The organism is Vibrio ezurae NBRC 102218 (genome assembly GCF_000467185.1).
Lineage (GTDB): Bacteria > Pseudomonadota > Gammaproteobacteria > Enterobacterales > Vibrionaceae > Vibrio > Vibrio ezurae.
On record NZ_BATM01000002.1, the window covers coordinates 1 to 115,343 of the forward strand.

At 44.1% G+C, this 115,343-nt stretch carries 94 protein-coding genes and 1 pseudogene (1 of these 95 running past the window's edge); 30 read left to right on the forward strand and 65 right to left on the reverse strand.

Annotated elements, in window-relative coordinates; genetic code table 11:
• Positions 1-116: 116 nt before the first annotated feature.
• The gene (locus VEZ01S_RS00970) at positions 117-974 is read right to left on the reverse strand and encodes a transporter substrate-binding domain-containing protein (RefSeq protein ID WP_021712144.1); all 858 of its coding nucleotides are present in this window, start codon (positions 972-974) and stop codon (positions 117-119) included.
• 206 nt (positions 975-1,180) lie between these two features.
• Here VEZ01S_RS00970 and pdxR point away from each other — a divergent pair, with 206 nt between their 5' ends.
• Positions 1,181-2,671, forward strand: a complete 1,491-nt coding sequence (pdxR, locus tag VEZ01S_RS00975) for a MocR-like pyridoxine biosynthesis transcription factor PdxR (protein WP_021712145.1) — start codon at positions 1,181-1,183, stop codon at positions 2,669-2,671.
• A 121-nt stretch (positions 2,672-2,792) separates the two neighbouring features.
• On the opposite strand, the gene VEZ01S_RS00980 is transcribed toward pdxR, so the two are convergent.
• Positions 2,793-4,106, reverse strand: a complete 1,314-nt coding sequence (locus tag VEZ01S_RS00980) for an aspartate aminotransferase family protein (RefSeq protein ID WP_021712146.1) — start codon at positions 4,104-4,106, stop codon at positions 2,793-2,795.
• Between the two features lie 234 nt (positions 4,107-4,340).
• On the opposite strand from VEZ01S_RS00980, the gene VEZ01S_RS00985 reads away from it, so the two are divergent.
• Both VEZ01S_RS00985 and VEZ01S_RS00990 read left to right on the forward strand, forming a co-directional pair.
• Entirely contained in the window at positions 4,341-5,045 is a 705-nt protein-coding gene (locus tag VEZ01S_RS00985) for a sulfite exporter TauE/SafE family protein (RefSeq protein ID WP_021712147.1), read from the forward strand.
• A gap of 13 nt (positions 5,046-5,058) precedes the next feature.
• A complete protein-coding gene (locus VEZ01S_RS00990; protein ID WP_021712148.1) occupies positions 5,059-5,811 on the forward strand; it encodes an SDR family NAD(P)-dependent oxidoreductase in 753 nt (250 codons plus the stop codon).
• A gap of 173 nt (positions 5,812-5,984) precedes the next feature.
• Here VEZ01S_RS00990 and VEZ01S_RS00995 read toward each other — a convergent pair whose 3' ends face one another.
• From VEZ01S_RS00995 to VEZ01S_RS01025, 7 genes are all read right to left on the reverse strand, one after another.
• Positions 5,985-7,043, reverse strand: coding sequence for a polysaccharide lyase family 7 protein (locus tag VEZ01S_RS00995; RefSeq protein ID WP_021712149.1), 1,059 nt, complete (start codon positions 7,041-7,043; stop codon positions 5,985-5,987).
• 187 nt (positions 7,044-7,230) lie between these two features.
• Positions 7,231-8,727 carry a tripartite tricarboxylate transporter permease gene (locus VEZ01S_RS01000; protein ID WP_021712150.1) on the reverse strand — a complete coding sequence of 499 codons (1,497 nt, stop codon included), beginning with the start codon at positions 8,725-8,727 and terminating at the stop codon, positions 7,231-7,233.
• 9 nt (positions 8,728-8,736) lie between these two features.
• Positions 8,737-9,183, reverse strand: a complete 447-nt coding sequence (locus VEZ01S_RS01005) for a tripartite tricarboxylate transporter TctB family protein (protein WP_021712151.1) — start codon at positions 9,181-9,183, stop codon at positions 8,737-8,739.
• Between the two features lie 81 nt (positions 9,184-9,264).
• The gene (locus VEZ01S_RS01010; protein WP_021712152.1) at positions 9,265-10,191 is read right to left on the reverse strand and encodes a tripartite tricarboxylate transporter substrate binding protein; all 927 of its coding nucleotides are present in this window, start codon (positions 10,189-10,191) and stop codon (positions 9,265-9,267) included.
• Between the two features lie 39 nt (positions 10,192-10,230).
• Positions 10,231-10,704, reverse strand: coding sequence for a hypothetical protein (locus VEZ01S_RS01015; RefSeq protein WP_021712153.1), 474 nt, complete (start codon positions 10,702-10,704; stop codon positions 10,231-10,233).
• Between the two features lie 346 nt (positions 10,705-11,050).
• Positions 11,051-12,106, reverse strand: a complete 1,056-nt coding sequence (gene arsB / locus VEZ01S_RS01020) for an ACR3 family arsenite efflux transporter (protein ID WP_021712154.1) — start codon at positions 12,104-12,106, stop codon at positions 11,051-11,053.
• A gap of 110 nt (positions 12,107-12,216) precedes the next feature.
• Positions 12,217-12,552: an ArsR/SmtB family transcription factor gene (locus tag VEZ01S_RS01025; RefSeq protein ID WP_021712155.1), complete on the reverse strand. Its 336-nt coding sequence runs from the start codon at positions 12,550-12,552 to the stop codon at positions 12,217-12,219.
• A 231-nt stretch (positions 12,553-12,783) separates the two neighbouring features.
• Here VEZ01S_RS01025 and VEZ01S_RS01030 point away from each other — a divergent pair, with 231 nt between their 5' ends.
• The gene (locus VEZ01S_RS01030) at positions 12,784-13,713 is read left to right on the forward strand and encodes a LysR family transcriptional regulator (RefSeq protein WP_021712156.1); all 930 of its coding nucleotides are present in this window, start codon (positions 12,784-12,786) and stop codon (positions 13,711-13,713) included.
• A gap of 63 nt (positions 13,714-13,776) precedes the next feature.
• On the opposite strand, the gene focA is transcribed toward VEZ01S_RS01030, so the two are convergent.
• The 8 genes and pseudogenes from focA to guaB all read right to left on the reverse strand — a co-directional run bounded on the left by focA (position 13,777) and on the right by guaB (position 23,939).
• Positions 13,777-15,252 (reverse strand): formate transporter FocA, encoded by a 1,476-nt coding sequence (gene focA / locus VEZ01S_RS01035; protein WP_021712157.1) that lies wholly within the window; start codon positions 15,250-15,252, stop codon positions 13,777-13,779.
• A 254-nt stretch (positions 15,253-15,506) separates the two neighbouring features.
• Positions 15,507-16,118, reverse strand: coding sequence for a CDP-alcohol phosphatidyltransferase family protein (locus tag VEZ01S_RS01040; protein ID WP_021712158.1), 612 nt, complete (start codon positions 16,116-16,118; stop codon positions 15,507-15,509).
• On the reverse strand, positions 16,108-16,758 hold the full coding sequence (locus VEZ01S_RS01045) for an ATP-binding cassette domain-containing protein (RefSeq protein WP_021712159.1): 651 nt from the start codon (positions 16,756-16,758) through the stop codon (positions 16,108-16,110). The genes VEZ01S_RS01040 and VEZ01S_RS01045 overlap by 11 nt, the downstream gene beginning before the upstream one ends.
• Positions 16,742-18,449 (reverse strand): annotated as a pseudogene (locus tag VEZ01S_RS01050) (ABC transporter permease). The gene VEZ01S_RS01045 and the pseudogene VEZ01S_RS01050 overlap by 17 nt, the downstream one beginning before the upstream one ends.
• 6 nt (positions 18,450-18,455) lie before the next feature.
• The gene (locus tag VEZ01S_RS01055) at positions 18,456-19,613 is read right to left on the reverse strand and encodes an ABC transporter substrate-binding protein (RefSeq protein WP_021712161.1); all 1,158 of its coding nucleotides are present in this window, start codon (positions 19,611-19,613) and stop codon (positions 18,456-18,458) included.
• A 456-nt stretch (positions 19,614-20,069) separates the two neighbouring features.
• Entirely contained in the window at positions 20,070-20,591 is a 522-nt protein-coding gene (locus VEZ01S_RS01060) for a DUF2058 domain-containing protein (protein WP_021712162.1), read from the reverse strand.
• 157 nt (positions 20,592-20,748) lie between these two features.
• Positions 20,749-22,326: a glutamine-hydrolyzing GMP synthase gene (gene guaA / locus VEZ01S_RS01065; RefSeq protein WP_021712163.1), complete on the reverse strand. Its 1,578-nt coding sequence runs from the start codon at positions 22,324-22,326 to the stop codon at positions 20,749-20,751.
• Between the two features lie 149 nt (positions 22,327-22,475).
• The gene (gene guaB / locus VEZ01S_RS01070; RefSeq protein ID WP_021712164.1) at positions 22,476-23,939 is read right to left on the reverse strand and encodes an IMP dehydrogenase; all 1,464 of its coding nucleotides are present in this window, start codon (positions 23,937-23,939) and stop codon (positions 22,476-22,478) included.
• Between the two features lie 207 nt (positions 23,940-24,146).
• On the opposite strand from guaB, the gene xseA reads away from it, so the two are divergent.
• Positions 24,147-25,493 (forward strand): exodeoxyribonuclease VII large subunit, encoded by a 1,347-nt coding sequence (xseA, locus tag VEZ01S_RS01075; RefSeq protein ID WP_021712165.1) that lies wholly within the window; start codon positions 24,147-24,149, stop codon positions 25,491-25,493.
• Here the strand turns inward: xseA and VEZ01S_RS01080 are convergent.
• The 20 genes from VEZ01S_RS01080 to trmJ all read right to left on the reverse strand — a co-directional run bounded on the left by VEZ01S_RS01080 (position 25,490) and on the right by trmJ (position 43,770).
• Positions 25,490-25,717: a zinc ribbon domain-containing protein gene (locus VEZ01S_RS01080; RefSeq protein ID WP_021712166.1), complete on the reverse strand. Its 228-nt coding sequence runs from the start codon at positions 25,715-25,717 to the stop codon at positions 25,490-25,492. The two genes, xseA and VEZ01S_RS01080, sit on opposite strands and share 4 nt — an antisense overlap.
• A gap of 476 nt (positions 25,718-26,193) precedes the next feature.
• The gene (der, locus tag VEZ01S_RS01085) at positions 26,194-27,678 is read right to left on the reverse strand and encodes a ribosome biogenesis GTPase Der (RefSeq protein ID WP_021712167.1); all 1,485 of its coding nucleotides are present in this window, start codon (positions 27,676-27,678) and stop codon (positions 26,194-26,196) included.
• 291 nt (positions 27,679-27,969) lie between these two features.
• Positions 27,970-29,130, reverse strand: coding sequence for an outer membrane protein assembly factor BamB (bamB, locus tag VEZ01S_RS01090; protein ID WP_021712168.1), 1,161 nt, complete (start codon positions 29,128-29,130; stop codon positions 27,970-27,972).
• An 11-nt stretch (positions 29,131-29,141) separates the two neighbouring features.
• Complete coding sequence (locus VEZ01S_RS01095; RefSeq protein ID WP_021712169.1) at positions 29,142-29,756, reverse strand: YfgM family protein; 615 nt, start codon at positions 29,754-29,756, stop codon at positions 29,142-29,144.
• Between the two features lie 11 nt (positions 29,757-29,767).
• Positions 29,768-31,036 (reverse strand): histidine--tRNA ligase, encoded by a 1,269-nt coding sequence (gene hisS, locus VEZ01S_RS01100; RefSeq protein WP_021712170.1) that lies wholly within the window; start codon positions 31,034-31,036, stop codon positions 29,768-29,770.
• Between the two features lie 42 nt (positions 31,037-31,078).
• Positions 31,079-32,200 (reverse strand): flavodoxin-dependent (E)-4-hydroxy-3-methylbut-2-enyl-diphosphate synthase, encoded by a 1,122-nt coding sequence (ispG, locus tag VEZ01S_RS01105; RefSeq protein ID WP_021712171.1) that lies wholly within the window; start codon positions 32,198-32,200, stop codon positions 31,079-31,081.
• Between the two features lie 2 nt (positions 32,201-32,202).
• Complete coding sequence (locus tag VEZ01S_RS01110) at positions 32,203-33,114, reverse strand: RodZ domain-containing protein (protein ID WP_021712172.1); 912 nt, start codon at positions 33,112-33,114, stop codon at positions 32,203-32,205.
• Positions 33,115-33,163: 49 nt separating this feature from the next.
• Positions 33,164-33,838, reverse strand: coding sequence for a type IV pilus biogenesis/stability protein PilW (gene pilW / locus VEZ01S_RS01115; RefSeq protein ID WP_021712173.1), 675 nt, complete (start codon positions 33,836-33,838; stop codon positions 33,164-33,166).
• 63 nt (positions 33,839-33,901) lie between these two features.
• Positions 33,902-35,017 carry a dual-specificity RNA methyltransferase RlmN gene (gene rlmN / locus VEZ01S_RS01120; protein WP_021712174.1) on the reverse strand — a complete coding sequence of 372 codons (1,116 nt, stop codon included), beginning with the start codon at positions 35,015-35,017 and terminating at the stop codon, positions 33,902-33,904.
• A 153-nt stretch (positions 35,018-35,170) separates the two neighbouring features.
• Entirely contained in the window at positions 35,171-35,599 is a 429-nt protein-coding gene (ndk, locus tag VEZ01S_RS01125) for a nucleoside-diphosphate kinase (protein ID WP_021712175.1), read from the reverse strand.
• An 82-nt stretch (positions 35,600-35,681) separates the two neighbouring features.
• The gene (pepB, locus tag VEZ01S_RS01130; RefSeq protein WP_021712176.1) at positions 35,682-36,971 is read right to left on the reverse strand and encodes an aminopeptidase PepB; all 1,290 of its coding nucleotides are present in this window, start codon (positions 36,969-36,971) and stop codon (positions 35,682-35,684) included.
• A gap of 392 nt (positions 36,972-37,363) precedes the next feature.
• Positions 37,364-37,558 (reverse strand): Fe-S cluster assembly protein IscX, encoded by a 195-nt coding sequence (gene iscX / locus VEZ01S_RS01135; RefSeq protein WP_021712177.1) that lies wholly within the window; start codon positions 37,556-37,558, stop codon positions 37,364-37,366.
• Between the two features lie 28 nt (positions 37,559-37,586).
• Positions 37,587-37,925: an ISC system 2Fe-2S type ferredoxin gene (fdx, locus tag VEZ01S_RS01140; protein ID WP_021712178.1), complete on the reverse strand. Its 339-nt coding sequence runs from the start codon at positions 37,923-37,925 to the stop codon at positions 37,587-37,589.
• A gap of 12 nt (positions 37,926-37,937) precedes the next feature.
• The gene (gene hscA, locus VEZ01S_RS01145) at positions 37,938-39,788 is read right to left on the reverse strand and encodes a Fe-S protein assembly chaperone HscA (RefSeq protein WP_021712179.1); all 1,851 of its coding nucleotides are present in this window, start codon (positions 39,786-39,788) and stop codon (positions 37,938-37,940) included.
• A gap of 23 nt (positions 39,789-39,811) precedes the next feature.
• On the reverse strand, positions 39,812-40,327 hold the full coding sequence (gene hscB, locus VEZ01S_RS01150) for a co-chaperone HscB (protein ID WP_021712180.1): 516 nt from the start codon (positions 40,325-40,327) through the stop codon (positions 39,812-39,814).
• 68 nt (positions 40,328-40,395) lie between these two features.
• Positions 40,396-40,719: an iron-sulfur cluster assembly protein IscA gene (gene iscA / locus VEZ01S_RS01155; RefSeq protein ID WP_021712181.1), complete on the reverse strand. Its 324-nt coding sequence runs from the start codon at positions 40,717-40,719 to the stop codon at positions 40,396-40,398.
• Positions 40,720-40,764: 45 nt separating this feature from the next.
• A complete protein-coding gene (gene iscU, locus VEZ01S_RS01160; protein ID WP_021712182.1) occupies positions 40,765-41,148 on the reverse strand; it encodes a Fe-S cluster assembly scaffold IscU in 384 nt (127 codons plus the stop codon).
• A gap of 33 nt (positions 41,149-41,181) precedes the next feature.
• Positions 41,182-42,396 carry an IscS subfamily cysteine desulfurase gene (locus tag VEZ01S_RS01165; protein WP_021712183.1) on the reverse strand — a complete coding sequence of 405 codons (1,215 nt, stop codon included), beginning with the start codon at positions 42,394-42,396 and terminating at the stop codon, positions 41,182-41,184.
• Between the two features lie 27 nt (positions 42,397-42,423).
• Positions 42,424-42,927: a Fe-S cluster assembly transcriptional regulator IscR gene (gene iscR, locus VEZ01S_RS01170; RefSeq protein ID WP_021712184.1), complete on the reverse strand. Its 504-nt coding sequence runs from the start codon at positions 42,925-42,927 to the stop codon at positions 42,424-42,426.
• A 111-nt stretch (positions 42,928-43,038) separates the two neighbouring features.
• Complete coding sequence (trmJ, locus tag VEZ01S_RS01175) at positions 43,039-43,770, reverse strand: tRNA (cytosine(32)/uridine(32)-2'-O)-methyltransferase TrmJ (protein ID WP_021712185.1); 732 nt, start codon at positions 43,768-43,770, stop codon at positions 43,039-43,041.
• A 156-nt stretch (positions 43,771-43,926) separates the two neighbouring features.
• Between trmJ and suhB the strand changes: the two genes are divergently transcribed.
• Positions 43,927-44,730: an inositol-1-monophosphatase gene (suhB, locus tag VEZ01S_RS01180; protein ID WP_021712186.1), complete on the forward strand. Its 804-nt coding sequence runs from the start codon at positions 43,927-43,929 to the stop codon at positions 44,728-44,730.
• Positions 44,731-44,849: 119 nt separating this feature from the next.
• On the opposite strand, the gene glmM is transcribed toward suhB, so the two are convergent.
• The 4 genes from glmM to rlmE all read right to left on the reverse strand — a co-directional run bounded on the left by glmM (position 44,850) and on the right by rlmE (position 49,788).
• Positions 44,850-46,187: a phosphoglucosamine mutase gene (gene glmM / locus VEZ01S_RS01185; RefSeq protein WP_021712187.1), complete on the reverse strand. Its 1,338-nt coding sequence runs from the start codon at positions 46,185-46,187 to the stop codon at positions 44,850-44,852.
• A gap of 16 nt (positions 46,188-46,203) precedes the next feature.
• Positions 46,204-47,034 (reverse strand): dihydropteroate synthase, encoded by an 831-nt coding sequence (gene folP / locus VEZ01S_RS01190; RefSeq protein WP_021712188.1) that lies wholly within the window; start codon positions 47,032-47,034, stop codon positions 46,204-46,206.
• A gap of 91 nt (positions 47,035-47,125) precedes the next feature.
• The gene (ftsH, locus tag VEZ01S_RS01195) at positions 47,126-49,051 is read right to left on the reverse strand and encodes an ATP-dependent zinc metalloprotease FtsH (RefSeq protein WP_040889888.1); all 1,926 of its coding nucleotides are present in this window, start codon (positions 49,049-49,051) and stop codon (positions 47,126-47,128) included.
• A 107-nt stretch (positions 49,052-49,158) separates the two neighbouring features.
• The gene (gene rlmE, locus VEZ01S_RS01200) at positions 49,159-49,788 is read right to left on the reverse strand and encodes a 23S rRNA (uridine(2552)-2'-O)-methyltransferase RlmE (protein WP_021712190.1); all 630 of its coding nucleotides are present in this window, start codon (positions 49,786-49,788) and stop codon (positions 49,159-49,161) included.
• 131 nt (positions 49,789-49,919) lie between these two features.
• On the opposite strand from rlmE, the gene yhbY reads away from it, so the two are divergent.
• Positions 49,920-50,216, forward strand: coding sequence for a ribosome assembly RNA-binding protein YhbY (gene yhbY / locus VEZ01S_RS01205; RefSeq protein ID WP_021712191.1), 297 nt, complete (start codon positions 49,920-49,922; stop codon positions 50,214-50,216).
• Between the two features lie 70 nt (positions 50,217-50,286).
• On the opposite strand, the gene greA is transcribed toward yhbY, so the two are convergent.
• On the reverse strand, positions 50,287-50,760 hold the full coding sequence (gene greA / locus VEZ01S_RS01210) for a transcription elongation factor GreA (protein WP_021712192.1): 474 nt from the start codon (positions 50,758-50,760) through the stop codon (positions 50,287-50,289).
• A 504-nt stretch (positions 50,761-51,264) separates the two neighbouring features.
• On the opposite strand from greA, the gene VEZ01S_RS01215 reads away from it, so the two are divergent.
• Positions 51,265-52,338: a porin gene (locus tag VEZ01S_RS01215; RefSeq protein ID WP_021712193.1), complete on the forward strand. Its 1,074-nt coding sequence runs from the start codon at positions 51,265-51,267 to the stop codon at positions 52,336-52,338.
• Between the two features lie 207 nt (positions 52,339-52,545).
• A complete protein-coding gene (gene dacB, locus VEZ01S_RS01220) occupies positions 52,546-53,916 on the forward strand; it encodes a D-alanyl-D-alanine carboxypeptidase/D-alanyl-D-alanine endopeptidase (protein ID WP_040889889.1) in 1,371 nt (456 codons plus the stop codon).
• 71 nt (positions 53,917-53,987) lie between these two features.
• Here the strand turns inward: dacB and VEZ01S_RS01225 are convergent, their stop codons facing one another.
• Positions 53,988-54,833, reverse strand: coding sequence for a magnesium transporter (locus VEZ01S_RS01225; RefSeq protein ID WP_021712195.1), 846 nt, complete (start codon positions 54,831-54,833; stop codon positions 53,988-53,990).
• Positions 54,834-55,262: 429 nt separating this feature from the next.
• Entirely contained in the window at positions 55,263-56,450 is a 1,188-nt protein-coding gene (gene tyrS / locus VEZ01S_RS01230; protein ID WP_021712196.1) for a tyrosine--tRNA ligase, read from the reverse strand.
• Positions 56,451-56,576: 126 nt separating this feature from the next.
• Between tyrS and shyC the strand changes: the two genes are divergently transcribed.
• Entirely contained in the window at positions 56,577-57,863 is a 1,287-nt protein-coding gene (gene shyC / locus VEZ01S_RS01235; RefSeq protein WP_021712197.1) for a peptidoglycan DD-endopeptidase ShyC, read from the forward strand.
• Between the two features lie 112 nt (positions 57,864-57,975).
• Here shyC and VEZ01S_RS01240 read toward each other — a convergent pair whose 3' ends face one another.
• From VEZ01S_RS01240 to erpA, 3 genes are all read right to left on the reverse strand, one after another.
• A complete protein-coding gene (locus VEZ01S_RS01240; protein WP_021712198.1) occupies positions 57,976-61,077 on the reverse strand; it encodes an efflux RND transporter permease subunit in 3,102 nt (1,033 codons plus the stop codon).
• A 10-nt stretch (positions 61,078-61,087) separates the two neighbouring features.
• The gene (locus VEZ01S_RS01245; RefSeq protein WP_021712199.1) at positions 61,088-62,206 is read right to left on the reverse strand and encodes an efflux RND transporter periplasmic adaptor subunit; all 1,119 of its coding nucleotides are present in this window, start codon (positions 62,204-62,206) and stop codon (positions 61,088-61,090) included.
• A gap of 127 nt (positions 62,207-62,333) precedes the next feature.
• Entirely contained in the window at positions 62,334-62,675 is a 342-nt protein-coding gene (gene erpA / locus VEZ01S_RS01250; RefSeq protein WP_021712200.1) for an iron-sulfur cluster insertion protein ErpA, read from the reverse strand.
• A gap of 199 nt (positions 62,676-62,874) precedes the next feature.
• Here erpA and hemL point away from each other — a divergent pair, with 199 nt between their 5' ends.
• The 11 genes from hemL to VEZ01S_RS01305 all read left to right on the forward strand — a co-directional run bounded on the left by hemL (position 62,875) and on the right by VEZ01S_RS01305 (position 80,020).
• Positions 62,875-64,161, forward strand: a complete 1,287-nt coding sequence (gene hemL, locus VEZ01S_RS01255) for a glutamate-1-semialdehyde 2,1-aminomutase (RefSeq protein WP_021712201.1) — start codon at positions 62,875-62,877, stop codon at positions 64,159-64,161.
• A gap of 113 nt (positions 64,162-64,274) precedes the next feature.
• Positions 64,275-65,360, forward strand: coding sequence for an AI-2E family transporter (locus tag VEZ01S_RS01260; RefSeq protein ID WP_040889891.1), 1,086 nt, complete (start codon positions 64,275-64,277; stop codon positions 65,358-65,360).
• A 12-nt stretch (positions 65,361-65,372) separates the two neighbouring features.
• Positions 65,373-66,392 (forward strand): 16S rRNA (guanine(1207)-N(2))-methyltransferase RsmC, encoded by a 1,020-nt coding sequence (gene rsmC, locus VEZ01S_RS01265; protein ID WP_021712203.1) that lies wholly within the window; start codon positions 65,373-65,375, stop codon positions 66,390-66,392.
• Between the two features lie 107 nt (positions 66,393-66,499).
• Positions 66,500-69,892, forward strand: a complete 3,393-nt coding sequence (locus VEZ01S_RS01270; protein ID WP_040889893.1) for a response regulator — start codon at positions 66,500-66,502, stop codon at positions 69,890-69,892.
• Positions 69,893-70,467: 575 nt separating this feature from the next.
• On the forward strand, positions 70,468-72,141 hold the full coding sequence (locus VEZ01S_RS01275; RefSeq protein WP_021712205.1) for an ABC transporter substrate-binding protein: 1,674 nt from the start codon (positions 70,468-70,470) through the stop codon (positions 72,139-72,141).
• 149 nt (positions 72,142-72,290) lie between these two features.
• Positions 72,291-73,277, forward strand: a complete 987-nt coding sequence (locus tag VEZ01S_RS01280) for an ABC transporter permease (RefSeq protein ID WP_021712206.1) — start codon at positions 72,291-72,293, stop codon at positions 73,275-73,277.
• A gap of 1 nt (position 73,278) precedes the next feature.
• Entirely contained in the window at positions 73,279-74,313 is a 1,035-nt protein-coding gene (locus VEZ01S_RS01285) for an ABC transporter permease (protein ID WP_021712207.1), read from the forward strand.
• Positions 74,310-75,296 carry an ABC transporter ATP-binding protein gene (locus VEZ01S_RS01290; protein WP_021712208.1) on the forward strand — a complete coding sequence of 329 codons (987 nt, stop codon included), beginning with the start codon at positions 74,310-74,312 and terminating at the stop codon, positions 75,294-75,296. The genes VEZ01S_RS01285 and VEZ01S_RS01290 overlap by 4 nt, the downstream gene beginning before the upstream one ends.
• Positions 75,297-75,325: 29 nt before the next feature.
• Complete coding sequence (locus tag VEZ01S_RS01295) at positions 75,326-76,321, forward strand: ABC transporter ATP-binding protein (RefSeq protein WP_021712209.1); 996 nt, start codon at positions 75,326-75,328, stop codon at positions 76,319-76,321.
• Between the two features lie 88 nt (positions 76,322-76,409).
• Complete coding sequence (locus tag VEZ01S_RS01300; protein ID WP_021712210.1) at positions 76,410-78,140, forward strand: glycoside hydrolase family 9 protein; 1,731 nt, start codon at positions 76,410-76,412, stop codon at positions 78,138-78,140.
• Positions 78,137-80,020: a beta-N-acetylhexosaminidase gene (locus VEZ01S_RS01305; protein WP_021712211.1), complete on the forward strand. Its 1,884-nt coding sequence runs from the start codon at positions 78,137-78,139 to the stop codon at positions 80,018-80,020. Before VEZ01S_RS01300 ends, VEZ01S_RS01305 begins: the two co-directional genes overlap by 4 nt.
• A 2-nt stretch (positions 80,021-80,022) precedes the next feature.
• Here VEZ01S_RS01305 and VEZ01S_RS01310 read toward each other — a convergent pair whose 3' ends face one another.
• The 10 genes from VEZ01S_RS01310 to hrpB all read right to left on the reverse strand — a co-directional run bounded on the left by VEZ01S_RS01310 (position 80,023) and on the right by hrpB (position 96,659).
• A complete protein-coding gene (locus tag VEZ01S_RS01310; RefSeq protein ID WP_021712212.1) occupies positions 80,023-81,048 on the reverse strand; it encodes an ABC transporter ATP-binding protein in 1,026 nt (341 codons plus the stop codon).
• Complete coding sequence (locus VEZ01S_RS01315) at positions 81,048-82,673, reverse strand: ABC transporter permease (protein ID WP_021712213.1); 1,626 nt, start codon at positions 82,671-82,673, stop codon at positions 81,048-81,050. Before VEZ01S_RS01315 ends, VEZ01S_RS01310 begins: the two co-directional genes overlap by 1 nt.
• A 76-nt stretch (positions 82,674-82,749) precedes the next feature.
• Positions 82,750-83,763, reverse strand: a complete 1,014-nt coding sequence (locus tag VEZ01S_RS01320) for a Fe(3+) ABC transporter substrate-binding protein (RefSeq protein WP_021712214.1) — start codon at positions 83,761-83,763, stop codon at positions 82,750-82,752.
• Positions 83,764-84,060: 297 nt separating this feature from the next.
• Positions 84,061-85,290 carry an ammonium transporter gene (locus VEZ01S_RS01325; protein ID WP_021712215.1) on the reverse strand — a complete coding sequence of 410 codons (1,230 nt, stop codon included), beginning with the start codon at positions 85,288-85,290 and terminating at the stop codon, positions 84,061-84,063.
• 25 nt (positions 85,291-85,315) lie between these two features.
• Positions 85,316-85,654: a P-II family nitrogen regulator gene (gene glnK, locus VEZ01S_RS01330; RefSeq protein ID WP_021712216.1), complete on the reverse strand. Its 339-nt coding sequence runs from the start codon at positions 85,652-85,654 to the stop codon at positions 85,316-85,318.
• 208 nt (positions 85,655-85,862) lie between these two features.
• A complete protein-coding gene (locus VEZ01S_RS01335; protein WP_021712217.1) occupies positions 85,863-86,231 on the reverse strand; it encodes a YacL family protein in 369 nt (122 codons plus the stop codon).
• Between the two features lie 231 nt (positions 86,232-86,462).
• Positions 86,463-89,060, reverse strand: coding sequence for a bifunctional aconitate hydratase 2/2-methylisocitrate dehydratase (gene acnB, locus VEZ01S_RS01340; protein WP_021712218.1), 2,598 nt, complete (start codon positions 89,058-89,060; stop codon positions 86,463-86,465).
• Between the two features lie 359 nt (positions 89,061-89,419).
• The gene (locus tag VEZ01S_RS01345; protein WP_021712219.1) at positions 89,420-91,726 is read right to left on the reverse strand and encodes a patatin-like phospholipase family protein; all 2,307 of its coding nucleotides are present in this window, start codon (positions 91,724-91,726) and stop codon (positions 89,420-89,422) included.
• A gap of 70 nt (positions 91,727-91,796) precedes the next feature.
• Positions 91,797-94,169 carry a penicillin-binding protein 1B gene (gene mrcB / locus VEZ01S_RS01350; protein WP_021712220.1) on the reverse strand — a complete coding sequence of 791 codons (2,373 nt, stop codon included), beginning with the start codon at positions 94,167-94,169 and terminating at the stop codon, positions 91,797-91,799.
• A gap of 15 nt (positions 94,170-94,184) precedes the next feature.
• On the reverse strand, positions 94,185-96,659 hold the full coding sequence (gene hrpB / locus VEZ01S_RS01355) for an ATP-dependent helicase HrpB (protein ID WP_021712221.1): 2,475 nt from the start codon (positions 96,657-96,659) through the stop codon (positions 94,185-94,187).
• Between the two features lie 57 nt (positions 96,660-96,716).
• On the opposite strand from hrpB, the gene sfsA reads away from it, so the two are divergent.
• From sfsA to panC, 7 genes are all read left to right on the forward strand, one after another.
• Positions 96,717-97,433: a DNA/RNA nuclease SfsA gene (sfsA, locus tag VEZ01S_RS01360; protein WP_021712222.1), complete on the forward strand. Its 717-nt coding sequence runs from the start codon at positions 96,717-96,719 to the stop codon at positions 97,431-97,433.
• 141 nt (positions 97,434-97,574) lie between these two features.
• A complete protein-coding gene (dksA, locus tag VEZ01S_RS01365) occupies positions 97,575-98,021 on the forward strand; it encodes an RNA polymerase-binding protein DksA (protein ID WP_021712223.1) in 447 nt (148 codons plus the stop codon).
• Between the two features lie 142 nt (positions 98,022-98,163).
• The gene (gene gluQRS, locus VEZ01S_RS01370; protein ID WP_021712224.1) at positions 98,164-99,051 is read left to right on the forward strand and encodes a tRNA glutamyl-Q(34) synthetase GluQRS; all 888 of its coding nucleotides are present in this window, start codon (positions 98,164-98,166) and stop codon (positions 99,049-99,051) included.
• 105 nt (positions 99,052-99,156) lie between these two features.
• The gene (pcnB, locus tag VEZ01S_RS01375; protein WP_040889896.1) at positions 99,157-100,506 is read left to right on the forward strand and encodes a polynucleotide adenylyltransferase PcnB; all 1,350 of its coding nucleotides are present in this window, start codon (positions 99,157-99,159) and stop codon (positions 100,504-100,506) included.
• Positions 100,506-100,988 carry a 2-amino-4-hydroxy-6-hydroxymethyldihydropteridine diphosphokinase gene (folK, locus tag VEZ01S_RS01380; protein WP_021712226.1) on the forward strand — a complete coding sequence of 161 codons (483 nt, stop codon included), beginning with the start codon at positions 100,506-100,508 and terminating at the stop codon, positions 100,986-100,988. Before pcnB ends, folK begins: the two co-directional genes overlap by 1 nt.
• Positions 100,989-101,016: 28 nt before the next feature.
• Positions 101,017-101,811 carry a 3-methyl-2-oxobutanoate hydroxymethyltransferase gene (gene panB / locus VEZ01S_RS01385; protein ID WP_021712227.1) on the forward strand — a complete coding sequence of 265 codons (795 nt, stop codon included), beginning with the start codon at positions 101,017-101,019 and terminating at the stop codon, positions 101,809-101,811.
• A gap of 9 nt (positions 101,812-101,820) precedes the next feature.
• Positions 101,821-102,672: a pantoate--beta-alanine ligase gene (gene panC / locus VEZ01S_RS01390; protein ID WP_021712228.1), complete on the forward strand. Its 852-nt coding sequence runs from the start codon at positions 101,821-101,823 to the stop codon at positions 102,670-102,672.
• 79 nt (positions 102,673-102,751) lie between these two features.
• Here panC and VEZ01S_RS01395 read toward each other — a convergent pair whose 3' ends face one another.
• Together VEZ01S_RS01395 and VEZ01S_RS01400 are read right to left on the reverse strand one after the other, a co-directional pair.
• Entirely contained in the window at positions 102,752-104,209 is a 1,458-nt protein-coding gene (locus VEZ01S_RS01395; protein ID WP_084621658.1) for a Na+/H+ antiporter family protein, read from the reverse strand.
• A 292-nt stretch (positions 104,210-104,501) separates the two neighbouring features.
• The gene (locus tag VEZ01S_RS01400) at positions 104,502-105,728 is read right to left on the reverse strand and encodes a YadA-like family protein (RefSeq protein ID WP_021712230.1); all 1,227 of its coding nucleotides are present in this window, start codon (positions 105,726-105,728) and stop codon (positions 104,502-104,504) included.
• A gap of 338 nt (positions 105,729-106,066) precedes the next feature.
• On the opposite strand from VEZ01S_RS01400, the gene VEZ01S_RS01405 reads away from it, so the two are divergent.
• Positions 106,067-106,717 (forward strand): helix-turn-helix domain-containing protein, encoded by a 651-nt coding sequence (locus tag VEZ01S_RS01405; protein WP_021712231.1) that lies wholly within the window; start codon positions 106,067-106,069, stop codon positions 106,715-106,717.
• A gap of 88 nt (positions 106,718-106,805) precedes the next feature.
• Here the strand turns inward: VEZ01S_RS01405 and VEZ01S_RS01410 are convergent, their stop codons facing one another.
• Together VEZ01S_RS01410 and VEZ01S_RS01415 are read right to left on the reverse strand one after the other, a co-directional pair.
• Positions 106,806-107,576: an ABC transporter permease gene (locus tag VEZ01S_RS01410; RefSeq protein WP_021712232.1), complete on the reverse strand. Its 771-nt coding sequence runs from the start codon at positions 107,574-107,576 to the stop codon at positions 106,806-106,808.
• On the reverse strand, positions 107,576-108,499 hold the full coding sequence (locus VEZ01S_RS01415) for an ABC transporter ATP-binding protein (RefSeq protein ID WP_021712233.1): 924 nt from the start codon (positions 108,497-108,499) through the stop codon (positions 107,576-107,578). Before VEZ01S_RS01415 ends, VEZ01S_RS01410 begins: the two co-directional genes overlap by 1 nt.
• A gap of 95 nt (positions 108,500-108,594) precedes the next feature.
• On the opposite strand from VEZ01S_RS01415, the gene can reads away from it, so the two are divergent.
• Positions 108,595-109,245, forward strand: a complete 651-nt coding sequence (gene can, locus VEZ01S_RS01420; RefSeq protein WP_021712234.1) for a carbonate dehydratase — start codon at positions 108,595-108,597, stop codon at positions 109,243-109,245.
• A 69-nt stretch (positions 109,246-109,314) separates the two neighbouring features.
• Here the strand turns inward: can and hpt are convergent, their stop codons facing one another.
• The 4 genes from hpt to aceE all read right to left on the reverse strand — a co-directional run.
• The gene (gene hpt, locus VEZ01S_RS01425; protein ID WP_021712235.1) at positions 109,315-109,842 is read right to left on the reverse strand and encodes a hypoxanthine phosphoribosyltransferase; all 528 of its coding nucleotides are present in this window, start codon (positions 109,840-109,842) and stop codon (positions 109,315-109,317) included.
• A gap of 220 nt (positions 109,843-110,062) precedes the next feature.
• Complete coding sequence (gene lpdA / locus VEZ01S_RS01430) at positions 110,063-111,487, reverse strand: dihydrolipoyl dehydrogenase (protein WP_021712236.1); 1,425 nt, start codon at positions 111,485-111,487, stop codon at positions 110,063-110,065.
• Positions 111,488-111,687: 200 nt separating this feature from the next.
• The gene (gene aceF, locus VEZ01S_RS01435) at positions 111,688-113,565 is read right to left on the reverse strand and encodes a pyruvate dehydrogenase complex dihydrolipoyllysine-residue acetyltransferase (protein WP_021712237.1); all 1,878 of its coding nucleotides are present in this window, start codon (positions 113,563-113,565) and stop codon (positions 111,688-111,690) included.
• Between the two features lie 28 nt (positions 113,566-113,593).
• Positions 113,594-115,343, reverse strand: partial view of a pyruvate dehydrogenase (acetyl-transferring), homodimeric type gene (gene aceE / locus VEZ01S_RS01440; protein ID WP_021712238.1) — the 3' portion only. 914 nt of this gene lie beyond the right edge of the window; the window shows 1,750 of its 2,664 coding nt (coding positions 915-2,664); the start codon falls outside the window, past its right edge; the stop codon is at positions 113,594-113,596.

Genomic DNA, 115,343 nt, shown 5'->3' on the forward strand with positions numbered 1-115,343 from the left:
AATTCTGCTCACTTACTTAGTGTGATTGGTATAACTCATTAAACGAAGTAGGACCTATGCGAGCACAGTATTCACTCAGTTCCAGCCTAGGTCACTACTATGATGGAGCGTTACAATTAATGCACTGCGGTAAGTTTGTGGAACTGCTCCACGGAGACGATGGCTTCTGTCGGTAAGTCATCAAAAGACTCCCCAAACCATTTTTGTTGAAGCTCAGCCATTTTGCCGGTCTGTTTAAGATGAGCAAAAAACTCCGTGAGGTACGCCAGTAGTTCTGGATTATCCTTAGGGACAGGCCAGCTAATGAAACCGGGGCCTGAAACAGCCTTGCCTTTCTTAAAGATCTTCGATTTAGCTTTAACAACCTCATTGACCGACACAACACTGTTAATCACGTAGTCCACGCGACCATTGGCAAGATCCGCATACGCTTCAGGGTAAGATTGATACTCAACCACCTTACCTAGCTTTTTACCTTGGGACTCAAGCATCGTTTTTAGCTCTGGTAGCCTTTCAAGTAGTGCACTGCCTGCTTGCAGCCCGACGGTTTTACCATCTAAGTCACTGATTGTATTAGTACTGCCATCTTTAGCTCTTGCCATGAAGTAATGCTGAGCTGAGGCAATTGGCGGCGTAAAATCAAACACTTTAAGGCGAGCATCAGTGATAATTGCCCCGGTCAATGCAAAGTCATACTGACCTGCGGACACAGAGGCGAGCAATCCTGTCCAAGGTAAGATGTCTTGCTTTACCTCAAACTGAGAATAGTGACGAAGCTCGTCCAGTAAATCTTTATTGATACCAGTCGCTTTACCTTGTGCAATAAAATTGAAAGGTGAGTAGTTATCCTCAGTGGCCACCTTTAATCCTGCGCTCGCAAACGAGGGCATTTCCGTAGCAACGGCTAAACTCGACATACCTAAAGTCATTGTTGTGGCTGCAATCGCTAGCCATTTTGTCATTCCCTGTCTCATCATTCTTTCCTTGCTGTATTTTGTGAACACCTTCACTTTAGAGATGAGACAGCTAGATGGGTTAGAGCCAATTTTCAAAACCGTTTGGGACAGCATGTCAAAACAGCCAAATAATACCAAAGAGGTAGGCTTGCTTCTTGCGTTGGCTTGCTTCTTGCAAAAGCTAATGAAACACCATGAGTAACCAATATAGGGAGATTGACTCCATGGCGATCAATTACAGCTGTTTCATTGAATTTGATAATAAGAGAAGCTTGCAGGAACAAGTCCGAGAATATTTAGTTAAGGGCATATTAGAAGGTGTTTTTTCTGTGGATGAAGCGCTCCCCTCATGCCGTAAGCTCTCCAGCCAACTGAAGGTATCTCGCAATACTGTTTCTTTAGTGTACGAGGCGTTATTGGATGATGGCTATCTGATCAGCAAACCGAGAAGTGGTTACTATCTCTCTGAAAAATATAGATTTAGACAACAAGAAGTGGAAGACGAACTGGATCATTTTGAAGCAGATAACCCACCAAGTGCACCAAACTGGGCCAAGCGACTAAAAATATCCACAGACCGATTTCCACGTATAGTAAAACCATCACATTGGAGCTGTTATCAATATCCATTTATTTACGGACAGCCCAGTATCAACGACTTTCCCTTAGCGCAATGGCGTGAATCGACACGTAAAGTCATTGCCGATCCTAACGATCATGGCTGGTTGTGTGACAAGGTAGACAAAGACGTTGATCTTCTCGTTGAACAAATTCGTACACGCGTCCTTCCGCAACGAGGAATACACGCCAAGAGTGATGAAATTTTGATAACGATAGGTTCACAAAATGCCTTGTATTTAGTCTCTCAATTATTAATGAATACAGGCTCTCGGGTTGGTGTAGAAAACCCAGGTTACAAAGAAGCGAACAATATCTTTAGCCTTGCAGGTGCGCAGCTCCACCCCCATACCGTCGATGAAGAAGGCTTAGTACTCAATGAACTCTCAGCTATGTGTGACTACTTTTATGTCACACCTAGCCATCAAGCTCCTACGGGAGTGACCATGAGTAAACAGCGCCGCAATACGTTGCTGCAACAAGCTCGAAGCAATGATGCCATCATCATTGAAGACGATTACGACTCTGACAGTAACTCTGAATGGGCTCCCTTACCGGCACTAAAAGCACAAGATAAAGATAATCGAGTCATTTATGTCAGTAGCTTTTCTAAAGTACTCGCTCCGGGATTGCGCCTTGGCTACATTGTTGCCCCTGAAGAGTTAATCTACGAACTGCGTACATTACGACGCTTAATGTATCGGCATCCACCAAGCCGAGTGCAAATGGAAATGGCGCACTTTATCTCACAAGGTTATTACGACAGTTTTCTTCGTCGATTCAAAGAAAACACACGCCAGCGCTGGCAAACCATCAATGATGCAGTGGAACACTATCTTCCTGATTGTGCTAGGTTGGCGAAAAATCATTACAGCAATGCATTATGGTTGGAAACGCCAAACAAGATGAGCAGCCAACGCCTTGCTTCTCGCGCCTTATCTGCTGGTGTGCTCATAGAGACTGGCTATTCTCATTTTATGGATCATCAACAATCTCATCCAGAAACCAACACCTATTTTAGATTAGGATTTCATGCCATCGATAAAACACTCATTACTCCGGGAGTTGAACAATTGGCTAAAGTCATCCACGGTTAACTTTACTCAGTATTGCCCAAGACTCGGTACTTCTAAGGCTTATACCGCTAAAATAACAGCGCCAAGACTGACGTCTTGGCGCTTCTTTTATGTTGTTCTAAACCTATCGATGGCGCGATGTTTAACCAAGCTCCGCTAAAGCTTGGCTAATGATAGCCACTCCTTGAGCAATCTCATTTGGCTTAATGATCAGTGGCGGAGCGACATGAATTCGATTGTTCACAATGAAAGTCAGTAAGCCTTTTTCCGTCATCTTCGCCTTAAGAGAGGCGATTTTACTGTTGCTCAATGGCTCACGAGTGGCTCTATCTTCCACCAACTCTAATGCCCAAAACATGCCTTTGCCCCGGATATCACCGATGCACTGGTGCTGCTCCATTAACTCAATTAATGCAGGCCCCAACACCTTATTTCCTATCTCATCGGCATAGCGAACTATGCCCTCTTCTTCCATGGCATCTAAAGTGGCAACGATCGCTGACATGGCCAATGGGTGCCCTGAATAAGTAAGCCCCCCCATAAAGAAATTACTTTTAAAGTATTCCGATATCGCGTCACTGACTATCACACCACCTGCGGGTACATAACCCGAGTTCACTCCCTTAGCAAAGGTAATTAAATCTGGGATGACGTTAAAGTGTTCAAAGGCAAACCAGCGGCCTGTTCGACCAAAGCCAACCATGACTTCATCAAAAATCAGCTGGATGCCATGCTCGGTTGCAAGCTCTCTAACCCCTTGCAGATAGCCTTCAGGTGGTAACAAGAAGCCAGCAGTCCCTGGAATGGTTTCAAGGATAATCGCAGCAATAGCGTGGGGGCCTTCACACTCAATAACGCGTTTTAAATGTTGCAGAGCACGTTCACACTCTTGCGCTTCGGTTTGCGCGTTAAACTCAGTGCGATATAAGTAGGGATTAAAAAAATGCACATGCCCACGGCTGTATTCATTGGGGACACGACGAAAATCCCCTGTCGCGGCAATCGCACTTCCCGTATTACCATGATAGGAGCGATAAGCTGACAGTACCTTATCACGGCCTGTAAACTGCCTTGCCATACGAATAGCATTTTCATTGGCATCCGCGCCTGCATTGGTAAAAAACACCTTTTTAAAGTGACTAGGTGCTCTGTCTAAAATACGCTTAGCCGCTTCTCCACGGGTGAGGTTAGCGGTCGCTGGGGCAATAGTGACTAAGGTTTCTGCTTGAGCCTTAATCGCATCAATCACCTTAGGGTGCTGATGACCAATATTGGTATTCACCAACTGACTGCTGAAATCGAGATATTGTTTGCCCTCAAAGTCCCATAAGGTGCATCCCTGAGCACCTGCGATTGCAATCGGTGCCGCTGACTCTTGTACTGACCAAGAGTGGAAGACATGCTTGTCTAATTCTACGACGTACTGATTTGAACTCTCTGTGCCAAAGCCATCCATATTCATTCTCCTGTGCGATACCTAGACCATTGTCGTTGTACTTGTTGTGTCCCAATATTTTGGCGATAAGTGATGCGAAAGGCGTAGGGGCAGTTTAAAAAAAGCCTTGTGTCAGGCAATAAGATTGCTCTGCCTCAAACAATCTTTACAACTGGCTCTATGGCGAAACCCAATGCCTGATTACATTGAGGGACATTGATGAATATGACATAGACGAACCAAGGACGAATAAACATGGGATTGGCAGCAGTGTTGGTATTCTTTGCTGGTATGGTGAGAGGGTACTGTGGTTTTGGTTTTGCCATTATTGCAGCCTTATGCCTTAGCTTTATTTATTCTCCCTTCGAGTCCATCGCCATTGCTCTAAGCTTAGATTTACTGAGTAGTTTGAGTCTACTGCGAGGGATTAAACACGATATCAATAAACGACTGCTGGTTTTGCTCAGCATTGGCATGTTAGGAGCAATACCGCTTTCATTGCTGTTTGTTTCACACATTTCAGCCGATCAATTGAAAATGATGATCGCGTGCTTATCTCTCGTTGCTGGTGCGCTGATCATGCTGAATTTAAAAATGAGTTGGATGAACCAACGCTATGCCCTACTGGCTGGTGCTATCTCAGGTTTCAGTATGACGACCGCCTCCGCCGGTGGCCCGCCTTTGGTCTTATATTTGTTAAACCTATCCCTTAACGCTCGCGAGTTAAGAGCAACAGCGATTGTATTTTTTATTTTAAGCTCAACAGCATCGTTGATAGGACTGTGGTACGTAAGTGCTGTCTCTACCCACTCCATGCAACTGAGCTTGTTGCTCTTTCCTGTCGCTGTCACTGGCAACCTAGTCGGTAAACAACTGTTTCGTCGCTACCCAGATCCATCCCCTAGAAAAACCATAGCGCCTATTTTAATGCTATTGGCGCTACTCATACTCTTATTTTAAAAAGGAATTCAACATGAAAAAGATCGCATTTATCACAGGCGCTACCTCAGGTTTTGGCAAGGCTGCCGCGCATCGATTTGCCAAAGAGGGTTGGTCATTGGTGCTATCTGGTCGTCGCATAGAACGACTCTTAAATTTGAAAGAAGAACTGTCGGTGCCGGTTCATATCATGCAGCTAGATGTGCGTGATGCTGATGCAGTAAAACAAGCAGTAGCCGCGTTACCTGACGAGTTTTCAGCCGTCACGGCATTGTTAAATAATGCCGGACTAGCGCTTGCGCCACAAGGTGCTGCACAAGTGGATCTTTCTGACTGGCATACGATGATCGATACCAATGTCACTGGATTAGTCAATGTGACACATGCACTACTGCCTACCCTGATCAAAACCGGATCAGGAGCGAGTATTATCAACGTTGGTTCAATAGCCGGCCAATGGCCCTACCCTGGAAGTCATGTTTACGGAGCCAGTAAGGCGTTTGTGAAGCAGTTTAGTTACAATCTAAGATGCGATCTGCAAGGAACAGGAGTGCGTGTCACAGACCTATCTCCAGGTATTGCCGAAACTGAGTTTACTTTAGTACGCACGAAGGGCGATCAAAGTGCTTCTGATAATCTATATCAAGGGACTACCCCATTGAGTGCCGAAGATATTGCGGAGCAGATGTTCTATATTGCCTCACTGCCTGATCACATCAACATCAACCGAGTAGAGGTCATGCCAACGCGCCAAGCTTGGTCTCCATTTGCTATTGATCGCGATTAGCAGGCAAAAAAAAGAGCTTGCTAATCGCAAGCTCTGAAAACTATGAGGGAAATTAAGCGTTAATCCTATAACTGACTCAATCCCCTAACCCTCATAGTTAATCAAAGTGTCTAGCCCCCACCAGACACCTTGACCTATTCTATTGGCATGATTGAAATGCCACTAAACCGATATTATTGGTCTAGGTTTAACTTGTAGAAGCTAACTTGAGCGTAATCGCCTGCTTCAAGGCCGTTGTTTGAACAACCTGCTGAACCAGTGTTACATTGGTTGTAGTTACCTGCTTTAAAGTACATCCAGTCATTTGCATAACCTTGGTCGTATTTGTCGCCTTTTAGGTGACCTTCAGCTAGGTTAACGTCAAATTTTTTCACTTCTTGATTTGGCTGACCTGGGTTTTTAGTAAATGTTAGGTGCATGATGTCACCTTCAACGTTTACGTCGTAAGAGAAGATATCGCCAAGTTTGATACCATCAGTAGGTTCTGCTGAACCTTTACGTAGGCCGTGTTGACCAAATACGTCAGTGCTGATGTCGTGACGGAATTTATATTCATCACCTTTAGCGTTTGTTTCGTAGTTCCAGTAAACAGAGCCGTATTCGTGACCTGGTAGTTTACGGTATACGATTTTTAGAGGTTCGTTTTTAGAACCGTGGATTTGACCGATAACAGTCGCGAATGCGCCACCTTTTTTGTAGTTACCGCTTGTACTTACCCAATCAACCGCAAGAGTTGCGCTCATGTGACCGCCAATCGCACCGTATTTTTCTGCGTCTTTAGTAGACGCAACAGTGAAGTTGTTTTTCGGTGATGAGTAATCGTCAGATAGCATTGCGCGAAGTTCGCTACGTGCATTCTTAGAGTTAGGTGTTGTCATTGCTTTGTTTGGAGCTTTGAACACCATTGCACCTGTGGTTTTGTCAGTGTAGAACCACTGCGCTTGAGAGAAAGGCTTCTCTTTATTGTTCAGCATTGACTTGTAAATTTCCATTACTTTGCCAGCGCGTTCAGCCTTGTCATCGTCCATAGGTAGGTTCAACTTGAACTTAGATAGGTCAAAGTTCTCAGCAGGAGCTTTGGTTACGTCTAAGTTGTATTGAGCCGCAAGTTGCGGATCTTGGTTAGCCGGTGTGGCTGATGCAGTATCAGGAGAAGAAGCTGTAGAACAACCTGCTAGTCCAGCGACAAGTGCTGAAACAACAACAGCAGCAATCTTATTTTTTGTATGCATTTTAACCTCTAAGATTTATTTATAGCGTCGCTGAGCACAAGAGATACCCTGTGCTCAGCAATGAACATGCTAAAACAATACATTAATATAATATTACAAATAGCTGTCAGGATCACACTTTGAAATATCCTAGCTTGATTTGTCTACAAACTTATTTTCCGCTTATCGACAAAACATACCAAGAATCTTAGTCATTGGTATCTATTTGCATCTGTTTTTTCTTTTTCATCTTCATTGTAGAGTAGACTGAGAATACCGCCAATAATATGAAGGCAAGCGCAATCGGTCTTTCATACAAAAATGACCAAGAGTTGTCATACATCAGCAGAGCTTTACGCAAGTTCGTTTCTGCCATTGGCCCTAAAATAATCGCCAATAATATCGGTGATGAAGGGATATCTAATTTACCTAACACAAAACCTAAAATACCAAAACTGATGGCAATGCCAACATCAAACATAGAGTTGTTAATCGCGTAAGCACCAACAACGGATAAGAATATAATGATAGGAATCATCAACATCTTAGGCACTTCAATGATGCGACAGAAAAAGCGAATGCCGATCAGACCCACAATCAACATCACAATATTGGCCACCAGCATAGAGCTAAATACGCCATAAACCACTTCAGGGTTTTGCGCAAATAACAGCGGCCCCGGAGTTAAGCCCTGTACGATTAATGCCCCTAATAACACCGCAGCCACCGCATCGCCAGGAACACCTAACGTCAACAGAGGAACCAGTGATCCCCCTGTTACCCCGTTATTGCCAGCTTCTGCTGCCGCTAAGCCTCGTACTGAACCTTTACCAAATTCATCTGGATTCTTAGCAGAACGCTTCGCTTCGTTATAGCAAACAAACGCCGAAATATCCGCACCGGCTCCAGGAACTGAACCTATGGATGTCCCCATCAAACCGCTTTTTATCGCCGTTGGCATCATCTCTTTTAAATCTTGTTTACTCAGCAGCTTATGATCAAACTTAGCGACTTTAGCTTGCTTCTCTTTTAGGATTCGTTCGATTTGGTTAATCGCTTCTGATAGCGCAAATAGACCGATAAGCACAGGGATAACATTGATACCACTGTAAAGATCCATCACGCCAAAGGTAAATCTAGGCACACTACTGATAGGGTCTAAACCGACAGTCGATACTAGCAAACCTATGGTACCTGCAAGCAAGCCCTTCAAAATATTTTGTGCTGACACACTGGCAATAATAGTTAAACCAAATAAAGCTAACGCAAAGTATTCAGGAGCATTAAAACGCAGCGCAAAGTTAGCTAATAAAGGCGCAATCGCGATTAAAACTATGGTACTGATCAGTCCGCCGACAAACGAGGCGATAGCCGAGATACTTAACGCTCTTGCCGCCTGTCCTTTGGCCGCTAAGGTATGTCCATCAAGAACCGTGGCGGCGGAGGCGGGAGTACCCGGTGTTTTTAATAAAATGGCCGCTATCGAACCACCGTATATACCACCGATATATACACCGATCAGCATCACTAGCGCCGCGGTCGGTTCCATACCAAATGTAAATGGCAATAGAATTGCCACACCCATGGTTGCGGTCAGTCCTGGTAGGGCACCAAGTACGATTCCCCCTACCACACCAAAAATAAGAATAGGTAAAACAGCTGGGCTGAACGCGGTCAGTAAGCCATTCAATAAATGTTCAATCATACCGCCTCCTTAATAAAACAAACCTTCAGGAAGTGCGATATAGAACACCTCACCAAATAAGTAATAAACACCAAACACAAACGCCCAAGCCACGACGTAATACAATGGCTTTTTCACTTTGAATAGCATTAAGTAAACAGTAAATGCGACTAGACTCGCCAATAAGTAACCAATCAAGCTAATCAAAAACGCGTACCCAATTAAGAATGCCACGCCAAATAGCGCCATTTTAGAGAAAATAGCGGGTTGCTTTTCAGCATCTATAGATTTCAATTTATGTTGCACTAACAGCGCAATACAAATAAGAATTTGTGCAATTGCAATTGCGGTAGGAAAAAACTTTGCATCAACACTCGCGTCTTGAAAACGAGGTTCTGCGAATTGACCGATAAAAACCAAAATAACTGCGCTTAGGGCAATGATCAGGGATGGGAAGACAACATTTCTATTAATCATAATGCTACCCGAAAAAGCTGAATTTCAAAGAAATTGGGAGCCCTTGAATAGGGCTCCCGAGCGAAAGTAAGTGTTTAAAAACTAGTTGATTAGAGCGCCAAGATTCTTGGTGTCTTGCTCAACAAAAGAAGTGAACTCTTCTGCATTCATGTTATGAATAGTCATCGCACCTTTTTTCATGAACTCTTTAAATTCAGGAGATGCCATTGCTTGGTCAAATGCTTTACCTAGAGTTTCGATAACAGCATCTGGCGTATTTTTAGGAGCGCCAATACCACGCCATGTACCTGTTACTACATCAACGCCTTGCTCTTTAAGAGTTGGAACTTCTGGCAAGAAAGCGATGCGCTCTTCAGACATAACACCTAGTGCTTTAAGTTGGCCTGAACGTAGCTGAGCAATAGCTTCACCCGGAGTAACCATAGTTACGTCAGTGTGCTTACCTAGTACCGCAGGAATCGCTTCAGATGCACCGTTGTAAGGAATTGCATTTAGTTTGATACCTTGGTCTTTTTCTAGAGCCATTAGGTAGAAGTTTGGCGCTGCTGTTGAAGCAAACTTAACTACGCCATCGCCTTTCTTTGCTTCTGCAATAAGGTCGTTGATCGTGTTGTATGGGCTGTCCGCAGAAACCAGCACTACCGCAGGATCAAGGTTCACCATACGAATCAGTTTAAAGTCACTCGCATCGTGCTGCATTAAGCCCATTTGCGGTAGAGAAGCAATCTCACGAGTTACCACGGTTAGTGTGTAACCGTCAGGACGCTGCTGAGCACCAAAGCTCATACCTACAGCGCCAGCACCACCAGTACGGTTCATTACTGCGATGTTCTGACCTAGGATGTCTTTTGCTGAATTCGCAAGAGTACGACCTACTGCATCCGTACCGCCACCGGCGCCAAAAGGAACCACTAGACGAATATTTTTGCTCGGGTAATCTGCGGCAACAGCCGTTGCTGATACCATGATGCCAGCGGCAACAAGAAGTGACTTAAGAAGTTTGCTCATGATAATTCCTTTTGTTTCTATAATTTGTAGGTAAAGTTATTAGTTTCGAGTAATTTGCGTAGGGTTTTTGATTTTATTATTTTGATATTCCGCCATGCACAGTTGCTCAATTGCCACCGCAATCCAACCACTGATAAGCATGTCGTACCATTGCTCCACACCACTACAACCCACTACGACGTCTCCATAAACAAAAGAGCCATAAAACAGTAGGTCGTCTTCGCTAAGCGATGCGGTGTGCAGGGTTTGATTCGTCATATTGGCGCGAGAATTACGCCATGCTTGTTTTGCTTTCTTACGAGCAAAGTCATCAAATGGGATGGTCCATTGCTCAGGATTGCCCAGTGAAGACTCCACTAAAATCGCTTCTTCAAATGAAGACTCCCAAGGTTTTACTCTAGGGTCCATCACTACAATATGCAGCTCTTTGCGATTGGTTCTTTCAAATAATCGCTCAATAGATGGGGTAACTAGTTCAATAGCATCTTTTGCTATCTCTGCTTGAGTTTTCATCGCCTAACCTCTGTAATAGACACAAACCTGACTGATGAATTAACTATATTGTATGAGTTGGATTGCTGATATTAGCGACAAAAGCAAATGCTACTTAGATCACCTACCGGACTCTGAAAGAGTCTAAGAGATCGGATTTTTACGCAGATTAATGGGGTTTTACATGACACTAATCACACTTATTATTAAGTGAAAAATGTGAGCAAAGTGGCATAAATAAAGAATATAAAGCTTTGAAAAATAGGATTTTTGTACGTTTAAGAAAAATATCTTAATCAACACGATTTTTAGGAGCTAAAAAAGATAAAGCCAGTCTATGACTGGCTTTACTTATTTGAGGTTAAGCTTACTTATTCTCATATTTTGTTTTCATACGCAGCGCGACATTCACCAATGCAATTAAAACAGGTACTTCAATCAATGGCCCAATGACTCCAGCAAAAGCCTGATCGGAGTTGATACCAAATACCGCAATAGAAACGGCAATCGCTAATTCAAAGTTGTTTCCTGTTGCAGTGTAAGCAATTGACGCATTCTTATCGTAAGGAATACCCAAACGCTTACCGACATAAAAACTAACAAAAAACATCGTGACAAAATAAATAGTCAACGGGATTGCAATACGAACCACATGCATGGGTAACTCAAGAATCATCTCACCTTTCAAACTGAACATTAGGACAATTGTCGCCAATAATGCAATAAGAGTAATCGGTGAAATACGCGGAATGTATACTTCGTTATACCATTGCTCACCTTTCGCTGAGATCAGTATTTTACGCCCTAAGAAACCCGCTAAAAATGGAATACCAAGATAGATAAATACACTTTGCGCAATATCCGCCATGGATATATTCACTTCCATTCCGGTATAACCAAAAATAGGAGGCAATACGGTAATGAACAACCAAGCCATAAAGCTATAAGTCACAATTTGGAAAGCACTGTTTAGCGCAACTAAAGCAGCGCCATACTCTTTATTTCCGCCACCGATATCATTCCACACCAGTACCATCGCAATACAGCGAGCTAGACCAATAAGAATAATCCCCACCATATAGCCGGGGTGATCGCCAAGAAATACCAGCGCTAATACAAACATCAAAATAGGACCGACTAGCCAGTTCATGATCAACGAGAGTTTGATGGCCTGCTTATCTTGAGCCACTTTACCTAGCAAACTGTAATCGACTTTTGCTAGCGGTGGGTACATCATCAAAATCAGACCAATCGCCAATAAGATATTGGTACTGCCAATCGACATCGCCTCATTAAGCTCAGCAACTTGCGGGAATAAGGCACCAATAGCGACACCGACTGCCATGGCTAGAAATATCCATAGGGTTAAGTATCTATCAAGAAAACTCAGTGTTGGGGCTTTGCCCTTTATTTCATTACTCATAACAAGTCACTCTTATCTTATGTCCATTTATATATGTTCACTTTCATTCGTTAATCGTCGAACAACGATTGATAGTATTGTAACCTACCCATCATATTCAACACCTATTGTTAGAATAAGCTATCAAGTAGGTGTTGGATTCTTTTCATTGCAGGCATTTCTATTCGATAACACACCTTAGGCGGTTGAGGTTCACTGCGAACAAGCCCTGCCTCGCGTAATATTCTCAAATGTTCGGATACGGTAGATTGTGCTAAACCCAGTTGCCCAACTAAAACACCGTTTAAGCATCCACCTTTTAACTCTAGCTCCAACAATACCTTTAAAATTCTAATTCGTGCAGGATGTGATATCGCTTTTGCCAATGAGGCGAGTTCTTGCTCTTGCTTCTCATCTTCTACAGAGATAGTCGGTGCTTGGCACTTTTTCACTTGGCAATCGGTCATAAATCATCTCCTTTATCGTCGAATGGCGATTAATATACAAATTCAGTATAGAAACTACAACACCCATTGCCCGTAAATTTTCAGCATCGGAATAGATCTGCCCCTCAAAATATGCAACTACTTACACTTAAGCCTTGATATAAATAGAATAAATATTGAACTGCATGCCTAAATAGCGCAAAATCTATACTTCAATAAAACTGATACTTAGTTTTCAATAATGAGGGTTGCATGTTTAAATTTTCCTTAAAGCAAGTCGCTGTTTTCGATGCCGTAGCCAGTTATGAAAGCGTAAGTATTGCCGCTAAAAAACTGTCGATGACACAGTCCGCTGTCAGTATGTCTCTCTCTCAATTGGAGTCGGTACTCGATCGACCTCTATTCAACCGTCAAGGGAACCGATTGGTGTTAAGCCATTGGGGTCACTGGCTACGCCCAAGAGCAAAACATTTGCTACAAGAGGCGCAACAAATCGAATTTGGTTTGCACGACCAGCACCTGATCAGTGGCACGTTAAGCCTTTGCTCTAGCCAAACCGCAGCTAAACATCTTGTTCCATCGCTCATCAGTAAAATTGATAACGACTTCCCTGAAATGCGAATAAAATTGAACATTGAAAACACAGAAAACGTCATTGAGTCTTTGCTCAACTACGATTGTGATGTGGGTATCATCGAAGGTCGTAATACCGATAGCCGTCTGCAACAAGAGCATTGGTTAGATGATGATTTAGTGATTGTCTCCTCACCAAACCATCCTTTTGCTCAATACAAACAAGTAACTCTGGCACAGCTAGAACAAGCAAAATGGATATTAAGAGAGCCTGGTGCGGGTACTCGTCGCATCTTTGATGGAGCCATTCATGGTTATATCGACAACATCAAAGTATGGAAAGAATATGAAAGTATTCGGGTGATTAAATCTCTGGTGGCAAATGGCAGTTACCTTGGATGTGTTCCTTATCTGGATATATTACCTGAACTGGAAAACAATCAACTGGTCGTATTACCCACGCCACAGCTGAATATGCAAAGGGAAATTTCTTTTATCTGGAGAAATGACAGCGCTGAATCGCCATTAAGGGAGTGCTTACTTTCGGAGGCAAGAAGATTGACCAAGGGTAAATCTTTCAAGCCACGCAAGGATTGGACCCCTGCGTGACCTAAAAACTTAGTTGTGCTGTTTTAATGAGGGCGACACAGCCCCTTATATCGTCACTGAATATTAAGCGACCGATAAATCCTTCTTTTGTTGCATCTGTGGCTGATTGAAATTAACCACCCACTGTGCAATCGCGTCACGTGTCAGCAATCCAACATACTTACCGTTAAATACAACAGGGTATGCACTTGGCATTTTGCTGGCCGCTTTTGCTAAGCGCTCTTTAAAGGAGAGAACTTCTCCTCCCATATAAAAGCCACCTTGATTTACCGGGTACAAGGTATCTTGGTCAACAATCATAGGCTCAAGAGCCGATAAAATGCTTTGCTCCGGTGACAAGGTATAAACTGGTGATTGCATATATTCTTTTACTGATACAGCAACTTCTGAATCAAAGTCTTCGCCCCATAAACCTCGCAGAAGATCTTGTTGTGAAATGTATCCCTGTAATTGATGATCATCACTGATTACAGCGGCACCCGCTTGCTCATTTTCGATTAATAACTTAAGTGCAGCTTTGCAGTTGAGCTCTTCAGAGAAAGTGATTTGATTGTCAGAGGCTAGATCAGCAACTCGTAAACGTTTCATTTGTTCTAACATGGCATGCTCCAATGAATTTAAATATGAAAGATTAATATCGGTATTTTTAATCGGGTAAATTGACGAGTTTGAGCTTTGTTTTGGCTCAATACTCCAATAAGCAAGTCCGACCAAAACAGCACCACCAAAAATATTTCCCAACGTGACTGGAAGTAAATTGGCAGTAATAAATTGTTTTATCGTCAGTAGTTCTATATGAATTCCAGCTTCTATGGCCGTATTCAACAGTTGTGTATCAGCGCTCGCCTTAATCACGATTCCCAGTGGCACCATAAACATATTGGCAATACTGTGCTCAAAGCCAGAACTGACAAACATGGCAACAGGAAGCAGCACTAAAAACGCTTTTCCTGCACTTTCTTTGCTACTAAAGCTCATCCAAATGCCTAAGCACACAAGGAGATTACACATCACTCCTAAAGAGAAGGCTTGCCACCAAGAATGCTCGAGCTTATGACTGGCGATACTCAGCGCATTAAGCCCCCAGTTTCCATGATCAAGGATGTGCATTTTTGCCATCATAATGAAAGCAAGGGTGAGCATAGCGCCAACAAAGTTTCCCGCGTAAACACGAGCCCAACACCCTAATAGCTGTTTAGTCGTGACTCTTTTTTGTGCCCAAGCGACAGAGCTTAATACTGTGCTCGTAAACAACTCCCCACCGCACACCACTACCAGCATCAAACCAAGGCTAAAAGCGACCCCACCAATGAAACGGGTGAGCCCCCAACCACTATTGTGAGCACCAGTGGTAACCGTGATGTAAAAGACAAATGCTAATGCGATAAAGGCACCGGCAAACACCGCTAATACAAACGACTGCTTAAAAGATTTAAGTACTTTTTTATGCCCATAATCCGCAGCTTGCATGGTTAGGCTTGGCTTCGTCGCAGACGAGCTAAGATCAACCAATTCTGGGATCGGGCGTTTTATTGGCATAGTTTCCTCCTTCTCTTTGAATGACCTAAATCACTCGTTTACATTGAGTGCTTTCACAAAAGGTGTTTTCGTGAAAGCCCATTTAGATTAAGAGAGCGGGAACCAAAATAATATCTAGTAGTTTTGAACAGCAGCGTTAGGAAAACTGATGGAGTGCGCAAGGTTGCATAGAAAGGGATTTGAATGGATATGTGGCAAAAATAACTGAAGGAAACAAGTTGGGCTACTGATTTAACCTTCAGTAACCCTACACATTAAACGTCTTGTAAGGTTTGAAAGCCAGAATAGATACGAGTGGCTGTCGTAAAGCAACACATGCACCCAAACACAATAGCCAAAGCAGCAAAGTAATGAGGGAGCAGACACATTAAAATAAAGCAGGCGATGGTTTCTGTACCTTCGGTTAGTCCGCTCATGTAATACAATGACTTATGCTTATATACAGGATTATCAATACCCCGCTTCCCTGCCATAACAGCAAAGGCTAAGAAACTGCTCCCTGTTCCGACAAAAGAAAACAGCAAGAAAGCCCCAGCTGTGCCATTCATTTCTGGGTTCGCTAATATAAAGCCAAGCGGCATTAAGGAATAAAATAAGAAATCTAAGCTGACATCCAAGAAGCCACCAGCATCCGTAATCCCCTGCCTTCTTGCCAGAGCGCCATCTAAACCATCGCAAATTCGATTAAGAACAATAAACAGCAATGCAATGCTGTACTGCTCTAGTATCAGCATAGGAAATGCCATGCACCCTAATGCAAAGCCAAATAGCGTGGTTTGATTTGCCGTTACGCCTACGCCATCAAGCACCTTTGCCCCTTGAGCTAAAGGCCAGCGAATCACCTTAACACTATAACTATCCAGCATGATGAGTCTCCCATGGCCAATTCAGTGTTACGCTGTTGTGAGGAATATCTTGCTCATCGTGCGTAACCATTAATGCAGGAATATTTGCCTGCTTTAATTGTTCAAATACCCAGTCCCGAAACTGTGAGCGAAGTTGCGTATCAAGTTTACTGAATGGCTCATCCAATAAAGCAACTTCTGGTTTAGCGAGCAACATTCTCGTGAGGCTCACCCTCGCTCTCTGACCACCTGAAATCTGCTCTGGGTACGAGTCAGCCAGTTGAGTTAACGTAATTTGTTGTAGGGCCTGTAGGGCTGTTTCTTTTCTGCTTTGCCCCTTCACTGTGTTAGGTAATGCAAACGCCAAGTTTTCCCATACATTAAGATGCGGAAACAGTAAGTCGTCTTGAAAAAGGATCCCTACTCTACGCTGATGCGCTGCCATAGAATCTAAGCGGCGCTGATTTAAATGCACTTCACCTTGATAAGTAAACTCCGCCGACAAGTGCCCTGCAATAATGTCTAACAAGGTCGACTTTCCACATCCACTGGGGCCCATTAAAGAGACCACTTCACCAGAGTGAATACTCATATTCAACTTATTGAATAGCAAGGTTCCATCTGACTTATACACCGTCAGATCTTTAAGACACAGACTCATTTAATAAAAGCCCTTTTATTTAGGTTCAAAGAGAGCGGTGCTCTCAGGTATCGGCTATAAATACGGCTGCCCAGTATCGCTATAAAGAAGAAAATCAGCGGCAACAGTGCTTGCCATAAAGCGTAAATAGCCGTCACCCTCCGATCAAAGCCACTGGATAACGCTACCGCTTCTGTTGTGAGTGTGGATACTCTGCCCGCCCCTAGCACTAACGTCGGAAGATACTGAGAAAGACTGACACTAATGCCAATAGCCCAAGCAAACAAAATAGCAGGAAACATTAAAGGAAGCTTCACTTTAAAAAAGACCTGTAAGGGTGTTTTACCTAGGCTGAGCGCCACGCGAGTCATCCCTTCATTGTAACTGCGCCACGGACCATCCAGAGACAGATAAACAAAGGGGAAAGCAAAAAAGAGATGCGCCCAACACACCCATAGCCAATGATGATCTCCACCAATAAAAAGAGTGCTCACTTGCAAGCCAAACAAAATAGACAGTTGGGGAATCAACATCGGGACCGCAATAATGTATCCCGGTATTTGCCAGCGATATCGAATTCGATATTCGTGGGCAATCAATGCCAATAGCACAGCAATAGTGCCCGAAACGAGCGCTAAACTTAGACTTTGTTCTATCGTGCTAAGAATACCTGACCATTCGTATTCCCAAAATCTCAGTGAATAGCGGCTGGGTAAGAGATCAGGAAAACGCCAACGATGCGCGACACTCCACAGCATCATCAAAGGCAGCATTGCACCCGTCAATAACAACATTGAACCAAACAAAGATCGCCCCGGCAAAGCACAACCTTGTCTGCCTGAAACTTGCCACGATCTTGCCCATCGACAGATAACCCATTCAACAACTCGCGCAAAAGCGATGACTAAGCTGGCTATCATAAACAGCACGATTGCGCCTGATGACGCTCTTGGAAGCAAAGATAAGTCAGGGTCGTTAAACCATTGCCACACTAAGACAGCAAAAGTCGGCGGATTGGTCGGCCCGACAATTAACGCCACATCCACCACTGACAAGCTATATGCCAACACCGCTAACATAGGAAAGCGTAACTTAACAAACCATTGTACAAAAAGCGTTTTCCACCACATCTGAGTACGATCATACCCCATAGATGCTGTGATCTTTTCTGTTTTTTCAATCTCCAGTTGCTTTAAGATTGGAATGCTCATCAATAGTAGAAACGGGACTTCTTTCAATGCCAGCATGATCACCAATCCCAACGCATGTGGATCGTGAATTAAAAAGGCCAATTTATGCGCCGATGCTTGGTTCAAGTCGTAGCCAAAGAGCGCATGCACTAAGCGCACTCCAAGCCCTGTAGGGTCAAACAAAAATGCAAAGCCAATAGCAAAGGCCACGTGCGGAATGGAAAGCAGTGGCGACAGCGACACTTCTATTTTTTTCCACCAGCGCGTATCCCAACAACGTTGTAATATCGCAAAACTAATCAAACAAGCAAGATAGCTACTGAGCAGTGCAGAAAATAGCGTCAAGCCGATAGAGCGCCACACGCCACTCCATGCCAATACCTGCTCAAAGCCAGTCAAAGAAAAGGAGTGCATACCTAAAGGAGGAATAAAGCTGAGTGACGATGACACGACACCCAGCATGCCTGGAATAGTAGGCAATACGCACACTACAACAACGAGTGCGTAAAAAAATCGAAGCATATTAAATCATTGTCCGTAGCGCTTAAGCCATTCTTTCTCTAGCATAACTTGCCAGCTTGGGTGAGGCTCATCAATCGCATTAAATTTCTCAGAGTTTTGCGCACTGCCTTGCAAGTATTGACGCTCTAACACTGAAGGGTCTCCCCAGATATTCAAATCACCTTTGCGTGATTGAGCTTCTGGGCTTAATAAAAAGTTAATCGCAACCAATGCCCCTTCTTTAGCCGAGGCATTCCAAGGAATCGCTAAAAAGTGGATATTCGATAACGCACCTGCGCTCATCGCATAGGGTTTAGTGCTCGGCTCAAGGTTGCCTGCCGCTTGCGCTGAATATACCGCATTCGGATTAAAAGTCAGGGCCATATCTAATTGTCCGTCATCTAACAAGCGAGTCATCTCTGCTGTCCCTTTCGGAAACTGCTTACCACTACGCCAAGCTACGCGATGAAATTCATCAAGATAATTCCACAGTAATGGGCTCAACCTAGCAAACTCTTGCTCGGTTACTGGCTTCGACAAGGCTGGATCATTATTAGATAATTCAATCAGTAAGGCTTTTAGAAAGCTACTACCATGAAATTCAGGAGGCTTAGGGTAACTCAAACGATTAGGATGCGCTTTGGCATAACTCAACATCTGCGCAAACGAGGTCGGTGGTGCGCTTAGCTGTGCTTGATCGTAAATGAAAACCAGTTGTCCTACGCCCCAAGGCGCCTCTAAGCCATCGGTAGGTTCTGAAAAGTCGACCGTCACAGGCAGTGACTGGTCTACGTACTTCCAGTTGGGTAGTGCTTGTGTGAAAGGGCCAAACAACAGTTGGTTCTCTTTCATAGATTTAAAATTCTCACCATTGATCCAGACCAGATCAATACTGCCACCGTCACTTTTTCCTACGGCTTTTTCGGCGATTAAACGAGGGGTACTCTCTGCAATATCTGACACTTTAACGTGCTTTAATGTCACACCATAGCGCTGCTGAAGTTGTGTATTCGCCCATTGAATATAGCGATTGATCTCCTGACTTCCGCCCCAAGCATGAAAATAAACCGTTTGGCCTTGTGCATTTTTTTCGATGTGATCCCAATCCAGAGTTTTCGCGCCTACTCCAAACGTCATACACATTGCCGTACCAAACGTCAGTAGTGCTGTGAGTAATTTTTTCATAATCCGTTCCGTTGCTTCCCTGCTAAACCTTTCGTGACTGTCTATTGTCACCGAAAGGGTACGATTATCCAATAAGACCAACAACAATAATTCAACGTCTAGAGATAACAAAGACTCAATGCTTGTAACAAAGTGCATTGAGACTCGCTAGGATGACCTGATAATGACTGCAATTGGTATAAATTATTCGCTCTCTTTATCAGACCTGAATTAGACAAGATTAATTTCCCCCTATTCTATCTAATTGCTTAATACCAACCACACTAAGCAAGTGTTCAGAAACAGCGCAGGAAAAATGCTCAAGGGCAAAGTAGAGTGACCTATTATTTGCTATAAATAGCTCGCTATAACTGAGCGCGATCTATCATGACACAAAAAAGGGCAGCACTTCGCTACCCTAATACTCAGCTACTAAGTGAGTGCTACCCACCCCAAAAAATCGGGGGACGATCCTGCTTACCACATTAAATCGTCAGGTACGACAAAGTCTTTATATGGGTCATCTTCATCAGGAGCCTCTTCTTCAGGCTTAATGGTTTCAACAATCGCCTCTGGCACTCGCGTTGCGATTTTTTCTGCCACAACCGTTGGGATCACCGCATAGCTTTCGCCGTCACGAGCAATACTCAAAATACCTTTAATAAGCTGAGTGCGATTTAACTCCTCAACATACAAAGATTTCACTAAAGTACCGTCAGTAAAATTGTACTTGATCTCACCTTTTGAAGTATCGATGCGGTTCATATCAATCAACTGTTTAACTTGCGCTTTTAACTCTTTAGCCAAACGTTGCTGTTCACGCTCTTGGTTGATCTTTTTGTCACGCTCTTGTTGAGCTAAACGGTTTTCTTCTGCAGCGGCCTTTGCTTCTCGTGATTGTACGCGAGACTTCTTAGCGCCTTTCTTGGCTTTCTTTAGCTTTTTCTCATTCACTAAGCCAGCTTTTAGCATTTGTTCTTGAAGGGTCAGTTTTGCCATTTCTAATACTTCTATTTACCGATTAATCTAATTGCGTTTATTTTCGCACGCCTACCGCTATATGTCCTAATTTTGCGTCACAATAAAAAAACCCGTAAGACTGATGGCTCACGGGTTTTTGTATCACTGATTATCTAAAACGAGAAAAAGCGCAGGCTTATTCCCATTCGATAGTTGCAGGTGGTTTACCTGAAATATCGTAAACAACACGTGAAATACTGTCTACTTCGTTGATAATGCGGTTTGAAACCTTACCTAGGAAGTCGTATGGCAGATGTGCCCAATGCGCGGTCATAAAGTCGATGGTTTCTACAGCACGTAGCGATACAACCCAATCGTATTTACGGCCATCGCCCATTACGCCAACTGAGCGTACTGGTAGGAATACCGTAAAGGCTTGCGATACTTTGTGGTAAAGATCGGCGTTGTGCAGTTCTTCAATAAAGATAGCATCGGCGCGACGTAGCAAATCACAGTACTCTTTTTTGATTTCGCCAAGAACGCGAACACCTAGACCAGGACCTGGGAATGGGTGACGGTAAAGCATGTTGTATGGCAGACCTAGCTCTAGACCAATCTTACGTACTTCATCTTTAAACAGTTCACGCAATGGTTCAACTAAGCCCATTTCCATATCGTCAGGCAAACCGCCCACGTTATGGTGCGACTTAATCACGTGCGCTTTACCTGTTTTAGACGCCGCAGATTCGATAACGTCAGGGTAGATAGTACCTTGCGCTAGCCATTTAGCATTTTTCAGCTTCTTCGATTCTTCATCAAATACGTCAACAAATACGTGACCGATAGTCTTACGTTTTTGCTCTGGATCAGATTGACCTTTCAGTGCTTCTAAGAAACGATCTTCCGCTTCCACTTTGATGATGTTTAGTCCGAAGTGATCGCCAAACATATCCATCACTTGCTCACCTTCATTCAAACGAAGCAGGCCGTTATCAACGAATACACAAGTCAGTTTATCGCCGATAGCGCGGTGAACTAGCATAGCCACAACAGAAGAATCAACGCCGCCAGAAAGGCCAAGAATCACTTCATCATCGCCCACTTGCTCTTTAATACGAGCAATTGCATCATCGATGATGGATTGTGATGTCCACAATTTTTCACAACCACAGATGTTGATAACGAAGTTTTCTAACATACGTGCGCCTTGGCGAGTATGCGTTACTTCTGGGTGGAATTGAACACCGTAGTATTTCTTCTCTTCATTTGCCATAGCAGCAAACGGACAAGTTTCTGTTTCGGCAATCTTAGTAAAGTCAGAAGGAATTTCGACTACTTTATCACCGTGACTCATCCACACATCTAACAGTGCGTTGCCGTCTTCAGCAATAGCGTCTTCAATACCTTGGAATAGAGAGGATTCTTCAACAACTTTAACCTGTGCATAGCCGAACTCACGTTCGTTAGAACCTGCAACCTTGCCGCCAAGTTGTTCAGCCATTGTTTGCATGCCGTAACATACGCCCAATACAGGAACACCAGAATCAAAAACATATTGAGGAGCGCGAGGAGAATTTGCTTCAGTTACACTTTCTGGACCACCAGAAAGGATGATGCCGTCAGGATTAAATTCACGGATATCCGCTTCTTCTACATCCCAGCTCCATAGCTCACAGTAAACACCAATTTCACGAACGCGACGCGCGACAAGTTGAGTGTACTGAGAACCAAAATCTAGGATCAAAATACGTTGGTCGTGGATATTCTTTGTCATTTAGAAATCTCAATAGTATTAGATGGATGGAGGCAAATGGCCTCCAAAACTTTAAATAATCTGTTACCCCTATAAATAGAGGCAGTTAGGTTTGTTTTTGCTAAATTGAATCCCTTGACTTGAACTCAAGGGATTCAGCGATGCAAATATTAACCTAGGCGGTAGTTTGGAGCTTCCTTGGTGATCTGCACGTCGTGTACGTGTGATTCATTCAGACCAGCGCCAGAAATACGAACAAACTCAGCTTTAGTACGCATATCTTCGATCGTTGCAGAGCCAGTTAGACCCATGCTAGAACGCAAACCGCCCATTTGTTGGTGAACGATTTCTTTTAGGCGACCTTTGTAAGCGATGCGACCTTCGATACCTTCAGGAACAAGTTTGTCCGCTGCGTTATCTGTTTGGAAGTAACGGTCAGATGAGCCTTGAGACATAGCTGCAAGAGAACCCATACCACGGTAAGACTTGTATGAACGACCTTGGTAAAGAATGACTTCACCCGGTGCTTCTTCAGTACCTGCGAACATAGAACCAACCATCACACAAGATGCGCCCGCTACGATAGCTTTACAGATATCACCTGAGAAACGGATACCACCGTCAGCGATAACTGGAATATCAAATTCTGCAGCAACTTCAGCAGCGTCTGCCACAGCAGTCACTTGAGGAACACCAACACCAGTAACGATACGCGTAGTACAGATTGAACCCGGGCCGATGCCCACTTTAACAGCACTAACACCTGCGTCGATTAGAGCACGAGCACCTGCGCCAGTTGCTACGTTACCACCGATAATTTCTAGATCAGGGTAAGCGGCGCGAGTTTCACGAATGCGGTTTAGTACGCCTTCAGAGTGACCGTGAGAAGAGTCGATAAGTAGCACGTCAACGCCAGCTTCTACAAGAGCAGCGACACGTTCTTCGTTACCAGCACCAGCGCCAACAGCTGCGCCTACACGTAGACGGCCACGCTCATCTTTACAAGCATTAGGCTTACGCTCTGCTTTGTAGAAATCTTTTGCTGTGATCATGCCACGAAGTTTAAATTCTTCATTAACAACCAAGACTTTCTCTACGCGAGCTTCGTGCATTTTCTCTTGAACTTCTTCAGGAGATGCGCCTTCTTTAACCGCAGCTAGACGCTCTTTCGGTGTCATTACTTCTGAAACCGTTTTGCTCATATCCGTAACGAAACGAATATCACGGCCAGTGATAATACCCACGAGCTCTTGGCTATCAGTAACCACAGGGAAACCTGCAAAACCGTGTTTCTCTGTTAACTTAAGCACTTGATCAATGGTTTGATCTGGGCGAACAGTAACGGGATCAGAAACGATGCCAGCTTCAAAGATTTTAACTTGGCGAACCATCTCGGCTTGCAAAGCAATAGGCATGTTTTTATGAATAAAACCAATACCACCCTCTTGAGCTAATGCAATAGCTAAGCGAGCTTCTGTAACTGTATCCATAGATGCAGAAATCATTGGAATATTTAGATTGATATTCTTCGTCAAGCGGGTGCGAAGATCCGCTGTATTTGGGAGAACGGTGGAGTGAGCTGGAACCAGTAGGACGTCGTCGAAGGTCAGCGCTTCTTTGGCAATACGTAACATTTGCAATATCTCACAATAGAGGTGGTGAAGTAGGAAACCAATTATTTATACGCTTTGTATAAATGAGTTGGAATTGATATTGCGGTGGGATTATACGCAGAGCGCAATCGTTTTGCTACTCATTTTTTAAAAATAAATTTGCCTTTTACCCATTGCTGTGTAGTATATTGGAGCTATCTTCCATACTCATGTCTGAAGAGCGTCAATTTGCCCTCCCCGCAATCTAACAATATTTTTACTGTTTCACGCCTCAATGCTGAAGTGCGCTTACTCCTAGAAAATGAGATGGGAGTGGTTTGGCTGATTGGTGAAATTTCCAATTTCTCATCTCCTGTTTCAGGACATTGGTATTTAACCCTTAAAGATTCCCGCGCCCAAGTAAAATGTGCCATGTTCCGTGGTAATAATCGTCGCGTAACATTTCGCCCAGAAAACGGCAAACAGGTTCTGGTTAAAGCTCGCTTGTCCCTCTATGAGCCGCGCGGTGATTATCAGCTGATCATCGAATCCATGCAGCCAGAGGGAGATGGTCGTCTACAGCAACAGTTTGATCAATTAAAAATGCAATTGGCTGCTGAAGGCCTCTTTGCTCAGTCCAATAAATTACTGTTACCTGAGCACCCAAAATGCATTGGCATCATCACTTCTTCTACTGGCGCAGCATTGCATGATATTTTGCAGGTATTAAAAAGACGCGATCCTAGTCTACCGGTGATCATCTACCCAACGATGGTTCAAGGGGACAGTGCGTCTATTAGCATTGCTCAAGCGATTGGCTTAGCCAATGCACGCAATGAGTGTGACGTATTGATTGTAGGTCGTGGTGGCGGCTCGTTAGAAGACCTTTGGTGCTTTAACAATGAGATTGTGGCGCGAACCATCGCCTCTAGCCAAATTCCAATTATCAGTGCAGTGGGTCATGAAGTGGATGTTACCATTGCGGATTTCGTTGCCGATGTGCGCGCCGCAACACCATCGGCCGCCGCTGAGTTAGTGAGCCGAGATCAGAGCTTTAAGTTGCAAGGGCTGCTCGCAAAGCAAAAGCAGCTTATCAATGCGATGACCCGTTATCTAACCCAGCAGCAGCAACAAATCTTAATTCAAGAGCATCGACTGGAAAAGCTGCATCCAAAACATCAATTGCAAAAACAAAGCCAGCAGTTAGATGAAAAAGAAGCACAATTAAAGCGTGCAATGCTTGCCCAGCTCAATAATACCAAACAACAGTTAGCTCGCTTGCAAATGCGTCTTGAAATGCATGCTCCTGCCAACAAAATTGCCAAGCAGCAACAAAACCTAAGCTACCTAGAACAGCGTTTGAAAAAAGCGATTCAAGGGCAAATTCGCCAAGATAAACATCAGTTTGAATTGTTAACTGAAAAACTGGATGCTGTAAGCCCATTAGCCACCATGCGTCGCGGTTATTCAATCTCTAGTAAAGCTGGCAAGGTGGTCACCCAATCTACGCAGTTGAAAGCAGGCGATACTTTAGTCACCCGTTTTGCCGATGGTGAAGTCAGCTCGACGATAAACACCAGTAGCTCGCAAGGTTAGTCTATTCGCGTAAACTCAAAACGAGCTCGAGACTTGGACTTAAGCTCGTTGCACTTGGCATTACAAAAGTAACTGGCTGCTCCGCACGCCTGTAATTTTTCAAGCTCAGCCTCGCAATCCGGGCAGAAGGCGCTTTTTTTATAGTGAGCCTGACAATCAGTACAATAATACTGACCATCCCACTGCAATTCTTGGTGACACTCAGGACACACGTTCTCTGCCATGTATTTTCTCTCCACTATATATTACCAATCGAACTATCGAACTTGACTCAGCGAAAAACCAACCCTATTTAACATAGCCTATAGTTTTACATAGCTGACGTCAGTAATGTGAGTTTTATGAAACACACTCTAAGCTTGTCGCTTTGATAGCCTATCCTTATACCAATCGTACTAAATAACAGGTCATTACAGCTTTAAGATGATCTTTGTTTGATCTTCTACTTTATTGCGTGTGATCAGCCTTCTACCTTAAAAAGAACATTTATATAACCACACACCGAAAGCATAAGTTACATATGCTGTTTTTGGATTATATATAGTGAATAACTCTACCTCACTGTCATTATTACGATATATCAGAATAAACCAAAAAGATCATCTACTTGAGTTAAGAGCTAATTTACCCTATTACGGACAAAAAAAGCCACTTCATAGGGGAAGTGGCTTTCAATCATACACAGTTTACTGCACTGGCTTTATTTTTTACTACGGCCTTTAAGCATTTGCGACAAACGTTTTTTCTTACGCTCTTGAGAAATCGTCATCTTACTCGACTTGCCTTCAAATGGGTTCTCACTGCTCTGGAACTGAATACGAATTGGCGTACCCATAATCTCTAGAGAGCGACGGTAGTAGTTCATTAAGAAGCGCTTGTATGACGCAGGAAGCTCGTTCACCTGATTACCGTGTATAACAACGATTGGAGGGTTATATCCCCCTGCGTGAGCGTATTTCAGCTTCACACGACGGCCTCTAACCAATGGTGGTTGGTGATCGTCCGTTGCCATTTTCATAATGCGAGTAAGAACTGATGTTCCCACACGAGTTGTCGCTGACTTATACGCTTCTTGAACGGATTCGAATAAGTTACCAACACCGGTACCATGCAATGCTGAGATAAAGTGAATACGTGCAAAATCAACAAAACCAAGACGACGATCAAGCTCTTTTTTCACGTGTTCTTTCACGTCAGTATCAAGCCCATCCCACTTGTTCACCGCAATCACGATGGAACGACCTGCATTTAATGCAAAGCCTAGCAAGCTAAGATCTTGATCTGAAATATTCTCGCGCGCATCGATAACCAGCAGTACAACGTTGGCATCTTCAACCGCTTTTAAGGTTTTAACTACGGAGAATTTTTCTACCGTTTCGTTAATACGACGACGACGACGCACGCCCGCAGTATCAATCAATACATACTCGCGTCCGTCTCTTTCCATTGGGATATAAATAGAGTCACGCGTTGTGCCCGGCATATCGTAAACCACGACACGCTCTTCCCCTAAAATACGGTTTGTTAGGGTTGATTTACCCACGTTAGGACGACCAATAATCGCCAACTTAATCGGTTGATCTTGAAGACGCTTAAATTCTTCTTCGGCTTCTTCTTCTGTGTACTCTAACTGCTCTTCTTCATCTTCAAAGCCCGTTAGATCTTCGATTTCGCCGTGTTCTTTTAACAGGGCTTCTGCAAATGGGTCTAACGCGCGATCGATCAATGCCGTTACACCACGACCATGTGCCGCGGCAATTTGATACATATCTTCTACGCCTAGTTGCCAAAATTCAGCACTCGCCGCATCCGCATCAATACCATCGACTTTATTGACAACCAACATCGCAGGTTTTTCGATCTTACGTAGATGCTTAGCAATGGCTTCATCCGAAACGGTTAAGCCCGCTCGGCCATCAACCATAAATAAAACCACATCAGCTTCATCAATCGCCGCTAGCGATTGCTCTGCCATTTTGGTTTCCACACCTTCTTCAGTACCGTCAATACCACCGGTATCGATAACAATAAACTCATGCTCGCCAAGCTTAGCTCGACCGTATTTTCTATCACGTGTCAGACCTGGAAAGTCTGCAACCAACGCATCTCTAGTACGAGTTAAGCGATTGAATAGTGTGGATTTCCCTACGTTAGGACGCCCTACAAGCGCAACAACTGGAACCATAATGACCTCAAAGTAAAAGCGTTGTGTCGTTATTGGTAAATATTTGCATATACCAATTCGGATAAGTCAGTGTTCATCAAACCCGATATCAAACAATACATGCACAGCAACACATCGTAAGCGCCTTCATAAAAACAACAAGGCATCGATGTTATCGGCAAGTATGATCACATATTTATCGGAATGGGTATGACCTATAACGACACTAAAATTAATAACAAAACGGCTCTTAACTGTTTCCAGTCAAGAGCCAATTGCGAATTATATCACGTTATGGGAACGTCTGGAGATCTAATTGATCTTCATCATCTTCACGTCGCCATTGCGTGTTGTGATAAGGAAACCGTCTTCCACCTCTATTGGGGCAACGGCAAATCCGCTATCATCTTCCATCTGCTGAGACACAAACTCACCAGTATTTCGATCTAGCCAATACAGATAGCCTTCGCTATCTCCAAGTACCAGTTTACGATCGATAACAGCAGGTCCAGTCAACAAACGGTATTCTAACTGGCGGTTTTCCCATAGCTCAGTACCACTACGAGCATCCACAGCAACAATATGATCTTTATCCGTCACAAGATAAATATTACGACCATCTGTCGCCATATTTTGTGCCGAAGAATAATTGCGTTTCCATGCCGGAGATCCAGAACGAAGATCGATAGCAATCAACTGACCATTGATACCAATAGTATATAACATGCTACCGACAACAAGAGGCTGAGCGTCAGAATCCACTAAACGATCGATCTCTGTTGCGCCTTTTGGCGTACCAACCGGTTGCTGCCAGATCATTTGACCACGATCAACTAGTGCTGCGGCTAAACGACCGTTTGAGGTCCCCCAAAATACACCACCAGAAACAGCAACTGGAGAGCTTGTACCACGCAATGTTAACGTTGGCACTTCAGTACTCACAGTCCACTTCTCGTTACCCGTTTCTTCGTCTAAAGCAATCAGAGCACCGCGAGTGGTATGTACTAGCACTAGGTTTGATTCCGTTTCCGGTACCGACAGGACTTCACCGTCTACCTCAACGCGCCAACGTTCTTCACCTGTCTGTGCATCAAGAGCAATCACTTCACCATTTTCGTTACCGATGAACAATTGGCCATAAGACGCTTTAATGCCACCAGACAAACGGGCAGGAACGTCTTTTTCTAAATCGACAGACCAGACTTTATCACCTGATGTTGCATCAAATGCGGCGACATCACCATCACGGCTAGCAACAAAGACTTTGTCGTAAGCATAGGCTGGTGTCAGTTTCGAAAAATATTGACCAACACCATCGCCCACCGAAGTCGACCAGACAACAGAAGGGGTAAATTGGCTTTCTACAACTGGCACTGGCGCCATAATAATGGTGTCTTCTTCGCTAGCACACCCGACTAACGCTACAGTAAATGCAGTGAGAAGTATGCGACGAAGCCACTTGTTAGTTAGCATGCTACGCGATCCTATTTGGCTAAATCGTCAAGTTTAAACTGGATAGATTGGCTCGCATCGGCAGCTTGTTGTGCTGCTGAATATGCCGTATAAGCGCCTTCACTGTCGCCATTGCGAAGCAATAAGTCGCCTTTCAGTTCAGCAATGCGACCTTCCCAACCAGCGGCTTTTAGCGCATCAAGTTCTGCAATCGCAGCATCAATATCGCCAAGCTCTGCTTTTACACGAACAGCGCGTAACGTAATAACCGGTGCTAAAGCTTCATCTTTAGTATTGGCTTTTGCCCACTCAAGTTGCGTTAGGCCTGACTTGAAATCGCCTTGTGCAATTTGTGCTTGAGCCAGTTGAAGAGCAGCAAGAACGGCGTACTCACGCTTTGCGTGAGTGTTAATAAAGGTTTGAACTTCATCAGAGGCATCTAAGCCTTTGTTGTTCAGTGCTTGAATAGTTTCAGCATATTCAGCCGCTGCGCCTTCTTGGCCAGTAACGACGGAGTCTTGATAATAATGCCAACCAAATAAGCCACCTAAACCAATCACCGCACCTAAAATGACGGCTTTACCATTTTCTCGCCACCAATCTTTTATGGCTTCAACTTGTTGTTCTTCGCTATCGTACAATTCCACGACCGATCCTCTTAAATAAATTCTTTTAGTTTGTTTACAAGATCTGCTTGCGCGATAGTGATTTGCTCACCGCCGATTAGATCCTTAATCACGACATTATTTTCTGACACTTCGTTTTCGCCCAGCACTAATGCAACGGCTGCGCCAACCTTGTCAGCTCGCTTAAATTGTTTCTTGAAATTACCGCCGCCGAAGTGATTCATCACTCGTAGCTCAGGCATTTGCTCACGCAACGCTTCCGCCAATTTCATTCCCGCCAGCATAGTACCTTCGCCTGCGGTAACCACATACGCGTCCACAGAGCGACGAACATCATCAAGCTCAAGTGTTTCAAGCATTAGAACTAGACGCTCTAAGCCCATAGCAAAACCAACGGCTTTAGTCGGTTTACCACCTAATTGCTCAACTAGCCCATCGTAGCGACCACCACCACAAACGGTTCCTTGAGAACCTAGGCTTTCAGTGATCCACTCGAATACCGTACGGTTATAGTAATCCAAACCACGTACTAGGCGCTGATTCACTTGGTATTCGATTCCTGCTGCATCCAGAAGTTCACACAAACCCGCAAAATGCGCTTTTGATTCAGGATCTAGGTAGTCAGCAAGACAGGGAGCATCACCTAAAATCGCTTGAACGTCTGGGTTTTTGGTATCTAAAACACGCAGTGGGTTAGTGTACATACGACGTTTGCAGTCATCATCTAGAACGTCAATATGCTGCTCTAGATACTCAATTAATGCACTGCGATAGTGAGCGCGAGCTTCTAAAGAACCAATAGAGTTCAGCTCTAAGCGAACGTGTTTGTCGATACCTAACTCACGCCACAAACGTGCCGTCATCATGATCAATTCAGCATCGACATCGGGGCCATCAATACCAAACACTTCTACACCACATTGGTGGAATTGACGGTAACGACCTTTTTGTGGACGTTCGTGACGGAACATCGGTCCCATATACCATAAACGTTGTTCTTGGTTATACAGTAAACCGTTTTCAATACCAGAACGAACACAACCCGCGGTGCCTTCTGGACGTAATGATAAGCTATCACCGTTGCGGTCTTCAAAGGTGTACATTTCCTTTTCAACCACGTCAGTCACTTCACCGATTGCGCGACTAAATAGGTTAGTCACTTCAACGATAGGCATACGCACTTCATTGTAACCATATGCACTGACTACACGCTTTACGGTCGACTCAAGTTTCTGCCAAAGAGGCGACTGAGTTGGAAGGCAGTCATTCATGCCTCGAATTGCTTGGATTGTTTTTGCCACTATAAAATACCGTATCTTGTCAGGGTATAGACCCTAAGACTTTTATTTTTGAATATTGTTTACATCAATGCGATTGTTAGGATCTAATTGACTCGCTTTAGCGCGGATCTTAGCCTCAAGTTGATCGATGACATTTTCATTATCAAATCGTTCTTTCTGGCGTTTACCATCTAGGTAGAAAGCACTCTTTCTATTACCACCAGCGATTCCCATATGGGAAACCTCAGCTTCACCAGGACCATTCACTACACAGCCAATAATAGAGACATCCATTGGAGTAATGATATCTTCTAATCGCTGCTCTAGAGTATTGACTGTATTGATCACATCAAACTCTTGACGTGAACAAGTAGGACACGCGATAAAGTTAATCCCACGAGAACGAATACGCAGTGATTTGAGAATATCAAACCCTACTTTCACTTCTTCCACTGGATTCGCTGCCAGTGAAACACGTAATGTATCACCGATACCTTCAGAAAGAAGCATACCTAAGCCTACAGCCGATTTTACAGAGCCAGCACGCGCGCCACCGGCTTCAGTAATACCTAAGTGCAAAGGTTGATCAATCTTAGTGGCAAGCAGTCGATAAGAATCTACCGCCAGAAAAACGTCAGACGCTTTTACGCTCACTTTAAATTGATCGAAATTGAGACGATCTAAAATATCCACATGACGCATAGCCGATTCAACCAGTGCTTCCGCTGTAGGTTCGCCATACTTCTCTTGAATTTCTTTCTCTAAAGAGCCACCGTTAACACCGATGCGAATAGGAATATTCATATCCCTAGCACAATCTACAACAGAACGAATACGACTTTCATTTCCGATATTACCTGGGTTGATGCGTAGGCAATCTACCCCGTATTCCGCTACTTTTAAGGCAATACGATAATCAAAATGAATGTCGGCAATTAATGGGACTTTGACCTGTTGCTTGATTGTTTTAAACGCTTCTGCTGCATCCATTGTAGGAACAGAAACGCGCACTAAATCAGCACCAACTTTTTCTAAGGCGTTAATTTGTGCGACTGTGGCTTCAACATCCGTGGTACGGGTGTTTGTCATCGACTGTACTGCGATGGGAGCCCCATCGCCAATGGGAACGCCGCCAACATAGATTCGTGTCGAAGGGCGACGTTTTATTGGGGATTCTTGATGCATAATTACTCTGCAGTGAAACGTGCTACTTTGCCCGCAGTATACCTAGAAAGGTCAATAGGTTCACCCGAAATTGAAAGTGAAACTACCTCTGGGGCACCCAGTACGAATTTGAAAGGCCCTTCACCGTCTAAATCCAGCTTCTGTCCTTTCTTCTTAACGCCTGTCCATAATGTTTTACCATGAACATCTTGAATTTGAACCCAGCAATCAGCGGTAAAGCTCATCGCAATTTTAGGGGCGTTTTCAATGGCCTTTTGAGCCGTTGATTCATCTGTCGGCACTGTCGCAACTAACACTGTCTCTTTTTCTGACGGTGCGGCGGCTTGCTCGTCCGTACTTTGTTGCGCTGCAGTGGTTTCAGTCACTAGCTGAGGTTCTGCAACCAACTCAGTTTGACTGCTTGGTTCTGAAGCTTCAGCATCCACCGATTGCGTTACTGCGGCTGTGCTGCTATCGCTCACCATATGATCGGTGTTTTGTTCGCTCTGCCACCACCAAACCGCTGAAATACCCAGGATGACAGTAAATATCCCCCAGGTCAGCTTCATAATATTATTGTCGTGCTTTGTTTTCTTCGTTTGTTGAGAAAAGCTTTGCATGCTCTCTTCATGAGGCTGAACTAAATCTGAACTATCAAGTAACTCAACGATCGCTTTTTCATCAGCACCAACGGCGCGAGCGTAAGAACGAACATAGCCGCGGGTAAAAGTATGCACCTGCCCTACTTGAAAATCATTGTTCTCAATACCTTGTACGATCGCCAATCTCAATCTTAAACGGTCAGCAATTTCTTTTTGGCTAATTCCTAAGGACTCTCGTTTAGCACGTAAAATATCCCCCACCATAAGGGTGTTTGTATCGCTATCGATTGAATCAGAATGCTGTTCTTCTACGTTGTTTGATTCTTTGTTCATTATTTTGATTACTTCATTCTAAATAGGAAGTTAAATTAAGGATCGACAATCAGTAATTTATAGACGATTTGCGATCGAGTTCATCTTGTAATTGTTGCACTTCAACTCTTGGACCAAACCTTGAATGGAGAGACTGTAATCTCTGCCGAGCTTCACTAAATGCGCCGAAGTGAACCGACAATTTAGCCAGTTCAATATGACTTCGAAAACGTGACGGTTCGTACTCTAAAGACTTGTGAAAATAAGTTTCAGCTTGCCTAAAATCGCCCTGCATTATTGCACAGATGCCTGCATTTTCGTAGCTTGCAGAAACATACTCGTATCGGGTTTGTCGGATAGCTCTCGCAAACTGCTGCTGAGCTATCGTATATTTTTTCTGTCGGCATAAAAATACGCCATAATCATTAAGCACAGCACCATCATTGGGTGATTGAGACAATGCTTTTTGATACCAGATATCAGCGACATTAGGCTCTGATACTTGCTGGTAATAATAGGCTATTGCAGAGGAAGCGCGTACATAATTAGGTGCATAACGGTATGCCAAGTCAAGATTTTGCTTTGCTCTGACATTGTACCCAAGGGCAAGGTAGTTTATACCCAGCTCTATTCGAGCATCCGCAGCTTTGAGGGGGTTGAATTTCGCGGTTCCAGCCTCGCTATCAACTGTAACACAACCGAAAGTAAGACTGAGTAAAAAAAGTGTGACCAATCCTTTAAACATAAGGTTCCCCGGCAAGTATTATTGGGGAACCTCACGCCATGTAATCAACTGGTTTAATATCTGTTATAGAGTTTTAACAGGAATGGCTTCCCCAGAATTTCGCTGAGTACGTTTAGTTCGGTCAATAACATCACCGACCAATTGACCACAGGCAGCGTCAATATCATCACCGCGGGTCTTACGTACCGTTACCGTATAATCGTATTGCATCAAGGTTTTCATAAAACGATCGATACGTGAATTACTCGGCTTCTTATAAGGTGAACCAGGATATGGATTAAAAGGTATTAAATTGATCTTTGCTGGGGTCTCTTTTAGCAATTCTGCGAGTTGTCTCGCATGCTCCATGTCATCATTGACATGATCCAACAAAATGTACTCTACCGTCACTTTGCCACGGTTCGCATTTGAGGTCGCAATATAACGGCGTACAGAAGATAAGAACTCGTCAATATCCCAACGATCATTGATCGGCATGATCTGGCTACGTAGTTCATCTGTTGGTGCGTGTAAAGAGATGGCCAACGCCACATCAATATTGCCCGTCATTTGATCCAGACCTGACACCACACCAGAGGTTGAAACGGTAACGCGACGTTTAGATAAACCGAAACCCAAATCGTCTAACATGATGTTCAAAGAGGGCATCAAGTTTTTCATGTTCAGTAGTGGTTCACCCATCCCCATCATTACCACGTTGGTAATAGGACGACGACCGGTCTCTTTTTCGATGCCAATTTCACGTGCCGCTCGCCAAATTTGACCGACAATTTCAGAAACACGTAAATTACGGTTGAAGCCCTGCTGACCCGTAGAACAGAATTTACATTCCAACGCACAACCGACTTGGGAAGAAACACACAAAGTAGCTCTATCGCCATCAGGGATATAGACAGTTTCTACGTCTTGATCACCCACGCGCATCGCCCACTTTATCGTGCCATCACTCGAGTGTTGAGCATCAGAAACATGCGGTGCACGGATCTCGGTAAAACGTTGCAGTTTTTCACGCAACTTTTTGTTTATGTTGGTCATTTTATCAAAGTCATCATAACCAAAGTGGTATATCCACTTCATTATCTGCTCTGCACGAAATGCTTTTTCACCTAACTCATCAGCAAAGTACTGACGCAGCCCTTGGCGATCAAAATCAAGCAGATTAACTTTAGCTTTAGTCATGGAGCCTCTCAACAACGAACATCAAATCTTGGGGCGCAGATTGTACAGTGTTTGTGCAACAGCAACAACAATTATGTGAACTAGAGTAAGGAATTCAGGAGAGGGGGCAGCGCTAGGCCCTAGATAGCTAGAGCCTAGTCAATAAGTGACGCGTTATGTTCTCGGGTGGATTTCAGATGCAGGGAAGAAAAATTCAATTTCACGTGCTGCTGACGCTGGACTGTCAGAGCCGTGAACAGAATTGTAACGCATGCTCAGTGCGTGATCGGCACGGATCGTGCCACAAGCGGCTTGCTCTGGGTTGGTTTTCCCCATGAGTTCACGATAGCGCACAATCGCATCTTCACCTTCCAGAACTTGCACCATAATAGGCCCAGAGGTCATAAACTCTTTCAGTTCAGGGAAAAATGCTTTCTGCGCATGTTCAGCATAAAATCCTCCCGCTTGTTCATCGGTAAGGTGAATCATTTTAGCCGCAACAATACGCAGGCCTGCTTGCTCGATTCGCTGGTAGATAGTACCAATGATATTGCGTTTTACCGCATCCGGTTTCACGATAGAAAATGTTCTTTCAATGGCCATTTAGTTTCCTTATAGCTCTTGGACCGTCAATGACGGGTGTTTTGTTTTTATAAAAAAGGCCCCGCAAGGGACCTCATTCAAATTATTGGTTGTTTAGAAGGTTAGCTAGGGTACGAACCCCCATGCCTGTACCGCCTGCGGCCCACTTATCCGTACCCGACTTACGGTAAGCGCCCGCACAGTCAAAGTGTAACCAACCTGTTTTGTAGTCTTCAACAAAGTAGGATAAGAATCCAGCCGCTGTTGAAGCACCCGGTGAGTAATCGCCGCTACTGATGTTAGAAAGATCCGCAAAGTTAGATGGCAACATACCGCGGTGGAAGTCCGCTAAAGGTAGAGGCCATAGACCTTCTTTTTCTTCAGTCGCACAAGCCAATGCTTGCTCTGCTAGGGCATTATCAAAACTCAGTAGAGCATGGTAATCATTGCCCAGTGCATTCTTTGCAGCACCGGTCAGTGTCGCGCAATCAATAATAAGTTCTGGGTTTTGTTCGCTCGCGTAGATAAGACCGTCAGCTAGTACTAAACGTCCTTCTGCGTCAGTGTTCATCACCTCTACTGTCTTACCATTTTTGTAAGTGATTACATCACCTAACTTAATCGCACGTCCAGAGATCATGTTCTCAGCACAACATAGGATCAGTTTTACGCGTTTGTTTAAACCACGCAGGATCGCCAACGCCAAACCGCCAGTAATAGTCGCAGCTCCCCCCATATCGGCCTTCATCGCGGTCATGAATTGAGAAGGTTTAATGCTGTAACCGCCAGAATCAAACGTGATGCCTTTACCCACTAGACACGCCATTACTGGTGCATCAGGGTTGCCTGTTGGGTTAAAGTCAAGTTGTAACATCGCTGAAGTGCGAGCAGAACCACGGCCAACCGCGTAAATACCTTCCCAGCCTTCAGTTAGTAGGTCTTTGTCTTTGACGATGCGATAAGTCACTTGCCCTTCTTCTGCAACAGACTTAATTAACTCTCCAGCCATGGTTGCCAGTTGACGAGGCGCGACTTCTTCAGCACTTTTATTGACAATGTCACGAGTCCAATTTGCCACTTTAATACGGTCTTGAAGCTCTTTTTCATCCGCTTCGGCAAGTGCTTGCCACTCTAACTTATTATTACGTTTTGGATTGCGGTAACTTTGTGCAAAAGACCAGATAGCTTCTAGATCCCACTGTTCTCCGACTAGGCTAACTTCTTTGATACCTTGCCCGTCTAACTGACGAGCTGCTTTTTGAATCGCTGCGTAGTCAAGAGTTTGTCCAACATGCACTAGGCAACCTTGCTCGGTGTGAGAAAGAACGGCATTGTTGCCCCATTGAGGTGCTGCTTTATCTTTTGATAATGATACTTGCATTGCTGTCGACATGATCTCTCCTTACCTTATACTTTATATTCTTATTACTTATATGGTATCAAGATACAGGAATCCAACTCCCTTCAACAGAGAAAATTCAGTGATGCCACAAAAAGTAAAACACCTTTTTACTGTAAAGGTTTCTGCAACCGTAATTCCGGTGCGCTATTTTGGCAATGACCATCAGTGACTGCCCTAAAATAACTTAGGTACAAGGTTTAAATTAAAGAAGCCATTAAACCGTAAGCCATTGTTATCAAATAAAAAAGAGTAATGGCATTCACGTCAATCACTTCCCATGTAACACACTAGACGATGACGCTATTAAGGCTGACGCTCCAAAACACAAAAAGTCGGGCGCAAAGGCCCGACTTTTATTAAATATTCGTTACACTCGCACGTCTTTAATCCGCTTCATCTAACCAACAGAGAATGACAGCTTCCAGTATTTTCTCATTGGAATTATTAGGAAGATCATCAAAATCATCGAGCTCTAATATCCATTGATGCAGGTCTGTAAAGCGAACCGTTTTTGGATCAATTTCTGGGAACTTCTCAACCAACTCAATGGCAATATCACGACTGTCTGTCCATTTCATGCCGCTCTCTCCTTAGCGTGTCAATCGATTAATGATCTTCTGAAGCGTGGTTCAATGTATAACGAGGGATCTCAACCACCAGATCTTCATCGGCCACAACCGCTTGGCAGCCTAAACGAGATTCTGGCTCCAGACCCCACGCTTTATCTAACATATCATCTTCCAGTTCTTCACTCTCTTCAAGAGAGTCAAAACCTTCACGTACAATCACATGACAAGTTGTGCATGCACAAGACTTCTCACAAGCATGCTCAATGCCAATACCATTTTTTAAAGCAACGTCTAATACTGTCTCACCTGAATTAGCTTCTAAAACAGCCCCTTCCGGACAGAGATCATCATGGGGTAAAACTACAATCTTAGGCATAGTGCGTTATCTCTATATATCATTAACTGATTGGCCAGATAGTGCCTGGCGAATCGATTTATCCATACGACGAGAAGCAAATTCTTGGCTTGCTTTGTCGGTCATTTTAATTCCATCTTCGATGGCATCTGCATCATCGCTATTACGCAATGCAATTAAATCTTCTATCACTTTTAACAGTTGAGCTCGCTCTTCCTCACTCAACAGTTCATCACCATCGGCTTGTAAAGCAGCAATTAAACCTTCAATAACACGGTCAGCTTCTACACGCTGCTCAGCCAGCGCTCTTGCTTGCATGTCCTCTTTGGCAAAGGCCATTGAATCTTTAAGCATTTGAGTGACTTCAGTATCACTGAGTCCATAAGAAGGCTTCACTTGGATTTCAGATTGAACACCAGTGCTCTTTTCCATGGCTGTTACAGAAAGTAAGCCGTCTGCATCCACTTGATAGGTAACACGAATATGCGCAGCGCCAGCCGCCATTGGTGGGATGCCTTTTAAGGCAAATTTTGCCAAAGAGCGACAATCGTCGACCATTTCGCGTTCACCTTGCACGGTATGTACGCTCATGGCTGTTTGACCATCTTTAAACGTAGTGAACTCTTGAGCTCTTGCTACAGGAATCGTGGTGTTACGTGGAATGATTTTTTCCACCAAACCGCCCATGGTTTCAATGCCAAGAGACAGAGGAATCACATCCAGCAATAACATGTCTGAATCAGGTTTATTACCGGCAAGAATGTCAGCTTGAATCGCTGCGCCAATCGCGACCACTTCGTCTGGGTTTATGCTCGTGAGTGGCTCTCTATCAAAGAAATCCCCCACCATAGAACGAACAAGAGGAGTGCGGGTTGAACCGCCAACCATAACCACTTCCAACACTTCATCGGTGCTAATATCAGCGTCTTTAATCGCACGACGACAAGACATCAGTGTTTTCTTCACCAAAGAACGAATGAGGTCGTCAAAGGTTTCTCGGCTGATCTCACCTTGCCAATCAAGTACAGAAACTTGCGTTTGCTCGTGCTCTGATAACGCAATTTTGGTTCGAGCCGCAGCGTTAAGCAAAATGCGGTTTTGCTCAGCCGTTGGCGTCTCTAATCCCATTTCATTTTGAATATGCTGCGCCACAAGGTGATCAAAATCATCGCCACCTAGCGCAGAATCGCCACCAGTGGAAAGCACTTCAAAAACGCCCTTTGACAAACGTAAAATCGAAATATCAAACGTACCACCACCAAGATCATAAACCGCGATCACGCCTTCTTGCGCAGAATCTAAGCCATAAGCAATCGCCGCTGCTGTAGGTTCATTCAATAAACGTAATACGTTTAAACCCGCCAGTTTAGCTGCATCTTTAGTCCCTGCACGTTGTGCATCATCAAAGTATGCAGGCACAGTAATGACCACTCCGGTGAGTTCACCACCTAAGGTATTTTCAGCTCGTTGCCCTAACGTACGTAAAATATCTGCCGAGACTTCAATTGGGTTTTTATGGCCGCTATTGGTGTTTAAAATAGGTAAACCATTCTCACTATCCAAAATGGAATAAGGCAGATTTGGGTATCGCTGATTGATATCAGCGACTGAACGGCCAAGTAAGCGCTTCACTGAAATAATCGTATTTTGTGGGTCTCTTTCGGCCGCTTCTATTGCAGGGTAGCCAACATTGACACTGTCCGCTTGATAATGCACCGCTGAAGGTAATATAGCGCGACCTTCAGAGTCGAGTAACGGGCTTGCGTGTCCGCTGCGCATCGAAGCCACTAATGAGTTAGTGGTACCGAGATCGATACCGGCTGCAAGCTTATGTTCGTGAGGTGCAGAACTTTGACCGGGTTCTGCTATCTGAAGTAATGCCATGACATTCCTATTAATATGTACGACTAACCGAGTAGTCTTTCTTCTAATCGTTCGATTTCTACTAATAATTTCGCGATAAACTTAAGCTTTCTTACACCGTCAGCGGCTTCTGCCCAATGTTCATCATTCAGTTGTTGCTCGATAACTTGCAACTGCTGCTTGTGCATTTTGGAGACTTTATCTGAAAAATCAAACAGCTGTTCTTCTGCATCTGCACTATCACCGATCTCTTCGAGCTCTTCTCTTAGTTCCATTTGTTGCATTAAAAACAGAGGATCTTGCAAAGTTTGCTGCTCAGAGCGGATATCGTGCTGGTTCTCAGCCAGAATATATTCGGCGCGAGAAATAGGATTTTTTATGGTTTGATACGCATCGTTAATCGTCGCTGCTTTCTGAACTGCCATCAGTCGGTCTCGCTCAGAGGCGGTTGCAAATTTATCTGGATGAAAACGACGCTGTAATTCTCTAAACTGAGAAGAAAGAAGGCTACCATCCACTTTAAATTGTGTTGGTAGCCCAAATAGTTCGAAGTGATTCATAATGAGACTCTCGATATTTTAAAGAGAGAGGGCCCATCCGATGACGAGCCCAAGCCTTAACTCGCTAGTTACACGTTGAAGCTCTCGCCACAACCACATTCACTCTTAGCGTTTGGATTGTTAAATTCAAATCCCTCGTTAAGACCTTCTTTTACGTAATCTAACTCTGTACCATCAAGGTAAACTAGGCTCTTGGCATCGATTACAACTTTAACGCCTTTATGCTCGAAAACACTATCTTCATCGTTTACTTCGTCGACGAATTCAAGCACATACGCCATACCTGAGCAACCCGTAGTCTTAATACCTAAACGTAAACCAAAGCCTTTGCCTCGGCTGTCTAGAAAAGATCTTACGCGGTCTGCCGCGGTTTCTGTCATTGTGATGGCCATACTACAACCTTTATTGCCAATGAGGGAGCAAGCTCCCTCTAATTATTACTCTTGATGTTTTTTCTTATAATCTGATACTGCTGCTTTGATAGCATCTTCAGCAAGAATAGAACAGTGTACTTTTACTGGAGGAAGCTCTAACTCGTCAGCAATTTCAGAGTTTTTAATGGCTGCAGCTTCGTCTACCGTTTTGCCTTTTACCCACTCAGTTACCAGTGAACTAGAAGCAATGGCGCTACCACAACCATAAGTTTTAAATTTTGCATCTTCAATAATGCCCTCTGGGGTCACTTTGATTTGCAATTTCATTACGTCACCACACGCGGGTGCACCTACCATTCCGCTCCCAACGTTAGGGTCTTCTTTATCAAAAGAACCTACGTTACGTGGGTTTTCGTAGTGGTCTAATACTTTTTCACTGTAAGCCATAATATAGTCCTCTAATCCTCTACTTCCTTGGAATTAGTGATGTGCCCACTCTACAGTGTCCAAATCAATGCCTTCCTTGAACATATCCCAAAGGGGAGACATGTCGCGTAATTTTGTCACTGCTGTACAAATTTGCTCAGCAGCATGGTCAATCTCTTCTTCCGTTGTGTAACGACCAAAAGAGAAACGTACAGAACTGTGTGCAAGCTCATCATTCAAGCCTAAAGCACGAAGTACATATGAAGGCTCCAGGCTTGCAGATGTACATGCAGAGCCAGAAGAAACAGCTAAGTCTTTTAATGACATAAGCAGTGACTCACCTTCAACAAACGCAAAGCTTACGTTCAGGTTGTGTGGTACACGTTGCTCAAAATCACCGTTTACTGTGACGGCTTCAAGACCTTTAATTTTATCCATCAAACGGTTACGTAACGTTAACGCGTGTTGATAATCTTGCTCCATATCGAGCTTAGCAATACGGAACGCTTCACCCATACCCACGATTTGGTGAGTCGGTAAGGTTCCTGAACGGAAACCACGCTCATGACCGCCACCGTGCATTTGTGCCTCTAAGCGAATACGAGGTTTACGACGAACGTAAAGCGCACCAATACCTTTAGGGCCATACACTTTATGCGCCGAAAGAGAGATAAGATCAACTTTCATCTCTTGCACATCGATAGGTAATTTACCTGCAGATTGCGCGGCATCTACGTGGAAAACAATCTTACGTTCACGGCAAAGTTCGCCAATAGAAGTGATGTCTTGAATCACGCCAATTTCATTGTTCACATGCATGATAGAAACCAGCACGGTATCTTCGCGAATGGCCTCTTGTAGCTTGTTTAGATCGATTAGGCCATTGGCTTCAGGTTGTAAATAGGTCACTTCAAACCCTTCACGCTCCAATTGACGACATGGATCTAAAACGGCTTTATGTTCTGTTTTACAAGTAATGACGTGCTTGCCTTTCTTGGAGTAGAAATGCGCAGCACCTTTAATAGCAAGGTTGTCAGACTCGGTGGCACCTGATGTAAAGACGATCTCACGAGGATCGGCATTTAATAAATCGGCGATATTCTCACGAGCCGTGTCGACGGCTTCTTCTGCTTGCCATCCAAAACGGTGTGAACGAGAGGCTGGATTACCGAAGTTGCCATCCATAGTCATATGCTGGACCATTTTCTCTGCAACACGTTCATCGACTGGGCAAGTTGCTGAGTAGTCTAAATAAATTGGCAGTTTCATTATTAACTCCAAGTAAAACTGTTTGCTCTATGAGCGGACATTGATGCCGATTGCTTGTGCAATTGATTTAGAGCTAAATCCATGATTAGACGCTAAATCCATGTCTTGGCGGCCTGAAATTTCTAAAACTTCATTGTCCAGCATCAACTCACCTAAGGTGATGTTGTTTAAAAAATCACTAATGCGAGAACTTAAATCTCGCCACAGGGTATGAGTAAGACAGCGTGCGCCTCCCTGACAACTGGCTTTGCCGTTGCATCGAGTCGCTTCAACTGACTCATCAACCGCTGAAATAATAGTACCAATAGCGATAAATTGTGCTTCTTTACCCAAGTTATAACCGCCACCAGGGCCACGAACACTTGCTACTAAGCCGGCTTTACGCAACTTGGAGAACAACTGTTCTAAGTAAGAGAGAGAAATGCCTTGGCGCTCTGATATATCGGCCAGTGGAACAGGCCCACATTGAGAATGCAACGCTACATCAAGCATGGCGGTTACAGCATATCTTCCTTTCGATGTAAGCTTCATATCACACTCTTTCCGATTATTTTGTTAAGGAAAGTCTCCCATACCCGACAAAAACGGTCAAGTATTTATTTGACCATTTTACTCAAGTATTTATCCCTAACAATAACGCGGTTATTTTTTGTGCGATATTTCCTTTTGGACTGCCGTCAGTACGCCACGTAAAATATTTATTTCTTGGGCTTCTGGGCGGGCACGACTAAACAGTCTTCGTAACTTACTCATTACCTGATTAGGCTTATCCTTTTCAATAAACTGGGTATCAACGAGGACATTTTCAAGGTGCTGATAAAACATTTCTAATTCATTGTGTCTTGAATACTCGACAGGCTCACTTTCAGGGTACTGGGCTTTGTCACTTTCAAGAAATGCCATTCTCACTTCGTAACAGAGAGTCTGTACGGCCATCGCTAAGTTTAATGAGCTGTATTCAGGGTTTGCAGGTATTGCAACGTGGTATTGGCAAAGCTGTAATTCTTCGTTAGTTAGGCCCGTTCTTTCACGGCCAAATACTAAGGCTACTGGAGTTGATGTGCCTTCTTGTACAAACTTCACGCCGCACTCTCTAGGTTCAAGCATAGGCCAGTTTAAGGTGCGAGAACGCGCACTAGAACCCACGACAAGGGCACAGTCAGCGACCGCTTCTTGCATGCTAGAAAAAATCTGAGCGTTGTTGACGACGTCATCAGCACCTGCGGCCAACGCCATGGTTTGATCGTCAATCTCACATTGAGGATCAACCAACACCAGTTGCTTCAGCCCCATCACTTTCATTGCTCTTGCTGCTGAACCGATATTTCCAGGGTGAGAAGTCCCCACTAATACCACTTTGACGTTTTGTAACATCAAGCTTACCTCTATTTATTAGAACCCGAGCATACTATCACATCCCCTATTAGGCGCAAAAAAAACACACGAACAAAAAATAACCACTTCCCTTTTGCTAAGAACTTGCTTATACTCCGCACCGCTTTCGTTCTTTAACATCCGTTGGGTATAACTATGCATCCTATGCTAAATATCGCTATTCGCGCTGCGCGAAAAGCTGGCAATCATATTGCGAAATCTCTAGAAACTGCTGACAAGATTGAAGTCTCGCTAAAAGGCGAAAATGACTTTATGACTAACATCAATAAAGACGCAGAACATGTGATTATTGATACCATCAAGTCTTCTTACCCTGACCACAGCATTGTTGCTGAAGAGTCTGGTTTGACTGCTGGTAAAGATGACGCAGTTCAATGGATCATTGACCCACTGGATGGCACCAATAACTTCGTTAAGGGTATTCCACACTTCGCTGTATCTATTGCTGTTCGCATCAATGGTAAAACAGAAGTTGCTTGTGTTTATGACCCAATGCTTAACGAGCTATTCACTGCACAACGCGGTGCTGGCGCTCAACTAAACAACGCACGTATCCGTGTAAAACAACTTAAAGATCTTCAAGGTACTGTGCTTGCTACTGGCTTCCCATTCAAGCAAAAACAACACTCTGAATCTTACTTCAAAATCATGAGCTCTCTATTTACCGAAGTGGCTGACTTCCGTCGCACCGGTTCTCCTGCTCTTGACCTATGTTACCTTGCGGCTAACCGTGTTGACGGTTACTTTGAACTTGGCCTTAAGCCTTGGGATCTTGCAGCTGGCGACCTTATCGCTCGTGAAGCTGGCGTGATTCTTACTGACTTTGCTGGCGGTACTGATTACATGAAGTCTGGCAACATTGTTGGCTCTAGTGCTCGCGGCGTTAAAAACATTCTTCGTCACATCCGTGAAAACGCAAACGAAGGTATGTTGAAGTAATCGCCTCAGCGAATACAAAAAACATAAAAAAAAACGGCCATCATCTGATGGCCGTTTTTTTATTTCGAATTGATACCAATCACACTAAGTAAGTGATCAGAGCTAGCGCAGGAAAAATGCTAGCAATTTTCGCGAACGGTATCGGCAATACGGTTAGCAAGGTTTAATACAAGCTCACCATCTTCACCTTCCACCATGACTCGAATCAATGGCTCAGTACCTGACTTACGCAGTAATACTCGACCTTTGTCACCTAGCTCTTGCTCAGCTTGTGCAACTGAATCTAGGACCACTTCAAGTTGCATTGGATCTGATTCACCAGAGAAACGCACGTTGATAAGCTCTTGCGGGTAAAGAGTCATGCCTTGTGACAAGTCAAACAAGTTCATTCCGCTATCCACGATAGAAGCCAATACTTGCAGTGCTGCTACAATCGCATCACCAGTAGTCACTTTGTCTAATAGAATAACGTGACCTGAGTTTTCAGCGCCAATGCTCCAGCCTTTTTCTTTCAGCTGTTCCATGACATAACGGTCACCTACCGCTGCGCGAGAAAATGGAATGCCTAATTGCTTAAGGCCATTTTCCATACCAAGGTTAGTCATTAGCGTTCCCACTACACCACCTTTTAACTCGCCGCGACGCAGCGCATCACGAGCAATGATGTAAGCGATTTGATCGCCATCCACTTTATTGCCTTTGTGGTCAACCATAATGATGCGGTCACCGTCACCATCAAAGCCTAAACCTAGATCGGCACTCTCTTCGACAACTTTAGCTTGTAATGCACGCACATCTGTTGCGCCCACTTCTTCATTGATGTTAAGACCATTTGGCTCACACCCCATCAATACCAGCTCAGCGCCTAGCTCTTTAAATACATTTGGAGCAATGTGATAAGTGGCGCCGTGCGCACAATCAACCACAATTTTCAAGCTCGATAAGTTTGCTGAGCTTGGGAAAGTACTTTTACAAAATTCGATATAACGACCCGCCGCATCGGTCATGCGTGCCGCTTTACCGAGCAATGCAGACTCCACACACTCGATGTTTTTATCCAGCTCAGCTTCAATCGCAAGCTCGATGTCATCTGGCAACTTTGTGCCTTCTGATGAGAAGAACTTAATACCGTTGTCATAGTATGGGTTATGCGAGGCGGAAATTACGATGCCGGCTTCAGCGCGGAAAGTCTGCGTTAAATAAGCTACAGCAGGGGTTGGCATTGGGCCAGTCAAGGTCGCTTTAAGACCTGCGGCCGCTAAACCCGCTTCAAGAGCAGATTCAAGCATGTAACCAGAGATGCGCGTATCTTTACCAATAATGACTTTTTTAGTGCCTTGTTTTGCTAGCACGCGGCCAGCAGCCCAGCCCAGTTTCAATACAAAATCAGGAGTGATTGGGTATTGCCCAACTTTTCCGCGAATACCATCAGTACCAAAATAACGTCTTTTAGACATTGTTCATTCCTAGTTATTATTTTAATGAATTCATAAAGCTTACCACGCGCACGGCATCTACCGTTTCTGCGACATCGTGAACTCTAATAATTTGCGCGCCTTTTTGTGCGGCAATAACCGCGCACGCGACACTGCCAGACACACACTCTGCTGGCGTTTTATCTAGCAGTTTAAATACCATAGACTTTCTAGACATTCCCGCCAATATTGGCATATTAAAACGGTGGAACTCGTGAAGTCGCTCTAATAGATGGTAATTATTCTGTAAAGTCTTACCAAAGCCAAACCCAGGATCAAGTATCAACTTGTCGCGACTGATACCCACTTTTTCACATGCCGAAATACGTTCATCTAAAAACTGAGCCACATCAGAAAGTAAATCATCATATTGAGGATTCAGCTGCATAGTTTTAGGTTGCCCTTGCATATGCATTAAGCAAACCGGCAAACCGGATTCGGCGGCGGCCTCTAACGCTCCTGGCTCTTGCAATGCTCTTACATCATTAATCACATCCGCACCAGCGTGAGCCGCCTGCTTAATCACCTCGGCCTTGCTGGTATCAATAGATATCCACACATCTGATTCTGCTCGCAACGCTTTAATCACAGGGATAACACGTTGCAACTCTTCAGTCAGGGAGACTTCGGGAGCATTCGGGCGAGTTGACTCACCGCCAATATCGATAATGCTAGCACCTGCAGCAATCATTTTTCGAGCTTGGGTAAGTGCATCTTCGATTTGATTGTATTTGCCGCCATCAGAAAAGGAATCTGGAGTGACATTGAGGATGCCCATCACTTGAGGTGAGGTAAGGTTGAGTTGTTTGTTTCCGTTACTAAGAATCATGGCACTAACAAGTTTGAAATTTTAAACGATTTTATGAAGGGGTTAAAACAGAAAAACCCCGAGAAGTCTCGGGGTTTAATTTGCTTAATGCTTATTCTGAGTCTTTTTCCGTAGGCTCTGCTTTAGATTCTTCAGCTTGTTCTGGCTTAGCTTGCGCTTCGGCCTTTGGCTGTTCTTTTACAGGCGCTGTTGGTTGTTCACCCCAACCTGCTGGCTCACGAATGTCTGACTTACGATCCATAAGATCATCAATCTGACCGGCATCAATAGTTTCGTATTTCATCAATGCATCTTTCATTGAGTGCATGATATCCATATTCTCTTCTAGAATTTGGCGAGCACGAGCGTAGTTGCGGTCAATGATCTGACGAATCTCATCATCGATAAGCTTAGCGGTATCATCAGACATGTGTTTAGTCTGAGTTACGCTACGACCTAAGAAAACTTCACCTTCTTCTTCAGCATAAAGAAGAGGACCCAGTTTTTCAGAGAAGCCCCATTGAGTAACCATTTTACGAGCAATATCCGTTGCACGTTCGATATCGTTTGAAGCACCTGTTGATACGCGTTCTTTGCCGTAGATTAGCTCTTCAGCAAGACGACCACCGTATAGGCTTGAAATCATCGACTCTAGATGACGACGGTTCATGCTCACGCGATCTTGTTCAGGCAAGTACATAGTCACACCTAGCGCACGGCCACGTGGAATAATCGATACCTTATACACAGGATCGTGCTCAGGAACCAAGCGACCAATGATTGCGTGGCCTGCTTCGTGGTATGCCGTTGACTCTTTGATGTCATCGGTCATTACCATAGAGCGGCGCTCTGCACCCATCATGATTTTGTCTTTCGCTTGTTCAAACTCAACCATTGAAACGTTGCGCTTGTTACCGCGCGCCGCAAACAATGCTGCTTCGTTCACAAGGTTCGCTAGGTCTGCACCAGAGAAACCTGGTGTACCACGAGCGATAAGTGAAGGTTCAACGTCACTGGCTAGCGGTACTTTACGCATATGAACTTTAAGAATCTGTTCACGACCACGTACATCTGGAAGTCCTACTACAACCTGACGGTCAAAACGACCTGGACGTAGCAATGCAGGGTCAAGTACATCTGGACGGTTAGTTGCAGCAACGACGATAATACCTTCGTTACCCTCAAAACCATCCATCTCTACTAACATTTGGTTCAAGGTTTGCTCACGCTCATCATGACCACCACCCACACCTGCGCCACGTTGGCGACCTACAGCATCGATTTCATCGATAAAGATGATACAAGGAGCGGCTTTCTTCGCTTGTTCGAACATGTCACGTACACGAGATGCACCCACACCAACGAACATTTCAACAAAGTCAGAACCTGAAATAGTAAAGAATGGTACTTTTGCTTCACCGGCAATTGCCTTAGCAAGCAATGTTTTACCTGTACCCGGAGGACCGACCAACAATACGCCTGTTGGGATCTTACCACCCAACTTTTGGAATCGGCTTGGGTCACGCAGATAATCAACCAGCTCTTTAACGTCTTCTTTAGCTTCATCACAACCCGCAACATCAGAGAACAGCGTTTTGATTTGCTCTTCACTCATCATACGAGCTTTTGATTTACCGAAAGACATTGCGCCTTTACCGCCACCGCCTTGCATTTGACGCATGAAGAAGATCCACACACCAATTAGCAGAATCATTGGGAACCATGAAATAAAGATAGTTCCTAGAAGGCTTTGCTCTTCTGGTGGTGTACCCGACACTTTCACGTTCTTATTGATCAAATCATCAAGAAGCTTGCTGTCATATACAGGCATATAAGTCACGTTACGTGAATTATCACTGCGGTAGAAAACGATTTCTTTATCGTTAATTTTTGCTTCACGAATCTGGCCTTGGCCAACTTCCTGTACAAAAGTGGTGTAATCCACTGATTTTCCGTCACTGTCTCCTGGGCCAAAGCTCTGGAAAACCGACATTAGCACTACAGCTATCACTAGCCACAGAATTAGATTTTTTGCCATGTCACTCAAGGTGTAAGCCTCTCGATAACTAATTGTAATTAAAAGTAGATTACTACAGTTTGGGAGCTGTAGCCAGAATGTAACTCTTTCTTAAGCTCAAAGCTTAACTAGCCTTTGTAACCGGTTGCTACAATAAACACTTCACGAGAGCGTGCTCGAGAAGAGTCAGGTTTTCGAACTTTAACGGTTTTAAACATGTTACGTACATCTTTTACGTACTGATCAAAACCTTCGCCCTGAAACACTTTAACAACAAAACTACCATTTGTAGCTAGAACTTGTCGACACATATCAAGTGCTAATTCGACTAAATACATCGCTCTTGGTTGGTCTACAGAATTATTGCCTGCGATATTAGGGGCCATGTCCGACATTACTACATCCACCATGTTTGGCTGGATACGCTCTAGCAATGCTTCAAGTACACTGTCCTCCCTAAAATCGCCCTGTAAGAAGCTTACACCAGCAATAGGGTCCATTGGCAACAAGTCACAAGCAATTATTTGCCCATTGTCACCAACTATTTTTGCAGCGTATTGAGACCATCCTCCAGGAGCGGCGCCCAAATCCACAACCGTCATGCCTGCATTGAACAGCCTATCTTTTGTGTGGATTTCTTCCATTTTGAAATAGGCACGTGAACGATAGCCTTTTTTTCTCGCTTCGTTAGCGTATTTATCATCAAAATGCTCTTTCAACCATCGACCCGAACTGGCCGAATGCTTTTGTTTACTCATTCAACTTCCAAAGTGATAGGAGTAGGCAATATGCCTAATATTCCCGTTTAATGGATAAAGTATAGTCTTGAGACCTATATGACGTTAAAATAGGATTTTTCAACCCTTACATAAAAGAAATTGGCCGCGATATGAACTTAAGCACCAAACAAAAGCAGCATCTTAAAGGCTTAGCACACGATCTAAAACCGGTTGTGTTGATGGGCGCAAATGGACTTACTGAGGCTGTTCTAGCGGAGATTGAAATTGCACTGGATCATCATGAGTTGATCAAGGTTAAAGTTGCATCGGAAGACCGTGACACTAAAAACCTTATTATTGACGCTATCATTCGTGAAACCGGCGCAGAGAAAGTACAAACTATTGGTAAAACCCTAGTAATGTACCGCCAATCAGAACAACGTAAAATCGAAATCCCTCGCAAGTAAGCGTATTTCGATTCATCGTACTAAAAAAGGCTGCTTACGCAGCCTTTTTGCTATCACTAACCAATATCGATTAAATGTATTCTACTTGGTCAATTTCGTAATCTTTTACGCCGCCTGGAGTCGTGATCGTTACTTCATCACCTTCCAACTTGCCAATCAAGCCACGAGCAATAGGTGAACTCACTGAGATACGACCTAATTTAATATCAGCTTCATCTTCACCGACAATTTGGTACTTAAACTCCTCTTCAGTATCAACGTCGATCATCGTCACTGTAGTACCGAAAATTACTTTGCCTGTGTTGTCCATTTTAGTCACATCAATCACTTGTGCTACAGACAATTTATATTCGATATCACGAATCTGTGCTTCACAGATGCCTTGCTCTTCACGAGCGGCATGATATTCAGCATTTTCTTTAAGGTCACCCAACTCACGAGCTTCAGCAATCGCTACTGAAATTTGCGGACGCAATTTCAATAGTCTTTCTAGTTCTGTTTTTAGTTGCTGTTCGCCACGAACAGTCATTGGCACTTTTTCCATATCAAACCTCTTTGTCCACTAATTTTTGGACAGCAAAAACCTATCGAGCATAAGCTCAACAAGCAAAAAACGAATAATGATGAGCTAATTGTACAGAAAGATCGGTTTTTTTTCACCTTTATTCGATTTAGCAATAAACAAGGGAAACGTGATGCATATCACAGCAATAAACGTAAAAACCGTGGGGATTCAAACAGATAAATATAAATTAAAATAAAAACACCCAATAAGGGACTGGTCTCATATTGCACATAAGCTACTGATTTCATTAGATCAAGCATCAGTCAGACAACATCAACTCACAAAAAGTTCCAGCAATTTATATCATTTTACTATCACCCAATTCTTCATCTACGTCAGAATTCTAACTCGATAACAAATCTTAATTAACGAGAAATACTGTGAATTACAATAACTTAGCACAGTTCTTTATCGGCGATTTGTTTTAGGGAGTTGAGGTTTATTAAACCTTTTTATCGGATAAATACATTCTAGGACTTAGAAATGAACAAAAAAATTATTGCTCTAGCCGTTGCAGGTGCCGCATTCGGAACTCAAGCAACAGCTGTTGAATTATACAACCAAGACGGTTCTACTTTCTCTATCGGCGGTCACGTATCGGTCAGTGCTCTTGGCAACACAGGGGATGTATACAATTCAGATACAAATGCTTACCAAAGCGGTTCTACTGACATCATTGCAAACTCGCCACGCATCAACTTCAACGCAACTCAAGACCTAGGTCATGGCTTTACTGCTGATGCTAAAGGCGAATGGGCACTTAACTACCTAGATGGTGGCGGTAACTCATTCACCACTCGTTTGGGTTACATTGGTGTGTCTCACGATGACTTCGGTCGCGCTGTAGCAGGTACACAATGGTCTCCTTACTACGATGTCGCTGGTATTGCAGATATGCCTATCGCATTCGCAAACGACTTCCTATATGACAACCACGGTGCACTAGGTACTGGCCGTGCAGAAAATATGATTTCTTACCGTAACGACATTGAGCTGGGTGACAACCTTTCTCTCTTCGGTGGTCTAGGTTGGCAGGATAACGCAACTTCTGGTTTTGATTCTCGTGGTCAAGTGACCGTAGGTGTTAACTTCCAAGACTTCATGCTGGGCTATGCTTACAGTGCAGGCGATCGTAGCGATAGCTTAGTACGCAAAGAAGAAGCGATTTCACACGCGCTTTCAGCGAAATACGGTTCATACGGTAAAGGTCTGTACGTTGCTGGTGTTTACACGATGAACGAATACATGCACGGCACAGCAAACTACAATACTGGCGCAAATACCGGCGATGTTCTCGATGACTCTAACGGCATTGAATTTATTGCAGCTTATGCATTTGCAAACAGCTTGAACCTATCGATCAACTACGAAGCAGTAGAAAGTAACGATAAGAAAGTTGTTGATGGTACGGTATACAGCCAAATGGCTTTCCAAGCTGAATACAACTTCACTCCTACTTTTGTTGGCTTTGCGGGTTACCAAGTTGACCTTGGTTCTGACATCGACGGATACAAAGAAAACGATATGTGGAACATCGGTGTTCGTTACTACTTGTAATCGTCCCCCAATGCTTCAATGACCCAACAGAGGTCTATATTGCTTAACGTGAACAATGTCACTGAAAATACCTTTGCGTAATAACAGTGCCTTGCCATAGAAAATAAATACTTACTTAGATAAGTAGAATTATACAAAACACCTGCCTTTTGGCGGGTGTTTTTGTTTATACTGTTTTTACAGCCTAATGCCTTTACTAAGAATTCTATGCGCGCGCTTACCCTATTATTACTCTGTGGAGTCACCTTCGTAGCATCCGCTTCAATCTCTACGCCTTATGAGGTTCTGCCTACCGGACACCTTTCAAGCGTCATCGTGATGCAAAATGGTGCGGTAGAATCCTCGCACAATGCCGACCAACTTCTACCACCGGCCAGTACGCTAAAATTAGTCACGGCACTTGCAGCAAAACTGCACTGGAAAGACGGCTATCAATTTTCTACTGGGTTGTACAAACAGGGCCAAGATTACAGTCTTCGTTTTGCTGGCGATCCGAGTTTAACTCGTCGAGATCTTGAATCTCTACTTAGCCACCTAAAACAACAAACCATCACTGGTAACTTATACCTCGATGGATCCGTTTTTGATGGCTATGATCGTGGTGTTGGCTGGCCCTGGGATGTACTTGGCGTCTGCTACGCAGCTCCGGCTTCCGCATTAAGCCTAGAAGGTAACTGTGTGCAAGCTTCCTTGAAAACATTGGCTAATGGAGGTACTTCTGTTTTTGTTCCTCAATATCAACCTATTACAGTAAAAAGCACCGTCACTGCCGTCACCAAGGAGGAGAAGCAACACAGCTACTGTGATTTAAACCTCTCAACAGCGCCAAATAACAGTTATGTGTTAAGTGGTTGTTTAGTTCACCGCAACAAGCCTCTTCCACTTAAATTTGCCGTGCAATCCCCTAGCCTTTACCTTAAAAAAACCATCTTGGCGATTTTTGAGCAACAAGGCACTAAACTGAAAGGCAAGATTAAGCTACAGAACATGGACGACAACGCGGTATTAGTTGCAGAGCATAAATCTAAGCCTCTCGATGACATGCTGCAATTTATGCTACATAAGTCCAATAACCTCTACGCTGATAACATCACCAAACAATTAGGTGCCGATTTTTATGGCGAACATGGCAGTTTTAACAGTGGTACATCGGCCATTCGTGAAATTTTAAAAGAAGAAGCAAAGATTGATCTTGGGAACTCGGTACTAGAGGATGGCTCTGGCTTATCACGAAACAATCGAGTATCACCAAAGATAATGATGCAGATTATGCAGTTTATCAAAGCGCACAATCAGCAATTGCACCTTATCGAGCTCATGCCAACATCAGGTTTAGATGGCACATTAAAATATCGCCCAAGCATGCAAGATGTACACATTAAGGGACATATAAAAGGAAAAAGTGGCTCTTTGTTTGGCAGTCATAATATGGTTGGTTATAGCTATAATGACCAAGGCAAAATCAGCCATACCTTTGTGCAATATGTCAGTAACTACCATCCAGCGCCTGCGGAAAAAGGCACAGAGCCAGCCATTACTCGTTTTGAAAAAGCCTTCTATCAGTCACTGATAGAATAGCTCGGCATAACATAATAATGCTAAAAAACAGGGCTAAAAACTTAGCCCTGTTTTCCATAGCAACGATATCTTTAACCGATACCTAGAAAGTAATTTACCGCACTAAAATAGACCCACATCCCCGTAATATCGACGATTGAAGCTAATACTGGGCTCACTAGCACCGCAGGATCAAGCTTAAATGCTCTGGCTAAAATGGGTAATACCCCACCTAACACCGTTGAGAATAATATTTGAATAAATAAGGCCACTGCTATCGCAAGTGCAATGATATTCAAATCATATCCCCCTGTTGAAATGCCGTCGCTGAACAATAAAATACGCCCAACAATCACCAGAGCAATCACAAAGGCAATACATACAGCCACGCGACTTTCTTTCCAGAGCACTGATAGCCATTGGCGTTTTTTAAGCTCACCCGTAGCAAGTGCTCTTATCACCAAAGTGGCCGCTTGAGTTCCGGTATTTCCACCAGCGGCGGCAATCACTGGCATATAAATCGCTAACAGGACCAATTGGCTGAGAGTATCTTCATAGCTGGCAATAATAAGGCCAGACACGATCCCCATTAAAGCTAACCCCACAATCCAACCGATGCGTTGCTGCACATGCGCAAGCACACCAGTGGATAAATACCCCTTATGAGGTTCTGCTTCTGAGCGAATAAAACCCAGTTGATGAGCAAAATGGCGAGCTCTTACGTCCTCACCGATCACTTCTAACTCAGCGATAATGCGCTGAACAAAAGCCACGGAACATTGATTAAGTACTGCAACCGCCTCTTCGATGGGCATCACTTGCAGCAACTTGATTTGTTGTTTTTCTTCGTATTTTAAAAATGCATTGGTTGCAGCATATATCTCCTCACTCGAAAACGTTGTTTTATCGTGAAGTGAAGCTGTATTCATTACCGTCATGGCGAATCTCCCGATTAGCTGTGTCGACATCTATTTATGCACGCATTTTGTAAGCAAAATACACTACCTAAAATAGATACAAATGGGGTAACGACCATCAAAATAGCGCGCATAGACCACGGCAAAACAGCCAGACTATGTCTGCGTAATTTTTAGCTAGAGTGTGAGGAGAAAAAGTATAGGAGAATCAGAAAGTGCTTAAACAAAGGATCTCTACCACTGAGGCAGAAACGAACAAGGTACGTACCGACAGCGGTTTACTTCTCTCCCTGACTACTAGGAGGATGGTCGGTAGTGTTCATAAAGTTCTCCAATAAATACTGGGGTTCCAGTGGCGGATAATATACAAAACTCATGCTAGCTTCACAAGTTGCTGAAATAAAATAGGCGCCTAAAAAGGCGCCTATTAACTATCACTTACAACTTAATTTACTTGAAAGTAAGTCGAGCAAATTTACGCTTACCCACTTGGAATACATAAGTACCCACTTGAGGGACTAACTTGCTATCAGCCACCTTTTCACCGTCCATTTTAACTGCGCCTTGCTTAACCATGCGCATTGCTTCAGAAGATGAAGAACATAGACCTGCTTCTTTAAGTAGGTTACTCACTGGGCGACCGACTTCAAATTCAAACTCAGGCATTTCGTCTGGGATTTGGCCCTTTTGGAAACGGTTGATGAATTCTTGCTCTGCTGCATCAGCATCCGCTTGTGAGTGGAAGCGGGCGATAATTTCCTTCGCAAGAAGGATCTTCACATCACGTGGGTTTTTGCCGTTTTCAATATCCGCTTTAAATTGCTCGATTTCAGCCAAAGGACGGAAAGAAAGTAATTCGTAGTAACTCCACATAAGCACATCAGAGATTGACATGATCTTACCGAACATATCGCTTGGAGCATCGCTCACACCAATGTAGTTGTGTGCAGACTTAGACATTTTCTTCTCGCCATCAAGGCCAACAAGAAGAGGCATAGTCAAAACAGCTTGTGGTTTTTGACCGTGTGCTTTTTGCAGTTCACGTCCCATCAAAAGGTTGAACTTCTGATCCGTACCACCAAGCTCAACATCTGTTTCCATAGCAACAGAGTCATAACCTTGCAGTAGTGGGTACATGAATTCGTGAATGGCAATAGGTTGTCCACCCGCATAACGCTTTTTAAAGTCATCACGCTCTAGCATACGAGCAACCGTTTGGTTTGCCGCTAGACGCAACATACCTTCCGCGCCCAATTCACCTAACCACTCAGAGTTAAATGCAATTTTGGTTTTTGCTGGATCCAAAATTTTGAACACTTGTTCTTTATACGTTTCAGCGTTACGCAGTACGTCTTCACGAGTCAACGGCGGACGCGTTGTATTTTTACCCGTTGGATCACCAACCATACCGGTAAAATCACCGATTAAAAACGTCACATCATGCCCAAGATCTTGGAATGTACGCAGTTTGTTCAGAATAACAGTATGCCCAAGATGGATATCTGGTGCTGTTGGATCCGCGCCCAGTTTAATACGTAAAGGACGGCCTTCTTTAAGCTTCTCGATGAGCTCGGCTTCTGGAATTAGCTCTTCTGCGCCGCGCTTGATCTCAGCTAAAGCAGCTTCAAAATTTGCCATATTGGTTTGCTCCCACAAAATCAGGAAATAATATATCTCGACAGTGTACTTGAATAGCCATTAGTTTTGAAAGCAGTTAGACTAACCAAAGACCATTTTTTCACTGATTATTTAATGAATCGGGATATGCTGACCATTTTTCATCGTCTACCCTTCTTACATCAAGCGTTAATCTGCGGTTTTAGTGCACTCATTGTAGTGGCGTTATTTTTATTACCCCATCCAAGTAAGTTGCAAAAAAAAGAGAATAATTATCAAGTAGGTCGCCATTATCCATTAGAAATAAATGCAAAGGCCCTTTCGCCAATGGACGATAAAAAGCCTATGGTCATCATGCGCTGGGAAACGCATAAAGTCCGCTCAGGAGAAAGCGCCTCCGTACTCTTTAGTCGACTAGGGCTCTCCCCTCGCCTATTGCATACCATGGTCAGTAGTGATCAAGAAATCGATAAACAACTGTCTCGCCTTCGCCCGAATGACGAATTGGTGTTCGGTTATGATGAGCAAGGCAACTTGCTGCAATTACAACGAAAAATCACCCCCTATGAGACCTTTAAAGCAGTCAAAAGTGGCGATAAATTCAAAGTCGTTATCGATAAGAAAGAGGTCAATATTCAGCTCAACTACGCACAAGCGAACATTACCTCTAGTTTTTGGAATGCGGCAATCAGTGCAAAGCTCTCTCCTAACCAAATAATGAGTATTGCAGGCATTTTTGGCTGGGATATTGATTTTGCATTGGACATTCGTCCAAACGATCACTTTAAAGTACTGTTTGAGGAAAAAATAGTTGAAGGTGAGTTTGTCGGTCATGGCAAGATTTTAGCGGCTCAATTTACCAACCAAGGTCAAACATTTAGAGCTATTCTCGACCCTGAAAGTGGTAACTACTATGACGATAAAGGGCGCGCGATGAAAAAAGCCTTTCTGCGCTCACCTGTGGATTTTCGTCGTGTGACGTCTAACTTTAACCCGAATCGACGCCATCCAGTTACAGGGAAGATAACCGCACACCGTGGTACGGACTACGCCGCTCCCGTAGGCACACCTATTTACGCTGCCGGAGACGGCGTTGTACTCAAGTCAGGGTACAACCAGTTTAATGGTAACTACATCTTTATTAAGCACAGTAATATTTATATTACTAAGTACCTCCACTTACAAAAACGTCGTGTAAAAAGCGGACAAAGAGTCAAGCAAGGACAAACGATTGGTACACTAGGGGGCACAGGCCGAGTGACTGGACCACACTTGCATTATGAGTTTTTGGTCAATCACGTACACAAGAACCCGCGCACCGTAAAATTGCCAGAAGCGAAGTCATTAACGGGTGAAAGGAAGAAAACGTTTATGCCATTGGTTGAAAAACGACTCGCTGAGCTGGAACGCTACCGCATCTTACTCACTGAGTAATTCGACTTAAGCACATTCAGGGCTCTTGAAAAGGCCCTGAATAGCTAAGAAGCAGCTATGCTAAATATAAATAATCACGCTAAGTAGCTACGCAAATCACCAGTCCAGCATGTTAGGTATGCTTACTCTTTTCTGCGACAACCTTTCTACCAAACATCAATAAGCATGGCGTCAATACTAAGGTTAATACTGTAGCAAATGCCAGGCCTCCAGCAATCGCTGTGGCAAGCTGGGTCCACCACTGTGTGCTTGGAGCACCGACTTCTATTTTTTGGTTAATCAGATCAACGTTAGTTTGCAGCACCATTGGCATTAAGCCCAAGATAGTAGTCACAGTGGTTAACATAACGGGGCGTAAACGCTGTACACCCGTACGCAAAATGGCTTCTTCTTTAGATAAACCGCGTCTGCGCAACTGGTTAAAGGTATCAATCAATACAATATTGTTGTTCACCACAATCCCAGCCAGCGCTATAACCCCTATGCCTGACATAACAATGCCAAATGGACGCTGGAAGATCAGCAGTCCAGCAAACACCCCTACCGTTGAAAACAGCACTGCACTTAAAATTAAAAACGCCTGATAAAAACTATTAAATTGGGTAATTAAAATCAGCGCCATTACCGCCAGTGCGGCTAAAAAGGCCGACTGCAAAAAATTGGAGGAATTTTGCTGCTCTTCGTTTTGCCCTTTAATGCTAATTTCGACATTGGCAGGCAGATTTAAGGCTTGTAGCGCTTGCTTAATCTTGGGCAACTCAATCGCTAGGTTATAGCCTTCCCCCATATCAGCGACCACATTCACAATGCGCTTGCCGTCTAAGCGATTAATGGTGTCTTGTTTAGGCTCAGGTTTTACTTGAGCAAAGTTGGTGATCGGGATAAGCCCTAGCGCCGTTTTCACTCTTAATTCATCAAAGCGTCCAATGTCTCTTTTGTCTTCTGGGTAGCGCACCAAAATATCGACTTCATCATCGGTGTCATCAGGCAAATAATCGCCTATTTTCAATCCATTAGTTACAAACTGTACCGTATTTCCGACCAATGACGCATCTGCGCCAAAACGCGCGGCATTGGCGCGATTGACATCGATCGTCCAGTCGATGCCTTCTTTACTGGAATTATCACTAACATTGGTCAGCGCTTCATTAGCATCTGCCCATAAGCGAATTTGTTTAGCCGCTGCATCCAATGCGCTAGGATCGCGAGAGGTCACTTCGACAACCAGATCGTTTTCCACCGGAGGCCCTGCATCTGGGAATTTATACTCAATTTCAACCCCAGCAAATTGATCGGTTTTTTGCCTGAATTGCTCAATGATCTCTTTTACCGAGCGGCGATCTTGCCAATCCACAGGGGTAATCTGAATAGTACCAATCTCATCTTGACCTCCAGTGCGGGTATAAACACTTTCTAGCTCAGGATGACCGATAATCTCTTTTTCGATATCGCGCATGATGTGATCTTTTTCCACGATCGACAGATCGCCATGCGAGCGGACTTTAATATTAAAATACGGCGGGTCGACTTCAGGGAAAAACTCAGCACCTAAACCGGCTTTGTCATAGGCTACGCCCACCGCACCGGCGAGCAAAATTGCGCTCAATAATACTTTAATAGGATGCTTAATAGCTAATGAGAGCGTATTAAAATACAGCTTAGTCATGCCGGTTGCTTTAGAGAAATCTCCGTCATGCAGCTGCTGCATGCGCGTTTGAGTGTGCGCATTCATGTATTGCGGTTTGCCGATTAAACTGCCCAACACAGGTACAAATACTAACGCCATCACCAAAGATGCACTCAAGGTGGCAATCAAGGTTAACGGCAAGTATTTCATAAACTCACCTGTGGTATCCGGCCAAAATAACAGGGGGGCAAAAGCGGCTAAAGTGGTCGCTGTCGAGGCAGTGATCGGCCATGCCATGCGTTTGGCGGCGTCACGATACGCTTCTTTGCGAGGCGCACCTTCTTGCATTTTTCGGTCAGCAAATTCCGTCACCACAATGGCGCCATCAACCAACATGCCAACGGCCATGATCAAAGAAAACAGCACCACGATATTGACGGTTAAACCAAACACCGACAGCACCAGCAAGCCTGTCAGAAAAGAGCCGGGAATAGATATCCCCACCAACAATGCGGTGCGCACGCCTAAAATAGCGATAATGACGATCACCACTAAAATAATGGCTGATAGCACGTTATTTTGCAGATCCGTCAACATCTGATCGACATCTTTAGAACCATCATAGGTGTATTTGACCAACAGATTACTTGGCCAATCTGGCATTTTCTGCGCTTCGGCTAATACTGCTTTGACAATATCAACCGACTGGATAATGTTCTCGCCCGCCCGCTTTTTAACGTCTAAAACAACCGCGCTTTCCCCTTCTAAGCGAGCAAAGCTTTCTGGGTCACGAAAAGAGCGGCGCACCGAGGCTACATCGCCAAAAGTAACCACTTGCTTACCATCGACCTTAACCGGCAGTTCGAGTACGTCTTTTAGAGAAGAGAATACCGAAGGCACTTTTACGGAAAAGCGTCCATAGCCTGTATCGACAAAGCCAGCTGCGACAACTCGGTTACTGGCGGCAATCAGATTATAAATATCCCCTTGATCTAATCCGTAACTTTCCATCAGCAAAGGATCGACAATCACTTCCACAATGTCTTCTCTATCGCCAGCAATATCCACTTCCAGTATTTGCTTGAAGCTCTCTAGCTTATCTTGAATTTGGCGGCCAATTTGCACTATGGTTCGCTCAGGGACTGTGCCGTACAGTGCTACCGATAAAATTGGCTGCTCGCTGGCTAAAGTGACTTCATTTACGGTTGGATCATCACTGTCATCCGGCAGTTTTGATTTCACCAAATCCACTGCTTCACGCACATCGGTCATGGCTTTGTCTAAGTCACTTCCCGCCACAAACTCTAACGTGACCGAGCCATGCCCTTCAGACGCCACCGAAGTCATCTTTTTCACACCTTCAATCGAGCGCAGTTCTTGCTCTATCGGGCGCACTAGCATCCGCTCGGCATCAAGGGGAGAAATGCCTTGATGACCAACGGACACATAAATAATAGGAATGGTGATATCGGGGCTGGATTCTTTAGGGATAGTGATATAGGTGTATACGCCGGCAATGATCAGCATCACCAGCAAGGTGAGCACCGTTCGGCTACGAGATAGAGCGGCATCAATAATGGCAAGCATACTCTACCCTCTATTCTTTGATGGCGATAACAGGATCGCCATCGCGCACAAAACCTTGTCCTTTGGTGACGATATCAACGCTATCGCCCAAACCACTGAGCCAAACCCCTTCTTTTTCGGCTTTGACTATTTGGATGCCAACAAAACGAATATGATCCTGTTGCAGGGTTTTCACCCCTAGCTCACCCTTTTCATTTAACGCCAGCATGGCAGGCGTTACCTTGACGGCCATTTTGGTTGCCAGCTTTAGCTCTACTTCTGCGCTCACGCCAGCAGGGAGTCGCTGATCTTTATTGGCTATTTCTATTTCGATAGGGAAAGTATTAGTCGTCACTGATGAGTTGCGAGAAACATAGCGTAATACGCCTTCAATTTTCTCACCGCCAAGCAAAGTGATGTAAGCACGACTGCCCTGCTTAACCTGCTGAATATGGCGCTCACTAAGGTCGGCTTCAATCACTAACTTATCCAGATCAATTAGATGTACCACTTGATCCCCTCGCGCTACATAATCGCCGAGTTCAACGTGTAAACGATCAATAACCCCGGCAAACGGGGCACGAATAACGCTGTTTCTCAGGCCCAGTTTGACATTTGCAACGCTGGCCTTGGCATTGGCTAACTCAGCTTCAGCCGTCGTAAAGGCAACTTCATTTTGTAATCCACGTTTTTTTAAGGTAGTAGCGGCATTGAGCTCTTTTTGTTTTACGCGCAATAAAGCGGTGGCCCGCTCCAATTGAATGGCTAAATCCCCTTTATCTATGGTTGCAATAATTTGCCCGCGTTTAACGACATCGCCTTTGCGCACTTTTAACTGCTCAATTTTTCCAGCAAGCTCTGCACTTAACTCAACGTCGCGATTGGGCGCAGTACGTCCATACAGGTCGATTTTCTTTGCGATAGGTGTCGCAACAAAATGGGACACCACAACTTTAGCAAGGGGCACCGCATCATCTCGAACTAGTGAGGTATCAACCGTATTGGCCGCAGAAGATTGGGAGTGTGTTTGTGCCGATACAGGATCATTAAGTACGCCAGCCAAAAGCCAAGTACCTAGAATAAGGAGAAGAATCAGAGAAATGATCCAAGGGGATTGAGCAAGACGTTGCCCTATCCTTTTTAGTCGCATAATTAAATCCTTTTAATTATCACTTTCAACGATTAACTAGGGGAAGGGCTACCTAGTTATTGACGGTACACCCTTTATAAATAAAGGTTAGTGTACCGCTAATAGTCTGTCATTACAGAGGGAGGGATCACACGCTAAATGATGCTCCACAACCACATGTTGTTGTCGCATTTGGGTTATTAATGAAGAAACGAGCACCTTCTAAACCTTCAGTATAATCAACAGTACCACCAATCAAATACTGTAAAGACATAGGATCAACTACCAGTGTCACCTCATCTTTCTCAATAACGGTATCGCCATCATTTACCTTTTCATCGAAGGTAAAACCGTACTGAAAACCACTACAACCACCACCAGTGATGTACACTCGTAGTTTAAGCTCTGGGTTTTCTTCCTCTGTAATTAATACCTTAACGCGAGCTGCTGCTGCGTCAGAAAAATTCAAAGGGACATTTAATTCGCTCACCGAGACCTCTCTTTAATCGATGTAGCCGCTTCAAATAGCGGTTTTGATCTAGTGATTATGTAATACCTGAGCAAAGTGTTCAAGTATTGTAATTTCTCGACTTACTCTAATAGTGAGACACAAGCGTTAGACTTGTCAGTAATATTTATTACAATGCTGTCATTCTCAAAATGCTATTCGAAAAGCAAGGATTCTCCAAATGAGCAAGTCAGAAGCACTCTATCAACAAGCCCAAGCCATTATCCCTGGCGGCGTAAACTCTCCAGTACGAGCTTTCAACGGTGTGGGCGGTTCTCCACTGTTCATTGAACGAGCAGACGGATGTCGAATCTATGACGCTGACGATAAAGCGTACATTGATTATGTGGGCTCTTGGGGACCTATGATTTTAGGTCACAACAACGTTGCTATCCGTGATGCAGTTGTTGAAGCAGCGCAACGTGGCCTTAGTTTTGGCGCACCCACCGAGCTTGAAATTAACATGGCTAAATTGGTGTCATCACTCGTACCTTCTATGGAACAACTGCGTATGGTGAGCTCTGGTACTGAAGCGACCATGAGCGCTATTCGTCTTGCGCGTGGCTATACAGGCCGTGACAAAATCATGAAGTTTGAAGGTTGTTACCACGGTCACGCCGATAGCCTACTGGTTAAAGCAGGCTCAGGCGCACTCACTTTAGGACAGCCAAGCTCTCCTGGCGTACCCGAAGATTTTGCAAAACACACCTTAACCGCCACTTTTAATAACCTTGAATCTGTACAAGCGCTGTTTGATGCGAATCCAGAACAAATTTCTTGCATCATTGTTGAGCCTGTTGCAGGTAACATGAACTGCATTCCACCTGTTGATGGCTTCTTAGAAGGTCTTCGTGATATTTGTGACCAAAATGGCGCACTACTGATTTTTGATGAAGTGATGACAGGGTTTCGCGTCGCTCTAGGTTGTGCTCAAGCTCACTACAATGTTAAACCAGACTTGACTACTTTAGGTAAAGTGATTGGTGGTGGCATGCCTGTCGGTGCTTTTGGTGGCCGTAAAGATGTCATGCAGCACATAGCGCCAACCGGCCCTGTCTACCAAGCAGGCACACTGTCAGGTAACCCTATTGCGATGGCTGCGGGCTACGCATGTTTGACTCAGCTTTCACAAGAGGGCAATGCACAGCGTCTTAATGACATCACCGCAAAATTAGCCGCTGGCTTTAAAGCAAAAGCGGATAAGCACGGCATTCCATTGCTGGTTAGCCAAGTCGGTGGCATGTTTGGGTTCTTCTTTACAGACCAAACACAGGTAACTTGCTATGAAGAAGTGGCGAAGTGCGACGTTGAACGATTCAAGCGCTTCTTCCACCTAATGCTTGAAGAAGGCGTTTACCTTGCTCCTTCTGCTTTTGAAGCAAGCTTCACTTCACTTTCACATACCGATGAAGATATTGAACAAACATTAGCGGCCGCTGATCGCTGTTTTGCGGCACTTACTGCCTAACATTGCAAATCTCGTCACAAAGGAGCCGATCGGCTCCTTTTTTATTTGTAGCGATTCAAGTTGCATAACGCTATGATTTATCTTCACAAACACTAAGAAGTGGTCGGTTTAACGTGTCTAGAAGAATTCAGCTTACCTCCAGCCAATGGCTGTTAATTATCGCATTGCTGTTTTTTGCATATGCTTGTTTTGTCTTGATAAGACCGTATGTCAATTCCATTGTAATGGCGTTCATTATTTCTCTGTTGATGTTCCCTATTCATGAGCGTTTAGACAATAAAATGCCCACCATGCGAAATACCTCGGCGCTGCTGTCTTGTGTGATTTTAACGGTGATTATTGTGATTCCTTTGCTGTTGGTCTTTACCGCGATCATTCAACAGGGTTCTTCTTTTTCTCAAGGCGTCTACCACTGGGTAGCTGAAGGTGGCGTGCAAGATCTGCTGTCTCAACCTTATATCGTTAAAATCATTAACTTTGCCAATAGCTATCTGCCCTTTGATACTCTAGAGCCTTCGGAGATCGCACAAAAAGTGGCGGAGCTGGCAAGTTCATTTGGTACACACTTAGTCGGTATGAGTGCGTCTGTTGTTGGCAGCGCCACCAGCTTTTTGATGAATTTTGGTCTGATGCTTTTTGTGCTGTTTTTCCTATTGCGTGACCATGACAGAATTATCTCATCGATGCGTCACATCATCCCTCTCTCTCGCTCACAAGAAGATCGGCTGCTCGATGAGATAGAGCAAGTATCAAAATCGGCGGTAATGGGATCGTTTCTCACCGCCATCGCTCAAGGTGTCGCCGGTGGTTTTGCCATGTGGTTGGTCGGTTTTCCCGGCCTATTCTGGGGAACTATGATGGGCTTTGCCTCATTTATTCCTGTTGTCGGCACCGCGCTAATTTGGATCCCCGCTTGTTTGTACTTGCTGTTGGTGGGTGATACCGGTTGGGCTATCTTCCTTTTGGTTTGGTCTGTGGCTGTGGTCGGCTCGATCGATAACATTTTGCGTCCATTGCTCATGCAAGGTAGCGCTGGCATGAATACCTTAATGATCTTCTTTTCTTTGCTTGGCGGTTTGCATGTTTTCGGCTTAATTGGTTTAATCTACGGCCCGCTGATCTTCGCCATTACTATGGTGCTGTTCACCATGTATGAAGAGGAGTTTAATGACTTCCTCGATAAGCAAGATAACAACTAGTAAGAGTAAAATATGAGTGTCTACACCGCCCCAAGTCAAATCGCCGAACGTCAACTTGCTTATTTTGCAGGAAAACGCATCGTAATCGCTGGTGAAGCTGAAGATCAGTTTCCAAAACAGCTACAGCAACACGCGGAATCCGTCACCGTATTTACCTCCCACTATGGTTATCACCAACAGATGCAACGCATTGGCGTTGATAGTCAATTTGGTATTGAATTTAATAACGCCAACGATGCCAATTTACTGTTACTGTACTGGCCAAAAGCCAAAAGCGAAGCTCAGTACCTATTGGATATGATGCTCAGTAAACTGGCACCAGAAACCGAAGTGATCGTGGTCGGCGAAAATCGCTCTGGGGTCAAAAGCATTGAAAAAATGTTTGCACACTTTGGTCCGATGACAAAATATGACTCAGCGCGCCGCTGCTCTTTTTATGCAGGAGTCAGCCAAACACCGCCACAACACTTTAATGTTGATAGCTACTTCAAATCTTACCCAGTAGAGTTAGAGGGAGTATCACTGCAAGTGCAAAGCTTGCCGGGTGTATTTAGCCATGGCGAATTTGACCTAGGTACGAAACTATTGCTGGCGAACTTACCTAAGCTGAAAGGAAAGGTATTAGACTTTGGCTGCGGCGCTGGCATTATCGGTGCAGCAATGGCACTGAAAAACCCCAACATTGAACTCGAAATGTGCGATGTGAGTGCATTTGCGGTGGAATCAAGCAAACGTACATTGGAAGCCAACGGTATCAAAGGCAAGGTATTTGCTACCGACGTCTACTCGCAGGCCAGTACTGATTATCAGTTTATTATTAGCAACCCACCTTTTCATTCAGGTTTAGACACCAGTTACAGCGCCACTGAAACTTTATTAAAAGATGCGCCTAAGCATCTTACGAACAATGGTAAGTTACTGATTGTTGCTAATAGTTTTTTGAAATACCCACCAATAATTAACAATGCTTTCGGCAATTGTGACACGGTAAATAAAACCAATAAGTTTGCGATTTACCACGCAACTAAATAAAACTGTGTGAGGCAACACGGTTTTTTAAGCGTTTGCTTGCCTCACTGTATTTGGCTAGTACATTTCAGCAATGGTGATCTTATTATCAGGGCCTGAAACCGTACTCTATGTCAAAACATCACTCTAGACCAAAGTTTAAACGCCTAAAAAGCACCTTAATGGGTGCCTTTTTATTAGTAAGCCTTCCCCCAATGCTGCTTATCGCCTTCTTTTTTCTTCAATCTCACATTGAAGATCTTCAAGAGCAGAGTAAAACCTATTTAACTTCTATGCGGGACGGCACCACCACTCAAGTTGCTGCCTATGTCAAAAATCTAGACTCTGAGGTGATCGGCTTTGTTCATTCTGAGCTCGCCTATGCCAGTGGTGGACGTTTTTATGGATTGATCGATTCTTTTCGTCGCCTAGGTCCTGATATTGAACGATCTAGGCTGATTGGTCAGCAGCAATATATTGTGGGCTCAGGAGATAAGATCAATACCAAGACCGCCAAAGAAAACAGCAACTACTTAAATATTAGGCGTTATCAGTTATTACATACCCGCTATCATTCTACCTATCAAAGCCTATTGCAACGCTCGGATTTTGATGATCTTGCTCTGGTTGATCTAGATGGTAATGTCGCCTATTCCGTGCAAAAACATGGCTACTACTCGACAAATTTAAATACAGGCCCTTATAAAGACAGCAACTTAGGCGTTCTATTTCAACGCTTAAAACATTATGTCGATACCAACAAAAACACCTTTGATAAATACAACGACATTGTATTGATGAGTGATTTTGCTAAAGATACACACTCTATAAATGAAACCACTAAAGAAGTTGCTTGGTTTGCTGCCCCTATCGTGCAACAGGGGTATCTGCACAGTTACGCCTTCTTTCGTCTCCCTTTAGCCTCGCTAACTCATCTCATTGACAACACCGATGCCGATTATCCACACCTATTATTGGTCGATGAGTCCCATAAATTATTAGCGCAAACCACAGACAATAATGCAGAAAAAAGCAGCTATATCATCAATAAAGCACTGCAAGGTATTCATCAAGTAGAGACCTACAATAATGCGGAAAATCAAAGCATGATTGCGGCCTACACCCCACTTTATATTCATGATTTAAAGTGGGCAGTGATTGCTGAAACACCCGAAAATATTGCATTTGCACGGGTGAATAGACTCTATTCAGTTTTCTTATTGATCGTATTGAGTGTCACCGTCGGCATTATTATTTGCTCTCATTACCTGTCTAATTTTATTACCCGTCCACTATTAAAACTGGCTTGGACGGCAGAAAAAATCTCCACTGGCGATCTTAACGAACACGTAGAAGGGACAGAGCATGAAGATGAGATCGGTCGCCTAGCGGTGAGCTTTGAACGAATGCAGCGATCGATTCGAGATAAGATTGATCTTATCCACCAGCAGAACAAAGAACTCGCCTACAACCTAGATACTATTGCGATTAAAAACAAAGAGTTGCAAAAAGCCGACAAGCTAAAAGATGAGTTTCTGGCTACTACATCTCATGAGTTACGTACGCCTTTGCACGGCATGATAGGTGTGGCTCAAGCCATGATCAGTGAAGCGCACGGCAGCATACCCGCGACACAACGCTATCAATTAGAGATCATTATCAATAGTGGTAACCGATTATCGAACCTAGTGGATGACCTGTTGGATTATCACAAAATGCAATATGGACAACTCAAACTTGAGCCTATGGCCGTTTCTCTTGCTTTAACATCACAGTTGGTTCTTGAACTCTCCAAACATTTAGTAGATAAAAAGCCCGTTCGTATCATCAATCAAATCGATGATACTTTGCCAATGGTGAGCGCGGACCCACAAAGATTGGAGCAAATTTTTTACAATCTCGTCGGCAATGCCATGAAGTTCACCTCTGAGGGCAAAGTCATTTTGACTGCTGAAGCTGATGGTGAATACGTCAAAGTACAAATTATCGATACCGGAAGAGGCATTGCTAAAGACGATCTTAAATATATCTTTGAACCCTTAATCCAAGGTCATTCAAGTTCTTATCATCAAGGAACAGGGCTTGGGTTATCAATCAGTAAACAGCTCATAGAAATTATGCATGGTGAGCTTAGTGTTAGCAGTCAACCTATGCTTGGGACAACATTTACGGTGCGTCTGCCCATTGCGAAAGAAGGTCAGCTACGCGCCTCTGATAGCAATCGAGAGATGACCCACTACACTCGTGAGGAGCTCTTATTTATAGAGCCAACACAGCCTCAGCTTAATAATATAAATGGCAAACGAGTCATGATTGCCGATGACGAACCGGTCAATCTAAAAGTGCTTGAAAGCTTTTTACGTATAGAAGGTTATAGCGTAATTAGTGCCAACAATGGGCGTCAGGTATTGGAGCTTATTGCTCAAGAAAAACCGGATATTTTGCTGCTCGATATCATGATGCCAGAGCTCAGTGGATTTGAAGTGTGTAAGTCTTTACGTGAACTGTATTCTTATAATGAGCTGCCAATTATTATGCTCACCGCACTTGGTCAAAATGAGGATAAGATCAAAGGCTTCGAATGTGGCGCGAATGACTACTTGGTCAAGCCCTTCAATAAGCAAGAGCTATCTGCACGTATTCGAGTACACATCAATGCGGCCCTCTCTGAAGCGCGTCAACAAGAGAATGAATCCCTAAGTGCCGAGTTAGTCCAGAGAGAAAAAGTAGAATCCTTGCTTCTTGAAACACAATCTAAACTGCTAGAGCAATTAGAGAGCGCTCCAGAAGCGATTATCTGCATCAATGAAAACCACAAAATAACCTTCGCCAACAAAACAGCCATTACTTTGCTAAAACGCAGCAGTGAGCAAATAAAGCGCTCTCAAATAGAAGAGTTTATTGCGCCAAGCTATCTGCAATTTGATCAGCCTCATCGTAGCGTGAATATCGACTTATTTGTTGGAGAAACAAAACAAGTCATCGCCAGTGATATCTTTACTCTGCCACTAGAGACAGGGCTTCGCGGTATGATCATCTTTAACTTTAGCCCTGACGAAGCAAATCAAAGAATCACCCGCCTCGAAGTGGCGCTAGATGCGCTGGCAAACTACGCCTTTTCCGGCGATAGATCGCAACTGGCTCAGCTTAAAGAGTTAGGGGACGAGTTCTCTGATTTAGTGGCAATGATGCAGCATGACAAAGAAAGTAAACAGCAAAATATGCGTCAGTTGCTAGTGGACTGCATGTCTTGTGCGTTGGAGTACTGGGAGGCTCAACAAGGGAACAGTAAGTTCACCTTTGCCGAACAAAGTGGCTTATGGCGAGTCTATTTAGATAGGAGTACGCTACAAACTCGCACCCTAGATAAATACCTCAGAATAGAAACTTTACCTAAAACGCCTCGCTGGCGTACGGTGCTCAATTCCTTGGATTATATCCTAGCAAATACGGACAACGACAATGCCCAAAGAGCACAATTAATGGCGCTAAGAGAGCAGCTACAGCACATTGTATCGCAATAAGTAATCCCTCTCTATTTAGCACGTAAATAACCGCAAGGCGCTTTTTTAATCTTATAAAAAAAGCGCCTTTTTAATGCAGTTTTTCTTGTATCTACTGTTAAAAACACCCGTCTAGTTGTGCTTTTCATTGAATATGCGAGCACAATCACAACAAATTGAGCGCTGTATTTTTAACCAAAAAATAAAGTCTTCACTCTGCTTACATTCAAAGTCACACATTAGTCACCCTGCAAACAAACCCAACTTAACCAACACAAACAGAGATAGTAAGCACTAACAAATTGCACGATTTACTGGAATTAAAAAAAACAAAAAACAATATACAATCAGTTTAGTCATTAAATGTTTTAACGTTTTTAACGGCAGCTAACTCTGTTTTAACGTTTTTGACGGGAATGTGAATTGACGATTTTGCTGTGAAAGATAATTCTAAGCGCAACCAATGGTTCTTAGTGATACAGCGTTACCCTATAAATAAAAAAGAGAGTCATTGGATGGCAGTGTAAAAGCCGTAACCCAGGTAATCAAACTTGGTTACTTACTAATAAGAAGCAAACAGAGACAAAGGATATAACATGCTTGCTAATATAAAAAAAACAGCTCTTGCTACAGTAGTAATCGCAACCGCGGCCACCGCAATATCAGCTCCAGCAGTCGCAAGATCTGAGTTGACTATCGTACCTGATTTTTACCCTACAATGGTTCGTAACTTTAACCCTTACCTAGCAACGAACCTTCGTACTACCACTGACTTCATCTATGAACCTCTCGTTATTTTCAATGAGATGCACGGCAATACCCCTGTGATGCGTCTAGCTGAAAACTTTGCAATGTCAGATGATCTAAAAAGCGTGACTTTTGATATCCGCAAAGGCGTGAAATGGTCAGATGGAAAAGCATTCTCAGCCGATGATGTTGTTTTCTCTTTCGAACTGATTAAGAACAATACCGCGTTGGACCAAACAGGTATCAACAAGTGGGTAAGCAAAGTAGAAAAAGTAAACGACCATGAAGTACGTTTCGTGCTTACCGAAGGTAACTCAAATGTGCCTTACGAGATCTCTAAAGTTCCTGTAGTACCTAAGCATGTTTGGTCTAAAGTGAAAGATCCTACGTCTTTCACCAACGAAAACCCTGTTGGTTCTGGGCCGTTCACTGAAATTGATACCTTTACCCCGCAACTTTACATCCAGTGTGCTAACCCTAATTACTGGGATGCAGACAACCTAGATGTCGATTGTCTACGTGTTCCACAAATTGCTAACAACGACCAGTTGCTAAGCAAAATCGTTAACTCTGAGCTAGATTGGACTTCGGCGTTTATCCCTGACATCGACCGTACCTACAAAGCTGTGAACCCTAATCACGGTTACTGGTACCCGCCAGCAGGCACTCAATCACTGGTAGTGAACTTTAAAAACCCAGATCCAGCTAAGAACGAAGCATTAACTGATGTGAACTTCCGTCGCGCAATGGGTATGGCTATCGACCGTCAAACTATCATCGATATTGCATTCTACGGTGCAGGTACTATCAATGACTTCGGTTCAGGTCTTGGCTACGCATTTGAAGCATGGTCTGACGAGAACGTGCATAAGAAGTATCAAAAATTCAATACTTACAACCCAGAAGAAGCGAAGAAACTTCTAAAAGAATCTGGCTTCAAAGACACAGATGGCGATGGTTTTGTTGAAACTCCATCAGGTAAGTCATTTGAATTGTTAATCCAATCGCCAAATGGTTGGACTGACTTCAACAACACAGTACAGCTTGCGGTTGAGCAGCTAAACGAAGTGGGCATCAAGTCTCGTGCTCGTACTCCTGAGTTTGCGGTATACAACCAAGCAATGCTAGATGCAACATACGACGTGGCTTACACCAACTACTTCCACGGTGCAGATCCACACTTGTACTGGAACAGTGCTTATAACTCAGCACTGCAAGAAGGTAGCGGCATGCCTCGCTTTGCAATGCACTTCTACAAGAATGCTGAGCTAGATAACCTACTGAACAGCTTCTACAAAACGGCGGATAAGAACAAGCAGCTAGAAATCGCACACGGCATTCAGCGCATCATTGCTGAGAACCAAGTAACGATTCCTGTTCTATCTGGTGCAAGCAACTATCAGTACAACACAGCTCGATTCACGGGTTGGTGGACTCAAGATAACGCACAAGGTCGTCCAAACATTTGGGCCGGTATCCCTGAGCGCTTACTCCACGTACTTGACCTAAAACCTGTCAAGTAATTGACCTCTAAAGGCGCACCCTCGGGTGCGCCAATATTACCCTTTAAAGTTAACAATAATTATGACGCGATTGCGTTAGGGATTCTTTCACTCAACGGGTGGATTTTATTCGATATATGGACAATAAATCGAATAGTTAAGGTGTAGGTATGGGATATTTTCTAAGACGTTTGTCGTTCTACTTTATAGCGCTGTTAGTGGCCGCTACTATCAATTTTATTATTCCGCGAGCAATGCCCGGTGACCCCGTTACCATGATGTTCGCTAACGCAACAGCCCAAGTGACTCCAGAACGTATCGAAGCAATGCGTCAACTGCTTGGTTTTGTTGATGGTCCGCTTTGGGTTCAATACTTCACTTATATGAAGAGCATTCTTAGCTGGGAGCTAGGAACCTCTATTAAATTTTATCCGTTAAGTGTGAATGAATTACTTGGTGGTGCTTTTGGCTGGTCTTTATTCCTAGCCGGAACCGCCGTTATTCTTTCGTTTTCTATCGGTTCCATTCTTGGCATTTTTGCCGCATGGAAACGCGGTAGCAAATACGACACCTTTATCACTCCGGGCATGCTTATTGTTCAAGCAGTACCACAGGTGGTTATTGCCATGCTCGCGATGTTTATCTTCGCTATTGGCCTGAAGTGGTTCCCAACGGGTTACGCTTATACCGCCGGTGTCACTCCGGATTGGACCAGCTGGGAGTTCATCAAAAACGTCGCCTACCACGCGGTGTTACCTCTGGCTTGTGCCTCGCTGGTGCAGATTGGCGGATTCCTAGTAAACATGCGTAACAACATGATCAATTTACTTTCTGAAGACTATATCACTATGGCAAAAGGCAAAGGCCTGAGCGAAAACAGAGTGGTATTTAACTACGCGGCACGTAACGCACTATTACCAAGTGTTACCGCCCTTTCAATGTCTTTAGGTATGGCTATCGGTGGCCAACTTATCATCGAAATCATATTTAATTACCCAGGACTAGGGACGGTCCTATTTAACGCAATTACCTCTCGTGACTACCAAGTACTGCAAGGGCAATTGTTAATCATGACCTTATTCATGCTGTTCTTTAACCTACTCGCAGACATGCTGTATGTGCTGTTAGATCCTCGCCTACGTAAGGGAGGTAAATAAGATGAAAAATATATTAAAGCTAGTTCGTGGCAATACGGTGGCGATGATCGGAGTGGTGATATTAAGCACTTTCTTATTTATCGCACTGGCGGCGCCTCTCATTACCCAACATGCGCCCGATAAACGTACCGGTAATCCGCACGAGTATCCCGGCATGATAGTAAAAGCGGCGCAAAACAACCCTGATGGTTGGATTGCGACCAATCTTGCGGACGACCGACGTACCTTACGCATGTCAAAAGATGCAGAGCATACCCTTGGCACAACTCGTATGGGCCGTGATGTATGGGCGCAAATTGCCTATGGTGCACGCGTATCGTTAGCCGTCGGCTTTGGCGCGGGACTAACCGTGTGTTTCTTAGCGACCATTATCGGTATTTCTGCTGGTTACTTTGGCGGTAAAGTGGATGAATTTCTCACCGCGGCCATGAACATAATGTTGGTCATCCCTCAGTATCCATTGCTGTTTGTGGTAGCGGCCTTTATCGGGGAAGCGGGGCCTCTGACCATCGCCCTCATAATCGGTTTCACCTCCTGGGCGTGGGGAGCGAGGGTGGTTCGTTCGCAAACTCTCGCGCTACGTGAAAAAGAGTTTGTGAAAGCGGCAGAAGTGCTGGGTGAGTCTTCATTTAGAATTATCTTTGTGGAAATTTTACCTAACTTAATCTCCATTGTAGGTGCAAGTTTCATCGGCTCAGTCATGTATGCAGTAATGATGGAAGCGACAATTTCCTTCTTAGGCATGGGTGATCCAAACACCATTAGTTGGGGCATCATGCTGTACAACGTACAAACCTCATCTTCAATGCTTATCGGTGCATGGTGGGAGCTATTGGCCCCTTGTATGGCCTTAACCTTATTGGTCACAGGACTGGCACTGCTTAACTTTGCAGTTGATGAAATTGCCAACCCACAACTTCGCTCTCACAAAGGTATGCGTCGCTGGAAGAAGCTTGCGATTCAAGATAAAAAAGCGCGCAAACCTCAACCAGAAGAACTTGCAAACCGTCAGGTAGTACACGGAGAACAATCATGAGTAATCCACTAATTTCTGTTCGTAATCTGTGTGTAGATTACATTACTGATGCCGGTGACGTTCGCGCGTGTAACAACGTGAGCTTTGACATTGCTCCGGGTGAAGTATTTGGCCTTGCCGGTGAGTCTGGCTGTGGTAAGTCCACCGTGGCATTTTCACTGATGCGCTTACATAAGCCACCTGCATTTATCACTGGCGGAGAAGTCATTTTTAACGGTGAAGACATTCTGCAATACAGCGACAAACAAATGCAGGCGTTTCGTTGGAACGAAATGTCGATGGTATTCCAAAGTGCCATGAACGCCTTAAACCCAGTATTGCCGATCTCTGAGCAGTTTTGTGACGTGCTCATGCACCACACTACAATGAGCCGTAAGCAGGCACTCAAGCGCGCTGAAGGCTTATTAGAAATTGTCGATATTCACCCAAGTCGCTTAAGTGATTACCCTCACCAGTTTTCTGGCGGAATGCGTCAGCGCTTGGTGATTGCAATAGCGCTAGCGCTCAACCCTAAAATGATCATCATGGATGAGCCGACTACGGCGCTCGATGTAGTGGTGCAACGTGAAATACTGCAAAAAATCTACGCTCTAAAAGAAGAGTTTGGATTTTCGATTCTGTTCATCACCCACGATTTATCCTTGATGGTTGAGTTCTCCGATCGCATCGGAATTATGTATTCAGGCGAACTGATTGAAGTAGCGCCGGCTAAGCAAATACTGGAAAACCCGTTCCATCCTTACACGCAAGGTTTGGGCAGTTCTTTCCCACCATTAACAGGGCCAAAAACCAAGTTAACGGGAATACCGGGCAATCCATTGAATTTATTAGAAATTCCACAAGGGTGCCGCTTTCAAGCTCGCTGCTCTCAAGTAACACCAATGTGCAGACAAACAGAAACTCAGCTGCGCCAAATCGAAGCACAGCGTTTTTCTAACTGTCATCTATTTGGTGAACCCATTGCACAGCAAAAAGTCAGCTAACGCTAACAAGACGTATTCGGAGAAGTAACATGAGCAAACCCACTGGCGAATTACTCATTGAAGGCAAAAATCTAGTTAAAGACTTTCCTGTAAGTAGTAATGCACTGAAAAACCCGATGATGCGTGCCATTAACGACGTATCGTTCAAGATGTATAAAAGCCGCGGCCTATCTGTGGTGGGAGAATCCGGTTCGGGTAAATCCACCACCGCGAAAATGATCGCAAAAATGTACGCCCCAACCGACGGCTGTATCGAATACCGTGGACGCGATATTCAAACCATCAAAAAGAAAAATGAGCTGATGCACTACCGTGAAGGCGTGCAGATGGTATGGCAAGACCCGTTTGGATCATTAAACCCGACTCATAATATTTTCCACCACATTGCTAGGCCGCTTTTGATTCATAAGAAAGTCACTCCGGGCAATAAAAAAGATCTGGAAGAGCGTGTATACGACCTTTTAGAGCAAGTGGGGCTCATTCCGCCAAAAGAAACCGCAGCTAAGTTCCCCCACCAGCTGTCTGGTGGACAGCGCCAACGTGTCAATTTGGCAAGAAACATTGCCGTTGGTGCAGAGGTGGTGTTGGCCGATGAGCCTACTTCGATGCTTGATGTTTCAATACGCGCGGGTGTATTGAACCTAATGGAAGAGATGAAGTTTGAAAAACAAATGTCTCTGTTGTACATCACCCATGACATTGCCACCGCTCGTTATATTGCCGAAGACATAGCGGTCATGTACGTAGGGCATATGGTGGAATGGGGAGATACCGATGAGGTTATCGCTAATCCACAACATCCGTATACCCAATTATTGGTTTCTGCGGTGCCCGATCCTGCGAAATCTATTCATACCAAACTCGCCGGCAATAAAGGGGAAATTCCTTTATGGACACCGGAGTCTTTTGGATGTCCATTTGCCGGTCGATGTCAGCAAGTGACAGATAAATGTAAAGAGCAACTCCCTAAGGTCACCCAACTATCAGAAAACCACTTTGTTCGTTGCTATTTGCACGAAAGCTAACTGTGACCTTTCTTTTTTAGCCTCCTTAACCGGAGGCTACTTTTTACTTCTATACCCAGCACTTCGTTTATGCAAAGGATAGCGACTGATGCAGTTGTTAATCAATCAAATTGGCTACTCGACAACAGCCCCTAAAGTCGGTGTGCTGCGCACCTCTTCTCCCCTCTCATTACAGAAGGTGGATACGGCCGATGTCATTATTGTTGATCTGCACACTGGCCAAGAAGTCATGCGAGTCCCCTTACAACCGGGTAAACAAGTCGAACACTGGAATGTAGGCTGGAGCTATCCTTTTGACTTTAGCCAATTGACTATCAATGGTCGCTTTATCGCACGCTTTGAGCAGCTAGACTCCCTCGCGTTTGATATTCAGCCACAGCTTTTATTTCAGCGCACCTTTTCCGACCTACTGCATTATTTTAAGTCACAACGTTGCAGTGGTTCGTTTGATAAAGCCGACAAAAATGCACGTTTATTTGGCAGTGAAAGCCGGATCGATGTCAGCGGCGGCTGGTATGATGCATCGGGAGATGTCAGCAAATACTTGAGCCATTTATGCTACACCAACTACTTAAATCCTCAGCAAATTCCTATGCTGGTATGGAACTTACTCTCTAGCTTAGACGTGCTTCGCGCGCACAACGATTGTGCTCCATTTATGCGTACCCGCCTTGTCGATGAAGCCTTATTTGGCGCCGATTTCTTAGTGCGCATGCAAGCTGACAATGGGTTTTTCTACACCACCGTCTTTGATCAATGGAGCAAAGACCCCGCACAAAGGGAGATTTGTGCATATAAAACTCAAGCTGGGAAAAAACTCGTCACCTATCAAGCGGGCTTTCGACAAGGTGCAGGCATAGCCATTGCCGCTCTTGCCAGTGCTGCTAGGCTCAAACAAGATGGCGAACACAGTGCTTATCGCTATCAAGAAGCTGCGGTAAAAGGTTATTGGCATTTAAAGAAGAGCAATAGAGCGTATTTAAATGACGGAAAAGAAAACATCATTGATGAATACACCGCTTTATTAGCCAGTGTCGAGCTTTACAAAACGACTCAAGATGGGCGCTACATAGATGAGAGCCGTGACTGGGCATTGCGTCTTATCCAGCGTCAATGTAGCGACCAACACTGGTCGAACTTTTGGTCGGCGACGGCACAAGGTGAACGTCCTTACTATCACCCCTCAGATGCAGGGCTTCCTGTCATCGCTCTGTGCGCTTTTTTGGATATTGAAAGCGACGCTATTTTTAAGCAAAAAATACAACGCGCCATTAATGCCGCGCTCTCGTTTGAACTTAACATCACACATTCCGTAAGTAACCCTTATGCCTATCCACGGCAATATGTTAAAGATCTCAATGGGTCAAAACGCGACGCTTTTTTTATGGCGCAAGACAATGAATCGGGTTATTGGTGGCAAGGAGAAAACGCTCGCCTCGCCTCTTTATCGGCAATGGTATACAGAGCTAAACCTTATGCCTGTTCATCTCTAATCAAACCATTACAACGCTACGCACAATCTTGCTTAAACTGGATAACTGGCTTAAACCCTTACAATATCTGCATGCTCGATGGGCATGGCGATAACAACCCTAGCTATTTGCCCCACTTAGGATTTCATAACGCTAAAGGGGGGATTTGCAACGGCATAACCGCAGGCTTTGAACACCCGCAAGGCATTGCTTTTAACCCAAGCGCCTACGCTGATGACTTACAACAAAATTGGCGCTGGACAGAGCAATGGCTCCCCCACAGTGCGTGGTTTTTATTAGCTGTCGCCTACCAAACACACGATGAATTATCAGGAGACTCTCTATGAGCCTATTTCGCCTCGACCTTAAAGTGGTCAATGAAAGCGAAGAACGTACCCGTTTTGCTTTATCTCTGGTCAACTTGTCTGAATTACAATTGACGGATTGGACGCTGAACTTCTCAATCACTCGCTTTTTAGACAGTGCCAGTTGCACGGTAGGTCAACTGACACAAACGGGCAGTTTTTGTACCCTAAGTGCACTGCCCACACTAGACGCTTATCAGGTTTTCACTACTGAATTTGATATGCCAACTCCGCCATTGCAGCTGCAATGTGATGGCATTCTCGAAGCGTTTATTGAGTCATCTGAGCATCATTGTGTCGCGGTAACGCCTTTGCAACTGCTGGCGCCAAACTCTGTAGAGCATGGGATAGAACCCGTCGAAAGCGCACAGATAGCCATTATTCCCAAACCCAACAACCTTGATCCTATGCAAGGGGTATTTGAGTTTGTTATTGGCGAAGCTATGTATATTGAAAGCTCGATGGCAACCGAGGCAGCATTGTGGCTATGCGAGAGCAAACCTCAATTGAAACTGAGTATCACACAGCAACCGGCACGGATTCACTTTAAAGCAATGAGCTGTTTATCTACAGCGGCTTATCAATTAGATGTATCCAATAGCACTATCACAATCAGCGCCGGTGACGCGCAAGGGTTTGGGCACGCAGTGGCATCCTTATTGCAGCTGTTTGAAAATGACACCTCATTGGCTTGTGTCAAAATCTCCGACAGTCCGGCTTATCACTATCGTGGCATGATGCTGGATTGCTCTCGTCACTTTCATCAAATAGAACAAGTGAAGCTCATTATTGATCAACTGGCTCGCTATAAATACAACCACTTTCATTGGCATCTGACCGATGACGAAGGCTGGCGCATTGAGATAAAAGCGTTTCCTGAACTGACTGATATTGGTGCATGGCGCGGTAAAAACTTACCTTTGGCTCCGCAGTTTAGGCATATCGATTCCACCTATGGTGGATTTTATACCCAAGAGCAAATCAAAGAGGTCATCGCTTATGCACAGCGTCGCGGGATCATTGTCGTTCCCGAAATTGACATTCCGGGTCACTGCCGAGCTGCGATTAAAGCTTTGCCAAATCTGTTATTAGACCCTGAAGATGCATCGATTTATCGCAGTGTCCAACACTATACGGACAACGTATTATCACCTGCGCTAGAAGGTACTTACGAGTTTCTGGATAAAGTGATTGCTGAAGTGGTAGAGCTCTTTCCTGCCCCATACGTTCACATTGGTGCAGATGAAGTGCCAGAGGGCGTCTGGACTGACAGTGAAAAATGCCAAGCCCTGATGAAGAAACACAACTATCAGGATCCAAAGGAGCTACAAGGGCACCTGTTGCGGTATGTGGAGAATAAACTCAGCGGTTTTGGCAAACGCATGCTCGGCTGGGAAGAAGCGCAACACGGCGACAAAGTCAGTCAACAGACGGTCATTTATTCTTGGCAAAGTGAGCAAGCCGCCATTGAGTGTGCCCGCAAAGGGTTTGATGTGGTGTTGCAGCCGGGGCAATACACCTATCTCGATATGGCGCAGGAATTTGATGCCACAGAGTCTGGTTTTTATTGGGCAAACATTACCCCATTAAAACACGCTTATCACTATCAACCTTTACAGGAAATTGCACTAGATGACCCAATCCAGCAAAAGGTATGGGGCATTCAGGCTGCATTGTGGTGTGAACTGGTTGATAACGAGAAAAAGCTACAATATATGGTCCACCCTCGCCTGCAAGCTATCGCCGAAGTGTGTTGGACTGAGGCTCACAATAAAGATTGGAGTGACTTCACTGCCCGCCTCAAAGTCGATTTAGCACAACTCGATAAACGAGGAATCCAATACCGTAACCCTTGGTACTAATACTAAAAAGCCAGTAGTTGAGTTGATGTGAGTTGCACGTCAACTCGGCTACCGACATCCAACTGTTCAATGGAGCTCGACAATAGCTTATGCCCTTGCACATCCACCACATAACGGAAGTGATCTCCCATAAACTGCTGTTCTAATACGACCGTCTCCCCCGCACTGTTCGCCGTCAATTGCAGATGCTGAGGGCGAAATAAAATCATCGCAGAATCCGTCATTTGTGGTTGCTTACAGCTAGCACTCACCACACCTAATGCCGTTTGATACTGCCCTTGCTCTATCTTTGCACCTTCCAAATAACTGCCCCCCCCTAAAAAGTCCGCTACAAAGCGACTGGATGGGTTGTGATAAAGCTCGCTGGCACTGCCAAATTGTTCAATCACCCCTTGGTTCATCACCGCCATTTTATCGGCAAAAGCAAAGGCTTCTTCGCGACTGTGAGTCACAAAAATCGCCGTCACGCCAGCCTGTTTGAAGATAGAGCGAATTTGTGCAATGAGCTTATGACGAACTTGAGTATCAATATTGGAAAAAGGCTCATCCAACAACAGCAAATCAGGCTTGTAAGCAAGAGAGCGTGCAATCGCAACACGCTGCTGTTGTCCTCCCGATAATTGGTGAGGGTAACGGTCGCCTAGATTTTGTAAATGCACCATAGTGAGCATCTCTTCAATACGCTCTTTTTGCACTTGTTGCGACAGCTCTTTAATTCCAAAGCTGATATTTTGTGCCACGGTGAGATGCGGAAACAAAGCATAATCTTGAAAAATCATCCCAATATTACGCTGCTCTGGCGCCACCCAATGTTCACCATCATCAATCACAGTACCATTGAGCTCAATAAAGCCCTTGGTGAGAGGAAGCAAACCCGAAATTGCTTTTAATAAGGTGGTTTTCCCGCAACCACTGGCCCCCAATAAACAAACAATTTCACCTTGCTTTACGGTCAAAGATAGCGATTCAAGCACCACTTGATTGTCGTATTTACAGGTAAGATCTTTAATGGCTAAAGTACGGCTCATCAGTGAGGTTGCTCCAAAGAACGGTTGATAATAATAAGAGGAATAAGGCCAACTAAAACCAACAACACCGCAGGCATCGCTGCGATTTCAAGTTGTTCGTCAGAGGCGAAGTTGTACACATAGGTCGCTAATGTTTCAAAGTTGAATGGGCGCAGTAATATAGCGGCATTTAACTCTTTCATCGATTCAATAAACACCAATAGAAAGGCAATTAATGCGCCGCGTTTCATCAATGGAATGTGCACTCTTTTTAGCATTTGTGAGCTGGTACACCCCATAGTGCGTGCCGCCATATCTAACGAAGGTGACACCTTACTCATACTGCTTTCAATCGTCCCTATCGCGACAGCAGAAAAGCGCACCACAAACGCGAAAACAATCGCAAATATCGAGCCTGAGAAAATCAGTCCCGGCCTGCCCCAATCCATCGCTTTAGCAATATCATTCACCAAGTGATCGGCGCTTAATACAGGTAACATAACACCTATTGCCAGCACAGTACCTGGCACCGCATACCCCATAGAAGCTAAGCGTACAAATAGATTACTGCTGGTGGTGGTTGATAAACGGCTGTAGAAATTGAGAATTACAGCAATGATCAAAGCAATCAAAGCGGCTAACACCGAGACTTTTAAACTGTTAAGGGCGTATTGATAAAACTGGCTGGTCCAGCTTTCTAAGAAGTAGTGATAGGCATATAGGCATAGCTGCAATAGTGGGAAAATAAACGCCACTGCGACTATTGACCAACACCAAGTGACTGCTGCCCACTTCTTCCATCCCGTCAGTTGATAACGAAAGTTTTCATGGCTATTAAACTGGTTCTGAAACAGTTTTTGTTTTCTGCGACTAAAACGCTCACCACTGATCAGCAAAATAATCACCAATAACATAATGGCCGAAATTTTTGCCGCAGCGCCTAAGTTAGAGTACCCCAGCCAAGTATCATAAACCGCCGTGGTCAATGTATTCACCGCAAAATAACTGACCGTACCAAAATCACCGATGGCTTCCATCGCTACAAGAGATAACCCAACGGCAATAGAAGGGCGAACGATAGGAAGTGAAATTCGCCAAAAGCTCTGCCATGGCGAACACTTTAAAAGCCTTGCTGATTGTAAAATGCTAACGCTTTGCTCCATAAAAGCGGCGCGACATAATAAATAAACATAAGGATAAAGCACCAAAGAGAGAACCCAGATTGCCCCCCCTAAAGTACGCATGTCTGGGAACCAGTAATCACCGGGTCCCCAACCCGTTATATCGCGCAAAAACACTTGTAGCGGCCCAGCAAAGTCAAACCAATCGGTAAATACATAGCCAACAATATACCCAGGCATAGCCAGCGGTAGCACCATTGCCCATTGTAAGATCCCTGCGGAAGGTAAGCGACACATGGCCATTAACCATGCACTGGGGATCCCTATCAACAAAGACAGTAACATCACACCAAATACAAGCCAGAAGGTATTGGAAATATAGGTAGGCAACACCGTATCGAATAGGTGTGCAAACAGATCGTTGTCACCACCTAGACTGGTATAGAAGATCGCCAAAATGGGCAAAACCAGTAGCGCGGCTAACAGCGCACTACTGGCTCTAAAAAGGGGATAGTTTTCTTTCATCAAATAACTTGAAAAGGCGCCTTAAAGACGCCTTTACTCTAAACCTTAAAGTTTATATGTGTTTTCTTGCAGTGTATTACAGGTCGAACTTAGTTTCATCTAGCAACTTCACAGCAATAGAATGATTTTCAGCAATCTTTTCTAAAGGCAGTTTATCCGCCTTAAAATCACCCCATGAAGCCACAAGCTCTGAACGCTTCACACCTTCTTTAACTGGGTATTCATAGTTGATTTCAGCATACATCTGTTGCGCTTTATCACCTGTTAAGAATTCCATCAACTTCAGCGCATTTGCGTGGTTTGGTGCATGCTTAGCCATTGCCATGCCACTGACGTTTACGTGAGTGCCATTGGCTTCTTGACCAGGGAAGTTAATGTAAACAGAGTCAGCCCAACTCACTTGCTTAGGGTTGTTGACCATTTTACCTAGGTAGTAGCTGTTACCTAGAGCCACGTCACATAGACCTTCTTTGATCGCTTTAACTTGAGCGCGGTCATTACCTTGTGGCTTACGTGCAAGGTTATCTTTTACGCCTTCAAGCCATGTTTTCGCTTCCGCTTCGCCGTAGTGAGCGACCATAGAAGCAACTAGCGAAACATTGTATGGGTGCTTACCGCTACGAGTACAAATTTTGCCTTTGTATTCAGGATTCACTAAATCTTTGTAATCAAAGTCAGCGCCAAGCTTGCCGACACGATCACGTGATGAATACACGTTACGAGTACGCAGTGTCAGTGAAAACCATTCATTTTCACTGTCGCGGTATTGCGCAGGAACATTCTCATTAATCACTTTGCTATCAACAGCTTGAACTACTTTCTTGTTGCTTAGTTCTACAAGGCGGCTGATGTCAGTTGTCAGAACTACGTCTGCTGGGCTGTATTCACCCTCTTGAGCTAACTTTTCAGCAATACCTGTTTTGGAAAACTTAACGTTAACCGCAATTCCTGTTTGCTTAGTAAATTCGTCAAACATAGGTTCAACCAAAAACGGCTGACGATATGAATATACGTTAACCTCTTCTGTCGCTGATGCGATTGGTGCAAATACACTACTAACAGCAGCAGTCAACATAAGTAGTTTTTTCATTACAAGTCCTTTAATTGAAATTGAGAATGGTTATCAATAAGGTCATTATATGCAATAACTTTCTTCAATCAATTACATAGCCTGTTCAATGTCTCATTTTTTAAATTTCTCTGTAAAGAAATATGATAAATATCAATCAAAATCACACCTAAAGGTAACTTTTCTGAAAAACATGCTACCCAATACAAAGAATCATTCAGCCCTCCTTCACTGAGGTTTGAGGCTATCCCACCCATTCTAGAAACGAAAAAGGCCTGCTAAAAAGCAGGCCTTACGCAATGAAATGACTCGTAAATATTATTTAACCGTCATGAACTCAGGATATGCACCGATACCACAATCATGAACATCCATTCCTTCAAGCTCTTCTTCCTCAGTAACTCGAATACCCATGGTCGCTTTGATGATACCCCACACAACCATACTTGCTAAGAATACCCAGCCAAAGATAACAGCAGCACCTAAAAGCTGAGCACCAAAGGTAGCATCGGCATTATTTAGAGGAACAACCATCAAGCCAAAGAAACCACATACGCCGTGTACAGAGATAGCACCTACAGGATCATCAATCTTGATTTTATCAAAGCCAACAATACTAAATACTACGATTACACCAGCCACAGCACCGATAGCGACAGAAGCAACAGGTGATGGTGATAGTGGGTCAGCCGTGATAGCGACCAAGCCTGCTAACGCACCGTTCAAAATCATAGTGAGGTCTGCTTTACCCCATGTAGTCTTACATACAAGTAGCGCAGCAATGGCACCAGCAGCGGCTGCCGCATTCGTGTTCAAGAAGATTTGACCTACCGCAGTAGCATTCTCGAAGTCAGAAATCATCAACTGAGAACCGCCGTTAAAGCCAAACCAGCCGAACCAAAGAATAAATGTACCTAACGTTGCCAGTGGCATGTTTGAACCCGGAATTGGGTGAACAGAACCATTTTTACCAAATTTACCTTTACGAGCACCCAGTAAAATAACCGCTGATAGTGCCGCAGCTGCACCCGCCATGTGAACGATACCAGAGCCTGCAAAGTCACTAAAGCCTGCTTCAGATAGGAAGCCACCGCCCCACGTCCAGTAACCTTCGATAGGGTAAATGAAACCTGTAAGAACCACACTAAAGATAAGGAATGACCATAACTTCATTCGTTCCGCTACTGCACCAGAAACGACCGACATTGAGGTTGCAACAAATACAACTTGGAAGAAGAAATCAGACTCTAATGAGTGATCCGCACCCTCAGCCTGGCTGCCAATCAAGCTACCAAATGAAGGCAACCAGCCACCTGCACTATTGTCTACGTACATGATATTGTAGCCTACAAGTAAAAACATCGTACATGCGATCGCATATAGGACGAAGTTTTTAGTCAGGATTTCAGTGGTGTTTTTTGAGCGGACTAAACCCGCTTCAAGCATGGCAAAACCTGCGGCCATCCACATGACCAAAGCACCTGAAATTAAAAAGAAAAATGTGTCTAGTGCGTAACGTAACTCCGTTACTGTCGCTGTAAGTTCCATAATAAATTCTCTTGTCCGTTAGTCTTTAAAGGGCTTCTGTATCCATTTCGCCTGTACGAATACGTACAGCATGCGATAAATCGTAGACAAAAATCTTACCATCACCAATTTTTCCGGTGTGTGCTGCTTTGCTCACGGCTTCGATAACGCGGTCAACGTTTTCAGCTTGTGTGGCAATCTCCAGCTTAACTTTAGGTAAAAAATCGACTTGGTATTCTGCACCGCGGTATAACTCAGTGTGTCCTTTCTGACGGCCAAATCCTTTTACTTCAGAAACAGTCATACCTTCGATGCCCACATCAGATAGGGCTTCACGGACATCGTCCAACTTGAACGGTTTTATAATGGCATTAATAAGTTTCATCGCTTTCCCTCTGCGTAAGTCATATTTGTGTTAACACTTATACTTATACAAAGGGCGTGCCAAGTTTTTAACTTATTGATTTTAAAGGGTATAGTTGAATATACAATACAAAGGGGGTTTCTTGCGCACTATTATGGTGCACATAACTCACCAAAACAGCCCAAAGAATTAACAAATGCCACAAAAGTGTGCAACAAGAGGCTTAGACTTATCGACCTGTGGTCAAAAAGCGTTGCCATTGATGAATGAGCGTTGAGAAGTCCTCTAAGCCACAAACTGCGGAACTTTCACAATTATAAAAGTCCATATCCGGCTCAAATTCTTGCTCTGTTTGCTGTTGTAATACATTCTCTTGTACAGTGACCTCGCCTGCTTCGATGCTCATACTGATTTCTGTGCCTTGCAACAGTAAAACTTCACTTTGGTTATGAATTGCTTCTTCCGCAAGCGCAAATACCTGCTGTAACTTATCGGCATCACGCCCTATCTCTTCTTGTAACCAACGACCGACAATCTCGTGTCCCATACTGGTTTTTATTGAGTACTCACCAAATGCACGCTTAAATTCAAATTCCATCATCGACCTCAATCATCTTCTCTACAAACCTGTAGAGATCTCTACTCACTATGGTGCGCAATTCTACCGCTAATTCACCAACAAGATCCAATCGCCATCAACGCACATCCTCTATATGTTCTACACACTTAATTATGACGATAAATATCAATGTATTACCCTCAAAAACTCGATACAAAAGACATAAAAAAACCGCTGACAAGCAGCGGTTTTATCAAACATAACGAATGATTATGCCGGTTCTTGGAAAATCACAGAGTCGGCTTTATCGGTATATTGCTCCATACGATGGAAGTTCAAGTAGCGGTAAGTATCCGCTGCTGTCGCATCAATCTGAGAAGAATATTCTAAATACTCTTCTTTATTTGGAATACGCCCTAAAATCGCCCCGACTGCGGCTAATTCTGCTGACGCAAGATACACATTCGCGCCCGTACCAAGACGGTTCGGGAAGTTACGTGTTGAAGTCGACATCACTGTCGCTTTATCAGCAACGCGTGCTTGGTTACCCATACATAGTGAACAGCCCGGAGTTTCGATACGCACCCCTGCACGTCCGAAGATGCCGTAGTAGCCTTCTTCCGTCAGTTGATCGCGATCCATCTTAGTTGGCGGAGCCACCCATAGGCGCGTTTCTAACTGGCCATTAAACTTATCAAGTAATTTACCTGCCGCACGGAAATGCCCGATATTGGTCATGCACGATCCGATAAAGACTTCATCAATTTCAGTACCTTGTACTTCAGATAACGGACGAGCATCATCAGGATCATTTGGTGCGCACAAAATTGGTTCATCAATTTCAGCCAGATCAATCTCGATAACGTGCGTGTATTCAGCGTCTTTATCCGCTTCCATTAGCTCTGGGTTCTCTAACCACTCTTGCATCGACTTAATTCGACGCTCAATGGTACGTAGATCCCCATAACCTTCAGCAATCATCCACTTAAGCATAGTGATGTTAGAGTTTAGGTACTCTTCGATAGACTCACGAGACAGTTTAACCGTACAACCTGCTGCGCTTCGCTCAGCAGACGCATCTGAAAGCTCAAAAGCTTGCTCTACTGAAAGATGCTCAACACCTTCAATTTCAAGTACGCGACCTGAGAATTCATTCACTTTACCGGCTTTTTCTACCGTCAATAAACCTTGCTTAATGCCGTAGTATGGGATGGCATGGACCAAATCACGCAATGTGATACCTGGTTTCATTTCGCCTTTAAAGCGCACCAAAATAGACTCTGGCATATCCAGTGGCATTACGCCTGTTGCCGCTGCAAACGCCACCAAACCAGAACCCGCAGGGAAAGAAATGCCCAGAGGGAAACGAGTATGGGAGTCGCCGCCTGTACCTACCGTATCAGGCAGTAGCATGCGGTTTAACCATGAGTGGATAACACCATCACCCGGACGAAGTGATACGCCACCACGATTCATAATAAAATCAGGCAATGTATGGTGCGTAGTCACATCAACAGGTTTTGGATAGGCCGATGTATGACAGAAAGACTGCATCACTAAATCAGCGGAGAAGCCTAGACACGCTAGATCTTTTAGCTCATCACGAGTCATAGGACCGGTCGTATCTTGAGAACCTACTGTAGTCATCTTAGGCTCACAGTACGTTCCCGGACGAATGCCCGCAACGCCACACGCTTTACCTACCATTTTCTGAGCTAGAGTAAAGCCTTTACCTGTGTCTGCGATTTCGCCAGGCTTACGGAACACCTCTGATGGTTCAAGCCCTAGTGAAGTACGTGCTTTGTCAGTTAGACCACGACCGACAATCAAAGGAATACGGCCACCAGCACGAACTTCATCAATAAGCACGTCTGTTTTGAGACCAAACTCAGCGATCACTTCGCCGCTTGCATGGTCACACACTTTGCCTTGGTATGGGTAAACGTCGATAACGTCACCCATGTTCAATTTAGTTACATCCACTTCGATAGGAAGTGCGCCCGCGTCTTCCATAGTGTTGAAGAAGATAGGGGCAATTTTACCGCCAAGTACATAACCACCCGCACGTTTGTTAGGTACATGTGGGATATCATCCCCCATAAACCAAAGTACTGAGTTAGTGGCTGATTTACGCGAAGAGCCTGTGCCGACAACATCACCAACATAAACCAGTTGGTGACCTTTCTCTTTTAGAGCTTCAATTTGTCCGATAGGACCCACTGTGCCAGCGTTGTCAGGGTTAATACCTTCACGTTCATTTTTCAGCATGGCTAGTGCGTGAACAGGAATATCAGGACGAGACCATGCGTCTGGCGCAGGAGAAAGATCATCGGTATTCGTTTCACCAGTAACCTTAAATACCGTCAACGTCACTTTTTCTTGTAGCTCAGGTTTTGATAAGAACCATTCGGCATCCGCCCAAGATTGAACAACTTGCTTGGCATATTCATTGCCCGCTTTGGCTTTCTCTTCTACGTCATAAAACGCATCAAACATCAGCAAAGTGTGAGAAAGAGCTTGAGTTGCGATAGGCGCAAGTTCTGCATCATCAAGCAAGTTGATAAGCGGTTCAATATTGTAACCCCCTAGCATAGTGCCAAGCAGTTCAGCCGCTTTTTGTTTTGAAACGAGTGGAGATTCAACGTCACCTTTCGTCACCGCCGTTAAGAAACTGGCTTTAACATATGCCGCTTCATCAACACCCGGTGGAATGCGATTTTCTAGAAGATCTAAGATGAAGGTATCTTCACCTTGAGGTGGGTTCTTTAGTAATTCAACAAGTGCAGCGACCTGTTCTGCATCGAGGGGCTTTGGAACCACTCCCTGTTCAGCACGCTCAGCTATATGATTGCGATAAGCTTCAAGCACAACTTCATTCCTCTGGTTGTGGTCTGCAGCTAAAAACTACAGACATCCTTTGATTAGACACTTCATCCTATTGTCGTAACATTGCTGTAAGTCGTAAGCATTACAGTAAACAAGGGGCAAAATGGTGTAGCGAGAATAGCAAATTTAACATCAAATTAAAATCTCACCATTTTGACCAACATAGCAACTTAGGATGAAAGTAAGGGGAAATTTGAGTAAAACGGTAAATCGAGTCCTATCGTTATACTCGATTTACAACCTCACATTCAAATTTATTCTCATGATTCATAAACCGATGGTTAAGGGATATATGCCTATAAACACACATCCCCTGTCGTTAATGGCGCTGTATTGATCGGTTATTTATAAGCGGTACCTATGGAGAGATATCCAGCGCCCATGCCATTTTCTGTTTGACCATACCCGAGTAGTACAGGCCCAATAGGAGAGTCAATTCCTATGTATGCCGAGCCCGCAACAAAGAGAGGGACATCACTGACACTTCTATCTTTACCAGACCATACTCCACCATATTCTGCGGATAATCCAACATAGATTGGTGACTGGAACATTCCAAAGTCATTTTCAAACCAACGGTAACGGTACACTAACATGGCAAACGCTTTGTTTTGACCAATCAAACTGTTACGAGGGATACCTGATAAATGTTGGAAACCACCAAGATCATAGGGATCGATTGGCGCAACATCATTCTCAGAATCAAACAAACCTAATTCGGCATTCCCGACAAAGGTATGCTTTTTATAAAAGGTCACCGCTGACAACCAGCGAACCTTATATTCATCCACTCGCTCTTCTTCATAACTGGAATCCTCGTTGTCCACTTTATCAAAGGAAGTTAAGTATTCCATGAACAAATAAGAGCCTTTGGTCGGTAAACTGGCATCGTCCAAAGTATCCGCAACATACTGTATATAAACGCCTTTACGATCGTATGAAATATCTCCTGCCAAAGCAAAAGTCGATAACTTAGCTTTACCTGTGGTATAGCGAATACCTACAGATAACTGATTCCATAGCGCAGGTTGCAAACCTATGCTGGCATCGGCTTTAAATTCTGAATAAGTGACCGGAATGTAGTTTGTCACATCCGATAAGTCGGTGATCTCTCCCTGCTGTACGTGAGTCAGTGCGACATTGCGGTTTTCATCGGTGTATTGCACTAACAGCGTGTTGTACAACACCTGATTGGAAAAGAAAGGCGTATAGAGATCCGCTGAAATTAACTTGTCAGTCCCCAACTCAGCGCTAGTGCGCATTTCGCCACCTTCCCAACCAAGGTCGGTAAAGTTAGCCGATGCTCCAATGGCATACTGACTGGTGGTGGTAAAATCATCTTCTAGGAAGAAGCGAAAGTTTAAATAGTTCGGACCCCAATCTTTTTCATCAACATCGATCACTAAAGTGTTATCAAGATCTTGCTGCTCATATTTATAAGTAATCTTTTCAAAACGATCGAGTGCATACAGTCGTGAGACGGCATTTTCTATGTCTTCAGAAGTGGGCGGATGCTCGGGATCTAACGCAAGGCGGTTATACAAAACTTCGGGATCAAAATGAGTTTGGTTGACCATTTCAATCTTATCGATAGGTACATCATCACCAAAAACAAGCTGTTGCGCTTTTTGCTCTTTTTGCTGCTTATAAGCGGCGTAGTCTTCTTCTGACAAAGCAAACTTTTGCAACTCCGCTTTGTGCTTCATCGCGTCATCATAACCGCGCTGGTAGGCTTCCGGCATCGCGCTAAAATCGGTAGTCCCAATCTGCCCCACTTCAGGCGTTAACAACACATCTTGGTCGGAAAGCAGCTTCCCTTGATCAACAGTGCCGCGCTTCACCAAATAGTTTGACAGTTGTCCCCCTACATCAAGAAAACTGGCTAACTCTTCTTTGTTTTTGTAATCCGACGATATGTCTACCGCGATGATGTAGTCAGCTCCCATTTGTTGGGCTAAATCGACGGGCATATTGTTGACTACGCCACCATCGACTAACAATTTACCGTTCAATTCATAGGGCGGTAATGCGCCCGGCACGGACATGGACGCCATCATAGCATCCACTAAATACCCTTTATCGAGCACCACTTCTTTTAGCTCAACGATATCCGTTGCCACTGCGCGGTAACGAATTGCAAATTGATCAAAACTATCGACTTTAAGAGGAGAGTGAGAGGTTTCACGCAGAATACGCAGCATTCCTTGCCCTTGTACTACGCCTTTTGGAGTTTTGATTTTTCCCCAACCAATGCCTAGATCGGCATCAATTTGATATTTATCTTCGTAAGCTTTGTCACGGATACGTCGATCGGCACGATCAACTTGATCGCGATAGCCTAAATTCCAGTCTACTTCGGTAAGGTATGACTGGATCTGATCCGCACTTTGTCCCGTGGCGTATAACCCCCCAACATACGATCCCATGCTGGTACCTGTAATGATATCCACTGGAATGCGCATCTCTTCTAACGCTTTTAAGACCCCAATATGGGCAGCACCTTTCGCACCGCCCCCAGCTAAAACCACGCCAATAGTCGGTCGTGATTTTGAGGTAATTTGATTGATCTCTGTCGCCGAAGCGGGGGTGGCATTAACTGCAAATGTAAAGAATACAATTATGCCTACCAACAATGCATTACGAAGCAATTGAAAATCCTATAAATCCATTTACTAGAATAAGTATAAATTTAACATACTTTGCGCCCTTTCATTGCCACTACCAAGGTAATATTTTTTTAAACCAAGGCTTTGCATTAGATTCGCAAGCACGTAACGCATCTCCGCTAGCATCCCATACAGGCAACTTAAAGTGGCTGTTACAATCTACAGCGAGGCTTCCATCCTCAAGTTTTCGATAGCCTAAAGTGCGAATGCCTTCAGGCCAAGGTAAGCTAAGAACTTCGGGTTCACGCTGCTTTAAGTAATCATCATACACTCGCAACGCGCCAGATGCTCCCGTCAAGTGCGCCGCTTTATTATCGTCTCTGCCAACCCATAAGGTGACCACTTCACGCCCATCAACCCCAACAAACCAGCTATCACGACCGTCATTACTGGTGCCGGTTTTACCAGCCAACGCAAAACGAGAGAAATGATTGGTTAAGTAACGGCCTGAGCCCTCACTGACCACTTTCTTCATCGCATAGGTAGCCAGCCAAGCAGCCTGCTCTGGAACCACTTGTCGAGCTCGAGGCAATGATTGATAAATCACGTCATCCTCTTGGTTTTTAACCATTCGTAGCGCGGTCAATGGCACTTGTTTACCTGAGTTTGTCAGCGATTGGTACATTTGTGCAACTTGATAAGGCGTTAAAGTAAAGGCCCCTAAAAACATGGAAGGTACAGGTCGAATCTCGCCTTCATCAACGCCAAGTGTTTCTATTGTATGCTGCACATTTTTAATGCCTAAGCTCATTCCTAGACGCACTGTAGGAACATTTAATGAGTGCGCTAAAGAGCGATAAAATGGCACCTTACCTCGAAATTTTCTATCAAAGTTTCTCGGTGTCCACGTACTGCCTTTATTGCCTTTCAATGAAATAGGCTCATCCATTAAGGTCGTAGCTAATTGATACTTTTCCGGTTGCATCAATGCATTTAAATAAATAGCCGGTTTAACCAAAGAGCCAATTTGACGAGACGCATTTAACGCACGGTTGAAGCCATCATAACCAGTACGTCTTCCGCCGACCATAGCGCGTATCTCGCCCGTTTTTCTATCCACCGCAATCGCTGCGGCCTCCAGTTGAGAAGGTTTGCCTTTTTCCAACCGAGGTAAGGTTTCACGTACGGATTTTTCTAACATCGACTGAGAAACCGGATCTAAAGTGGTAAACAGGCGCAGTCCCATATGTTGCTCAAAGTCACTGCCTACGTATTTCTGTAGTTCATTTTTTAATTGTTGAAAATACGCAGGTTGGCGACTGGCAATTCTCGGTATTTTTTGTAGATCCAACTCTCGATTAAGGGCTTGCTGGTATTGTTCAGAGCTTAGGTATCCTTGCTCTAACAATAGCTTCAAGATCAAGTCTCGTCGCTCTTTCGCCCTTTGCGGGTGACGTATTGGATTGTAGTAAGACGGTCCTTTTACCAGTCCCACCAGCATTGCCATTTGATCAATACGTAGCTCTTGAATAGGCTGTCCAAAATAGAAGCGAGCGGCTAAACCAAAGCCATGAATGGCCTGCCCTGCACTTTGACCAAGATACACCTCATTTAAATACGCTTCTAAAATTCGATCTTTGTCGTAGCGATGATCAATGATGATCGCAATTAAGGCTTCGCGAACTTTACGCCATAAGGTTTTCTCTCTGGTCAAAAATAGATTTTTGCTTAATTGCTGAGTTAAGGTACTGCCCCCTTGCACCGCACGACCCGCTTTGATGTTCGCCATGAAAGCACGAGCAATAGCCGTTGGAGAAACCCCATCATGACGATAAAAATCACGATCTTCAGTGGTAATCAATGCATCCACTAAAAATTCAGGATAATCCTGTCTTTTCACAAATAACCTTTGCTCAGTGACGTTTTTCTCTAACATCCCTAGCATTTTAGGCTCTAAACGTAAGAACCCCAGTTGGCCCTTTTTCTCCAACGATTCAATCTTAGTCAAACCACTTTTATTAAAGTACAGCATGACATGGCGATCGGGCTCTGGCCCATCTTGAAATTCAAACGGGCGTCGTATTAACTCAATTTTGCTATTAGAGGCCGAGTATTCCCCCGGAAACTTAGGTGAACGCACTTTTCGATAGTGCAACACATCCAGCTCTTTTAACATTTGTGAGTGCGTGATTTTCGCATCAGGCGTTAAGTTTAAAATGCGCGCATACACAACCGTAGGCAAATCAAATAGCTGCCCTTCAAAACGTCGTTCCACAACCGTGTTGAGATAGACCATTACAAATGCCAATACAGCAATTCCGGCTAAGCCAGCTTTCCATGTCACTCCCCACAACGTTTTTTTCCACGATCTAGGATTGCTGTTTTTTGATTTGCGTTTTGAGGGTGCAGCTTTTTTCACCGGCTTTTTCTTAGCCGGTGTTTTTTTGGTTTGACGAGTTTTTGGCGGAGTCCGTTTTTCTGGCACGCTATGATTCCATTTCTATTTTAAATGACGTTTGGTTTTACTGGTGGCTTGGTGTGACGCAGGATCATCAGGCCAAGGATGTTTAGGGTAGCGACCCTTCATTTCCTTTTGCACTTCTTTGTATGCTCCTTGCCAAAAGCCCGCAAGATCTTGAGTCACTTGCAGTGGCCTTTGCGCCGGTGACAATAACTCAAGGGTTACCTTCACTCTCCCTTCCGCTACCGTCGGCGATTGTGGCTCACCAAACATTTCTTGCAGTTTAACCGATAATTTCGGCGGCTGATCTGCACTGTATTGCAGTGTTTTTGTTGATCCAGAAGGCACTTTGATGCTTCTGGGCAACAATGCATCTATCTTTTGATTCATTGGCCAACCCAATGTGGCGTTCAGAATATCCAACATATTCAGCGTCTGTAAGCCCTTAACTGAGCGAATACCGCTAAGGTAAGGCAACAACCATTGCGTCAGCGAATTAAGTAACCCTGAGTCACTCCAATCAGGCCATGACATCTCAGGTAACCATTGCTTGGCACAGTTGACTCGACTGCGCAGCAGTATCGACTCTTTGCTCCACGGCAAAACGGATAAACCTTTCTTTGCCACATAATCGAGCATGCCACTTGCCAACAACTCAGGGGAAAGATCCGCTGTTGCCATCGGCTTTCTTTGCACCACTAATTGCCCCAAGGTAAGTTGCTGCTCGGCAATTAGAGATTGCTTTTCATCACTCCACTGCAACACCTTTTTTTGCTCAAAAGTATGCAATGCTTCAAGCTCAGCGCGACTCACATGTGCGCCAGCCAGTATTCTACTGGACGATTGTCGCCCTTTTTGTAACAAAGCCGCCACTAGATACTCATCACCTGATAAACGACTGCTGTCATCGACAAATGCGCCGTGTCCAGAGGTTAACTGATATTGAGAGCCATTGGCACTGCGTTGCTTAGCGATTCGGTCTGGATAGGCCAAACTTAAACAGACTCCTATTTGCGCACTTTTCACCGCAGACAACGTAAAAGAGCTGTGCATCCGCTTAGCTAACGTATCCGCTCGCCTTTTTAACAACCCCTGCTTAGGGTGTTTGCGCTCGACAAACAGCACGACTTGAAAACCGATATCATCGCTATTGCGCATCGGCTCTTCGAGCACTACTGCACTGGCTAATGCCGTATCCAATAATTCACTGGGTACTCGCAGCAACATCGCACTAAGGCGAGGCTCTAAGCCCAATTGTAGTGCTCTCTTGCCTTGCTGAGTCAGGGTTAAGTCAGGAGTCAGCAAGGTTAAACTCTGCAATAGCGCGCACGCCACGCTCACCGCCGCTGTTGGCGGCTGCTGGACAAACTGCATACTGCTTACATCACAGCTCCCCCACTGCGCCGCCTCTAACATTAATGAGGAAAGATCGCTGCGCATAATTTCAGGAACCGTGTGTGACGGGTTTTGTTTAAACTGAGATTCAGAATAAAGACGAATGCAAATACCGGGCTCTGTACGCCCTGCACGCCCTGCTCTTTGCACCGCCGATGACTGCGACACCCACTTTTGTTCAAGGCGAGTAACGCCGCTATTTAAATCGAAACTGGCGCGATTTTCTAAGCCACTGTCGATGACAATTCTGACACCTTCAATGGTTAACGAGGTTTCTGCAATGTTAGTGGTTAAGACCACTTTTCTTTGCCCTTGCGGGCTTGCTTGAATCGCTTGCTGCTGAGCAGAAAAATCTAAACCGCCATGCAATGCCATAATTTTGACCTGTGCATCACCAGAACACTCATCAGTTAACGCCTCTAAACATGCATTAATTAAACCTATGCTGGGTAAAAACACCAAAATAGAGCCTTGCTCTTCATGCAATGCTTTTAGGGTTTGCTGACAAATTAACGCAATCAGATTTTGATTGGCTTTGGCTGGGGCGTAGCGCTGCTCTATCGGAAAGCCTCGTCCTTCAGAGGTATGCAGCGCAGCATCAGGGATAATCGAGTGTAAGCTGGATTGATCCAGCGTCGCCGACATCACCACTATTTTGAGTTGCTCGTTAAACACTTGCTGAACTTCTAGTGCTAACGCTAATCCCAAATCGGCATGAATGCTTCTTTCGTGAAATTCATCAAAAAGGAGCATATCAACCCCAGTTAATTCGGGATCTGACTGGATCATGCGAGTTAATACGCCTTCCGTGACGATCTCTAGCCGAGTGGCATTGCTGCACTTGCTTTCACCACGAACCCGATATCCGACCCTTTGACCCACCGGTTCTGCCAATTGCTTGGCAATAAAACTTGCAATACTTTTTGCCGCTAATCGCCTTGGTTCAAGCATGATGATTTTGCCACTGAAACTGGAGTTTAACAGCAACTGCAATGGTAAAAAGGTCGATTTACCCGCACCCGGCGGCGCTTGAATAATCAGCTGAGAATGCTGCTGCAAAGAGGCAATGATGTCATCTAAGATAGCGTTAATGGGCAGATTGGATAGTACTTGAGTCAAGAGATGGGCCTATGCCATGATGTGTCCTTTCTTTAATTCTACCCAAATGATTTAGAAATGGAATTTTCTCCTCCCTTACAAAGCGGAACTTTGATCAAACGCTATAAGCGTTTTCTTGCAGACCTCACCTTAGATGATGGTTCTGAAATCACCATCCACTGCGCCAATACCGGCGCGATGACCGGGTGCGCTGAGCCTGGCAGTAAAGTGTGGTTCTCCACCTCGGATAATCCTAAACGTAAATACCCGAATAGCTGGGAGCTTAGCGAGACTAAAGCAGGCCACCGTATTTGCGTAAATACTATTCGCGCCAATACTTTGGCGGTTGAAGCGATTAACAATGGGGTTATTTGTGAGCTGTCAGGCTATAAAGATCTCAAAACCGAACAAAAATACGGTTCTGAAAATAGCCGTATTGATATTCTATTAAGCGATGAAAACAAAGCGGATTGCTATGTAGAAGTCAAAAGCGTTACCTTGCTGTCCGATGAAGAAGAGCAACTAGGACAGTTCCCTGACGCGGTCACTACTCGAGGTCAAAAGCACCTTCGAGAATTGATGGAAGTTCAACAATCAGGACAAAGAGCGGTACTTTTATTCATTGTTTTGCATTCAGGCATTGAAAAAGTGTCACCGGCACTCCATATAGATGGCCAATATTCAGTTTTACTTGAACAAGCCCAAAAGGCCGGTGTAGAAGTAATTTGTTACAAAGCAGACCTGTCCGTTGAATGTGTGCAAATTTCGCGTAAGTTGCCCTATATAGGGGATTAAATTGCCGAACTGTTCACAATTATACGTATACTTAAACATGTAACTTATAGACTTTGTTGCTTAGTCAGGGACTTTTTGCTATAGATACCCGCCTTAAAATTAGACCACTTGTGGTTCGATAAGGTTACTAGGAGATGCGGTATGCCAGAATCTAAGAAAAAAGCGCTAGGCATTCTAGCCATAGCAGGCGTCGAGCCGTACAAAGAAATTGCTGGTGAAGAGTACATGTCACCAGAGCAAATGGCTCACTTTACAAAAATTTTAGGAGCTTGGCGCGACCAATTGCGTACTGATGTAGAACGTACCGTTGTACACATGCAAGACGAAGCAGCTAACTTCCCTGATCCTGTTGACCGTGCATCACAGGAAGAAGAATTCAGCTTAGAGTTACGTAACCGTGACCGTGAGCGTCGTTTGATCAAAAAAATTGAGAAAACGCTGAACAAGATTAAAGAAGACGAATTCGGCTTCTGTGATTCATGTGGTGTTGAGATTGGCATTCGTCGCCTTGAAGCTCGCCCAACAGCGGATCTATGTATCGATTGTAAAACCCTTGCTGAGCTAAAAGAAAAGCAAATGCAAGGCTAATTGAGCATTACAGTTTTAAACTAATGCCAATCACGGTAATGACAGCATCAGACATAGCCTTTTAACCCGCTAGGATGATAAGTTAGTTGCTACGATTGGTACAAAGGGAGCCTTGGCTCCCTTTTTGCGGTAAAAAGTTTGTATGAAATACGTTGGACGATTTGCACCCTCCCCTTCAGGCCCACTGCATTTTGGTTCTTTAGTCGCGGCATTAGGCAGTTACTTTCAAGCCAAATCTCAGCGCGGTGATTGGCTGGTTCGCATGGAAGACCTAGACCCTCCTAGAGAAATGCCAGGCGCGGCTAAACTCATCCTAGAAACATTGGAAGCCTATCATCTACATTGGGATGGTGAGGTGGTTTATCAAAGTCACAGACACGAACTTTATCAGCAGCAAATTGAGCAATGGCTGAGTAAACAACAAGCTTATTACTGTCAGTGTACTCGCAAGCAGATTAAAGCCGCCGGTAGCTACTACCAAGGGCAGTGTCGAAATAAAAACCTGACCGCAGACAACTGTTCTATCCGCATCAAAATAGACGCTCCAGTCACTGAATTTGTCGACCTTAAACAAGGTAAGATTACTCTTCCAAGCGCCATTGCCGCAGAAGACTTCATTATAAAACGTCGTGACGGGCTATTTGCCTACAATCTGGCGGTGGTGATTGATGATATTGAGCAAGGCGTGACCGAAGTGGTGCGTGGCGCAGATTTAATTGAGCCGACTGGGCGACAAATCAGCCTCTATCAACTACTGGGTGCAAAGCCTGTGCAGTATTTACACCTTCCTCTTGCGGTGACGGAAAATGGCGCTAAATTATCGAAGCAAAATCACGCACAAGGCATCAGCTTATCTGATCCAATCCCTACTTTAATTTGCGCGATGCGATTTCTTGGTTTTGTGCTTCCAAAACAGATAGAAACGGCAAATATTGATGAAATTCTAGCTTGGGGAGTTAAGCACTGGCATCTTGAGCAGCTGCCAAAAGCGACTCAAATCACAACCTTGTTCTCAAATCGCATCAGCTAGGCTATTATATGCGCGGATTTGAAGCTCATTCAAACCAAACTCTTATGGAGTGCAATATGATGTATTGCCTTCTTGTTCCTACTAAAAAAGAAACTGACAAACTCGATGACATCTGATTTCGATACCACTAACTCAGTTGGGAAAATAGACCTTAACGTTTACCCAAGAGACCAGCACAATATTTCTAGAGAGCATATCAGCGAGAATGCACTCAAGGTATTGTATCGATTACAAAAAGCTGGATACGATGCATTTTTAGTAGGGGGCGGTGTTCGTGATCTTCTTCTTGGGAAAATACCAAAAGATTTCGATATTGCCACTAATGCTACCCCAGAGCAGATTAAGCTACTGTTTCGTAACTGCCGCTTAATCGGACGACGTTTTCGACTTGCTCACATCATCTTTGGTCGCGACATTATTGAAGTCGCCACTTTTAGAGGCCATCACCAACAGCCCGAAAAGCAAACTTCCGTTCAATCCGAAGAAGGGATGTTATTGCGTGACAATGTGTATGGATCTATTGATGAAGATGCAGAACGTCGTGATTTCACTATCAATGCCATGTATTACAACATCGCAGACTTTTCCATCCATGACTATGCCAACGGCATGCGTGACCTCAACGAAGGCATGGTGCGTTTAATTGGTGATGCTGAGGTTCGCTATCGCGAAGATCCAGTGCGCATGCTTCGCGCGGTAAGATTTGCCTCAAAATTGGACATGGACATCAGCTTTGAAACCGCTGATCCAATCAACTACTTATCGCCTTTACTACAAGGCATTCCAGCGGCACGTTTGTACGAAGAATCGCTAAAACTTCTGCAATCAGGCCACGGACTGGACACTTACGACTTATTGCGTGAATTTGGTCTATTTGAGCATTTATTCCCGCAAGTGGCTGAACTGTTTACCGAAGAAGAAAACTCTAAAACGGAACAAATGATTGATTTGGTTTTAGAGTCGACCGATCAGCGCATTGCGGAAGGCAAGCGAGTTAACCCTGCCTTTATGTTTGCCGCTATGTTGTGGTATCCAGTCGAAGCCTACGCCGAACGATTGATGAATCAGCAAGGCATGAGCCATTACGATGCCATGATGACCGCAGGCAACTACATTCTTGATGAACAAGTGCGTAGTACCGCTATCCCACGTCGTCATACCGCCACCATCAGAGAAGTGTGGCAATTACAGTCTCGCCTTGAAAGACGTTCAGGTAAACGTGCTTTCCGCCTACTTGAATTAAACAAGTTTAGAGCTGGCTTTGACTTCTTAGAGATGCGCGGTCAAGTAGAACAAGGCGACACTCAAAAACTGGCGCAATGGTGGCATACGTTTCAACATTCAGGTCGCAACATGCGTCAAGCTATGGTGACGGATCTTGGCGCTTCAGGTAACCGCTCTGGCAGTGGTCGCCGTCGTCGTCCTGCTAAGAAAAAACCGAAGAAATCCAGTTAATGATTACTGCGTATATTGCCGTAGGCAGCAACCTAGGTGACCCAATAGCACAAGCTCAACAAGCGATTAAGAGCTTGGAGTCACTGCCCAACAGCCGCGTGATAAAAGCATCATCACTGTACAGCAGCACGCCTATGGGGCCTCAGAATCAACCTGACTACATTAATGCGGTAGTTAAGATTGAAACTGACTTATCCCCTATCGAACTTTTGGATAACACACAAAAGATCGAAAACGAACAAGGGCGCGTGCGCAAAGAGGAACGTTGGGGGCCGAGAACACTCGACCTCGATATTATCCTCTACGGTGATGAAGTCATTGACCTCCCTCGCTTAGTCGTACCTCACTATGGTATGAAGGTTAGAGAGTTCGTTCTTTATCCTCTGCAAGAAATAGAATCAAACTTAATACTTCCAGACGGAAGTGCACTCAACAAACTCGTAGAGTCAGTCGATAGAAACGGTTTGCAAGTGTGGGGTTAAGTCCCAACTTCCAGAAAAAGGCACAGAAATGAAAAAAGTAACCATTAATACGCTAATGAAGCTAAAAGAAGAAGGGCGTAAATTTGCCTCTTCAACGGCTTATGATGCAAGTTTTGCTCAACTATTTGAACAACAAGAGATGCCCGTGCTCCTCGTTGGTGACTCTTTAGGAATGGTACTGCAAGGTAAAGCTGACACACTTCCTGTTACTGTTGAAGATATTGCTTACCATACGCGCTGTGTACGTGCAGGTAGCCCAAATAGTTTGCTTATGTCTGATATGCCATTCATGAGCTATGCCACCCCTGAGCAAGCCTGTTTAGAAGCAGGTAAGCTGATGCAAGCGGGTGCAAATATGGTGAAATTAGAAGGTGGTTCTTGGCTTGCTCCTACCGTGCGCATGCTGACTGAACGCGCTGTGCCTGTCTGTGCTCACTTAGGGTTAACACCACAATCGGTTAATATCTTTGGCGGATTTAAAGTACAAGGTCGCGATCAAGAACAAGCGGATCAAATGGTTAAAGATGCACTAGAGCTACAAGCGGCTGGCGCACAAATCATTTTACTTGAGTGTGTTCCTTCGGCATTGGCTGAACGCATTACTCAAGCGCTAAATGTACCGGTTATCGGTATTGGCGCAGGCAACGTAACCGATGGTCAAATTTTGGTTATGCACGATATGTTCGGTATTGCTGCCAACTACATGCCTAAATTCTCTAAAAACTTCCTAGCAGAAACCGGCGATATGCGTTCAGCAGTCACTAAGTATATTACCGATGTGGAATCGGGTGCCTTCCCAGGTCCTGATCATACCATTGCTTAGGAGCTGAACATGTTAACTGTCAATAACACTGCTGAACTTCGTCAGCAAATTCGTGCGTTTAAACAAGCAGGAAAAACCATCGGCTTTGTTCCAACCATGGGTAACTTGCACCAAGGTCATCTCACTTTAGTGCGCAAAGCGCAGCAAGTCGCAGACGTGGTTGTGGTCAGCATCTTTGTTAATCCATTGCAGTTTGGCAATCCAGAAGATTTGCAAAACTATCCAAGAACGCTACAGCAAGATCTAGCATTACTGGAAGAACAAGGTACGGCTTTGGTGTTCACTCCAACGCCAGAGATCATCTACCCTCAAGGGCTAGACAAACACACCTTTGTGGAAGTGCCGGTACTTTCCGACATGCTAGAAGGCGCATCACGTCCAGGGCATTTCCGTGGCGTAACCACAATTGTATCCAAGCTATTTAATTTGGTTCAGCCTGACATTGCCTGCTTTGGTGAAAAAGATTTCCAACAAGTGGCAGTTATTCGCCAAATGGTTGAAGACTTGGCAATGGATATCGAAATTATTCCAGTGCCTATCGTGCGCGAAGAAAATGGTCTGGCGATGAGCTCTCGTAATAATCGCCTAACCGAGCAAGAGCGAGCTATTGCTCCGCGCCTTGCCCAAGCCATGCACAAAATGGCCGATCATTTACTGGCTAACCCACTAGACGTTCCATCAGCGATTCAGTTTGGTGAAGCTGCGATTGTGGATGCGGAAATGAAGCCAGATGAGCTGTTTATTTGCGACGCTCGAACCCTTGGCGAGGTCAATGCCGACACTAAAGAAGCCGTCATTTTAATCGCCGCTTTCTTAGGTCAAGTGCGACTGATTGATAATGTGGTTGTAACGCTAAAATAAGCAAGCTTTAAAGCTATAAAAAAACAAGGGCCGCTTCATATGAAGCGGCCCTTGTTTTATTTAACGGCTTATAGGTTCTCTATAGAACCAAAGCGGCGATCCAAGCAAATAACACCATACCAAAGTTGGCATGACAGAAGGTGGGTATCACCGAATCTCGAATATGGTCATGCTGTCCATCGGCATTTAAACCCGATGTCACCCCAAGAGAGATAGTTGACGCTGGCGAGCCCGCATCACCAAGTGCTGCTGATGCGCCCAGTAAGGCAATAGTCGCGGCTGGCGAAAAGCCTAACGATAGTGCCAATGGTACGTAAATAGGAGCAAGAATAGGTACACTGGCAAAAGAGTCACCAAAACCAATAGTAATAAACAAGCCTACCAGTAGCATCAATAATGCGCCAACGGCTTTGTTGTCACCAATCAGAGCTTTAGTGGCTTCTACGAGTGATGGTATCTCACCGGTCGCATTCAGCACCCCAGCAAAACCTGAAGCAATGGTAATAATAACGGCGATTTGCACCATCATACGCATACCTTCAGTGAACACGTCATCTTGTTGTTGCCAAGTGAAGATCCCTGAGAAGCTCAATAGTACGAAGCCTATCATTGCGCCTAATAACAAAGAATCAAATTCGATCTGACAGATCAAAGCGACCGCAACAGCGGCAATCACAAACATCAATTCTTTAAATTTCAGTTTTGTCGCTTCAGAACGAAACACCATTTTATTGGTAATTTCATCATCGTACTCACGAGGTTTTCGGTAAGTGATGAATACTGCAACTAGCATACCAGCAACAATACCCATTACAGGCAAGAACATTGCCTTTGGTACTTGTCCTGCTTGAACAACCAACCCATAGTCCGCACCTGATGAATTGATATTCGGTAACAGAATTTCAAACAGATAAATCGCACCAAAACCAGTTGGCAGCAATAAATAACTGACACTAATCGAACAAGCAATGATACAAGCTACAGCTCGACGGTCGATTTTAAGATGGTTAAAAACGGTAAGAAGTGGCGGGATCATGACGGGAATAAACGCAATATGAACCGGAACTGCGTTTTGCGACATAATAGATGCCAGTATGAATATTGAAAATAAACCCCATTTTAACGAGCTTGATTTTACGCCACGAGAAACCGCGCCGCTCATCTTATCCGCTAACATATCCAAAAGCCCACTGCGTGCTAATGCAACCGCAAAGGCACCGATCATTACGTAGGTCATACCCACTTGCGCGCCTTCAGATAAATTATCATTAATCGCGCCAATCGATTCATGAATATCTAGCCCGCTATGTAAACCGCCAACAATCGCCCCGGCGATTAACGCTACAGGCACTGGTAGGCGCAGCAAACACATTGCAATCATTAAACTAATAGAAAGCAAAACAGAGTTCACTGGCAGATAACTAGGGGAAACAATGGCAACAAAGCTCACGATTGCAACGACTGCAATAGAAAGCTTCTGTAAAGGTGTGCTTTGAGTGGATACTACCGACTCATCGCTAGAAGTTGTGTGTGTCATGTTGTTGTCTTTTAGTATAGATAGGCTGCCATTAAATCAACAATACTACGCCTGAGTAAATACCTTTTTTTGCAAAATAAAAATAGAACATAAGCCGTACTCGTGAACAACATCACAATTAACAGCGGTGATCAACATATTTTCATTGACAAAACAAATGCATAGCGTTCAGGAATACGCATTATATTAAACGATGATCTACCTTATAAAATTCTTGAATTTAACGAGCCATAAACAAAAAGGATAGCCCGTTAGCTATCCTTTTTTGATTAAAGATTAAAGTCGGAGATGATTACCATTCATAACCCACACCGGCACCAATTGAAACATGTTCAGAACCAGTATCGTATGCAACATTAGAGCGGGCAGTGAAGTTTTCAGTAAAGCGGATACCCACACCACCAGCAATCGCATTTGCATCACCAGAGTGACCTAACGCAACCGTTGTACTAATTTTGCCAACGTTGTAAGGCATAACCAAAGAACTGGTAGCAATACCTTGCGCCATTGCACCGTCCATAATTTTAGCTTGTTGTTCAAGATCCGCTCTTAAGCTTTTAATATCTTGGCTGTTTTGTTCAATGCTTTGCGTATTTTGGTCAATAGCATAAGCGTTGCTATCTATACGTGATGTATTAGACGCAATGTGCTGTGCATTGGTTGTTGAGCGAGTATCTACTGTGTTAGCTAATTGAGTATTTGAATCAATTGCTTTGGTATTAGTAGTGATACTTTGCGCATTATTGGCTGAACGTAAATCAGCTGTTTGAGCAATTTGCGTGTTCACGTGCACAACTTGTTGCGTTGCATCAATCACTTGGGCATTCGCCTCAGTTGCGGATTGAGCCATATCAGCTTTATCTTCCGCACGAGTTGCTGTGCTACTTACTGTTTTAATTTCATTCGCATTGTTAGCTGAACGAGTATCCGCAACTTCAGCGACTTGAGTATTCACACGTACAACTTGCTGAGTTACATCAATGGCTTGAGCATTCGCTTCTGCTGCTAATTTAGCCATATCGGCTTTATCTTCCGCACGAGTTGCTGTACTACTTACTGTTTGAACTTCATTCGCATTGTTAGCTGAACGAGTATCTGCTGCTTCAGCAATTTGAGTATTCACATGTACAACTTGCTGAGTTACATCAATGACTTGAGCATTCGCTTCCGCTGCTAATTTAGCCATATCGGCTTTACTTTCTGCACGAGTCGCTACACCATTCACTGTTCTTATATCATTCGCGTTTGTATCTGAACGTAAGTTAGCAGTCTGAGCAATAGTTTGCGGCGTAGCTTGTGGTAATTGAGTCGGTTGCTGCATTTTTGATTTTCGTGTAGCAGTCAAATAAGTACTAACTTGTGGAGTAGTCTGTACAGCGTTGATCTTTTTGCTGTGTGATAAAACAGTGATTGAACTTGATTGATCCCCAACCTGATTGCTTTGAACAGAGTCATTTGCCAATACACCGGTTGAAATAATTGCAGATACGGCTGCAGCCACTAAAGTTAATTTTCTCATCTTCCTACGCCTTTCTTTGCTCAATTCGCTCAAGAAAAAATAATTTAAAAACGAACGATACATACCTGTTATCGAACGATTCATCTCGAGAGCTAATATATACCCATAAATTCATTTCGCATCGTCAATAAGCGCATACATAGTTACCATAAATGGTAATTGCTGAATTGTGCTTTTATATCAGCAAGTTAAGTGCCATTTACCAAAAATGGATGGTTAATTAACCAGATAGGATGATTTCAAAAACATGTTAGGCGTCACATTTTCTATTTTTTAAAAGGAATAAAATGCGCGGATATACGTATTGGTCGTGACACTTAAAACTGACAGAGGAAGGTATGCAATCTACACAATCTGTTCTGGCAAAGAACATTGAAAAACGCATGCATGATCTAAATATCCCATCGAATTTAGCGCTGGCTAAAGCATCGGGAGTGAGCCGAGTTGTCATCACCAATATTTTGCGTCATCCAGAAAAATCTATCATGGCCGATAGTGCACTGTTACTGAGCAGACACCTAAAATGTCGTATTGAATGGTTGTTGACTGGAGAGGGTCCAATAAATAGAGAGGATGAAATAGATCACCAAAGGCGTGCTGGTGCACCACTACTTTTGCTTAATGATCTAACAAATCAGAGTATTGAAAATCTCCTAGTCAAGGTATCGAAAAGTGACACTATTCCACGTTTTATGTGCCCGACAGGGAATAAGCCCAGTATTTTTACCATTTGGCAAAGTGAACCTATTGGCAAGATCAACCATGCAGGGTATCTGTATTTTGATCACCAAAAGAAACCCGCATCGGGACAACTGGTTATCGTAAAAACAACCCCAAACTCGCCTGCTGAATACATGGAGTTTTACGCAACATACGACAAGCAATTTTTACGTTATATAGAGAAGAATATTCCGGACGAGTTAAGAATGATCGAGTTTCAAGATAGCATGCAGATCATTGCAACATTTGAAAGCTTTGTAATTACGTAGAACCTCCTTGAGAATGCTTAGTTGTCTTCCATAAAAAATGGCAGTTAAACTGCCATTTTTTATTTAATCATAGAGACTTAGCTATACATTAACTTCTTAAGCCAATGCCTTTATCTACAAGTCGGTAAGCAATGGCAAACAGCACCGCAACGAAGATTACAAGCACCGTAAATGAGCTCACAATATCGACATCTGAAACACCTAAGAATCCATACCTAAAGGCATTAACCATATACACAATCGGGTTAATTTTTGACACTGCTTGCCAAAAATCAGGCAATAAATTGATGGAATAGAAGACGCCGCCTAAATAGGTCAAGGGGGTTAGGATAAAAGTTGGAATAATCGAGATATCATCAAATGTACCCGCAAATACGGCATTGATTAAGCCGCCTAATGAGAATACTACTGAAGTTAAAAATACCGTGGCAATGATCAGTCCCCAGTGATGCACGTTTAAATCAACAAAAAATAGTGACACTAAAGTCACTATAGTGCCGACCAATAATCCACGAACAACGCCACCCATAACAAAGCCAGCAATGATGACATAAGTGGGTACTGGGGCCACTAATAGCTCTTCAATGTTCTTTTGGAATTTTGCGCTAAAAAAAGAAGAAGCCACATTAGAATAAGAGTTAGTGATGACACTCATCATAATAAGGCCTGGTACGATGTACTCCATATAACTAAAGCCGTTCATTTGGCCAATACGAGAGCCAATCAAATTACCAAAAATGATAAAGTAGAGCGTCATCGTAATCGCAGGTGGGACTAGCGTTTGCACCCAAATGCGAGTAAATCGATTAATTTCTTTTCTTAGTAAGCTTTTAAATGCTGTCCAATATACCGCGTACATTATTGTTGTTCCTTTGTTTGGTCTCGAACTATAGTGACAAACAGCTCTTCTAAGCGATTGGCTTTATTGCGCATTGAGAGCACTTTAATTCCTGCATCAGTCAATTGAGAAAACACATGATTAAGCCCTTCTTCTTTCTTGAGTTCAATCTCAAGAGAACCATTAATTAGGTTTTGATTCACGACACCTTCCAGTGCAGCAGGCTGTGCTCCTTCTTCTAAATCAAGAATAAAGGTCTCTACCTGTAGCTTATTGAGTAGGCTTTTCATACTGGTATCTTCGATCAGCTCACCGCGATTGATGATACCAATATTGCGACACAACATTTCGGCTTCTTCAAGGTAGTGAGTGGTCAGGATTATGGTGATTCCTTCTTTATTGATCTTTTGCAAAAACTCCCACATTGAGCGGCGCAGTTCAATATCCACCCCAGCGGTCGGCTCATCAAGGATCAAAAGCTTAGGTTCATGCATTAAAGCACGCACAATCATCAATCGACGTTTCATACCACCAGATAGACTACGAGCTCTCTCATGGCGCTTCTCCCATAGGTCGAGCTGAGTTAAGTACTTCTGCGCCCTGTGTTTTGCTTCACTTCTGGAGACGCCATAGTAGCCCGCTTGTTGCATCACAATCTGCTCTACGGTCTCAAACATATTGAAGTTAAATTCTTGCGGTACTAACCCAAGATACTGCTTGGCTAACTCTAAATCTTGGCTTAGATTATGACCAAATACGGAAACATCTCCTGATGTTTTATTCACCAATGATGAAATAATACCGATAGTGGTCGACTTACCTGCACCGTTTGGCCCAAGCAGAGCATAAAAATCCCCCTCCTTCACACGAAGAGAGACCCCCTTTAATGCTTCAAAGCCACCTTTATAGGTTTTACGTAGATTATCTATTTCTAATGCATACATATATTGTGAATTTCTCAATGTTTATTTGTCACAAATCCGATTTGATTTGACGATATTTTAGGTATAGTAACTGTATATATAAAAAAGGACTTAACATGCCAGAAATTAAACTTTTGTTTGAAAACAATTCTAAATGGTCACAATCACTCAAAGACGACCAACCTGAGTATTTTTCTACTCTAGCACAAGGACAAAGCCCTGATTTCCTATGGATTGGCTGTTCTGATAGCCGAGTTCCTGCAGAGCGTCTTACCGGCCTATTTTCAGGAGAACTGTTTGTTCACCGCAACGTTGCTAACCAAGTAATACACACGGATTTAAATTGCTTATCTGTAGTGCAATATGCGGTAGATGTCCTCAAAGTAAAACACATTATTATCTGTGGTCACTATGGCTGTGGCGGTGTAAATGCCTCAATTGAAAATCCAAAACTGGGCTTAATTAATAACTGGCTGCTGCATATTCGCGACCTATACCTGAAACATCGCGATATGCTAGATAAACTGCCTCCAGAAGTCCGAACTGATAAGCTGTGCGAAATCAACGTGGCAGGACAAGTGTATAACTTAGCAAACTCAACCATTATGCAATCTGCATGGGAGCGAGGCCAAGAAGTTGAAATTCACGGTGTTGTTTACGGTATCAGTGATGGCAAGCTGGAAGATCTTGGAGTGCGTTGCTCTAGCCATGAAAGCTTAGAAGAAAACTTCCCGAAAGCGATGGCAAAAATACTAGGCCAAGATTAAGTTCTAGCGTTTAAAGAAACAAATACTCATGCTGAGTATTTGTTTCTATTCAATGATATAGCCCAAATTTTATAATGGGATCACTTTACCGATGTATGGAAGATTACGATATTTTTGTGCGTAATCGATGCCAACACCCACAACAAACTCATCTGGAATTTCAAAACCAATCCACTTCACATCAACCTTCACTTCACGGCGCGATGGTTTATCCAATAAAGTCGCTATTTGAATTGAGTTTGGCTCACGAATCGACAAGATCTCACACACTTTGCTTAGGGTATTACCCGTATCGATAATATCTTCGACAAGCAAGACATCTTTACCCTTAATATCATCATCAAGATCTTTAAGAATACGGACATCACGAGAGCTTTCCATACTGTTGCCATAGCTAGACGCTGTCATAAAGTCGACACTATGGTTCACCGTTACAGCACGAGATAAGTCGGCCATAAAAACGAATGAACCACGTAGAAGTCCAACTAAAACCAATTCTTTACTGTCTTTGTAGTGCTCATTAATTTGAGCGCCAAGCTGTTGCACTCGTTCCTGAACTTCTTGTTCAGAAATCATTACTTCTACGGTATGTTTCATACTGTTCTCTCGTTAACTAGGATCGCATCAACTATAGCGATAAGTGTGAAGGTATAATATTGAAATTAATCATAGTCACTCACTACTTATTCTAGCGGGTTAAAATCTGTTGAGCTTAAAATAGGCGGGCATTGTAACAAACAAATTTTCAAACAGAAAAACAAAACCCAGCGAAAGCGCTGGGTTTTATAATGAATCTTAATTTTCAGAAGTTAATCAATTACTTCTTTTTCACTGCTTTTTTGTTTGGAAGGTCAGTAATAGAGCCTTCAAATACTTCAGCAGCCAAACCTACAGATTCGTGTAGTGTTGGGTGAGCATGGATAGTCAATGCGATATCTTCTGCATCACAACCCATCTCGATAGCTAGACCGATTTCACCAAGAAGTTCACCACCGTTAGTACCGACAATAGCACCACCGATTACGCGATGAGTATCTTTATCAAAGATCATCTTAGTCATACCGTCAGCACAATCTGATGCGATTGCACGACCAGAAGCTGCCCAAGGGAAAGTAGAAACTTCGTAGTTAATACCTTCAGCTTTTGCTTCTTTCTCAGTCTTACCTACCCATGCCACTTCTGGCTCTGTGTAAGCGATTGAAGGAATCACTTTAGGGTCAAAGTAGTGTTTCTTACCAGAGATAACCTCTGCCGCTACGTGACCTTCATGCACACCTTTGTGCGCAAGCATAGGTTGACCAACCACATCACCGATAGCGTGAATGTGCGGTACGTTAGTACGCATTTGCTTATCAACGTTGATGAAACCACGCTCATCCACTTCGATACCCGCTTTTTCAGCGTCGATAAGTGCGCCGTTTGGTACACGACCGATAGCCACAAGAACCGCATCGTAACGCTCAGCTTCTGCTGGAGCTTTTTTGCCTTCCATTGAAACGTAGATACCGTCTTCTTTCGCTTCAACCGCAGTGACTTTAGTTTCAAGCATTAGCTTGAACTTGTCTTTAATGCGCTTAGTGAAGACTTTAACGATGTCTTTATCCGCAGCCGGGATAACTTGGTCAAACATCTCTACAACTTCAACTTTAGAACCTAGAGAGTGGTAAACCGTACCCATTTCTAGACCGATGATACCGCCACCCATGATAAGCAGTTTCTCTGGTACTTCTTTCAGCTCAAGTGCATCCGTAGAATCCCAAATACGTGGGTCTTCATGTGGAATGAACGGCAGTTTGATTGGGCGAGAACCCGCAGCAATGATTGCGTTATCAAAAGTCACAGTTGTCGACTCTTCGCCTTCAACTTGAATAGTGTTAGGACCGGTAAATTTACCGTAACCATTCACTACAGTAACTTTACGCATTTTAGCCATGCCGTTAAGGCCGCCAGTTAGCTGATCAACCACTTTCTCTTTCCAGATACGAATTTTATCGATATCTGTCGTTGGTTCACCAAAAACAACGCCGTGTTCAGCCATGGCTTTTGCTTCTTCGATAACTTTAGATACGTGAAGAAGTGCTTTTGATGGGATACAACCCACGTTTAGACAAACACCACCTAGGGTGCTATAGCGTTCAACCAGTACCGTTTCAAGACCTAAATCTGCACAACGGAAAGCAGCAGAGTATCCAGCAGGACCTGAACCAAGTACTACAACTTGGGCTTTAATTTCTTTGCTCATTTTGACCTCTTGTAGTCATTATCCCTAACAGGCTAATTGGATTTTGCGTCACTCCAGTTTACAAATTTGTAAACTAAGAGAAAACTAATTCCATTTAGGCTGTGAGCTATACAACAATTCGGCGCAAACTTATCGTAGTTGCGCCCAATTTTGTTAAATATTTGCGACAAAAAGCAGCTCCTTCGAGCTGCTCTCTTTTCTTACATTACCAGACGACGAATATCGCTTAGGCATTGGTTCAAGAAGGTGATAAATCGAGCACCTTCTGCACCGTCAATTACACGGTGATCATAAGATAGCGATAATGGAAGCATTAGGCGAGGAGTAAACTCACTGCCATTCCATACAGGCTTCATCTCTGACTTAGAAACACCAAGAATACCGACTTCTGGTGCATTCACGATTGGTGTAAATGCAGTACCACCGATACCACCTAGGCTAGAGATAGTGAAACAGCCACCTTGCATATCAGCAGCGGTTAGCTTGCCAGAACGTGCTTTCTTAGAAATCGCTGCAAGCTCTGCTGATAGCTCGTAAATGCCTTTCTTGTTCACGTCTTTAAAGACAGGAACAACTAGACCATTTGGTGTATCAACTGCGATACCAACGTTCACGTACTTCTTAAGAATGATGCTTTCGCCATCTTCAGAAAGAGATGAGTTAAATGCAGGGAACTCTTCCAGTGCTTTTGCTACTGCTTTCAAGATGAACACTAGCGGTGTGATCTTGATACCAGAGTCTTTCTTAGCTTCAAATGCATTTTGCTCTTTACGGAACTTCTCTAGCTCAGTGATATCTGCGTTATCCCACTGTGTAACGTGCGGGATCATTACCCAGTTACGGTGCAGGTTAGCGCCAGAAATTTTCTTAATCTTAGAAAGCTTCTGAACTTCAGTATCACCAAATTTGCTAAAGTCCACTTTAGGCCAAGGTAGTAGGCCAAGTGCACTGCCGTCGCCTTTACCAGATGCTGCTGCACCTGATTCAAGACGTTTTAGCGCGTCTTTAACGAAAGACTGTACGTCTTCTTTTAGGATACGGTTCTTACGACCAGTACCTTTAACTTTAGAAAGGTTAACACCAAACTCACGAGCAAGACGACGAACGACTGGAGACGCATGAGTGTACTCATGGTTTTCTTGGAAATCGTTCGCTTGCGCAGGTGCTGCCGCTTTTGGCGCCGCAGCAGGTGCAGGTGCCGCTACTGGAGCAGCTGCTTGAGCAACAGGAGCCGCAGCCACTGTGCCACCCGCTGTTTCAAAAACCATGATTAAAGAACCCGTAGTCACTGAATCACCTTCAGCAATCTTGATTTCTTTTACAGTACCCGCAAACGGTGCAGGAACTTCCATAGAAGCCTTGTCACCTTCAACAGTAATGAGCGATTGCTCTTCTTCTACTGTATCGCCAACGGCAACCATGATTTCAGTTACTTCAACTTCGTCACCGCCGATATCAGGTACGTTGACCTCTTGTACAGCAGAAGCTGTCGCAACAGGCGCAGCCGCTGGTGCTGCCGCAACAGGTGCTGCTGGAGCGCTAGCGCCAGTTTCAAAGACCATGATAAGAGAGCCTGTTGATACAGAATCACCAGATGCTACTTTAATTTCTTTCACTGTACCTGCAAATGGAGCCGGTACTTCCATAGAGGCTTTGTCACCTTCAACAGTAAGAAGTGATTGCTCTTCTTCTACTGTGTCGCCAACCGCAACCATGATTTCAGTTACTTCAACTTCATCGCCACCAATATCAGGTACGTGAACTTCTTTAAGCTCAGAAGCACCCGCTGGAGCTGCTACAGGAGCGGCTTCAACAGCTGGAGCGGCAGGTGCTGTCGCAGCACCTGACTCTTCTTCAAAAATCATAATTAAAGAACCTGTCGTTACTGAATCACCTTCAGCAATCTTGATTTCTTTAACAATACCCGCTTGAGACGCAGGAACTTCCATTGAAGCCTTGTCGCCCTCAACAGTGATCAGTGACTGCTCTTCTTCAACCTTGTCGCCAACGTTAACTAGAATCTCAGTTACTTCAACCTCATCAGCACCGATATCAGGTACATTAATTTCGATTGTCATTGTTTATTTCCCTTACTAAATGGAAGTCTTACGCGAATTGCGGGTTAGTTTTTTCTGTGTCGATATTGAATTTAGCAATAGCTTCTGCCACCACTGATTTCTCAACATCACCACGGTTAGCCAGTTCAGTTAGTGCTGCAACGACAACGTAGCCTGCGTTAACTTCGAAGTGACGACGTAGGTTTTCACGGCTATCTGAACGACCGAAGCCATCCGTACCAAGAACCTTATAAGATTCACATGGCATGTACGCACGTACTTGCTCTGCGTAGTTCTTCATGTAATCCGTTGCTGCAATTGCAGGCTCATTACCTAGAACAGTAGTGATGTAAGGTACTTTTGCTTCAGCTTCTGGGTGAAGCATGTTGTAGCGCTCAACATCTTGACCATTACGAGTCAATTCGTTGAATGACGTTACAGAGAAGACATCTGATGCTACGCCGTACTCTTCGCTTAGGATTTCAGCCGCTTTACGTACTTCGTTCATGATAGTACCAGAGCTCATTAGCTGAACTTTACCTTTCGCGCCTTCATGAGACTCAAGCTTGTAAATACCTTTACGGATACCATCTTCAACACCTTCAGGCATTGCTGGCATTGCGTAGTTTTCATTCATTACTGTTAGGTAGTAGTAAATGTTCTCTTGCTCTGGACCGTACATGCGACGGATACCGTCTTGCATGATTACCGCTAGCTCGTAAGCAAACGTTGGGTCATAAGAAATACAGTTAGGGATAGTATTCGCTTGGATGTGCGAGTGACCATCTTCGTGCTGTAGACCTTCACCGTTTAGCGTTGTACGACCTGCTGTAGCACCCAATAGGAAGCCACGAGCTTGTTGGTCACCTGCTAGCCATGCCATGTCACCAATACGTTGGAAACCGAACATTGAGTAGTAGATGTAGAACGGAATCATTGGCAGGTTATTGGTGCTGTATGAAGTTGCAGCCGCAACCCAAGATGCCATTGAACCTAATTCGTTGATACCTTCTTGAAGAACTTGGCCTGAAGTTGCTTCTTTGTAGTAAGAAACGATGCCTTTATCTTCTGGAGTGTATTCCTGACCGTGTGGGTTGTAGATACCGATCTGACGGAATAGACCTTCCATACCAAATGTACGAGCTTCATCACAAATGATTGGAACAATGTTCTTACCGATATTCTTGTTTTTCAACAAGATGTTCAAAGTACGAACATAAGCCATAGTGGTAGAAATTTCACGCTTCTGTGCGCCCAATAGAGGAGCAAACTCTTCTAGTTCAGGAACTTTAAATTCTTGAGTGAATTTAGGCAGACGAGCTGGAGTGTAACCGTGTAGAGCGTTACGACGAGCGTGCATGTATTCGTACTCAGCCGTACCTTCTTCTAGTTTCAAGTAAGGAAGTTCACTTACTTTTTCATCAGAAAGAATGTCTTGTAGACCTAGACGATCACGTAGGTGTTGAACATGCGTCATGTCCATTTTCTTCACACCGTGCGCAATGTTCTTGCCTTCAGCTGCGTCACCCATGCCGTAACCTTTAACTGTCTTAGCTAGGATTACTGTTGGCTTGCCGCCCGTTTCTTTCGCATTGTTGAATGCTGCGAATAGCTTAGATGAGTCATGACCACCACGCTTAAGAGCGAAGATTTCGTCATCAGTCATATCAGCAACAAGTGCTGCTGTCTCAGGGTATTTACCAAAGAAGTGCTCACGTACGTACGCGCCATCTTTAGATTTGAATGTTTGGTAGTCACCGTCGATAGTTTCGTTCATTAGCTGAAGAAGCTTACCAGTC

What these genes read in the sequence shown, in the direction of transcription:
- VEZ01S_RS01165 (WP_021712183.1), bottom strand. Translation starts at nt 42,396, where the DNA reads ATGAAACTGCCAATTTATTTAGACTACTCAGCAACTTGCCCAGTCGAT.
- VEZ01S_RS01295 (WP_021712209.1), top strand. Translation starts at nt 75,326, where the DNA reads ATGAGCAAACCCACTGGCGAATTACTCATTGAAGGCAAAAATCTAGTT.
- lpdA (WP_021712236.1), bottom strand. Translation starts at nt 111,487, where the DNA reads ATGAGCAAAGAAATTAAAGCCCAAGTTGTAGTACTTGGTTCAGGTCCT.
- VEZ01S_RS01245 (WP_021712199.1), bottom strand. Translation starts at nt 62,206, where the DNA reads ATGCGACTAAAAAGGATAGGGCAACGTCTTGCTCAATCCCCTTGGATC.
- rsmC (WP_021712203.1), top strand. Translation starts at nt 65,373, where the DNA reads ATGAGTGTCTACACCGCCCCAAGTCAAATCGCCGAACGTCAACTTGCT.
- VEZ01S_RS01400 (WP_021712230.1), bottom strand. Translation starts at nt 105,728, where the DNA reads ATGAGAAAATTAACTTTAGTGGCTGCAGCCGTATCTGCAATTATTTCA.
- guaA (WP_021712163.1), bottom strand. Translation starts at nt 22,326, where the DNA reads ATGACAAAGAATATCCACGACCAACGTATTTTGATCCTAGATTTTGGT.
- ftsH (WP_040889888.1), bottom strand. Translation starts at nt 49,051, where the DNA reads ATGGCAAAAAATCTAATTCTGTGGCTAGTGATAGCTGTAGTGCTAATG.
- sfsA (WP_021712222.1), top strand. Translation starts at nt 96,717, where the DNA reads ATGGAATTTTCTCCTCCCTTACAAAGCGGAACTTTGATCAAACGCTAT.
- hpt (WP_021712235.1), bottom strand. Translation starts at nt 109,842, where the DNA reads ATGAAACATACCGTAGAAGTAATGATTTCTGAACAAGAAGTTCAGGAA.
- VEZ01S_RS01225 (WP_021712195.1), bottom strand. Translation starts at nt 54,833, where the DNA reads ATGACGGTAATGAATACAGCTTCACTTCACGATAAAACAACGTTTTCG.
- iscA (WP_021712181.1), bottom strand. Translation starts at nt 40,719, where the DNA reads ATGGCCATCACAATGACAGAAACCGCGGCAGACCGCGTAAGATCTTTT.
- VEZ01S_RS01335 (WP_021712217.1), bottom strand. Translation starts at nt 86,231, where the DNA reads ATGGAATTTGAATTTAAGCGTGCATTTGGTGAGTACTCAATAAAAACC.
- VEZ01S_RS01310 (WP_021712212.1), bottom strand. Translation starts at nt 81,048, where the DNA reads ATGAGCCGTACTTTAGCCATTAAAGATCTTACCTGTAAATACGACAAT.
- iscX (WP_021712177.1), bottom strand. Translation starts at nt 37,558, where the DNA reads ATGAAATGGACAGACAGTCGTGATATTGCCATTGAGTTGGTTGAGAAG.
- VEZ01S_RS01080 (WP_021712166.1), bottom strand. Translation starts at nt 25,717, where the DNA reads ATGGCAGAGAACGTGTGTCCTGAGTGTCACCAAGAATTGCAGTGGGAT.
- VEZ01S_RS01015 (WP_021712153.1), bottom strand. Translation starts at nt 10,704, where the DNA reads ATGAAAACTCAAGCAGAGATAGCAAAAGATGCTATTGAACTAGTTACC.
- focA (WP_021712157.1), bottom strand. Translation starts at nt 15,252, where the DNA reads ATGCCAATAAAACGCCCGATCCCAGAATTGGTTGATCTTAGCTCGTCT.
- VEZ01S_RS00980 (WP_021712146.1), bottom strand. Translation starts at nt 4,106, where the DNA reads ATGGATGGCTTTGGCACAGAGAGTTCAAATCAGTACGTCGTAGAATTA.
- bamB (WP_021712168.1), bottom strand. Translation starts at nt 29,130, where the DNA reads ATGCTAACTAACAAGTGGCTTCGTCGCATACTTCTCACTGCATTTACT.
- aceF (WP_021712237.1), bottom strand. Translation starts at nt 113,565, where the DNA reads ATGACAATCGAAATTAATGTACCTGATATCGGTGCTGATGAGGTTGAA.
- glmM (WP_021712187.1), bottom strand. Translation starts at nt 46,187, where the DNA reads ATGTCTAAAAGACGTTATTTTGGTACTGATGGTATTCGCGGAAAAGTT.
- der (WP_021712167.1), bottom strand. Translation starts at nt 27,678, where the DNA reads ATGGTTCCAGTTGTTGCGCTTGTAGGGCGTCCTAACGTAGGGAAATCC.
- rlmN (WP_021712174.1), bottom strand. Translation starts at nt 35,017, where the DNA reads ATGACTAAAGCTAAAGTTAATCTGCTTGATTTTGATCGCCAAGGGCTG.
- VEZ01S_RS01325 (WP_021712215.1), bottom strand. Translation starts at nt 85,290, where the DNA reads ATGGAACTTACAGCGACAGTAACGGAGTTACGTTACGCACTAGACACA.
- VEZ01S_RS01275 (WP_021712205.1), top strand. Translation starts at nt 70,468, where the DNA reads ATGCTTGCTAATATAAAAAAAACAGCTCTTGCTACAGTAGTAATCGCA.
- guaB (WP_021712164.1), bottom strand. Translation starts at nt 23,939, where the DNA reads ATGTTACGTATTGCCAAAGAAGCGCTGACCTTCGACGACGTCCTACTG.
- VEZ01S_RS01405 (WP_021712231.1), top strand. Translation starts at nt 106,067, where the DNA reads ATGCAATCTACACAATCTGTTCTGGCAAAGAACATTGAAAAACGCATG.
- VEZ01S_RS01280 (WP_021712206.1), top strand. Translation starts at nt 72,291, where the DNA reads ATGGGATATTTTCTAAGACGTTTGTCGTTCTACTTTATAGCGCTGTTA.
- VEZ01S_RS01005 (WP_021712151.1), bottom strand. Translation starts at nt 9,183, where the DNA reads ATGATTAATAGAAATGTTGTCTTCCCATCCCTGATCATTGCCCTAAGC.
- iscR (WP_021712184.1), bottom strand. Translation starts at nt 42,927, where the DNA reads ATGAAGCTTACATCGAAAGGAAGATATGCTGTAACCGCCATGCTTGAT.
- VEZ01S_RS01055 (WP_021712161.1), bottom strand. Translation starts at nt 19,613, where the DNA reads ATGAAAAAATTACTCACAGCACTACTGACGTTTGGTACGGCAATGTGT.
- VEZ01S_RS01320 (WP_021712214.1), bottom strand. Translation starts at nt 83,763, where the DNA reads ATGAAAAAACTACTTATGTTGACTGCTGCTGTTAGTAGTGTATTTGCA.
- glnK (WP_021712216.1), bottom strand. Translation starts at nt 85,654, where the DNA reads ATGAAACTTATTAATGCCATTATAAAACCGTTCAAGTTGGACGATGTC.
- greA (WP_021712192.1), bottom strand. Translation starts at nt 50,760, where the DNA reads ATGGAAAAAGTGCCAATGACTGTTCGTGGCGAACAGCAACTAAAAACA.
- dksA (WP_021712223.1), top strand. Translation starts at nt 97,575, where the DNA reads ATGCCAGAATCTAAGAAAAAAGCGCTAGGCATTCTAGCCATAGCAGGC.
- VEZ01S_RS00970 (WP_021712144.1), bottom strand. Translation starts at nt 974, where the DNA reads ATGAGACAGGGAATGACAAAATGGCTAGCGATTGCAGCCACAACAATG.
- pilW (WP_021712173.1), bottom strand. Translation starts at nt 33,838, where the DNA reads ATGTTTAAAGGATTGGTCACACTTTTTTTACTCAGTCTTACTTTCGGT.
- VEZ01S_RS01315 (WP_021712213.1), bottom strand. Translation starts at nt 82,673, where the DNA reads ATGAAAGAAAACTATCCCCTTTTTAGAGCCAGTAGTGCGCTGTTAGCC.
- pcnB (WP_040889896.1), top strand. Translation starts at nt 99,157, where the DNA reads ATGACATCTGATTTCGATACCACTAACTCAGTTGGGAAAATAGACCTT.
- VEZ01S_RS00995 (WP_021712149.1), bottom strand. Translation starts at nt 7,043, where the DNA reads ATGCATACAAAAAATAAGATTGCTGCTGTTGTTGTTTCAGCACTTGTC.
- ndk (WP_021712175.1), bottom strand. Translation starts at nt 35,599, where the DNA reads ATGGCCATTGAAAGAACATTTTCTATCGTGAAACCGGATGCGGTAAAA.
- VEZ01S_RS01290 (WP_021712208.1), top strand. Translation starts at nt 74,310, where the DNA reads ATGAGTAATCCACTAATTTCTGTTCGTAATCTGTGTGTAGATTACATT.
- VEZ01S_RS01285 (WP_021712207.1), top strand. Translation starts at nt 73,279, where the DNA reads ATGAAAAATATATTAAAGCTAGTTCGTGGCAATACGGTGGCGATGATC.
- VEZ01S_RS01410 (WP_021712232.1), bottom strand. Translation starts at nt 107,576, where the DNA reads ATGTACGCGGTATATTGGACAGCATTTAAAAGCTTACTAAGAAAAGAA.
- panB (WP_021712227.1), top strand. Translation starts at nt 101,017, where the DNA reads ATGAAAAAAGTAACCATTAATACGCTAATGAAGCTAAAAGAAGAAGGG.
- VEZ01S_RS00985 (WP_021712147.1), top strand. Translation starts at nt 4,341, where the DNA reads ATGGGATTGGCAGCAGTGTTGGTATTCTTTGCTGGTATGGTGAGAGGG.
- VEZ01S_RS01025 (WP_021712155.1), bottom strand. Translation starts at nt 12,552, where the DNA reads ATGACCGATTGCCAAGTGAAAAAGTGCCAAGCACCGACTATCTCTGTA.
- VEZ01S_RS01240 (WP_021712198.1), bottom strand. Translation starts at nt 61,077, where the DNA reads ATGCTTGCCATTATTGATGCCGCTCTATCTCGTAGCCGAACGGTGCTC.
- VEZ01S_RS01110 (WP_021712172.1), bottom strand. Translation starts at nt 33,114, where the DNA reads ATGAACAAAGAATCAAACAACGTAGAAGAACAGCATTCTGATTCAATC.
- VEZ01S_RS01040 (WP_021712158.1), bottom strand. Translation starts at nt 16,118, where the DNA reads ATGCTGGATAGTTATAGTGTTAAGGTGATTCGCTGGCCTTTAGCTCAA.
- panC (WP_021712228.1), top strand. Translation starts at nt 101,821, where the DNA reads ATGTTAACTGTCAATAACACTGCTGAACTTCGTCAGCAAATTCGTGCG.
- pdxR (WP_021712145.1), top strand. Translation starts at nt 1,181, where the DNA reads ATGGCGATCAATTACAGCTGTTTCATTGAATTTGATAATAAGAGAAGC.
- folP (WP_021712188.1), bottom strand. Translation starts at nt 47,034, where the DNA reads ATGATTCTTAGTAACGGAAACAAACAACTCAACCTTACCTCACCTCAA.
- dacB (WP_040889889.1), top strand. Translation starts at nt 52,546, where the DNA reads ATGCGCGCGCTTACCCTATTATTACTCTGTGGAGTCACCTTCGTAGCA.
- can (WP_021712234.1), top strand. Translation starts at nt 108,595, where the DNA reads ATGCCAGAAATTAAACTTTTGTTTGAAAACAATTCTAAATGGTCACAA.
- VEZ01S_RS01305 (WP_021712211.1), top strand. Translation starts at nt 78,137, where the DNA reads ATGAGCCTATTTCGCCTCGACCTTAAAGTGGTCAATGAAAGCGAAGAA.
- hemL (WP_021712201.1), top strand. Translation starts at nt 62,875, where the DNA reads ATGAGCAAGTCAGAAGCACTCTATCAACAAGCCCAAGCCATTATCCCT.
- folK (WP_021712226.1), top strand. Translation starts at nt 100,506, where the DNA reads ATGATTACTGCGTATATTGCCGTAGGCAGCAACCTAGGTGACCCAATA.
- ispG (WP_021712171.1), bottom strand. Translation starts at nt 32,200, where the DNA reads ATGCATCAAGAATCCCCAATAAAACGTCGCCCTTCGACACGAATCTAT.
- VEZ01S_RS01030 (WP_021712156.1), top strand. Translation starts at nt 12,784, where the DNA reads ATGTTTAAATTTTCCTTAAAGCAAGTCGCTGTTTTCGATGCCGTAGCC.
- VEZ01S_RS01300 (WP_021712210.1), top strand. Translation starts at nt 76,410, where the DNA reads ATGCAGTTGTTAATCAATCAAATTGGCTACTCGACAACAGCCCCTAAA.
- VEZ01S_RS01270 (WP_040889893.1), top strand. Translation starts at nt 66,500, where the DNA reads ATGTCAAAACATCACTCTAGACCAAAGTTTAAACGCCTAAAAAGCACC.
- hscB (WP_021712180.1), bottom strand. Translation starts at nt 40,327, where the DNA reads ATGAATCACTTCGAACTATTTGGGCTACCAACACAATTTAAAGTGGAT.
- VEZ01S_RS00990 (WP_021712148.1), top strand. Translation starts at nt 5,059, where the DNA reads ATGAAAAAGATCGCATTTATCACAGGCGCTACCTCAGGTTTTGGCAAG.
- pepB (WP_021712176.1), bottom strand. Translation starts at nt 36,971, where the DNA reads ATGTCGACAGCAATGCAAGTATCATTATCAAAAGATAAAGCAGCACCT.
- trmJ (WP_021712185.1), bottom strand. Translation starts at nt 43,770, where the DNA reads ATGTTACAAAACGTCAAAGTGGTATTAGTGGGGACTTCTCACCCTGGA.
- VEZ01S_RS01010 (WP_021712152.1), bottom strand. Translation starts at nt 10,191, where the DNA reads ATGAGCAAACTTCTTAAGTCACTTCTTGTTGCCGCTGGCATCATGGTA.
- iscU (WP_021712182.1), bottom strand. Translation starts at nt 41,148, where the DNA reads ATGGCTTACAGTGAAAAAGTATTAGACCACTACGAAAACCCACGTAAC.
- VEZ01S_RS01395 (WP_084621658.1), bottom strand. Translation starts at nt 104,209, where the DNA reads ATGACACACACAACTTCTAGCGATGAGTCGGTAGTATCCACTCAAAGC.
- rlmE (WP_021712190.1), bottom strand. Translation starts at nt 49,788, where the DNA reads ATGAGTAAACAAAAGCATTCGGCCAGTTCGGGTCGATGGTTGAAAGAG.
- VEZ01S_RS01060 (WP_021712162.1), bottom strand. Translation starts at nt 20,591, where the DNA reads ATGGCAAAACTGACCCTTCAAGAACAAATGCTAAAAGCTGGCTTAGTG.
- tyrS (WP_021712196.1), bottom strand. Translation starts at nt 56,450, where the DNA reads ATGGCAAATTTTGAAGCTGCTTTAGCTGAGATCAAGCGCGGCGCAGAA.
- fdx (WP_021712178.1), bottom strand. Translation starts at nt 37,925, where the DNA reads ATGCCTAAGATTGTAGTTTTACCCCATGATGATCTCTGTCCGGAAGGG.
- VEZ01S_RS01045 (WP_021712159.1), bottom strand. Translation starts at nt 16,758, where the DNA reads ATGAGTCTGTGTCTTAAAGATCTGACGGTGTATAAGTCAGATGGAACC.
- VEZ01S_RS01415 (WP_021712233.1), bottom strand. Translation starts at nt 108,499, where the DNA reads ATGTATGCATTAGAAATAGATAATCTACGTAAAACCTATAAAGGTGGC.
- gluQRS (WP_021712224.1), top strand. Translation starts at nt 98,164, where the DNA reads ATGAAATACGTTGGACGATTTGCACCCTCCCCTTCAGGCCCACTGCAT.
- yhbY (WP_021712191.1), top strand. Translation starts at nt 49,920, where the DNA reads ATGAACTTAAGCACCAAACAAAAGCAGCATCTTAAAGGCTTAGCACAC.
- hscA (WP_021712179.1), bottom strand. Translation starts at nt 39,788, where the DNA reads ATGGCATTACTTCAGATAGCAGAACCCGGTCAAAGTTCTGCACCTCAC.
- arsB (WP_021712154.1), bottom strand. Translation starts at nt 12,106, where the DNA reads ATGAGTAATGAAATAAAGGGCAAAGCCCCAACACTGAGTTTTCTTGAT.
- shyC (WP_021712197.1), top strand. Translation starts at nt 56,577, where the DNA reads ATGCTGACCATTTTTCATCGTCTACCCTTCTTACATCAAGCGTTAATC.
- VEZ01S_RS01215 (WP_021712193.1), top strand. Translation starts at nt 51,265, where the DNA reads ATGAACAAAAAAATTATTGCTCTAGCCGTTGCAGGTGCCGCATTCGGA.
- suhB (WP_021712186.1), top strand. Translation starts at nt 43,927, where the DNA reads ATGCATCCTATGCTAAATATCGCTATTCGCGCTGCGCGAAAAGCTGGC.
- VEZ01S_RS01000 (WP_021712150.1), bottom strand. Translation starts at nt 8,727, where the DNA reads ATGATTGAACATTTATTGAATGGCTTACTGACCGCGTTCAGCCCAGCT.